The sequence below is a fragment of the Aestuariivirga litoralis genome (assembly GCF_015714715.1).
Lineage (GTDB): Bacteria > Pseudomonadota > Alphaproteobacteria > Rhizobiales > Aestuariivirgaceae > Aestuariivirga > Aestuariivirga litoralis_A.
This window is the reverse complement of record NZ_WAHS01000001.1, coordinates 2,051,270-2,160,908: the sequence shown is the minus strand read 5'-3', so window position 1 is coordinate 2,160,908 and position 109,639 is coordinate 2,051,270. Positions and strand designations below refer to the sequence as shown.

Here is a 109,639-nt window from a genome sequence, read left to right as displayed (position 1 = left end):
AACTAATAAAGCCTGAATTCCTTGTTTGTGTGACTCCACCCATTGTAGTGAAAATGGAACAAGCCCACGAGATGTGGGGCTGATGATCAGTAAAGCGTAGAGTTTGAGGCGCGGGCATGGGGCCATGTTCGCGAGCAGAGAAGGATTCTGAAATGAGCGAAGTTGCGGCCGCACCAGAGAAAGCCATGTGGACGGAAGACCGGGTGAACACGCTGAAGCAGCTCTGGGCCGAAGGCCTGAGTGCTAGCCAGATCGCCGGCCGTCTTGGCCTGGGTGTGACGCGCAATGCCGTCATCGGCAAGGTGCATCGCTTGAATCTCGCTGGCCGCGCTACGCAGCCGCGCAACACTGCACCACGCACCGCACGCAAAACCCGCGAGCCTTCCATTCCGGGCCGCTCGCCTTCGATGCCGACGGCCGGCAACACCGCGCTCAAGGCCTTCCACCACACCGCGCCGCGCCCGATGCCGCTGCCGGAACCCAAGCCGATGCGCCTGGTCGATGACAACAAGGATGGCCGCATCACCATTCTTCATCTCTCCGACAAGACCTGCAAATGGCCGATCGGCGATCCGACCCATGATGATTTCTGCTTCTGCGGCCACGGCCCGCGCGAAGGCTCACCCTATTGCGAATACCACGCCCGCATTGCCTATCAGCCGCCGCAAGCCCGGATGCGCCGCTCGGCGTAAGTCTGACCTCAATTCAATATCTCTTTATCGGCGGGCTTGACCCGCCGATCCAGTTTTAAGGGCACCATGATCTACGTCGTCGCCACCATCACCACGCTCCCCGGCCAATCCCCCGCACTCATCTCCGGTGCGCGCGTCTGCATCGATGCCACGCGCAGCGAAGCCGGATGCATCTCTTATGACTATGTGCGGGACACTGAAAATCCGGACATCGTGCTGGTCGTGGAGCGCTGGTCCACACGCGAAGCCCTGGCCGCCCATATGCAAACCCCGCATCTCGCCGATTGGCGCAAGGCCCGCCAGCCACTGGTCAAATCCACCAAGGTCGAAATCATCCACGCGGACCAGGTGGAAGTCATCTGAACAAACAAAATCGGCGGGCCAAGGCCCGCCGTTTTCACATCGAATATCGTGTGGTGATTACATCACCGTGACTTCAGCACCCAGCTTCACGAACTGATAGAGCTCGGTCACGTCATCGTTCAGCATGCGGATGCAGCCCGAGGAAGCGTTCTTGCCGATCGACTTCGGCTCGTTGGTGCCGTGGATGCGGTAGATCGACGAGCCGAGATACATGGCACGGGCACCCAGCGGGTTCTTCGGGCCACCAGCCATGAAGGCCGGCAGTTCAGGGCGGCGTACGCGCATTTCAGCCGGCGGGGTCCATGACGGCCATTCAGCCTTGGCCGAAACCTTGTGCACGCCAGCCCATTCGAAGCCCGGCTTGCCTGAAGCAATGTTGTACATGGCAGCGCGGTCCATGCCGAGGATGTAGTAGAGCTTGTTGTTTTCGGTATCGACGATGATCGAACCAGCGGCCTTGTCAGAAGCGTAAGAAATGATCTTGGCGCGCTTGAAGGTGGCCTGCTGCTGCACAACCGGCTTCTTGACCAGCTTGACCAGCGGCTGCTGGACTTCGGCGGGGGCGGAGGCGGGGACGATGACCACGCCGGCGAAGGGCTTGACGTCCTGGGCCTGGGCGATGGAGGCGAAGCTGAGAGCCAGAGTGGCGGCGGCGGCGATTTTGAAGAGCTTGTTCATTTGCTTGTTTCCCTGTGAATGCATTTGATGGTGCCTTTCTAGGGATGTCGCTCTGAACCTATTCTGATTGTGGCATTTATCTGGCGTTCAGGATTCGGATTTCCACTCGGTGGGGCCTGTTTTCACGATCAAGCCACTGAAAATTATAGAAAATAAAAAATGGAAAAAAGTGAAATGGTGGCGTTAGAGCTTGCCATATTCTCTTACGAGAGCCGACATCTGGGCTTCGCCGACACCTTCCGCTACGCCAATTCTGTCAGATTCCGGACGATTCTGGCTCATTTTCCATTTGCCAGCGATGGATTCGATGGGGATTTCGATGCCGACAATGCCTTTCAGCTGGCTTCGGATGTAACTTTCCGGCGCATCGCTTACCGCCCAAGGCGTTGTGCGCGTATTTTCATGTGAGGCCGTCAGCGCCGTCACCTGTGCGCGCAGCCAATCCGCATCTTCATGCACCAGCGCCGTGCCCTTTACTTGCACCATCGCATAGTTCCAGGTGGGCACCACCTTGCCGGTCTCGCGCTTGGTCTCATAAAGCGAAGGTGAAATGTAAGCCTGAGGCCCCTGAAACACTGCCAGCACGCGCTGCCCATGCAGTTCGCGCCACTGGCCATTGGCCCGCGCCACATGCGCCAGCAGGCGTCCATGGCGCGCATACGTGGCATCCAGCAGGAAAGGAATGCCATTCGCCTCCGGTCCATCAGCGCCCACCGAGATCAGCAATCCAAACGGATGCGCCCTGATCAGCTGGTGCTGAACCTCCAGCCGCTCTTCAATGAAATGCGGGGGCTGATACATCTCTTACTGCAGATCGCGCTTGATCTTTTCCTTGAACTCTTTGGTGAAGACCTTCTTCTTGCCTTCAAACGCGTCGATCTTGCCCCACACGATCCAATGCGTCTTGGTGCAGGTCAGGCGTCCATAGGTCTCAGTACGCACTTCCCACTTGCCGCGCTTGCGTGCTTCGGTCCAATGGGTTTCCATTTTCGCTGACAGCGGATCATCCGGCATGATCGAGTAATTCTCGCGCCCCGTGCCCCAGATGGTGAGGTTCAGCGGCTTGATCAGCTGCGTGCCGAATTCATCGACAATCGACATCTTGGTTTCACCGGTCTTTGGATCAACTGTCACTTCGCGCTTGTTGGACGCTGGCTTCAGATGCTGCAGATCAACCGGCTTTGCCCCTTCCGGCTCGCCGAAATGAACCAGCTGCCCCGCCGCATATTTCTTGCGCACCGGCAAGGCCAGTTCCGATGGCCCGGCATAAACCGTAAGCTTTACCGGCTCCGGTGCTGGCCACATCATCGGGAAGTAAGAGGTCGAAATCGCTACGCGCAGCTTGTGGCCCTTAGGCACTTTATAAGCAATGTCATCCAGCTTGATGCGCATGCGGTAACGCTGGCCCGGCACCAATGGCGTGGGCTGCCCGCGCGACACGCGCATTGTCAGGTTCTGCAGATGATAGGTGATGCGTGAAACTTCACCCGTCGGCCACACATCATTCAGTCGCACGGCAATGTGCGCCACCGGCTTGTCCACGCTGAATTCCAGCTCGATCGCGGGCGCACCCACCAGGTCCATGTCGTCAGTGAGGGCAGGGCTTTCGAAGGTGATCGACTGGCTGTCATCCTTGGCTTGGTCACCGGCAAATTCCGGGCCCAGCCAGATGATGCAATATTCACCGCCATCAAAACCGGTGGTTTGCTTCGAGGTGATCTCAAGCGCCTTCTCTTCGCCCTTGGCAGAAGCAATGCCCTTGTCGGTGAGGAACCAGGTTTTGGTTTCGGTATTGCCCACGCCCCAATAGGCGTCGCCAATCCAGCGGCCTTCGATCCTGGTGGGGAAGGAACCGGGCTTCCACGGCTCCATCACATAGACGCGGAAATCCGGGTCTTGCGTCACCTTGGTGTCGATATCCTTCAAATAGAAATCCCACCAGCGCAGCATTTCCTGCAGGAATCCGATCTTCGGATCAGGCACTGCAAAATGCGCATATTTATGCGCCCATGGCCCGATGATCGCCTTGCGCGGGCAGCGCAGCCCCTTCATCAAACGCGGCGCTGCGTTGGAATAGGCATCGTTCCAGCCGCCCACCACCAGCGTGGCCGCGGTAATGGCGCCGAAATTTTCGACCACCGATCCATGCTTCCAATAATCATCGCGGTGCGGATGCTTCAGCCAGGTGCTGATCAGGAAAGGCTCGGCCTTCAGCCGCTCCATCCACATCTTGCGCCATTTCGGGCCGACGATATCCGGATCCGGCGGGCGCGACGAATAGGCCAGCATGGTGGCGGCCCAACCCATATTCTCGTTGAGCAGCGTGCCGCCCTTGTAATGAATGTCATCTTCATAGCGGTCATCCGTCGAGCAGATGGTGACGATGGCCTTGAGTGCGGGCGGCTGGCGCGCCGCCACTTGCAGGCAGTTGAAGCCGCCCCACGAAATGCCGAACATGCCGACCTTGCCGCTGCACCACTTTTGCTTGGCGATCCAGTCGATCACTTCCAGCGCGTCGTCCTGCTCCTGCTTGGTATATTCGTCGAGCATGATGCCATCGCTGTCACCATTGCCGCGCATATCCACGCGGATGGCGGCATAGCCGTGGCCGGCCATGTAAGGATGCGTTAGCGCATCGCGCACATGCGTGCCGTCGGTCTTGCGGTAAGGCAGATATTCCAGCAGCGCCGGAACCGGATTTTTCGCGGCATCGGTGGGGATGAACATCCGCGCCGCCAATTGCGTCCCGTCGGAAAGCGGGATGAAGAAATTTTTGACTTCTTTGGTCTTGCGGGGAAATTTGGTGACAGTTTTAATGGGCATAAGGCCTTATGCAGCAAAAGCCCTGATGGCTGCAACTATGGCCCGGAAACTTTCCGCCGCTGGCCTGCTCATGAAGCGGGCGCGCAAATAGGCATGCACCAGATCAGGCTCCTCGCGCAGTTCCGCTGCCACACCCGCCGCCTGCAACTTGGCGGCGTAATGCACTGCATCGTCATGCAGCGGATCATGCGCGCAAGCCACCAGAAAAGCCCGTGGCAGGCCGCTGAAATCCGTTTCGCGCAACGGCTCGGCCAGCTTGCTGCCATCCGAGCCATAGGTGTCGTGGTAATAGAGCACGTCCTTGGTGGTCAGCCCGGGCGCATTGGCCTGGGTAATGTATGAACCTTTTGTTACGTCGCCGCCGAGGCCCGGATAGATCAGCACCTGGCCTTTGATTTTCTGGATGCCAAGGTCACGCGCCTTGATGGCGATGCCCGCCGCTAGATTGCCACCGGCGCTGTCGCCCGCGATGACGCAGGGGCCGCCAGATCCAACGATGCTTTCAAACACGGCCCAGCAATCATCAAACGCCGCCGGAAATTTATGCTCCGGTGCCAGCCGGTATTCTACTGCGATCACATCCACCTGCGCTTGATCCGCCAGATCAGCACAGATCGAATTATGGCTTTCCAGCCCCCCCACCACATAGCCGCCGCCATGCAGATAAAGCAGCTGCCCACGTGGTGCGCGCGGCATGTAGCGGCGGCAAGGAACGGCGCCCACCGTGAAATCGCGCGTGGCCACATCCTTGGGCCATCGCCCAGAAAAATGGGCGCAATACTTGTTATAGAATTCCCGTTGCTCCGCCATGCTGAAGCTCACGGCATTCTCAGGATAAAGCCTCTCGCCTTCCTCCAGAAACGCAACGATGCCCGGGTCTTTCAGTTGCGAATATTTACTCATGCCGTAAGGGTGGCTGCCGCGCGAAGCGCTTTTACATTGGCGGCATGGTCGCCCTTGAACAGCGATGTGCCCGCCACCAGCACATTGGCCCCGGCGCGCACCGCTGCCTCAGCGGTGAAATGGTCGATGCCGCCATCCACTTCAATGTCGATGGGCCGCCCGCCCGCCAGCGCCCTCGCTTGGGTGATCTTGGGCAGCATGGCCTTGATGAAGCTCTGCCCGCCAAAGCCGGGATTGACCGTCATCACCAGAATAAGATCCAGCCGGTCGATCACATTTTCAATGGCAGAAATGGGGGTGCCCGGATTGATTGCCACGCCGGCTTTCTTGCCCAGCGCCTTGATGGCCTGCAGCGAGCGGTCCAGATGCGGGCCTGCCTCGGCATGAACCGTAATGCTGTCGGCCCCTGCCGCCGCAAACTGCCCGAGCAAGGGATCAGCCGGCGAGATCATCAGATGCGTGTCAAATGGCACTTTGGTATGCGGGCGCAGTGATTGCATGATCGGTGCGCCGTAGGAAATATTGGGCACGAAATGCCCGTCCATCACGTCGATATGGATCCAGTCTGCCCCGGCGGTCAGGATCGAGGCCACCTCCTCCCCCAGCTTGGAAAAATCAGCGGCAAGGATGGATGGAGCGATGATGAGCGGGCGCGAGTTCATGTCACCTTCTTAAGCGAGCAAAAGCCCAAATGCAAAGAGGCCCGCCGAAGCGGGCCTCTCCTAGAACTTTGTCAGTTCCTGCGCCGTTAGATCAGGCTGGCGAAATGCACGGCGGTGTCGCTCATGCGGTTCGAGAAGCCCCATTCATTGTCGTACCAGCTGAGGATCGACACGAAATTGCCGTCCATCACCTTGGTCTGGTCGAGATGGAAGATCGACGAATGCGGATCATGGTTGAAATCCGAAGACACATTCGGCTGGTTGGTGAAGCCGAGAATGCCCTTCAGCGCGCCGCTCTTGGAGGCAGCGATGATCGCATCATTGATTTCCTGAACCGTGGTGGCGCGCTTGGCGATGAACTTCAGATCGACAACCGAGACATTCGGTGTCGGCACGCGGATTGAAATGCCGTCCAGCTTGCCCTTCAGTTCCGGCAGCACCAGGCCAACGGCCTTGGCCGCACCCGTCGAAGTCGGGATCATCGAAAGGGCCGCAGCGCGGGCGCGGTAGAGATCCTTGTGCATCGTGTCCAGCGTGGGCTGGTCGCCGGTGTAAGAATGGATGGTGGTCATCATGCCCTTTTCCAGGCCGATCACGTCATGCAGCACCTTCACCACCGGAACCAGGCAGTTGGTGGTGCACGAAGCGTTCGAGATCACCATATCGTCCTTGGTCAGCGTGGTGTGGTTCACGCCGTAAACGATGGTCTTGTCAGCGCCATCGGCAGGTGCCGACACGATAACGCGCTTGGCGCCGGCGGTCAGATGCGCCGAGGCCTTGTCCTTCGAGGTGAAAATGCCGGTGCATTCCATGGCGATGTCAACGCCCATTTCCTTCCACGGCAGCTGTGAAGGGTCCTTCACGGCGGTGGCCTTGAACTTTTCCGAGCCGACATTGATGATGTCGCCTTCCACCTTCACTTCGTGGGGGAAGCGGCCATGCACCGAGTCAAAGCGCAGCAGATGGGCATTGGTTTCCACCGGGCCCAGATCGTTGATCGCCACCACTTCGATGTCCTGGCGGCCAGATTCATGAATGGCGCGCAACACATTGCGGCCGATGCGGCCAAAGCCATTGATTGCGACGCGAACTTTCTTGGCCATGAGGCTCTCCTGTTACGATCTGAGGTTTGGCGGCCTTATAGCGCAGATTTTCAACTCGAAAAGAGAAATTTGAGGGGCGTACGTCAAAATGCGTTAGATGCGTTGAAACAGGCACCAATTGAATTTCTGGATATTGCCACTTGGGGTCTCATGGCTCTGCGGCCATGTTTCCAGCAATCTGAAATTGGGGCCAATTTCGCGCTGTACCGAAGCCGCATCGTGCCGCTGCACGGGAAGCCCGCTGCATTTATCCGGTCCGTCCAGGGCGAATGTCGCGAGGACCAAATGGCCAGCCTTTGCAAGGCCTGCCTCAAGGGTGGTGCGATAGGCGTCGCGTTCCTCGGACGTTGTGAGAAAATGATAGACAGCCCTGTCATGCCACAGGCCATATTGGCGCGCGGGGTGCCACGTTGTGATATCCGCCACGATCCAGTTCACCCGGCCTGCAGCCGCGCCCAGCCGCGCCTTGGGAACAGCCAGCGCAGAATCGGCAATATCAAGAATGGAAACATCGTTCCAGTCAGCGGCCAGCAAGGCATCCACCAGCGTTGAAGCTCCACCACCCACGTCGATGAATGCCGTGTTTTTTGCCGGCCGCAATTTCCCGATGGCCGCAAGCGAGGGCAGCGCTTCCGCCTGAAACCAGCTCACACTGGCGCTGGATTTGGTTGCATATACATTTTGCCAGTGGTCGCGCATGGCCATTGTCTCAATCTAGGGCCGCACACGCGCATCCACACGACAGGGATTTCAAATCCGCCCCCGCTCCACCAGCAGCTGCACAACCTTTTCCGCCGCGTCTTCCGCCGCCATCGTGCCCGTATCCACCCGCAGCTCGGCCGCATCCGGCTGTTCGTAGGGCGACGAAATGCCGGTGAAGTTCTTCAGCTCGCCGCGCCGTGCCTTGGCATAAAGCCCCTTCACGTCGCGCTTCTCGGCCTCGGCCAGAGACGTATCGACGAAGATTTCCATGAACTCGCCTTCGCCCACCAAGTCGCGCGCCATCTGGCGTTCGGCCTTGAAGGGCGAGATGAAGGAAACCAGCGTGATCACGCCGGCGTCTGTCATCAGCTTGGCCACTTCCGCCACGCGGCGGATATTTTCCACGCGGTCCTGATCGGTGAAGCCCAGATCGCGGTTCAACCCGTGGCGCACATTGTCGCCGTCCAGCAGGTAAGTCAGCTGGCCGCGTGCATGCAGTTTCTTTTCCACCAGATTGGCGATAGTCGATTTACCCGCACCCGACAAACCAGTGAACCACAGCACCGTAGGCTTCTGCCGCAGCAGGCCAGCACGCGAGTCCTTGTTCACATCCATCGCCTGCCAATGAATATTGGCGGCGCGACGAAGCGCGAAATTGATCAGGCCAAAACCCACCGTGTTGTTGCTGAAGCGATCAATGATGATAAAGGCGCCCAGCGTCTTGTTCTCGCCGTAAGGTTCAAACGCCAAGGGCCCATTGAGTTCAAGATTGCACACGCCGATTTCATTTAGCGCCAGCGTTTCCGTGGCAGTGCGTTCCAGCGTGTTGACATTGACCTTGTATTTCAGCTTGTCCAGCGTGCCGGGCAGCGACTTGGCGGCCGACTTAATCACATAGGATCGCCCCGGCAGCATGGGCTCATCACCCATCCACAACACCTGCGCTTCAAACTGATCAGACACTTCCACCGGACTTTGCGCCGCAGTGATCACATCGCCACGGCTTGCATCCACTTCATCCGCCAGCGTGAGCGTGATCGCTTGCTCAGCTTGGGCTTCGGGCAAATCACCATCCTGCGTCACGATGCGGGTCACAATGCTCTGCCGGCCTGAAGGCAGAACCTTCACGGCATCGCCGGGCTTTATCGTGCCGGCCGCAATCGTGCCGGCAAAGCCACGGAAATTCTGGTCCGGGCGTGACACCCATTGCACCGGCATGCGGAAAGGCTTTTCCTTCGCATCATCACCAACCGGCACGGTTTCAAGGTGGCCCATCAAAGTTGGGCCCTGATACCATTGCATGTTGGCCGAGCGGTCGATGATATTGTCACCCGCCAAAGCCGAAACCGGAACAACAGTGATCTTCGAGGTGATGCCGAGTTCGGCAGCAAACTTCCGGTAATCCGCTTCGATCTTTTCAAACGTCTCGCGCGAATAACCGACGAGATCCATCTTGTTGATGCACAGAACCAGATGCCGGATGCCCAGCAGCTTGCAGATGAAGCTGTGGCGGCGGGTCTGGGTCAGCACGCCCTTGCGTGCGTCGATCAGGATGATGGCCAGTTCGGCGGTGGAAGCACCAGTGGCCATGTTGCGGGTATATTGTTCATGGCCGGGCGTATCGGCCACGATGAACTTGCGCCGCGCGGTGGTGAAGGCGCGATAAGCCACGTCAATGGTGATGCCCTGTTCGCGTTCAGCCGCGAGACCGTCCACGAGCAGCGCGAAATCCAGATTGCCGCCTTGCGTGCCGAGCTTCTTCGAGTCGGCTTCCAATGCGGCCAACTGGTCTTCGAACAGCATCTTTGATTCATACAGCAGGCGCCCAATCAGCGTGGACTTGCCGTCATCGACGGAGCCGCAGGTGATGAAGCGCAGCAGATCCTTCTGTTCCTGTGCCGCAAGAAACGCATCAACATCGCCACCCTGATATTCAACAAAGCGGGTCATCAGAAATACCCCTCCTGCTTCTTCTTCTCCATCGACTGCGACGCATCCTTGTCGATCACGCGGCCCTGCCGTTCCGACGAGGTGGCCACCAGCATTTCCTCGATAATGTCATTGAGCGTGCCGGCTTCCGATTCAATCGCCCCAGTCAGCGGATAGCAGCCCAGCGTACGGAAACGGATTTTCTTCATCATCGGCTTCTCGCCCGGATGCAGGCGCATCCGGTCATCATCCACCATAATCAATTGCCCATCACGTTCGACAACCGGGCGCTCGGCAGCAAAATACAGCGGCACAATCGGAATGTTTTCGCGCGCGATATATTGCCAGATGTCGAGTTCAGTCCAGTTCGACAGCGGGAACACGCGGATCGACTCGCCCTTGTTCTTTCGTGCGTTATACAAATTCCAAAGCTCAGGTCGCTGGTTCTTCGGGTCCCAGCGATGCTTGGTATCGCGGAACGAGAAGATGCGCTCCTTGGCGCGGGATTTTTCTTCATCACGGCGCGCGCCGCCAAAGGCAGCATCGAAACCATATTTGTCCAGCGCCTGCTTGAGGCCATCGGTCTTCATGATCTGGGTATGCAGCGCCGAGCCATGATCGAACGGGTTCACATTCTTCGCCACGCCATCGGGATTGATATGGACCAGCAGCTCAAGACCCAGCTTGCGCGCGGTTTCATCGCGCATCGTGATCATGTCGCGGAATTTCCAGCGCGTATCCACATGCATCAGCGGGAAGGGCGGCTTGGCCGGATAGAATGCCTTCATCGCCAGATGCAACATCACGGCTGAGTCCTTGCCGATCGAATACAGCATCACCGGCTTTTCACATTCCGCCGCCACTTCGCGGATAATGTGGATGGACTCGGCCTCCAGCTTCTGCAGATGGGTGAGGCGGTCGCCATTCAGCCCCGGCACGGCAGGCTTCGGCGCCTGCGTCAGAATCCACCTGCGCACCTTGTCGATGGTGCGGGTGGAGGGGCTGCGCCCATTGCGCAGATCAAACACGAAATTAGGATCACCCAGGGCATTTTTGCCCAAAGTGCTAGGATCGGTGGCGGATTTGGCCAGAAATTGCTCAATTTCGCCGAGAAATGCGGTGGTTGATGTGCTCATGATAGGATATTTCCTACCATTTAGTTTTCCTCAAGTCAAAATCCTATTGCGAAAGCGTCATCATAAAAGGGGTGAGCAGCCCTGCATTTCACGCTAGGACGGGACCAGAGGAGTGCCACCATGACCCGTTTTCTGTTCGCCGCCTTGCTTTCAGGGCTTTGCGCCACATCAGCCATCGCGCAGGTGAAGATGGAAGGCCAGCTCACCGCGTCGAAGGCCTGCCCGGCGCTCGCTTCGATCAAGAAGGGCACCAATCCGGGCAATGTGATGCTTGAGGCAGGCCGCTCCTACCAGATCCTTGGCAAGAACAATGACACGGCCACGCATTACTATGTCGTCGTACCCGGTGCAGAGCCGAACCAGCGCTGGGTTGCGATTGATTGCGGCTCCACCGACGGCACGCAGGCCGCAGCGCCTGCTGCACCCGCAGCACCTGCGCAAAAGCCGGTGGACACATCGCAGGGCACGGTGAAACCCAAGGCTCCGTCGCGCAACTTTGGTGGCAAGACGCCTTATTATGTGCTGGCCCTGTCCTGGGAGCCGGCCTTTTGTGAAGCGATGGGCAGCAAGCCCGAATGTCGCGCGCAAAAGCCATCGAGCTTTGAAGCCACGCATTTCACGCTCCACGGCCTGTGGCCGCAACCGCGCCGCAACCAGTTCTGCGGCGTGGACCCGAAGATCGCCGCATTGGATGACCAGCACCGTTGGGAAGATCTGCCGGAACCAAAGTTGACCGCAGAAACTAAAGCCGCCCTCGACAAGGCCATGCCCGGCACCCAGTCCGATCTGGAGCGCCATGAATGGATCAAGCACGGCACCTGCTATCCGGCAGATTCAGCCGAGCAATATTTCAAGGATGAACTGCGCCTCGCCGCCGAGGTGAACGCGTCAGCCGTGCAGGCTTTCATGGCCGCTAATATCGGCAAGCAAGTGCGCGCCGATGACATCCGCGCGAAATTCGACGAAGCTTTCGGCAAGGGCACAGGCCGCAAGGTGGAAGTGAATTGCGATCGCGGCGGCCGGATTTCAGAAGTGGTGCTCAACCTGCGCGGCGATATTCCCGGCGGCGATGACCTGAAAACGCTGCTGGCGGCGGGCGATGTGGCCCAGCGCAAATGCGATGCGGGTTTGGTGGACGCGGTGAATCGGATGAACTGAGCCACCGCGCCCGTTTCGTTAGCGCTGCTTGTGCACGATGGGGATCATCAGGTCGCCCCAGAAGCCGCCTTCGGTGTGATGCCGCGCCCCGCGCTGCAACTCAACCGTCAGTCCAGTCTCTACAGCGGCGATCATCGCATTGTTTAGGCGGTGCAGTTCATTGGCCACCAGGCGAATGGCCTTGGTCTGCTTTTCGTCCATCGTTATGGCCTGGGCATCGGCCCGGTCGCGCACATGGGTCTGCAACATCGTGTCCTCCTATTCGGCTGCTTTGAATTGATGATGTTCGGTCGAGTCATGCATCGCGGTCGTCGATGACTTGCCACCGGTAATGGTGGTGGAAACGAGGTCGAAATAACCTGTGCCCACTTCACGCTGGTGGCGCGTGGCAGTGTAGCCATGGGCTTCGGAAGCGAATTCGGCTTCCTGCAGGCGCGAATAGGCCGTCATCTGCTCTGCCGCATAGCCGCGCGCCAGTTCGAACATGCCGTGATTCAGCTGATGGAAGCCAGCCAGCGTGATGAACTGGAACTTGTAACCCATCGCACCCAGTTCACGCTGGAACTTGGCAATCGTCGCTTCGTCCAGCTTCTTCTTCCAGTTGAACGAAGGCGAGCAATTGTAGGCCAGCATCTTGCCCGGATGCACTTTGCGCACTGCTTCAGCAAATTTCTTGGCCTGGCCCAGATCAGGCGTGGACGTTTCCATCCAGATCAGGTCGCAATAGGGCGCATAGGCGATTGCGCGGGCGATGCACGGATCCATGCCATTCTTCACATGATAGAAGCCTTCCGGCGTGCGCGCATCGGGCAGCACGAACGGCTTGTCATTCTCGTCAATGTCGGAGGTCAGCAATTTGGCCGCCTCGGCATCGGTGCGCGCCACGATCAATGTTGAAACGCCCATCACGTCAGCCGCAAGGCGCGCCGCCACCAGGTTGCGGATATGCGCACCCGTGGGGATCAGCACCTTGCCACCCAAATGGCCGCACTTTTTTTCCGAAGCGAGTTGGTCTTCGAAGTGAACCCCGGCCACGCCCGCCTCAATATAGGCCTTCATGATCTCAAACGCATTGAGCGGCCCGCCGAAGCCGGCTTCCGCATCGGCCACGATGGGCGCGAACCAGTTGTCGACCGACTTGCGGCCCTCGGCATGTTCGATCTGATCGGCGCGTTGCAGGGTGCGGTTGATCTTGCGCGCTAGTTCCGGTCCGGAATTGGCAGGGTAAAGCGACTGGTCAGGATACATCGCCCCGGCCACATTGGCGTCAGCCGCCACTTGCCACCCCGAAAGGTAGATCGCCTTCAATCCGGCCCGCACCATCTGCATGGCCTGATTGCCCGACAAGGCACCCAGCGCATTGGTGAAAGGTTCATTGTGCAAAAGCGCCCACAGCCGCTGCGCGCCCATTTCAGCCAGGGTGAACCGCTGGCTCACCGAGCCGCGCAGCTTATCGACATCCTGCGGCGTGTAGGGGCGGGTGATCCCGTCAAAGCGTCGCTGCGGCGCGTGGGGAATGAGGGATTCAAAGGTCGTCATGGGACTTCTCCAGTGGTTATGACAATTGCTTACAGCATTGAGGGTCAAAAACACTGGATTGGCGGGCGGTTTTGAAGTAATTGTGTTATAGATAGTAAACGAACTTCAATATTTCTGTAAATTCTGTAAATCATGGCCAGCAGCAAAATCTTCGCCGGTTCCCGCCTCCGCCGCTTGCGCGCCAAGCAGGGCCTGACCCAACTTGCCTTCGCGCAAAGCCTCGGCATCTCGGCCAGCTATCTGAACCTGATGGAGCGCGACCAGCGCCCGCTCACCGCACAGGTGATCCTCAAGCTTTCGACGATGGATGGCGTGGACGTCACCGAATTGGCGGCAAGCGAAGCGGCCCACGCTTTGCTCCCGCAATTGCGTGAGATGCTGGCAGACCCGTTGCTGCAGGGCGAAGTGCCGCCGGGTGGTGAACTCAATGAAGCCTTGCAGGTGGCCCCCAATTTTTCCGCCGCCGGTTTGAAGCTTTATGCAGCCTATCGCGAGGCATTGCGAAAGCTCGCCAGCGCAGCGCAGGGTCTTCCCACCGTGACGTCGCCGCAGACGGCGACTGAATGGCTGAACGAGCGCGACAACGACGATCTCGAAGGTCTGGCTGAAGAAATCTGGAGCGAGCTTTCGCCGAAGGACGATATCTTTGCCGGCATCAAAGCACGGCTGCGCAGCGCCTTTGGCGTGGACGTGCGCGTCAGGCCTGAGACCATCATGGGCCAGGATCGCAGCCGTTATGATCGCCATTCACAGCGCCTGATGATTTCCGAAGCACTCGGTTTTGAAACGCGGCTGGAAGAGGCTGCACATCTTCTCGCGCGCCTCGAAGGCAAGGCCCTCATCGACGAGGCGGTTTTGAAATCGCCCTTCAATGGCAATCCGGAAGCCGAGCGTCAGGCCAAGGCGGCGATGAAGGATTATCTCTGCCTCGCCCTGCGCCTGCCACGCGCACTGTTCCGCACCAGTGCCGAGGATTTGCGCTTCGATATCGAACGGCTGGCGCGGCGTTTTTCAGTTCCCTATAGCGATGTGATGCTGCGTATTGCGCTGCTGCAAGACAATGCCGCTTATCTCGCGCTCAATGCGTCTGGACAGATGGCCTCGCGATTTGGCCAGCTGAAGATTTTCATTGCTGCTGATGCGCCCCCCTGCACACAACTGCCGCTCTTCGATGCAGGAACCGGCCTCCACATGGCGGAGATGAAACCAGCCGAAGGTAGCACGCTCATCGCCATCGCATCCCGCCAAGACGGCAACCCCACTTCATTGCTGATAACGCCGGAATTCTTCGGCAAGACCATCTACGCCGCGAAATTGGAACAGCGCCCTTGGGGCCCCGCCTGCCGCCTGTGTGAAATCAGAAACTGCACCCGCCGCATCGCTGCAGCAGTGACCCGGCCCACCGGCCTGAACGACTATATCCGTGGCCCCACGGATTTCGAACCGGTCTAGATCTCTGCTGCCAGTGCAGCAATCCGCTCAGCGGCTTGCCTGATCTCGGCCTCATCCACCGTCAACGCCACACGCAAATGACCTGCACCACCCGTACCGAAACTCTCACCCGGCATGGTCACCACCTGCTTCTCGCGCAGCAGCCGGAAGGCAAATTCCTCCCCGGACAAGCCCGTCTTGCGCACATCCACCATCAGGAACATGCCGCCTTCGGGCATCCGCGCCGAAACCTTGTTGCTGCCGCGCAGGCCTTCAATCAGCGCCTGCCCGCGCGCCACATAAAGCTGGCGCATCTTCTCGGTCTCTTCGAATTCATGCGTCAGCGCAAAGGCGGTCGCATCTTCGAGGAAGGGCTGCGAGCCGAACAGCAGCGTTTCCGAAACCGTGGTGATCCTGGCACAGAATTCCGCCGAGCCCGCGATCCAACCGCAGCGGAAGCCGGGCAATGCATGCGATTTCGAAATCGAGGAACACACGATGACGCGCTCCTCCAGCGCCTTGTCGAAGAACGGCGAGGTGAACACGTGATCACCATGCACCTGCGTGGCATAGACTTCATCCGACACGATCCACAGATCATGCTTCTTCGCCACTGCGCCAATGGCTTTCACTTCGGCTTCGGTGAACACAGCACCCGTCGGGTTGCTCGGCGTGTTGAGCAGGATGGCGCGCGTCTTCTTGGTAATAGCCCTTTCCAGCAGCGCAATGTTCGGGTGAAATCCAGTGTCCGGATCAAGCTTGACCGGAACGACAATGCCGCCAGGTGCCGCCACCACGGCCTCATAGGTGGCATAGTAAGGATCAAACAGGATCACTTCATCACCGGGATCCACGATTGACAGGAACGCCACCGCCAATGCCGTCTGGGTGCCCGGCAGGAAGATGAATTGATCGCTGGTGATCTTGCGGCCCGTTTGTTTGGTGTAGAACCTGGCCAGCGCGTCGAGCATGTTCTGCTCGCCATTGCCGGCGGAATATTTGGTGCGGCCAGACATCATCTGCTTCGCCGCCACGTCAAGGATCGCATGCGGGGGTGCCAGATCGGGTTCACCGATCGACAGGAAGATCAGCTCTTCGCCGCGTGAGCGCCGCTGCTTGCCTTCAACATGCACGGCCCATTTATCCGAGCCGAGCCCGGCAACCCGGTCAGCGATTTTCGCAAGACGCATAAGAGACCCTCAATTCAAGCTGAGCCTTATACAGGGGGCGCAACCTGAAATGAACCCACCAGCAATGCGCCGATTTGAGGCCAGCATTCCGGCAGCGCGTAGCGTCAGCCGCCCACTTGCTCCAGCCCCATCCGGTTCAGCGAAACATAATCGGTCTTGCCGGAACCCAGCAGCGGCAATGCTTCCACATGTACAATGGTCTTGGGCACCATCAGGTCCGTCGCACCTTCACGTTTCAACCCATCTGACAAAGTTTTGCGGTCGACTTTCGCCACGGTGGTGAACAGCACCAGTTGCTCGCCCTTTTTCTTATCGGGCACCGCCACCACGGCTTGTGGTGCATCGGGGTAAAGCACCTGCAGCTTTTGCTCGATGGCAGTCAGCGAAACCATTTCACCGGCAATCTTGGAGAAGCGCTTGGCGCGGCCGAGGATGGTGATGTATTTCAGTTCATCCACATCGACGATATCGCCAGTGTCATGCCAGCCGCCGGGCGGCGCTTCGATCACCCCGGGCGTGTCGGCCCGCAGATAGCCCATCATGATATTGGGGCCCTTCACATGCAGGCGCCCGCCTTGGTTGATGCCTTCCACCGGGTCCAGCCGGTATTGAATGTCATCCAGCAACTGGCCCACGCTGCCAGAGCGGTAATGCAGCGGCGTATTCACCGCCAGCACCGGTGAACATTCAGTCACACCATAGCCTTCGAGAATGCGCAGGCCGAATTTCTCCATCCACAGCGCGCGTGTATCCGGCTTCAACCGTTCAGCACCCGCCACCACAAGGCGGATATTGAAGAAGTCATAAGGATGCGCGCTGCGAGCATAACCGGTGAGGAATGTATCGGTGCCGAAAATCACCGTGGCATTGGTGTCATAACAGAGTTCCGGAATGATCTTGTAATGCAGCGGCGAGGGATAGAGGAACGTCCGCACGCCAGCCAGCAGCGGCAGCAGCAACCCACCCAACAGGCCAAAGGCATGGAACACCGGCAGCGCATTGAAGATCGTGTCATCTGGCGAAAACGCAATGCGCGCCGCCGCCTGCTGCCAATTGGCATTGAGATTGCGATGCGACAGCACAACGCCCTTGGGCAGGCCTTCGGAGCCGGACGTGAACAGCACCACAGCGGGGCTGTTCGGATCCTTCACAGCACCTGAGCGTGACGACATCAAACGCGGGAAGAATTTGCAGGCCAGCCCGTAAATCTTGTCGCCCGTGCCGATCGTGCCGCGCACATCTTCCAGATAAACGATCTTGTTTTTCTTGCTCAGCACCTCGATGTCGCCCTGCATCTCGGCGGTTTCAATAAAGCGCCGTGAGGTGATGATGGTGTTGACTTGGGCGGCCACGCAGGCCGCCGCCATGTTGATCGCACCCGTCGAGAAATTCAGCATGGCCGGAACCTTGCCATGCGCCATCAACCCGAAGAACGACAGCGCCACCGCATTGGCATTGGGCAGCAGCACGCCCACATTCCTCTGCGTGCCGCTGAGCTGCGCAATCTTGCGGCCCAGCACCATGCTGCCCATGATCAGGCGGCCATAGGTCACAGGCACGCGCTGAATGTCTTCAATGATCTGCCGGCCTTTGCCATGCGTCTGCGCGGCATCAAGCAGCGAGTCCCACAGCGTGCGGTCAATATTCGATGTCTTGAAGATCATCTGGGCCATCACGCTGTACAGCTGCTCGGCTTGCCATTCGCGCAGCGCGGAACCGGCGAGGCCCTTGGGCGTGGTGAATTCAACCGGCGGCTGGAAGGTCAGCGTAATCTTGGGGAACAGACGCAGCTTCAGCTTGCCGCGCATCCGCGAGAAAGGTGAGTAGAGCGCGCCATCGATGCGCAAAGGCAGAACTTTCGCTCCCGCCAGATTGGCCAGCGCCGCAGGCCCTTCATAGATTTTCATCAGGCCACCGGTGGTGGTCAGGCGGCCTTCGGGAAAGATCACCACCTTTTGATGGCGCTTCAGCCGGTTCACCAGCTCGCGCAATGACAGCGGGTTGAGCGGATCAATCGGCACCATGTCGTACAGGAAAAAGGCAGGCTTCGACCACCAGCCCTTGGCCATGCGGGTATCCGCGGCGAAGGCAGCGCGTTCGGGCAGGAAACACGAGAGCAGGGGGCCATCCAGATAGGAAGTGTGATTGGGCACAATGAGCGCCTTGTTCCCGGCGGCCAGATAATGCTCCATGCCGTTCACTTCGACGCGGTAGAACAGCCGCATCAGGAAGCGGGCGACGGTGGCGAACAAAGTCTGCGGCAGGGTGATGACGAGGTAGCCGACGACCACCAGATTGGCAAAACCGCACAGCGCATAAAGCCCCTTCACCGTGAAGCCCATTTTCAGCAGCACGCCGCAGAGAATGGTCGCCACCACCATGTACACAGCATTGAGAATGTTGTTGGCACCGATGATGCGGGCACGGCGATAAAAGGGCGTGCGCGATTGCATGAAAGCAAACAGCGGCACCACGAACAGGCCAGAGCAGAAGGCCACCATGAACAGATCGAAGACCAGCCGCAGGCCGGTGAGCCGGTCGAACAGGGCCCACGGCGTGGCCGTCTCATCGACAAAACCTGCACCGAAATTCGAAGCCGCCACATAAAGATCAAACATGAACAGGCTCATCAACAGCGCGGCCAGCGGCACGAAGCGCAAGGTGATGCGGCCTTTCAGCAGCCTATTGCAAAAGGCCGAGCCTAGGCCCGTCGCCACACTGAACACCGCCATGATAGTGGTGGCGGCTTTTTCATCGGCATGCAGATCATTATGTGCAAAGGGCACGACTTGCGTGAGCACCACGACGCCGAGGAACCAGAACCACGACACGCCCAGGATCGACAGCAGTACGTCACGCTTTTCCGCCGCCTGCTTGAGCACATTCCAGGTTTCGGAAACGAGGTTGAAATTGATCTTGAGATCAGCTTGCGCAGGCGGTGCCGGAGGCATGAACCAGGCCGCCGCATAGGCACAAATGGCAAGCGCAATCATCGCGCCCGAAACGACATGCAAGCCAGCGCCACCCAGAATGAACAGGCTGCCAAAAATGGTCCCGCCCAGCACGGCGAGGAACGTGCCCATTTCCACCATGCCATTGCCACCCAGCAATTCTTCCTTGGTGAGATATTGTGGCAGCACGGCATATTTGATCGGGCCGAAAAAAGCCGACTGCGTGCCTGTAAGGAACACGCAGAACAGCTGCAGCCACACTTGGCCGCTGAACAGCGAATAGCTGGCCAGCGCAATCAGTCCGATTTCGACGAACTTGATGCGCCGCGCCATCACGGCCTTGTCGAATTTGTCGGCCAGCTGCCCGGCTAGGGCCGAGAAAAGAAAGAACGGAATGACCAGCAGGCCAGCGGCGAGCGCATTGGTGCCTTCCGGATTGCCCGGGCGTGTCGCGCCATAGAAAAACAAAATGGCCAGCGAGCCACGAAAGGCATTGTCATTGAAGGCGCCAATCGCCTGAGCAATGAACAGTGGCAGAAAGCGGCGGGTGCGAAACAGTGCAAATTGACTGGGGCCGGGCATAATTCCTCAATTCCTGTTTTGGAAAGAGGGTTGCCACCCGCCATGCGAAGGGTCAAGCGCCGAGAATGTTTTCGATCAGTGCAGTTGTCTCGTCATGTTGCGCTGCAAGACGTTTCGCACCCGCTTGCGCAAGCGCAGAACGCCGGTTTGCATCCACGCTGAAGCCGATGAAATGCACGCCATTGCGCAATCCCGCTTCCACATCGTTGAGATTGTCACCGATGAAAATGATGCGCTCACGCGGCAGTTTCACTTCAGCAATCGCCCGCGCCAGAATCTCAGCCTTCGCCCCGCCGCCATCAGCCCCATGCGCGAGGCTTGAAACCATCGGCCATAGCCCAGCCTGCGTCAGCCGCAGCTCCGCCGCCTTGCGGAAATTCGCGGTGGCGATGCCGAGCCGTGCCTTGCCGCGCAATTGCTTCAACAGTTGATCCGCACCCGCGATCACTTCCGATTTCAAATCCAAAGCAAGCTGGCCTTCCAGCAGCGCCAGATATTCGCGCGTGATCATCGCAGCTTCAATCGGTGGCAGGCCATAGCGCGCCACGATTTCCTTCACGATCTCTTCGTCATTGCGTATCTTGTAGGAATTCCAGTCGCGCGAAAGAACATCCGCATCAATGCGCCTGGCAAAGGGCTGGAAGAACAGCTCCTCCTCGGCGCTTGTCAGCTCCAGCAGTACGCCATCGACGTCAAAGATGATGGCCCAGTCACACACTCAGGCGAACATCCGCGGCGTCATTTCTATGATTGTCGGCCCATCTGCCTTGAGTGCCGCCTTGATGGCAATCGCAAGCGCCGCAAGATTTTCCGGCCGCTCGGCCCACGCGCCATAGGCCTTGGCCAGCGCCATGAAATCCGGGTTCTTCAGCGTCACTGCGTTTGGCTGAATGCCCGCACCCACCATGTTGTCGCGGATCTGCCCCAGCGCATCATTGTTCCACAGCAGAATTGGCAGCGACTGCTTGTGCTCCACCGCAGTGCCCAATTCATTGAGCGTATATTGCAAACCATAATCACCAGCCAAAGCCACCACCGGCTTGTGCGGCACGCCGAATTTGGCGCCAATCGCCGTGGGCAACGCAAAGCCCAACGTTCCAAAACCGGACGGATGAATCCATGAGCGCGGCTGTGAAACCGGAAACACCTCATTTCCGGCATAGGCGATCTGCGTCATGTCAGACACCACGACCGTGTTTTCCGGCAGTGCCTCGCGGATCACGTCCAGCAACTTGGTCATCATCTGCCGCAGTTCCGAATTCTCGGTGGCAGGCGGTTTCGCGGCTACATTCTTCTGCTGCGTCACGCCCGCTGAAATTCGCGCCAGCGTGGAAGTGGCATCGGCCAGAATGGCAATCTCCGCACTATGCGGCCGCCCGAGCGAGGCGGGGTCAATATCGATGCGGATGAGGTTTTTCTCGATGGCGAAATCCAGCACCCAGAAATCCGTTTCCGAAAGTTCTGTGCCCACGGCAAGGATGCAATCGCTTTGCGTCAGCAAATCGCGGCTGGCTTCAAGCTGCAGCATCGCGCCCCAGACCAGTGGGTGTGATGCCGGCACCACGCCCTTGCCCGCCACTGTGGTGATGATTGGAGCATTCAACAATTCTGCAATCTTCAAAGCTGATGCACCGGCCGCCTGCGCGCCACCACCCAGCACGATGCAGGGCTTCTTTGCACCATTCAGCTTCTTGATTGCAGCCTGAACCTGCGTTTCCAAAGCCTGCGGATAAGACGGCAGGCCCGCCGCAAACCAGCCCTTGCTGCCCGCCGGCTGGCTCAGCACATCCAGCGGAATTTCCACATAGGCAGGCCGCGGCCGCGCCGAGGCAAAGCGCGCAAAGCTCTCGCCAAAGGCGTCCTGAACATCCTGTGCGGTGTAAGCGCGGCGGGCAAAATGCGTGACCGATTTGGCGCTGTCCAACTGGCTGATCATTTCATGCAACCGCCCGCGCCCCTGCGCAGCGGAGACCACATCAAGTGCGGTCGAAACCACCAGCACATTGGAAGAGTCGCTCCATGCTTGCCCCATCGGCGTGAGAATGTTGGTCACGCCCGGGCCGGAAATGGTGAAGCACACGCCGGGCTTGCCTGTGGCACGCGCATAGCCATCCGCCATGAAGCCCGCACCTTGCTCGTGGCGCGGCAGGATGTGGTTGATCTTCGAGCGCGGCAGGGCGCGGTACATCTCAATATTATGTACGCCCGGAATGCCGAAGATCGTATCCACACCATAAGCTTCAAGCAGGCCCACCAAGGCCTCGCCGATCGAAAGTTCTGCGCGTGTGGTCATTTTGAAAACCTGTCTGGTAAAATGGTCGAGAGTTTGAATTCGGAAGCCGCAATATCATCAGGCAAAGCCGCGCGAGAAGCCAGCGCCGCCGCCAGCCGCGACAGAGCAGGCGACGACTGAATGCCATAGCCGCCCTGGCCGACGAGCCAGAAGAAGCCCGGCGCCTTCACGTCAAATCCCGCCACGGGCACTTTGTCCTTGGAGAAGGTGCGAAGCCCGCCCCAACTATGTTCCACCCGTGTCACCTCAATCGTGGTTGCATCCATGAAATTGGCAATGCCAGTGGCAATCGCCTCATCATCGGCATAGGCATCATGCGGCTCCACCGGTGTCTGGTCGGCGGAGGACACCAGCATCTTGCCGCTTTGCGGCTTGGCATACCAGGTCTCGCCCAGATCACACACAAACGGCCAGCGCATGAAATCTTCATAGCCCTGGATCGGCACCACAGCGATCGAGCGGCGCTTCGGCGTAATGCCGATGGGCGCAACGCCCGCCAGCTTGGCCACTTCATCACCCCACGCGCCCGCTGCGTTGATGACGACTGGCGCAGAAAAATTACCTGCCGAGGTAGCAGCCGTCCACTTGCCGTCACTGTAAGAAAGCTCTCGCACCCCCGCATTCAGCATCACCTGCCCGCCGCGCTGCTTGAACAGTTTCAGATAGCCGCGGTGCAGAAGATCAACATCCAGATCGCCGGTCACTGCGTCATAGAAGCCGCGCTTGGCATAAGACGGCTTCATCACCGGATGCAGCTTCACAATCTCGATGCTGTTTAGCTCGGTGATGCCCTTGGCGGTTTTCAAATAGGTTTCGGTGGCAGCCTGCTGCCCCGGCCCCTCGACAAACAGCGAGCCGCGCCGGTGATACAGCGCGCCATCCGCAAATTCCTTCGGCGGATTGAAAAAGAACGCGCCCGCAAGCCGCGTGAGAATCTGGATGGGCTCCGGCCCGTAATTCGGCTCATAGCTCGAAGCCGAACGCCCGGTCGTGTGATAGCCCGCCCGCTCTTCCATTTCGAGCACGGCCACCGAAGCCTTCTCGCTCAAATGTGCCGCAACGGATGCCCCCGCAATGCCGGCACCGATGACGATAAAATCAAACTCATTCATGGTGCCAAGAAAGCCATGCGCGTGGCCGCTTGTCCATGCTCTGTTTCAGGTTATTGTGGAGCCAGAAACTCACCATCGGAGCGCAAACCAACATGACCGATTTCAACCAACCCACTTCGGGCCTCGTCACGCCGCGCTTTGGCGGCATTGCCACCTGGGGCCGCCTGCCGCATGTGCCGCTGGAAGAAGCAAAGAATGTGGATATCGGAATTGTCGGCATTCCGTGGGATGGCGGCACGACCAACCGCCCCGGCCCGCGCCATGGGCCCCGCCAGATCCGCGACCAGTCATCGATGGTGCGACGCATGCACCAAGTCACCAAAGTGGTGCCCTATGATCTGGCTCATGTCGCGGATTTGGGCGATTGCCCAGTGAACCCCGCCAATGTGGAAGATGCGCTGAAGCGCGTGGAAACATATTTCAAGAAGCTGGTCGCCAAGGGCATCCGCCCGCTGTCAGCTGGTGGTGATCATTTGTCCTCGCTTCCCGTGTTGCGCGCCGTGGGTGAAAAGAAGCCGGTGGCGATGATCCATTTCGATGCCCACACCGATTTGTATGACAGCTATTTCGGCGGCTTCAAATATACCCACGGCACGCCCTTCAAGCGCGCCATCGAGGAAAACCTGATTGACCCAAAGAGAGTGATCCAGATCGGCCTGCGCGGCTCGATGTATGACAATTCAGATTTCGATTATGCCGAAGAAGTCGGCGTGCGCATCGTGCGCATCGAAGAGGCAATGGAAAAGGGCCCCAAGGCGGTGATGGCTGAAGCCCGCAAGATCGTGGGCGACTCGGAAGTCTATGTGTCCTTCGATATCGACATGCTGGATCCGGTTTATGCGCCCGGCACCGGCACGCCGGAAATCGGCGGCTTCACCACCTTCCAGGCCCAGCAAATGCTGCGCGAACTGCGCGGATTGAATATTGTCGGCGCAGATGTGGTGGAGGTGTCCCCGCCCTTCGATCCCTCAGGCATGACGGCCTATGCGGGTGCGGTGATGATGTTTGAAATCCTGTGCAGCATGGCGGAAGCGGTGGCCAAGCGCCGCTGATGGAAACTCTACAAAATTTGCTCCAGCGCTTTGCCGCAAGGCATCAGGCGCTGAAGCTCTTTGTTCTTGGCGCACTGGCGGCCATCGCTTTGCCACCGACTGATCTGTGGCCGGTTCTGTTCATCACCGTGCCGCTGGCATTGGTGATCTTCACCCGCGAGAGCCAAAGCTTATACCGCCGCATCGCCTGGCTCGGCTGGCTTTATGGCCTTGGCTATTTCATCGCGGCTTTGCACTGGATTGCCTATGCCTTCTTCGTCAATCCGGAACGTGATCTCTGGATGATGCCGATTGCGCTGGGCAGCCTTGCGGCCTTCATGGCCGTGTTTTGGATGCTGGCCATCCTCGCCGCCAGCTTTGCCGCCAAGCGGTCCTATCCGCTCTGGCTGGTTGTGCCCGCCACCTTGGCCATGGCCGAATGGCTGCGTGGGCATTTGTTCACCGGCTTTCCGTGGTCTGCCTTGGGCCAGATGAGTGACGGCATGTTCGGCGTGGAGCAACTGGCGTCCATCATCGGCATGACTGGGCTTTCCCTGATGGTCCCGCTCTGGGCCAGTGCGATCTATGGCGCGGTTTTCGAAACCGCGCGCCGCCGCTGGCTGGCTGTCGCACTTTTGATCACGTTTCCCCTCTCATTGGTTTGGGGCCAACTGCGTCTTGCATCGCACCCCACTGCCTATGTGCCGGATGTGATGGTCCGTCTCGTCCAGCCCAATATCAACCAGAATGAAAAATGGCTCGAACGCCATGCCCGCAAGATTTACGATACGCTGCTGGCGCTGAATGCGCGGCCGTCATCCACCGGCAAACCCATCACCCATATTATCTGGCCGGAATCCTCAGTGCCTTTCCTGCTGGATGAAAGTGCCGCAGGCCGCGCCGAACTGGCGAAAGCGATGCCGCCCGGCGCCACGCTGATGGCCGGTGCCGTCCGCCGCTCCGCCGCCAACGACCAGGCGCAATATTTCACCTCAATCCTCGTCCTGAATGATCAAGCGCAGGTGCTGAACCATTACGACAAATGGCATCTGGTGCCGGGCGGCGAATTCCTGCCATTGGCCTGGGCGCTGGAACCTTTGGGCCTGCGCAAGGTGGTCAGCCTGCCGGAAAGCTTCACTCCTGGGCCGGGACCGACCAATCTAGAAATACCGGGCGCTGGCCTTGCCGGCATGTCAATTTGCTATGAAGCGATCTTCCCGGACGCGGTGGCTGGACCCTCAATTCGTCCAAACTGGCTGATCAATGTCACCAATGATGGCTGGTTTGGCAAATCCACTGGCCCCTACCAGCATCTGGCCCAACTGCGCCTGCGGTCGATCGAGCAGGGCCTGCCCGCCGCCCGCGCGGCAAATACGGGCATTTCTTCGATAATCGACCCACTTGGGCGTGTAACGTTTCAATCTCTGATTGGTGTTTCTGATGCCTATGATTTGGCCTTGCCACAACCTGTGAGTCAGACAACTTATGGCCGCTTGGGCGACTGCTTGTTTTTTGTGCTTCTATTGGTTGTAATTGGGCTTGGACATTTCTTCAAAAAAAGCTAAGAAGCCCTCTGATTGAGGGTGGTTACGATAAATCACGATTCGCAATCAACAAGCACAAGCTGTGTTGTAAGCTTTGGGGCAAGACAACCAAGCGTAGATGAACCAGGCTGGGGGCAGTCTGAAGGATACAATGTCAGGTAGGGATCCAAACTACATCGACGCTCACGTCGGCGCGCGCATTCGCATGCGCCGTCAGCTGATCAACATGAGTCAGGAGCGGCTTGGGGAATTGTTGGGGATAACGTTCCAGCAGGTCCAAAAATATGAAAAAGGTTCGAACCGTATCAGCGCCAGCCGGCTGTTCTACGCCGCCAAGACGCTTGGCGTGCCGATCCATTTCTTCTTTGACGGCCTGCCCGGCACCGAAGCCGGCGAAGGCATGAGGGAAGAGGCCAATGCCCAGGATCTCAGCAAGACGCTGATGACCCCTGAAGGCATGCAAATGGTCAAAGCCTTCAAGGAATCGGAATCGCCTGCCCAGCGCAAGTTGATTGCTGGCCTTGCGCGTTTGATCTCTGAAGCTGAAATTTGAGATAAGGGCTGGCTTGTCCAGCCGCGCCGAAAATCCCGTCAGCTTGTGCTGGCGGGATTTTTTATGTGACAGTCACTTTGACTGTTGAGTTATTTTAAAACGAAAGCCGTTGGATTGCGCGCTCTCCGCCCTTGCATCCCGCGAATTTGGCTGTATGAGAACGCCAACCGTATAAAGCTTTCTTTATATCGATTCCGGCAGCCCGTTTTGAGGGAAATTTAAATGGCGCGCAGCTCCTACCAGTTCACCAGTGAATCCGTGTCCGAAGGCCACCCCGACAAGGTGTGTGACCGCATCTCCGACGAAGTCGTCGATCTGTTTTTCCGCGAGGCAATTGCCGAGAAGATGGATCCGTGGCGCGTGCGTGTGGCTTGCGAAACGCTGGCCACCACCAACCGCATCGTGATTGCCGGCGAAGTGCGTGGCCCCCAGTCGGTCACCCACAAGATGATCGAAGACGTGGCCCGCAAGGCCATCAAGGATATTGGTTACGAACAGGCCGGTTTCCACTGGAACACCGCCAAGGTCGAAATTCTGCTCCACAACCAGTCGGCTGATATTGCCCAGGGTGTGGATGATGGCGCCAACAAGGAAGAGGGCGCTGGCGACCAGGGCATCATGTTCGGTTACGCCTGCGATGAAACCCCAGACCTGATGCCGGCACCGCTTTATTATTCGCAGCGTATCCTGCAGCTGCTGGCCGAAGCCCGCCATGCTGGTGAAAAGCGCTTGGGGCCGGACTCCAAGAGCCAGGTCACGGTGCAATATGAAAAGGGCAAACCGGTTGCGGCCACCCAGATCGTCGTGTCGCATCAGCATCTCGATGAGAACATGACCTCGGCTGACGTGAAGAAGCTGATCGAGCCTTACGTGAAGAAGGCTCTGCCCAAGGGTTGGATCAAGAAAGACACCGTCTGGCACGTCAACCCGACGGGCAAGTTCTATATCGGCGGCCCCGATGGCGATGCTGGCCTCACCGGCCGCAAGATCATTGTGGATACTTACGGCGGTGCAGCCCCGCATGGCGGCGGCGCTTTCTCCGGCAAGGACCCCACCAAGGTCGATCGCTCGGCTGCCTATGCCGCGCGCTATCTCGCCAAGAATGTGGTTGCTGCCAAGCTGGCCAAGCGCTGCACCATCCAGCTGTCTTACGCGATTGGCGTGGCTCAGCCGCTTTCGGTCTATGTTGATACGCATGGCACCGGCAAGGTGGGCGATGCCAAGATCGAAAAGGCCATCCGCAAAGTGATGGACCTGTCGCCCCGCGGCATCCGCACGCATCTTGATCTCAACAAGCCGATCTATGCCCGTACCACGTCCTACGGCCATTTCGGCCGCAAGCCCGACAAGGACGGCGGCTTCTCCTGGGAGAAGACGGACCTGGTGGCGAAGCTGAAAAAGGCTGTGAAGTAACCGAAGACTCTTCATCGGCGTCCCGGACTTGATCCGGGATCAACCCGCCGACCCAGTCTAAATTTCCACATGCGGAACGAAAAGATGGATAGGCGGGTCAAGCCCGCCTATGGAGAGATTTTTGGATTCTCGCGTGACAAACCCCGGCCCCAAATACCTCTTCTACGGCCGCCGCAAGGGCAAGCCCTTGCGCGCCCAGCATCAGGCTTTGATGCAGAACCTGCTGCCGCAAGTCAGCGTCGATCTCGAAAATCCACTCACTGGTTCAGGCCCGCGCCGCGTCCTCGAAATCGGCTTTGGCGGCGGTGAGCATCTGGCCCATCAGGCCGCGCTTAATCCGGAACTCAGCTATATCGGTGCCGAACCCTTCCTCAACGGCGTGGCCAAGCTGCTCGCGGAAATCGAAGCCCGTGCGGTCACCAATCTCAAAGTCCATTACGGCGATGCGCGCCCCTTGCTGGAGCAGCTTCCGCCAGAAAGCTTCGAGCGCATCTATCTTCTCTATCCCGACCCATGGCCCAAGGAACGCCAGAAAAAGCGCCGCTTCGTGAACCAGGCCAACCTCGCGCATTTCGCCCGCATCCTGAAGCCGAAGGGCGAATTCCTGTTTGCTTCCGACATTGAAGACTATGTGGGTTGGACGCGTGAGCATGTGACGGAATCGAAACTGTTCACCGAAACCGGCGACGACCGCCAGCCTTACAAGGACTGGATTCAAACCCGCTACGAAGCCAAGGCCCGCCGCGAGGGCCGGTCCTCGCATTACTTGACCTTTGTTGTGAATACGCCTCAGGCTTGATCGATGTTGGGTCTTGATACGATCAGCACCATCACCTGGGCCGGGCTTTTCGCAGCGGCCTTCACCGCCGGGCTGGCGCGCGGCTTTTCAGGCTTTGGCGCGGCGCTGATCTTCGTGCCGCTGGCCAGCGTGTTCATTGATCCCAAGGCCGCCCCGCCACTCCTCGTCTTGATTGATATCGTATTCTCCGCTCATCTCATTCCGCGCGCGACACGCATTGCCAATCGGCGTGATGTGATGTGGATGTTTTCCGGCGCGTTGATCGGCATTCCATTGGGCGCCACCATCCTCGCCAATATGCCACTGCTGCCCCTGCGTTGGCTGATCTCCTTTATGGTCACCGCCATGCTCGTGCTGCTGATGTCGGGCTGGCGTTACCATGGCAAGCCCTCGGCCTTCGTCACCAGCCTGGTCGGGGCCGTCTCTGGCATTTTCAGCGGCATTGCGCAGATTGGCGGGCCGCCAGTCATCGCTTATTGGTTCGGCACCGGCACGGCACCAGAGGTGCTGCGTGCCAATGTCATTGCATTCTTCGCGCTGGGCTCCGTCACATCGATTGTCGTCTATGCCTGGCACGGCTTGTTCAATTGGCATCTGGCAGCCATCGCCCTCGTCACGGGCCCTGTCTATGGCATTGGCACTTTTCTTGGCACGCGGCTTTTCGGCAAGGCCTCGCCACAATTCTTCCGTAACATCTGCTTTGTGATCATCGCCTGCGCCATCCTGGTCAGTCTGCCCGTCTGGTGATCAGCTGTTCATAACTCGCCGGTGTTGTGGACGATTGAAATGACTGTCATATAACTGTCATAATCGGTTTTTGTGTTGGCCATAAATTCCATTCGATATGCATAGGAATCACTGACTTTGCGCGTTACTTCTCAACTTTCTCATCTGTCTGGCCGCGCTTAAGTTTCATGGCGAAAAACCTCCCCGAAAAGCAAGTTGCTGCTTTGCCCTATCGGCGCGAAGGCAAGGTGCTTGAGGTTTTGCTGATCACCTCTCGCGAGACCAGGCGCTGGGTCATTCCCAAAGGCTGGCCGATGAAGGGCAAAAAAGATTGGAACGCTGCCGCCATTGAAGCTTTCGAGGAAGCCGGTATCAAAGGTGAAGTGGGCCGCAAATCCATCGGCATCTATCATTATGTAAAGCGCCGCAGTTCCGGCGATCTGGATTGCGAAGTGGTTGTCTATCCCTTCGAAGTCGAAAAAGTTCTCGATGAATGGCCCGAAAAGAACGAGCGCCGCCGCAAATGGTTTGCCGCCGCCCGTGCGGCCGAACTGGTGGATGAAGAAGGCCTGCAAGCCATCATCGGCGCCGCACTCGCTTGATCCTGCTGACATGCTTTGACAGGCAGCACCCGTAAGGGCACCCTGATCATCATGACCTCGCACACCAAAGGCCTCATCACTGTCGCCGTCTCGGCTCTGTTGTTTTCAACACCGGGCCTGTTCACCCGCAGCGTCTCCGTCTCGGGCTGGGATGTAATTTTCTGGCGCGGCGTATTCGGGGTAATTTTCACTGTCGCCTTCATGGCGCGGCGCGGCAAGTTGCAGGGCCAGATTTTCAATCTGGGTTGGCCGGGCTGGATCAATGCCTTTTTCTGGGCGTCAGGCACCATCGCCTATATCCAGGCCTATAAACTCACCTCCATTGCCAATGTCTCGCTGATCTATGGCGTGGCCCCGATGCTCACCGCCTTGGTGGCCTGGTTGTGGTTCCGCGAATGGCCGCGCACCATCGTGATGGCGGCCAGCGTGTTGGCGCTGGCAGGCGTGGCCATCATTGGCGCAGGCTCTTTTGGAACGGTTCATATTGCGGGCGATCTGTTGGCCTTCTGGATGACTTGCACAGTTGCCATCGGCCTTTCTACCTTCCGCAGATATCCTGATATTCCCGCAGCAGGCGTGACGGTGATGTCATCACTGCTGGTGCTGCCGCCCTGCCTGATCTGGGGCGATCCCTTCAACACGCCGCTGCCGGAAATCGGCATTCTCGCCGTCTTCGGTCTGGTCTTCGCGCTGGCCGCCATCCTGCTTAACGAAGGTTCGAAATTGCTGCCGGTCAGCGAAGCGGCTTTGATGAGCAATCTCGAAGTGCCGGTGCAGCCGCTTCTGGCCTGGCTGGCTTTCGCTGAATGGCCTTCCCGGGCGGCCTTTATCGGTGGCGCATTGATCCTGATCGCCATCATCGCTTCGTCCTGGCCGCAAAGGCAGAAGGTGGCGCCGGCTTAGACAGCCCTTGCATTAATGTACTTGAATGAGTACTTTGCGGCCATGCGCACGACATCATTTTCAGAACTCCGGAAAAACCTGGCCTCTTCGCTGGATGCGGTTCACGCCGACCATCAGCCCTTGGTCATTACCCGTGACAGCGGCAAGCCTTCTGCTGTTTTGATGTCGCTGGAGGATTTCGAATCCTATGAGGCAACGCTGTATCTGCTGCGCTCACCGGCAAATGCCGCCCGCCTGACCAAGAGCATTGCCCAGCTCGAAAAAACGGGTGGAAAGCAGCGAAAGCTCAAGGAGTGAAGCTTCATTTCTCCGAAACCGCTTGGGAAGACTATCTCCACTGGCAGGCCACGGATGAAAAGACGCTGCTGCGTCTCAATGCGCTGATCAAGGAATGCACCCGGTCACCCTTTCAGGGCATTGGCAAGCCCGAGCCGCTGCGCGGCAATCTCAAGGGCTGGTGGTCAAGACGGATCGACCAAGAACACAGGCTGGTTTACCGGGTGGAAAGTGGCACACTGCAAATCGCCCAGTGCCGGTATCACTACTAGCGTTGCAATTCGGCCTCCGTGCGTTTCATATAAGCCGATGACAACTGACACTGCTGATCAGACTCCTTCCACACCTGCCTTCACCGCCGCTGCCTTCCGCCGCGGGCTGATCGCAGGCTTCCCGTTCCTGCTGGCTTACGGTGTTCCCGCTGTCCTTCTGGGCATCGCCTACAAAGGTGTTGAATTCGGCCTGTTTGCATCGGTGCTGTTCAGCCTGCTGGTCTATTCGTCAACCGCGCAGGCGGTCACGCTGGGCCTGTGGACGCTGCCACCGCCCATCGCAGCATTGATATTGGCCTGCGTGGCCACCAATGCGCGCTATCTGGTGATGGGTGCCAATCTGCAGCAGTCCTTCGGCCGCTTCAGCAAATGGCTGATGCTGCCCCTCCTGTTTTTCATGTCGGATGCATCCTGGATGCTGACCACGGCTGACGTCAAAACCAACCGCCCCGATGCGGGCTATTTTTTCGGCCTCAGCCTGCCGGGCTGGATCGGATGGTCCGCCGGCACGGGCATCGGCTATCTCCTGCCACTCACCCCAACGCCGACGATTATTGCGGCCACCGCTGTTCTCCCGTTGGCTTTCATCGCAGTCCTCTTGCCGGCCCAATGGCGGGGCAAAAGGTCGGTGCTGCCCTGGGCGTTGTCGGCAGCAGCAGGCCTCGCTGCAGCACCTTTTCTGGGTGCGGGCTGGGCGATGATCGCGGGCGGCAGCGTGGGCACGCTTTACAGCATGGTGCGTGGCGATCATGACTGATTGGCACATTATCGCCGCCGTCTGCTGTGTCGGCCTCGTCGCCTATGCCTTGCGCACCGGAGGTTATCTCACTGCGGGCCTGTTGCCCGCCGACAGCCAGGCACAACGCTTCCTGCGCCTCGCCCCCGCCAATCTTTTCGTGGCCTTCGTCGCCGCCAGTTGTTTCGCCGGTGGCATCACCAATGTCGTCGGCGCACTGGTTGCACTGGTCACCATGCTGGTCACCAAACGCCAATGGGCCGGCTTGATCATGGGATTCGTTGCGGCAGCTCTGGTCGCCATTCTGCGCGGATGACTGAAATAAGGACTTGCAGGGTAACAACAAATACTGGTATCTGTAACAAATAAAGTTACAAAGAAATGGAACCCGCAATGAACAAGACAAAATGGATCTATTGGATCGCCACCGGCCTGCTGTGCCTCGGCTATCTGGCCGGCGCAGTGATGTACACATTCGCCCATGACATGGTGGCCGACATGTTCCCGAAACTGGGCTATCCGGTTTACCTCACTTATTTGCTGCCCATCGTAAAGGTGCTCGGCCCCGTCGCCATCCTCTCGCGCTATTCAGTGGCGCTGAGTGACCTGGCCTATGCCGGCATGTTCTTTCATCTGCCGCTGGCCTTCTCCGCTCACGTCACATCCGGCCAGCCCGGCTGGCAGCCGGCGGTGATCATGTTTGTGCTGCTGCTGGTTTCGTTCTTCACCCAGAATGCAGCGCGCAAGCCGCAATCGCCCTATGCCGGCACCCGATTTGGAGCCGCTTCCTAAGCCCCTTGTGTTTTGGTGAATGGGGCGCTATATGCGCCTCAAGAATTCACTCACATCGAAGAAATGATGGAGTGGGTCCCGCGAGGGGCCCGCTTTTTTTGTACGTAAAAATGGAAGAACAGAGACTTTCACGAGAACAAGGCCCCGCCGCGCGCGTGGCCGCTTTGGCAGAACCGGTACTGGCCGACATGGGCTTCAGGCTGGTGCGCATCAAGACGTTCGGCTCCACCGTGCAGATCATGGCGGAACGCCCGGATGGTACTTTTACCATTGATGACTGCGAAAATTTCAGCCGCGCTTTCTCGCCGATGCTGGACGTCGCAGATATTATCTCGGCCAAATATCATCTCGAAATTTCATCGCCGGGCATTGACCGCCCGCTGGTGCGCCCGTCTGATTTTGAAAGCTGGGCCGGCCATGTGGTAAAGATTGAAATGGCTGTGGCCCAAGCTGGCCGCAAGCGCTTCCGTGGTGATCTTGAAGGCTACCACGAAGGCGAAGTGCGCTTGTTCATCGACAATCCGGAAGGTGGCGAAAAGCTGCTGGTCGGCGTGCCCTTCGCTGATATTGCCGAAGCCAATCTCGTTCTCACCGATCATCTGATCGAAGACGCCAAATCGCGCCTGCCTGCCAAAGCCTATGGCGACGGCGCTGAAATCGACGAAGACCAAATCAATCCTGAAGGCTCTGAAGAGGAATAATCATGGCCAACACAGCTGTTTCCGCCAACCGTCTTGAACTGCTGCAGATCGCAGATGCAGTGGCCCGCGAAAAGTCGATCGACAAATCGATCGTGCTGGAAGCGATGGAAGAGGCCATCACCAAGGCCGCCAAGGCCCGCTATGGCCAGGAAAATGAAATCCGCGCCGAAATCGATGCGCGCACCGGTGAAACCCGCCTGAACCGCCTATTGCTGGTGGTCGAAGCGGTGGAAGATGACGCCAAGCAGATCACTTTGGTGGAAGCCTCGAAGAAGAACCCGGCCGCCCAGGTTGGCGACTATATCGCCGAAGCTTTGCCGCCGATCGAATTTGGCCGCATCGCCGCCCAGAGCGCCAAGCAGACCATCGTGCAGAAAGTGCGCGATGCCGAGCGTGAGCGCATGTATGCCGAATTCAAGGACCGCATCGGCGACATTATCTCCGGCATCATCAAGCGTGTCGAATATGGCAATGTCATCGTCGATCTCGGCCGTGGCGAAGGCATCATCCGCCGTGACGAAACCCTGCCGCGCGAAACCCCGCGCCAGGGCGACCGTATCCGCGCCTATGTCTATGACGTGCGCCGCGAACAGCGCGGCCCCCAGATTTTCCTGAGCCGCACTCATCCGCAATTCATGGCCAAGCTGTTCGGCCAGGAAGTGCCGGAAATCTATGACGGCGTGGTGGATGTTGTGTCTGTTGCCCGCGATCCGTCTTCGCGCGCCAAGATCGCCGTGCGTTCCAAGGATGGCTCGATTGATCCCGTGGGCGCATGTGTCGGTATGCGCGGTTCGCGCGTGCAGGCCGTGGTGAACGAGCTGCAGGGCGAAAAGATCGACATCATCCAGTGGTCGCCGGATGTGGCCACCTTTGTGGTCAACGCTTTGGCCCCGGCTGAAGTCTCCAAGGTCGTGCTCGATGAAGAAGCCGAGCGAATTGAAGTCGTGGTGCCGGATGAGCAGCTCTCGCTCGCCATCGGCCGTCGCGGCCAGAATGTGCGCCTGGCCTCGCAGCTCACCGGCTGGGATATCGACATCCTGACCGAGGCCGAGGAAAGTGAACGCCGCCAGAAGGAATTCGCCGCCCGTACCGACCGCTTCGTTGCGGCCCTCGACGTGGACGAAACGCTGGCCCAGCTCTTGGCATCAGAAGGCTTTGACAAGGTTGAGGAAATTGCTTTGGTAGACCCGCGCGAAATCTCCTCCATCGAAGGTCTGGACGAAGCCACGGCGGAAGAACTGCAGAACCGCGCCCGCGAATTCCTGCAGCGCGAAGCCACCGAACTGGAAGACAAGCGCAAGGCCCTCGGCGTTGCCGATGATCTGGCGCAGTTTGAAGGCCTCACCCCCGCCATGCTGGTCGCCCTTGGCGAAAAAGGCGTCAAGACGCTGGAAGATTTCGCTGATTGCGCCACCGACGAACTGATCGGCTGGAACGAACGCAAGAACGGCGAAACCACCAAGCATCCGGGTGCCTTGACCGGCTTTGAGGTTTCTTCGTCGGAAGCGCAGGACATGATCCTCCGGGCCCGCGTGGCCTTGGGCTGGATCGAAGCTCCGGCCGCGGAAGAAGCACCGGTCGAAGAGGCAAACCCCTGATTTGGAGGATGACACCAACTTGCCAGAGCGGACCTGCATCGTCACTCGCGTTCAAAAGCCTGATACCGAGCTGATCCGCTTTGTCCTCTCTCCGGAGGGGCAGGTGGTGCCTGATCTGAAACGCAAATTGCCAGGCCGTGGCTGCTGGGTGTCAAAATCCCGTGAGACGTTGGGGGAGGCGCTCAAGCGCAATTCCTTCGCCCGCGCGCTGGACAAGGAAGCCAAGGCCGACCCGGGGCTGCCTGATCTGGTAGGCGTGCTGATCCGTAAGGATGTGGTGCAGGCACTGTCACTCTGCCGCAAAGCTGGTCTGGCAACGTCCGGTAACAGCAAGGTTGAAGATGCGCTGGGGAAGGGCCATGTAAAGGTTCTGATCCATGTAGCAGGTTCCTCCCCCGACGGTGCGGCAAAGCTGAACCGCCATGCGGGCCCGGACTGTGTTATATTGGATTTCTTCGTCCCCCAGGAATTGGACTTGGCATTTGGCCGCGAAAATGTGGTACATGCCGCCGTAAATGAGGGCGGCCAGGCCCGGAATTTGCTGGATTTAGCGGGCGGTCTGGCGCAGTACGAGAATTTGAAAATCAAAGGTTTGAATTAATACCGCATGAGCGACACGAATAACCCGAATGATACCTCAGGTGCCCGCCCCGGTGGCCATACCCTGAGCTTGAAGCGCCCTGCGGTCGATCAATCGCGGGTGAAGCAGAATTTTGCCCACGGCCGCACGAAGACCGTTGTTGTTGAAACCAAGCGCAAGCGCTTCGGTGATGACCGCCCCGCTGCGACCACCACCAACCCGGTGGCTGAAGAAAAACCGAAATTGACACCCTCGCCCCGCGTGGTCGAACAGACGCCGGGCTCGCGTCCGCCAGAGTCACGGCCCACGCCGCCGCGCCCCGGCGTGGTGCTGCGCACCCTGAGCCCTGAAGAACGTGAAGCGCGTGAACGCGCGCTTGCCGGTTCGCGCGTGCGCGAAGCTGAAGACCGCAAGCGCCAGGAAGAAGAAGCCGTTCGTCGCAAGATCCAGGACGAGCATGACAAGGTTGAACGTGACGCCGCTGCCAAGCGCAAGGCCGAAGACGATGACCGTCACCGTGTCGAAGAAGAGGGCCGCAAGAAGGCCGATGAAGCTGCCAAGCGCCTTGCACCAAAGTCGGCACCCTCGGCGCGTGACCAGCAGGACGAAGATGAATCCAAGCCACGTGCCAAGACCAGCGTGCGCCCCGGTGGTTTCTCCACCGTCAAGCGCGTCATCCCGGCTCCCGCACCCACCCGTACCAAGGCTGACGCTGACAAGCGCCGTGGCCGCCTGACGGTTGAGAATGCTTTGAACGAGGACGAGAATGCACGTGGCCATTCGGTCGCCGCCTTCCGCCGCCGTACCGAACGTTTGAAGAAGCAGGCCCAGGGCTTCCAGATGCCGACGGAAAAATCGTCGCGCGAAATCATCATTCCTGAAACCATCACCATTCAGGAACTGTCGAACCGCATGGCCGAACGCGCCGTGGACATCATCAAGCTGCTGATGAAGCAGGGCCAGATGCATCAGATCAATGACGTGATCGATGCCGATACCGCCCAGATCATCGCCGAAGAAATGGGTCACAAGGTCAAGCGCGTCTCCGAAACAGACGTCGTGGACAGCCTCGATGGTAGTGAGGATGCCGAAGACACACTCGTGTCGCGTCCGCCCGTCGTCACCATCATGGGCCACGTTGACCACGGCAAGACCTCGCTGCTCGACGCCATCCGCAAGACCAATGTTGTTTCCGGTGAGGCCGGCGGCATCACCCAGCATATCGGTGCCTATCAGGTCAAAACCACCAGCGGTCTTGTCACCTTCATCGACACGCCGGGCCATGAAGCCTTCACCTCGATGCGTGCCCGCGGCGCCAAAGCCACTGACATTGCCATTCTGGTCGTCGCTGCCGATGACGGCGTGATGCCGCAGACGGTAGAATCGATCAATCACGCGAAAGCGGCTGGTGTTCCGATCATCGTCGCCATCAACAAGATCGACAAGCCGGGCGGCAACCCGACGCGCGTGCGCACCGATTTGCTGCAGCATGACATTGTGGTGGAAAGCATGGGCGGTGACACGCTTGATGTGGAAGTCTCCGCTTTGAAGGGCACCAATCTCGACAAGCTGCTCGAAACCATCCTGCTGCAAGCCGAAGTTCTCAACCTGCGCGCCAATCCGAACCGCGAAGCCTCAGGCCTCGTGGTGGAAGCCCAGCTCGACAAGGGCCGTGGCCCTGTGGCGACTGTGCTCGTGCAACGCGGAACGCTGAAGCTGGGTGACATTTTCGTGGCCGGTGGCGCCTGGGGTCGCGTACGCGCGCTTCAAGACGACAAGGGCCAGATGGTCAAGGACGCTCCGCCGTCATTCCCGGTGGAAGTGTTGGGTCTCAACTCCGCACCAGAAGCGGGTGACCGTTTTGACGTGGTGCCGAATGAAGCCCGTGCCCGCGAGATCACTGATTTCCGCGAACGCCAGAAGCGCGAAAAGCGCGGCTCGTCTTCCGTGCGCTCGTCGCTCGAGCAGATGATGACGCAGATCAGCGCATCGGGCCGCAAGGAATTCCCGATCCTGGTCAAGGCCGACGTGCAGGGTTCTGCCGAAGCCATCGTCCAGGCGCTGGAAAAGATCGGCAACGAAGAGATCAAGGCCCGCGTGGTGCATTATGCCGTGGGTGGTATCGCCGAAAGCGATATCTCGCTCGCCGCAGCCTCGGGTGCTGTTGTGCTCGGCTTCAACGTCCGCGCCAATGCGCAGGCGCGTGATGCCGCCCAGCAGCAGGGCATCGAAGTGCGTTACTACAACATCATCTATGACCTGGTGGACGACATCAAGGCAGCAATGGCCGGCAAATTGGCGCCGGAACTGCGCGAAACCTTCATCGGCAACGCCAAGATCCTGGAAGTGTTCAACATCACCAAGGTCGGCAAGGTGGCAGGTTGCATGGTCACCGAAGGCTCGGTGCAGCGTGGCAACAAGGTGCGTTTGATCCGCGACAACGTGGTCATCCACGAAGGCACGCTGTCCACGCTCAAGCGCTTCAAGGACGAAGTCCGCGAAGTGCCGTCAGGCCAGGAATGCGGCATGGCTTTCGAGAAATACGAAGACATGCGCGCCGGCGACGTCATCGAATGCTTCCGCGTCGAGAAGGTTGCGAGAACGCTGGCGTAATTCAGCAACTCGTCAAATTCAAAGGGCAGCCCCAGCGGCTGCCTTTTTTGTCTCTTCACCGCATCCCGGAGTCCACCATGGAAACCACCATCACCAAATTCATCACGTCCATGAATGCTTTCGACGTTGAGGTGGCGCTCACACTCTTCTCCGCCAAGGCTGTGATCGACGAGAGGTCAGTGGGTAAAAAGTTCAAGGGCAAGTCCGGCCTCCGCGAATATTTCGAAGAATATTTCGTCGGCTACCACACCGTCACCCAACTGGACGCAATCGAGATCATCGACACGACCCACGCCAACGCTCATGTGGATTTCACCGGAGATTTCGGCCACGAAAAGGGAATGCTGAATTTCGCCTTCAACAAAGATGGCCTGATCACAGGCGTTGAGGCAGACCTGCTGTAAATTAAAAGCCGAAGCGCAAGCTTACTGCGACGAAGAATTCGGCTTGTTGCGGTGCCGGTAGCCTTCAGACCAGGTCACCAGCGCTTGAAACCGTGCGGCTTTCAAAACGTCTTCTTCTGACAGATGCGGAAGCGCCAGATGCAGCGCTTCATGCAAAATGGTTTCAAATTTTTCGCGGCCTTTCAGCCGGCTGTCGATTTCGATGTGGCTGTCCAGCCGGCGATCCATGGGAATATGCGCCATGCCAGTGGCTTGGTGACGCCCCAACTTACGGAAAGTTACTCTTGGCATTTTACGCAAATCAACGAAGAACATACCGTGAATGTAGCAGCATTTCTGTGCCGAAACAAAGACAGTAATAAAAATTTTAAAAAATACTTATAAAACAATGAGATATATATGATATCCCGCCTCAGGCTGCAATTTTGCCCAATTGCTGGAAGGCTGATCTCAGCACAGCAAAACACGTAGGATCGACCGCCGTTCCCACATCTTTTTCCATGATGTCGAAGGCCGTCTCCAGCGGCAGCGCAGCGCGGTAAGGCCGTTCTGCGGTCAATGCGTCGAAAATATCGGCAGTGGTGACAATGCGCGTGTCCAGATCGATCTCATCGCCCTTCAATCCGCGCGGATAACCCGTGCCATCAAGCCTTTCATGGTGCGAACCAGCGATCCGGGCCAGTTCCTGGAACACGCTCAAGCGTGAGAGAATGGTTTCTCCCAGTGTTGGATGGTTCTTCACCGAAGCCCATTCAGCCTCGTCCAGCTGCCCAGCCTTGTCGAGCACCTGGTTGGACACACCAAGCTTGCCAATATCATGCAGCAAGGCCGCGCGCTTCAAGCGGCGCCGGTGCGCATCATCAAGCTTCAACTTTTCCGCGATCATGTCGGTGAACAGGGCTACGCGTTCGCTGTGGCCATTGGTATAGGGAGACTTGGCGTCGATCACCTTGGCGAAAGCCGCGGCAATGTCGTCAAGATAATCATCATCGACGGCCATGCGCTCTTCTGGCGGCAACAGGTTCACCACCTCGCGGTTCAAATCCGCCGAGTCAAGAATGGACCAGAAGTAAGGGATTTTCGCCGCGCGTTCGCACGCTTCGACAAGGCGCGGTTCAAACCATGTGCCGGAACGCGCACGCAACTCGGCCATCGCACTTGCCGTGCCGCCACTGGTGTAAAACACATCGCAGATTTGCGCCACGAGGGCGATGCGCGCCAGCGGAGAAATCTCTTCGCGTTCAAGTTTGGCGGGCTGGCCTTCCCCGTTCCAGTGCTCGTCGAGATCCATCACACCCTTGGCCACCGCTTCGGGGAAGCGCATCTGGCGCACAATGTCTGCGCCCGCCTGGCAGCGTGTGTGGAACAGCTCCTTGGCAATGGTGCCGCCATTCATCGCGATATTGACCAGTGCGCGGAAACGCTCGGCCAGCTTGGCCTGCACGCCGGTGCGCGACAGCACGAAGCGCAGGATCTGCGGCAGGCTGTCATTCACCTTTTGAAAATCATGTTTCAGCGCGATGTCGTCAGCGAGATACAGATTGCAAATGCGGGCCGCATTGCTGCTGCAGCCCACATCTTTCAAAAGCAGCGTATAATAGAGATTGGTCAAATCCTTCGGCCGCATGCCGATTTCACGGCCAATGTGAAAGCCAATCCAGCAGGCGCGCACACAATGCCCGGTGGCATGGCCTTCGCTGATGTCCAGCGCATAGCTGAGCGCACTGACCATTTCCGACAGGCCCACGCCGGCGGGCAACTGTTGTTCATTCGTAACCTTGGTCATCGGGTTCCCACTATAAACCACAAGGCGTAACCGACCCTGTTTAAGAATCCGTGGTGGGAAATGGTGAAGAAAGGTGGAATTTTCTCAGCAATCTCGGGTTTCAGATCCCCAGCGCCCCGGCCACCCTTTGCTGGAAATAATGCACGCCCTCTTCATGCCGTGACGAGAGCGGCCCGGTGGTGAACATCCCCGTCTCGTAGTTCTTGTGGGTGCCGGCGCACACATCGCAATCTTCCTGCACCACCGCCAGGTTCCCGGCGATCGTCTTGTCGCGCGCCGCCTTGGTGGCGGGTGTCAGATCATCGAAATAGAAATTGTAGAGCTGCTCGGTGCGCCCCACTGACAGCGGATTGATGCGCGATGTATTCATCCCGCCTTCAAACAGGCTCAGCGTCCAGTTCGGCCACATCCACAGCCACTTGCCGCGATAAAACAAGTCCTCGCGCGGCGGGCAGGTCATCCGCACAAAGCCTTTATGCGCCGTCGTTGCAAACTGCTTGAAATCAATCGCCGCAAAGAAGCCCGGGTGAATACCGGGGATGTGATAGCCCTCAACGAAATTGTCGGTATAGACTTTCCAATTGGCGTCAAACTCCACCTTGTCCTGCCTGTCGAGCATGTAGGTCTCGATCGGCTCATCAGCCAATTCTTCCGGCAGCGCACCCAGCTGTTCGATCAGGCTCATCTCCGGATCAAGCGCCGCAAACAGCAGCCCGCGCCATACATCCACATGGATGGCCTCCAGCGGCCAGTCTTCCAGCACGATGGGCGGCTTGTCGCCAAACCAAGGTGCGCTCAACAAGTCGCCCTTGTCGTTGTAAAGCCACTGGTGATAGGGGCAGCGCACCCCGTTGCATTTGCCATTGCCATCTTCCAGCAGCTGCGCGCCGCGATGCCGGCACATATTCTTGAAGGCGCGCAACACGCCATCCTTGCCGCGCAAAACGAAAATCTTGTAGCCCGCAATATCCGCTGCCAGATAGGCATTGGGCTCAGCCACTTGCGAGGCCGCCCCCAGATGCTGCCAGCTGCGCGCAAAGATCGAGCTGCGCTCCTTCAACAACGTGTCCGGTGAAACATAATAGCGGGCATCAAGATTGAGCATGTTGGCTTCCTGGCAAAGGCTGGGCGCCCACGCTAGTTCAATCGTTAAACCTGTCAATCGACGCCGGGTTGAAGTGCGGCTCCATTTTCACTATGTCACAATCTATGGCAGGTTCCGCACCATCCCAAAGAATGCTTCGCGCCGGCGAATTGATCCGCCATGCGCTGGCGCAAGTCATCCAGCGTGGCGATGTGGGCGATCCGGAGATTGACCGGCTCGCCCCGACGATTACCGAAGTGCAGCTCTCGCCCGATCTGAAAATTGCCACATGTTTCATGCGCAGTTTGATTGTAGGCAAGGAAAAACAGGCGCTCGACGTGCTGAACAAGCACCGCAAATTCATCCGCGGACTTTTGGCGCCCAAGCTTGAAATGCGCTTCACCCCGGAAATCCGTTTCCGCATCGACACCTCGCTCGATTACGCCAACAAGATCGACGACATCCTGCACAAACCCGAAGTGCAGCGGGATCTCGACAAGAAGGATTGAGCATGCGCCGCCTGTTGTTCTCAATGATCTTGATGGCAACACTCTCAGGCGCAGCGCAGGCAGAACAAGTCACTCTCGACAAGCTGGAAGCCTTCCTGATTTCGAGCCGAGACGGAAAGCTGTCGGACGACCTGATCACCACCAAGCCCGCATTGTGGAATACCGTTATCGCCAGTGACGGTGCGCGCGCCGATGACGTGCTGCTGGTGGCACATTTCAAAACAATCGCGCAGGCGAAAAAGCCGGACAGACCGTCGATCAAAGTCACCGACAAGGATGGCAAGCAGGTCTACGCACTGAAGAACTTCTATCTCACCTTCGTTGGCGAAGCAGATTCAAGCAAAGCCTTCTTGCTACGCGACGTAACCTGCCAACATCTAAAAATCGTCATCACCTCCGGCAAGCACAAATGGAACAATGAGATTCCATTTGAATGCGGCGAGTGATTGAGTTCGCCCTTCTTCCACAGGGGAAGAAGGGCGTCTGGGATCAGGCCAGAACTTCCGCCAGCTCAATCAGGTTTCCGAACGGATCGCAGAAGAAAGCAAGCTTGCGGCTGATCACCGGCAGGATGAAGGGCTCGGTCACAATCTTCACACCACGCGCGCGCAGCTTGGCCACGGTCTCGTCAACGCTTGTGACGTTCAGGCAGAAATGGTGCAGCCCGCGATATTTCAGGCTGTCGCCCAGATCTGTATAGGGCCGCGCTTCCACCGGAGCAGGCTCGCCGCCGCCGAGAATTTCGATATAGAAATGATCGTCAGTGGCGGGCGCCAGATAGGCCAACTGCTCATCTGCATAAGGCCATTCTGCCACCACGCGGAAATCCAACTTCTCGACATACCAGGCCTTGGCGGAAGGATAATCCGGCGTGCGGATGGCCACATGGTGGCCGCGCATATCGGCAAAATCGGATGTGGTGTTTTTGGCGGGCGGAATGAAATCGGCCATGATATTTCTCCTTGAATTGCGCAGTGATGATCAGTGCGTGAGGAGACTTATTGCGCATTGTGATTGTTCTGATTAGATTGCTTGTCATCGTTTAAATGATGAGTCTTGTTCAGTAATGCGGGTGACCGATCTTTCCGAACTTGCGGCCTTCGATGCCGTGGCGCGCCACAAGAATTTCCGCCGTGGGGCTGAGGAGCGCGGTGTTACGGCTTCTGCCATCAGCCACGCGGTGAGCAATCTGGAGGCGCGCATCGGCTTGCGCCTGCTCAATCGCACCACGCGCAGCGTCTCGCTGACGGATGCGGGCAGCGTGCTGGTGGCGCGGCTTTCGCCGGCCTTGCTGGACATGGGTTCAGCACTGGATGGGCTTAATCAGTTTCGCGATACGCCATTCGGCAAAGTGCGCATCAATGTTCCAAGTTCGATTGCGCCCTTCGTGATCGGTCCGGTGCTTGGGCCGCTTATCAAGGCCAACCCTAATCTCACCCTCGAAGTCATAGCCACCGACCGGCTGGTTGATATCGCGGAGGATGGTTTTGACGCCGGCATTAGACTGGGCGAAAGCCTGCGCGATGGCATGACGGCAGTGAAAATCAAACCCCGCCTGCGTTTCGTATTGGTGGGTTCAAAAGACTATTTCAAAAAGCACGGCAAGCCGCGCATGCCGGCAGATCTCAAAAACCATATCTGTATGCAGAATCTTTATCCCAGCGGCGTGCGCTATAGCTGGGTGTTCGAGAAGGATGGCAAGGCGGTAGAGTTCCAACCCAGCGGGCCATTTGCCTCCGATGATCATGAATTGCTGGTGCAGGTGGCCCGCGCCGGAATGGGCCTCGCCTTCGTGTGGGAAAGCCGTGCGGTCCGCGATCTGAAGGATGGCACTTTGGTCAGCTGTCTCGAGTCCTGGTGCCCGCCAGAGGATTGGCTCTATCTCTATTATCCCACCCGCAAATATCTCTCCGCCGGCCTGCGTGCGGTGATTGCAGCGATGCGGGCATGACCTAAGTCATCGCACCTGTTTTCAATCCCTGTACCCAGTCGGCACGTCCGGCTTCCGCCGCCTTCGCAACGGCCGCGTTGAAATCATAATCCACGCAACGCTGCTGCACATTGAACCCACCTGAATCCCGCACCGTCACGAGGGCATACTTCGCATGCGGTGTGCCGGACTCGGAAAAATACACATGCTCCGCCACGTTTCGCGCATCATGCGCGGGCAAGCCCACGCTACCCACATTCAACACGAAGCGCCCGTCCGCCACTTGGATGAATTGCGGAATATGGCTGTGCCCACACAGCACCAGCGGCGTGGTGATCTTGCCGAGCTTTTGCAGAATGATTTCGCGTGGCGCCGTCACCAGATATTGGCCTTCCACCCGCTCCAGCAAATAAGTGTCATCATCATCCGGCGTGCCATGACAGGCGAAGACCCGTTTTGAAACCTGATGCGTGAGGGGCAAGTCGCGCAGCCACTGGCGTTCGTCCACAGATAGCCGGTCATAAGCAAATCGATCCGATGCGCCAAGCTTCTCCGCCGGATGCGCACCCACCGCGCGGTCGCAATTGCCTCTGATCGTCGGCCAGTTGAGGCTCTGCAAAAGCTGCAGCGTCTCCTTCGGCCACAACGGCCCGGAAACGAGGTCGCCCAGATTGATCACCAGATCAGGCTTGGCCGCGTTGATATTGGCAATCACCGCCTCAAGGGCGGGCAAGTTGCCGTGAATGTCGGAAACAATGGCGATGCGCATCGTTCAAGGCTATCATCCGGCCCAATCATGACAAGCCCCACCAAAAAACAGCGCCTGAAGATCAACGGCTGGTTCGCCCTCGACAAGCCTTACGGCATGACCTCGACGCAAGCGCAGGGTAAAGTGCGCTGGCTGTTCAATGCCGACAAGGCCAGCCATGGCGGCACGCTTGATCCCCTGGCTATCGGCTTGCTGGCGATGGACGGCAGGAAAACCTAACACGTCCGTATGTGCCGTAAGGGTTCAGTTCATAAGACGTGGTGGAACCACGTTCGCGCTCACCCGAGATTCGCTAGCCACAATCGTCGGTCCTATTGACATCAGAGCGCCAAAGTAATGCCGCCGACCCTATGAGAACCGGCGGCAAATCTACTTAGAAGGCAACCGTGATGTCGTTTTGGACAGAAGTTGCGCCTTTCGCGGCCCAAGCTGTGCTGCCCGCCACCTCGCGATCGTGCCAGGAATTGGCCGTTCCGCTCAGAGTGACTTTCCCGCCATCGGCTTTGACTCGGATTGTGTCTGGATCAAAAAACCAAGAGCGGTGAAGTGCGGTACGGATGCCGTTGCTGATATCGGTGGTGTCAACCCGTGGCCTGAGAGTGATCTGGTTGGAAACGCCGGTGACACCCGGAAGGCGTGCCACATCATATTCAGCGTCGTTTTTCTCGTACTGCCATTCAACTTCGCCCGTCAAGGTAAGCCAACCTTCCTGGACTTTCACAGAAGCCGAATTTTTGGGAACGGTCACATCCCATGACAGCCGGCTGAGCGCGGCTTCCGCGATCTGTTCATCGGTATGTTTCACCGAATTGGGCAGGCGGACGTCGATTTCCTGAGCAATGCCTTTAACGCCTTTCACACGCCAAGCTGCTGCTTCTGCCGCATTCTTTTCAGAATAGGTTTCGACATGGCCAGTCAAACTGACGACGCCCTGCTTGGCGGTCACGCCAATATGGGCTGCGTTCACACGCGGCTCCCAATTCAGTTCCGCCATCACATTGTCTTGAAGGTTTTTGTCGGACATGATCATCTCCTGTCGCCGAATTATCTGGGAAAGCTAGGCTAAACCTGGCTTGTCTCAATGCCCTTGCCTCTTCATGGCGACTGAGGACGCATCACGCATCCAACAATACCTAGCGGCTCATTGTTCCGTCGCTTGGCCCAAATCAGCAAATTAAGTTTTAAAGTCAGGGAACAAACTCGTCGTAGCCACCCTTGTTCTGGCAGACGTGTCGAACACCGTTCGTTCTGCCTGGCGCTTCATCTTCAATTCACAACAGAGGAAGCGCCGCATGAAAGCTCTCGTCTATATTGGCCCGTCGGACAAGGCCGTGAAGGAATGTCCAGATCCTGTCATTCTCGATCCCACCGATGCCATCATCAAGATGACCAAGACGACGATCTGCGGCACCGACCTTCACATTCTCAAAGGCGACGTGGCCACCTGCCAGCCAGGCCGCATCCTGGGCCACGAAGGCGTTGGCATCGTTGACAAGACCGGACCGGCTGTCACCGCCTTCAAACCAGGCGACCACGTCATCATCTCTTGCGTGAGCGCGTGTGGAAAATGTGAATATTGCCGCAAGCAGATGTATTCCCATTGCACCACCGGTGGATGGATCCTCGGCAATTCCATTGATGGGACCCAGGCCGAATATGTTCGCATTCCACATGCCGATACCAGCCTTTATCCCATCCAGAAGGGTGCGGACGAAGAGGCCCTGGTGATGCTGAGTGACATTCTACCAACAGGCTTTGAATGCGGTGTGCTGAATGGCAAGGTCCAGCCGGGAAGTTCAATTGCCATTGTGGGTGCTGGGCCCATTGGCCTTGCAACGCTGCTGACGGCGCAGTTCTACTCGCCGGCCCAGATCATCATGATCGACCTGGATGACAATCGCCTCGAAGTAGCCAAGCAATTTGGCGCCACGGACACGATCAATAGTGCCGATGGCCAGGCGTTAGACGCACTGATGAAGCTCACGGCAAATCGCGGCGTCGACACAGCCATCGAAGCTGTGGGCATTCCGGCGACATTTGAACTTTGTCAGGCCATCATCGCACCGGGAGGCACCATCGCCAACATTGGAGTTCACGGGAAGAAGGTGGACCTCCATCTGGAAAAACTCTGGGATCGCAACATATCCATTACCACGCGTTTGGTGGATACGGCCACGATTCCCATGCTTCTCAAAACTGTCACTTCCCGCAAGATCGAACCCAGGAAACTGATCACCCACCATTTCAAATTCGACAAAATTCTGGATGCCTATGAGGCGTTTGGCAACGCGGCAAAAACCAAGGCACTCAAAGTCATCATCGAATTTAAGTAATCCAGGAGGATTCAAAAATGAGCAGTTCACATTTCCACGCTGTCATCTGGCTCGACCACCGCCAGGCCAAGGTCTTTCACTTCAATGCAAGGGAAGAAGATAGTCAAAGTGTGCATGCGCAAGACACCGCAATGCACCTTCACCACAAGGCAAATACAATAGGGTCTGGGCACGAAGTTATGGAACCTGCCTTTATGAATGAAATCGCTTTGGCTGTTTCCGAGTCAGGTGAGGTTCTTGTAATCGGCCCAGGCAACGCCAAGACAGAATTCATGACATACCTTGAAAAATACAGCCCTAAACTCAAGGCCAAAATTCTCGGCGTCGAGACCGTCGACCACCCCAGCGACGGGGAAATAGTCGCCTATGCGCGCAAATTCTTTAAACCCGTGGACGCCATGATTTTGCATTAAGTCATACAGAACATCTATTTCGACTGCGTTCATCCGTTTAGTCTTTGCTATTCACATAAATGGGGCGCAGTGTTGTTCTTTCCTTCCTTGGGAAGGTGTTCAGCAGGTATCAATGGATTCGATGGAAGATGGGAAAACCTTGGCTCACGCCATGGTCGACACCGTACGCGACGCTCTTTTGGTACTGGATAAAAACCTGAAGGTGGTAGCCGCCAGCCGATCATTCTATTCGAAATTCCTGACCACGCCATCAGACACAATCGGCCATCGAATATATGATCTCGGAAATGGTGAGTGGCAAAGCGAAGCGCTGCGACATCTCCTTGAGCGCGTCATTCCCGAACATGATGTGATGGACGATTTTGTGCTGGAGCAGAATTTTGCGCGCCTCGGCCCGCGAGTGATGTTGCTCAATGCTCGAAAAGTCTTTTACAAGAACGATACCAATTCGACATTGTTGCTCGCCATCGAGGATATTACAGAGCGTCGTAATAACGAACGACTACTCAAGGCCTTGAGTGATCGGAAAGATACACTGATGGCCGAGATGAGCCATCGTGTTGCCAATAGCCTTCAGATCATCGCCAGCATTCTCCTTCTGAAGGCGCGCAAAGTGACGTCAGATGAGACACGCGGCCATCTGGAGGATGCCCATCGGCGCGTTATGTCGGTTGCAGCCCTGCAACAGCAGCTCACAGCATCCGGCAGTGGCGAGAAGGTTGAGATCGGCGAATACCTGACACGACTTTGTGAGAGTTTAGCGGCATCCATGATTGGTGACCGACGATCAATTACAATACGTGTATTTGCCGATCCAGGTGCTGTGGTATCCGAACGCGCGGTCGGCATGGGGTTAGTTGTCACAGAACTCGCCATCAACGCGCTCAAACACGCTTTTCCGCCGCCTGCGGATTTGGGTGAAATCAAAGTTGAGTACAAGGTTTCGGGCGAGGATTGGACCTTGGCCGTGTCCGACAATGGTTGCGGCATGTCTGGCGTTACAGATCACCGAACCGGAGGGTTGGGAACGTCGATTGTGAAAGCTTTGGCTCAGCAGTTAGAGGCCGAAGTTGTCGTGGCAACGGGTGTTGGTGGTACCCGAGTGTCGGTTGAACACCACCAATCCGAAGCCAGATTGCACTAGTTTACACATTGAACAGTGCGGTCCGGGCAGCGAATCTCTTAAGTTGCTGGCAATGGTGGGATAAGCAACTGCAATGCTGTCACCAAAGTCCAAGTGGGAAGCCGCAATCACCTCCTCAAGGGCCGGCAAAATCCGTGGAAGTCGGAAACAATGGCAAGGCGCATCGTTCAAGGCTATCACCCGCCGCAACCATGACAAGCCCAACCAAAAAACCGCGCCTCAAGATCAATGGCTGGCTCGCCCTCGACAAGCCTTATGGCATGACCTCAACCCAGGCGCTGGGCAAAGTGCGCTGGCTGTTCAACGCCGACAAGGCCGGCCATGGCGGCACGCTTGATCCGCTGGCCACCGGCTTGCTGCCGATCGCCCTGGGCGAGGCCACCAAGACGGTGAACTGGGCGATGGATGGCCGCAAGATTTACCGGGTGCGCGTGGCCTGGGGCTCTGAGACAACGACAGACGACCTCGAGGGAACAGCTACGGCCACCTCCCCAAACCGTCCCAATGAGCTCCAAATTGCTTCCATTTTGCCTCGGTTCACCGGCGAAATCATGCAGGCTCCCCCCGCCTTTTCGGCCATCAAGATCGACGGTGAGCGCGCTTATGACCTGGCCCGCGCCGGGGAAGCTCCTGTGATGGTGGAACGCCCGGTTTTCATTGAGGAATTGAAACTCAACGAAGCCACCGCGGATTTTGCTGATTTTGAAATCGTCTGCGGAAAAGGCACTTATATCAGGAGCTTGGCGCGTGATATCGGGCGCACCCTCGGCTGCTATGGTCACGTCGCCGCTTTGCGCCGCACCCAAGTCGGCGGGCTCACGGAAAACCAGATGATTTCGCTGGAAAAGCTGGAGGAAATGAGCCATATGCCGGGCCAAGAGGCGCTGCAAGGCGCCTTGTTTCCCATTGAGACCGTGCTGGACGGCATCCCGGCACTGGCCGTTATGGAAAATGATGCCGCCAGACTGAGACAGGGCCAAAAGGTCCTGTTGCGTGGAGCAAATGCTCCCGTGAGCGAGGCGGCGGTTTTGGTGCGCTCAGGCACAGACCTCGTCGGATTAGGCGAAATCTCCCAGGGCGCATTGAAAATCAAGAGACTTTTCAATCTTTAACCGATGTCCGGAGTAGAAACTATGACGATGACTGCAGAGCGCAAAGTTGCGCTTGTCAAAGAATACGCAACCAAGACCGGTGACACCGGTTCGCCTGAAGTTCAGGTCGCGATCCTCACGGAACGCATCAATTATCTGACCGACCATTTCAAGACCCACAAGAAGGATAACCATTCCCGCCGTGGCCTTTTGAAGATGGTTGCTGCCCGCCGTTCGCTGCTCGACTATCTGAAGAGCAAGGATGACGCGCGCTATCAGACCCTGATCAAGCGCCTCGAAATCCGCCGCTAAAGCGTTTTGGCTTTTCGCAAGAAAAGCCAAAATCGTCAGATGCGACGAAACTAATATACGAGCGGGCAGACACCGGATTGCTGCCCGCGTCCCCGACTTCGGAAAGCGGCAATGGGGCCGTGAACGATTTGTCCAAAGGGGATGCTGCCCACAGGCTCGGTGACAAAGCGGCAGCGCAGGACAAAGGAAAAGAAAACATGTTCAACATTGACGTTGAAGAAATCCAATGGGGCGGCCGTACACTTCGCCTCGAAACGGGCCGCGTGGCTCGTCAGGCCGACGGTGCGGTTCTCGCCACCTACGGTGAAACCACCGTTCTCTCCACCGCCGTTGCCGCCCGCGCTGAAAAGCCCGGCATCGACTTTTTCCCGCTCACCGTGAACTACCAGGAAAAGACCTATGCCGCCGGCAAGATCCCTGGTGGTTATTTCAAGCGTGAGGGCCGCCCGACTGAAAAGGAAACCCTGGTTTCCCGCCTGATCGACCGCCCAATCCGCCCGCTTTTCCCGGAAGGTTTCCGCGTGGAAACCCAGGTGATCGCCACCACCATTTCCTACGACCTTGAAAATGACTCGGACATCGTGGCCCTTGTGGGCTCGTCCGCAGCGCTCACCCTCTCCGGCATTCCCTTCATGGGCCCGGTCGGTGCAGCCCGCGTCGGCATGATCAATGGCGAATACGTGCTGAACCCCACCCAGGAACAGATGAAGGAATCGACCCTGGATCTCGTGGTGGCCGGTACCCAGGACGCCGTGCTGATGGTTGAATCGGAAGCCAAGGAGCTTTCGGAAGAAATCATGCTCGGCGCCGTGATGTTCGGTCATGCTGGCTTCCAGCCGGTGATCGAAGCCATCATCCGCATGGCAGAACGCTCTGCCCGCAGCCCGCGCGATTTCACCCCTCCGGATGAAGAAACCCTCTTCAAGGCCGTGAAGAAGAACGCCGAGAAGGACCTGCGCGCTGCCTATTCCATCGCCAAGAAGGAAGACCGCCAGGACGCCGTTGCCAAGACCAAGGATGCCGTGAAGGCCGCTCTGGTCAACAAGGAAGACGCCAAGGCCCCGACCGAGCAAAAGGTTGGCGAAGCCTTCAAGCATCTCGAGAAGGACATCGTCCGCAACTCGATCCTTGATACCGGCCTGCGTATCGACGGCCGTGACACCAAAACGGTTCGCGCCATCGTTGCTGAAGCTTCTGTCCTGCCGCGCACCCACGGCTCGGCCCTGTTCACCCGCGGTGAAACCCAGGCGCTGGTCGTGACCACGCTCGGCACCGGTGAAGATGAACAATATGTCGACAGCCTCGACGGCATGTACAAGGAAACTTTCCTTCTGCATTACAACTTCCCTCCCTACTCGGTGGGTGAAGTGGGCCGCATGGGTGCCACCGGCCGCCGCGAAATCGGCCATGGCAAGCTCGCCTGGCGTGCCATCCATCCGATGCTGCCGCCGAAGGATCAGTTCCCCTACACGATCCGCGTGGTCTCCGAGATCACCGAGTCGAATGGTTCGTCCTCGATGGCTTCCGTCTGCGGCGCTTCGCTCGCATTGATGGATGCTGGCGTTCCGCTGAAGGCTCCGGTGGCGGGTATCGCCATGGGCCTGATCAAGGAAGGCGAGCGCTTTGCCGTTCTGTCCGACATCCTGGGTGATGAAGATCACCTGGGCGACATGGACTTCAAGGTGGCCGGCACGTCTGAAGGCATCACCTCGCTGCAGATGGACATCAAGATCACCGGTATCACCGAAGAGATCATGAAGGTTGCTCTGTGGCAGGCCAAGGATGGCCGTTTGCACATCCTGACCAAGATGTCAGAAGCCCTCGAAAAGGCCCGTCCGGGCCTTGGCGAGCATGCGCCGCGCATCGAAACCATCAAGATCCCCACCGACAAGATCCGTGAAGTGATTGGCACCGGCGGCAAGGTCATCCGCGAAATCGTGGAAAAGACCGGCGCCAAGGTCGACATCCAGGACGACGGCACCATCAAGGTGGCTTCGTCTTCGGGTGCAGCGATCACCGCTGCCTTGAAGTGGATCAAGGGCATCGTCTCTGAGCCGGAAGTCGGCGAAATCTATGAAGGCAAGGTCGTCAAGATCATGGACTTCGGTGCTTTCGTGAACTTCTTCGGCGCCAAGGACGGTCTCATCCATGTGTCCGAACTCGCCTCGCACCGTGTCAACAAGGTGTCGGACGTTGTGAAGGAAGGCGATCTGGTCAAGGTCAAGCTCATGGGCTTCGACAACCGCGGCAAGATCAAGCTTTCGATGAAGGCTGTCGATCAGGCCACCGGTGAAGACCTCACCAAGAAGGCCGGCGGCGAAGCCCCGGCTGAAGCCAATGCCGAGAGCGACGCATAAGCGTTACTCAGGTAAGTAGTTATCAAACGCGGTGCCGAAAGGTGCCGCGTTTTTATTTTGGGCGATGCCTGCTAACACTCAACGCATGAAGCGTTTCAGCCGCATAGTGTATCGCGCGATCCTCGTCCTGTTGCTGGCAGCAGGCGCGGGGCTCTATTTCGGCTGGAATTATGCGGGCTTCTTTTGGCTCTATTCCGGTGTGAAAGGCATCGACGTGTCGCATCATCAGGGCAAGATCGATTGGCCATTGGTGGCCAAGAGCGATATCCGCTTCGCCTATATCAAGGCCACCGAGGGCGGCACTTTTGTGGATGACCAATTCGTCGCAAATTGGAAGGCCGCGCGCGATGCAGGGCTTTTCGTCGGCGCCTATCATTTCCTGACCCAATGCAAAACCGGAGAGGAACAGGCCAAGAGCTTTCTGGCGCAACTGCCGAAAGACGCCGATCAATTGCCGCCCGTGCTTGATGCAGAAAAAATGGAATCCTGCAGCGATGGTACCACAGTTATCGACGTGCCGAAGGAAGTTGTGGCCTTTCTCGACAAAGTGGAAGCAGAAGCGGGTTGCCGACCTCTGGTCTATACGGATGAGAGTTTCGATCAAGTCTATCTCAGTGGGCTGAGCGCAAGCGAAAAAATATGGGCCCGCAGCATCGGGCTGCCGCCTTTTTACAGGCAACGAAGCTGGATTCTTTGGCAATACCACGACAGCGCTGCTCGTCCCGGCATTGCAACGCCTGTCGATCTCAACGTCTTTCGCGGCAACAACGCCGAATTCCAAAGTTTCAAAGCATCCTTCAAATGCTTCGCCAAGCCGACTTAATGAGACTTCTTTTTCGGCGGCACTTTCTTGCCTGCAGCGCGCGCCTCCGACAAAGCGATGGCCACTGCCTGCTTGCGGCTCGTCACCTTGGGGTGGTCACCGTTGCCACCTTTCAGGTCACCTTCTTTGAATTCGTGCATCACCGTGTGAATTTTCTTTTCAGCGGCTGCGGAATATTTATGCGGCATGATGGTTCTCCTATGCGGAACCAACGCCTCCCAGACGTTTTGGTTTCATGATAGGATCGCTGCATGACGCTGCTTCTCGAAATCCCTGCCCTCGGTTGTGACGAAGGCTTGTACGAAACCTTCAATGCTGCACTCGGTCTTGAGACCAAGGTGGTGGTTGCTTCTGGCAGTCGTATGGATGCTTGCGTCGATCAGGTTCTGGCGCAGGCGCCGAAAGAATTCTTCCTGCTGGGCACCAGCTTCGGCGGCCGCGTGGCTTTGGAAACTGCGGTGGCGTCGCCTGAGCGCGTGAAAGTCTTGATCATCATCGGTGCGGGCGCAGGCCCAGTTGTCGATCAGGCGGCCGGCCTCAAACGGTCTGAACGCGTGCGCGGTACCGAGTTTGAAGTGGTGCTGAAGGAAATGGGTGACATCGTTTCGCATCTGCCCGGTCCGCGCGGGCCTGAAACCATGGAAGCCTTCCGCGCCATGAGCCGCAAAGGCGGGCCGGAACGATTTGCCCTGCAGTCAGACGCCATGGCACATCGCACCGATCTCTGGCCGCTTCTTTCCAAAATTACCTGCCCAGTCCTCTGCCTCTGGGGCGAGCATGATCAATATTCCCCAGCAGAAACCGCGATGAAGATCGCGACTTCCGTGCCGCGCGGAACGGCGGTGCTGATCAAGGATTGTGGGCATTTCCCCACACTGGAATATCCAGAGGAAACCGCCCGCAGCGTGGCGGGCTTTCTGTCTATTTCAGGCTGAGCAGATAATCCGCAATTGCGGTCAAATCCGCGTCGGGCAATTTGGAAAGATTGCTCTGCACATCGCCCATGCCGCCGGAGCTCATATGTTCATAACCCAGCGTCTCACCATTCTGGAAGGCCAGCACAAGGTCCGCAGCGTCCTTGTATTTTTCACGCTCCACGAGGGAGCGCAGGCTGGGCACCTTGCCCTTGCCTTCCGGATGCGGCCCGCCGGCAAAAGCCTTGGATGAATTCAACCCCATGAAAAGATTGCGCGGCGTGTGGCATTCCTGGCAATGGCCGGGGCCATTGACGAGGTAAGATCCGCGGTTCCAGCTTTCACTTTGTGCGGGGTCAGGCTTCCACAGCGTGCTGTCAAAGCTCACCCATTTCCACGCGCCGATGCCGCGCCGCAGAATGGCCGGAAATGGTTCTTCCGGTACCTTATTCACCACCGGCGGCAGCGAGGCGAGATAGGCCTTCAAATCCAGCACGTCTTCCACCTTCATGTGGGCATAGGACGTATAGGGAAAGGCCGGAATGAGATGCGCGTTTGAAGGTGAGAGTCCGCGCTGCACGGCATTGACGAAATCCGCATCACTCCATTTGCCCAAACCCGTTTCAGGATCGGGTGTCAGATTAGGCGGATAGAGCGTGCCGATCGGGGTGACCAACGGCTTGCCGCCCGCCGGCACATCAGCCGCCACATCCTTCAGGTCAGCCCCCGGCGCATGGCAGGACATGCAACCCCCGGCATGGAAGATCAGCTTGCCGTTTTCGAGATTGGCAACATGCTCGGGAATATCGTCGGCTGCAAAGGGCTGTGGGCTGGTGATCCACCAGAAAAAGCCAAGCCCCAGCAGTATGAGAACTGCCAGGGCTGGAAGAGTGCGTTTCATCGCGGCGTGAGATCAGTCAGCAGCGCGGAATTTTTCGTGGCAGCCCTTGCAGGCGGCACCCACGGCGGGGAAGGCAGCTTTGAAGCTGGCTTCATCGGTGGCGGCGCGCAGCTTGGTGGCGGCGTCATACCAGGCCTTGCCGGCGGCAGCGAAGCCTTCCTTGTCCGTCCAGATGGCGGGCAAAGCATGGGTTTCCACCGTGCCCTTTTCGGTCCCGGGCGCCCAGAACGCGTCCCAATCCTTGCAGGCGGCGTCTTCGCCATCATAGGCGGCTTTCAAAGCCGCAGCGTCAAAAGGCGCTTCGCCCTTCATGATCGGCACGGCCACCTTCATCACCCCACCATGGCCCTGTTTCATGCAGGCCTGGCGGCCCTTGATGGCGTCATCAGCGCTCATTGCGGCCAATGAAACGCCAGCGCCCACGGTAAGCGCCAAAATGCCAGCGATCAGTCCTACTTTCAGCTTAGACATGGTTCAATTCCTCCAACTCTGGGCCTATTGCCACATGATTGATTACAGTTTGGACATCTCTTTATTCCCTGTCCAGAGCCGAAATACTGCGTCACGCATCATCTTGCCGTAATTTAACGCAAATGCCGCGATTTCGCCCGGTGAACGCCCCATGAATAGCGCCTTCCAATGGCATTCAGGCTGTGCGGGTTAGGCTTGTTTTAAGTTCCAAGCTTTAAATGCTCGCAAATGAGATTGATCATGAAAAAGAAGTCCACCCCCAGCCAATACCGCCAAATCGGCGCCACCCAGGGCATGAGCCCGGAGGTCCTGGAAGAGCTGAAGGTTCTGAAGTCGCTCGAAGCCCGCGCGCTGCAGAACTAAGATTTCCGTTACCCCTGCTTGAGGCAGAGGCATAAACTCACCCCATCGCCCAGTTCGTGACTTCGCGGCGCAACACCGCAACTTCGGCATTCCGGGCCAGTTCCGCTACCTTGGCCGCACCGAACGTCGTGGCCATCTGGATCAGCTTCCGCGCCGCTTCGGCACACAAGTCCTTGTCATTGGTCTGCTGGGCCGCACCCAGCACATTCACCAGGTGATGCATGTCCTGCGCCGCCGTGGCTGAAAGTCTGCGCCACAGGCCTGAAGGCAGGCTGGTTTTCAACGCATTCAAATAATCCGTCATGCTCGGCGCAGCCTGTTTCGGCTTTGCTGCCTTGGCACGGGTGTCGCGCGAGGTTACGGCCGCATGCATCACCTTGAACAGCTCACGCGTGGTGGTGGGTTTGGGAAGCGCGCTGTCAAAGGCATCGCGCCAGATCGAATGTTCGGTGGAATCAGCAAGGAAAGCCGAAAGGGCCAGAATAGGGGTGGACGCCACATGCTCCAGCTCGGCGCGGATCATCCGGGCAGCGGTCACGCCATCCATCACCGGCATTTCGATATCGAGCAGGATCACATCATAATTGTCATTGCGGGCGGCATGCAGCGCCAGTTCGCCATCTTCCACGGCATCCACCAGAAAGCCCATGCGTTCCAGCATGGCCTTGGTCACCACGCGTGAGGTTTCCTGGTCCTCGGCATAGAGGACGCGGCGGGGCTTGCCATCGGGACGGGGGAAAATCACGGTGCGGGCGGCGGAGGAGGCGGTCATTGGGATTAACCTATCCCGCCACTCCTTGCCCAATACCTTAACGCCGGGGCCAAACCGGGGTGATGATTAATGGTCTCTTATTTCGTCCCGAACATCCGGTCGCCGGCATCGCCCAGGCCCGGCACGATATAGCCATGGTCATTGAGATGCGAATCCACCGCTGCCGTGAAAATCGGCACATCGGGATGCGCTTTGTGAAAACGTTCAATGCCTTCCGGTGCGGCGAGCAGCGTCACCAGGCGGATTCCCTTGGCACCCTTTTCCTTGAGCCGGTCAACAGCCGCGGCCACCGAATTGCCGGTGGCTAGCATCGGATCGACCACGAATGTGTCCCGCTCGGCAATGTCTTCCGGCACCTTCATGTAGTATTGCACCGGCTGCAGCGTCTTCGGATCGCGGTAAAGGCCGATATGGCCGACGCGCGCTGACGGAATGAGATCAAGCATGCCCTCAAGCAGCCCGCTGCCGGCGCGCAGCACCGAAACAATCACCTGCTTCTTGCCTTTGATCACCGGCGCTTCCATGGGTTCCAGCGGGGTCTCGATATGCCGGGTGGTCATCGGCAGATCGCGGCACACTTCATAGGCCATAAGCAGGCTGATCTCGCGCAGCAATTGGCGGAACACGGCGGTGGGCGTGTTCTTGTCGCGCATCAAAGTGAGCTTGTGCAGCACGAGCGGGTGGTTGACGATGGTGAGATTGGCGGGGGCTTTGAAGGTCATAAAACCATCTTGCCGCATGAGAGAGGCCTTGCCCACTGCGGCCATTCAGCTATCCACTTTTTTCGGCCAAGCCCTTGCAATTCGTCTTAAGGAAGAGTATTTATCGGTAACTTAGAAAGTTACAGATATGACATCCCCAAGCTACGTCGTGCCGGCCGGCACCCATATCGGCCATGTTCATCTCAAAGTCGCGGATATTGATCGCGCCTTGGGCTTTTACTGCGGCTTACTCGGCTTCGAGCTGCAGGTCATGTACGGCACTGATGCTGCCTTTATTTCAGCAGGCGGCTATCACCACCACATCGGCCTGAACACCTGGGAAAGCAAGGGCGGTTCGCCGCCGCCACCCGGCACGACAGGCCTGTTCCACACCGCCATTCTTTATCCCACCCGCGCCGACCTCGCCAACGCGCTGAAGCGCGTGCGCGATTCTGGCGTCACCCTCGATGGCGCCTCGGACCATGGTGTGTCTGAAGCGCTGTATCTGCGTGACCCCGACCAGAATGGCGTTGAGCTTTATTGGGATCGCCCCAAGGACCAGTGGCCGAAGGACCCCGACGGCAAGCTCACCATGTTCACCCGCCGCCTCGATCTGCGCGACCTTCTTGCGCAAGCCACAATCTGATTTTTGAAAGGAAGACCAATGACCAAAATTCTCGTTCTCTATTACTCCTCCTGGGGCCACATGGAAGCCATGGCCAACGCTGCCGCTGAAGGTGCCAAGGCCGCTGGCGCCAAGGTTGACGTGAAGCGCGTGGCCGAAACCGTTCCGGAAGATGTTCAGAAGGCCTATCACTACAAGACCGACCAGAAGGCCCCCGTGGCCAAGCCGGATGAGCTGGCGGATTACGATGGCATCATCTTCGCTACCCCGACCCGTTATGGCATGATGGCCGCCCAGATGAAGAATTTCATCGACCAGACCGGCGGCATCTGGATGAAGGGCGCCCTTGTCGGCAAACCGGGTTCCGTCATGGTCGGCGCTGCCAACCAGCATGGCGGCCAGGAATCCACTGCCCTCAACTTCCACACGGTGCTGCTGCATCACGGCATGGTGATTGTCGGCCTGCCTTACGCCTATCAGGGCCAGATGGGCCATGACGACATCAAGGGCGGCTCGCCTTACGGCGCCTCCACCACCACCGGTGGCGATGGTTCGCGCATGCCCTCGAAGCAGGATCTCGAAGCTGCCGCCTGGCAGGGCGAACACGTTGCCAAGATCGCAGCCAAGCTGGCCGCCAAGTAATTTCTCTGCAATGATGAAAATGCCGGGCCTTTGGTCCGGCATCTTTATGTTCAATACGGCTTCAATCTGCCGATAAAGCCATTTGCCTGATTGGCAATCGCCTGTTTTTCATCCGCGCTGAATTTGCGGTAGGCATTCACAATCTGCCCCATGCGCAGATTGTGGCTGAAAACGTCCTGGTGCTTGCCGATGAAATTCCAGTACATCGCATTGAACGGGCAAGCCTCAGGCCCCAATCTTTGCTTCGGGTCGTAACGGCAAGCTTTGCAGTAGTTCGACATTTTGTTGATGTAATTGGCCGAGGCCGCATAGGGCTTGGAGCCCATCAGCCCGCCATCGGCATGCAAAGCCATGCCGATTGTATTGGGCGCTTCCACCCATTCAAACGCATCGGCATAGACGGCGTGATACCATTCATGCACCTGAAACGGATTGATGCCCGCAAGCAGCGCAAAATTTCCGGTGATCATCAGCCGCTGGATGTGATGGGCATAGGCTTCATCATGGGTCTGTCGCAGAGCTTGGCTCACGCAATTCAGGTCGGTGTCCCCTGACCAATAGAAATCAGGAATCGGTACATCCGCCTTCAGGAAATTGCTGGAGAGATAATCCGGCATCTTCATCCAGTAAACGCCGCGCACATATTCACGCCAGCCCAGGATTTGCCGGATAAAACCCTCGACTGATTCCAGCGGCGCGTCTCCGGAGAGATAGGCAGCTTCTGCCGCCTTGCAGATCATGCGAGCATCCAGAAGGCCAAGATTGAGATAGAGCGAGATCATGCTGTGGTTGAGAAAATACTCATTCTCCAGCATCGCGTCCTGGGTGACGCCGAAATGGGGCAGCGCATTCTTCAAAAATGACTCGAAGGCGGCTTGCGTATCACTACGGGTCACGCCAAACCAGAAGGGCTCAAGCAAACCATAATGGTCGTCGAACCGCGCTTTCACTAGGTCAATCACCTCCCGCGTGATGACATTGGGCTCAAATCGTGGCGGCGGCACGAATGAAGCTGCGGACTTTGCCGGTTTGCGGTTCTCGGTATCGTAATTCCATCGCCCACCGACAGGCTGCCCGTTTTCCATCAGCAGTCCGGTTTTCTGCCGCAGGGCCCGGTAAAAGAATTCCATCCGCAGGTTTTTGTGTGTTTCAGCAAAAGACCTGAATTCCGCTTCGCTGCTGAAAAAGCGGTTGTCCTCCAATTGCTCCACGAAGGCCAATTCGCCCCGCAAACGATAGTCATTGGGCGCAGTCATCACCGCCGTGTCGGCCTGATGCCGCGTCATCGCACGCTTTACCTCGCCGCTCAGGCTTTGCGAATTTTCCGGATCATCAAGCGTGACATAGTCGACATTCCAACCCGCACGCCGGAGTTCCTCGGCAAAATGCCGCATCGCTGAAAACACCAGAACGATCTTCTTCTTGTGGTGCTTGGCGGTGGTGGCCTCTGGCACCACTTCTGCCAACAAGATGTGAGTGTGAGCCGGTTCAACTGCCCGCAGCGCAGACAAATTCAGCGACAGCTGATCCCCGGTAATCAGCAGAATTTTGTGATCCAAACGCGCCATTCAGCGTATTACGGATGTAACAAACCATTGGATCTCATGGCACCACCCATTCTTCTCTGGCTGCGGCAGGATCTGCGGCTTTCTGATCATCCCGCCCTCACCGCCGCAGCGGCAAAGGGTGCCATCATACCGCTTTACGTACTGGACGATGATACGCCGGGCGAATGGCGCTGGGGCGGCGCTTCGCGTTGGTGGCTGCATCACTCGCTTGCGGCACTTGGTAAAAATCTGCCGCTCGTTTTGCGCAAGGGCCGCGCCGACGACGTGATCGCGGAGGTCCTGAAGCAGACCGAAGCCACCAGCCTGCATTTCACCCGCGACTATGCACCCTGGTCGCCCGCGTTGGAATCCTGCGTCAAGAAAATCTGTGACGATTTGAATGTGACGTGCCATCGCCACGGCGGCTTTTTGCTGCATGAGCCGGAGGCGATCAAGAACGGATCGGGCGAAACCTACAAGGTCTTCACGCCTTTCTCCCGTGCCTGCTTCGCCAGCGGCGAACCGCGTGCACCAAAGCCTGTGCCGAAATTTGAAATCGCCAAACACGGTTTGAAATCCGACAGGCTTGACGACTGGCAACTCACGCCTTCAAAGCCGGATTGGGCCAAGAGTTTCGAAGGCCACTGGCAGCCGGGCGAGCAGGGTGCACAGAAAGCTCTCGCGAGCTTCATCGATGATGCGCTCGAACATTATGCCGATGGACGTGATCGCCCGGACCAGCCGCTCACCTCGCGCCTCAGTCCTCACCTGCATTGGGGAGAAATCTCTCCGCATCAGGCGTGGTCTGCCATCCGCGCCGCGATGGACCGCAAGCTGGGCAAGCTCGACCACAGCGCCGAAAAATTCCTGAACGAAGTGCTGTGGCGCGAATTCTCCAATCACCTGCTCGTGCTGTTTCCCGATTTTCCCACCAAGTCCTACCGCCCTGAATTTGATGACATGCCGTGGGCGAAAAGTGCTGACCACTTGCACAAATGGCAAAAGGGCCAGACCGGCTATCCCATCGTCGATGCCGGAATGCGTGAACTTTGGGCGACAGGATTCATGCACAACCGGGTCCGCATGGTGGTGGCCTCCTTCCTCATCAAGCATCTGCAGATTGATTGGCGCGAAGGTGAGCGCTGGTTCTGGGACACGTTGGTCGATGCTGACATCGCGAATAACGCCGCCAGCTGGCAATGGGTGGCGGGTTCCGGCGCTGATGCCTCGCCCTATTACCGCATCTTCAATCCCGTCCTGCAGGGCGTGAAATTTGATCCCCAGGGCGACTATGTGAAACGCTGGGTGCCGGAGCTGAAGCATGTATCGGCAGAATTCATCCATGCCCCTTGGAACATGCCAAATCCTCCGGCAGATTACCCTGCACCCATGGTGGACCATGCGCAGGCCCGCACCCGCGCCATGGCCGCCCTAGCAAGTATCAAGAAGGAACAGGCATGACGAAGCTCATCGGCATTTCAGGCGCATTGCGCAAAGGCTCCACCAATACCGGCCTGCTGCGCGCCCTGAAGGACATCATGCCCGGCCATGTTGAATATGAAATGGCCACTTTGCATGGCATCCCGCTTTATGATGGCGATGCGGAAAGGGCCCATGGCAAGCCGGAAGCGGCGGTAACGTTGAGCGAAAAGGTAAAGGCCGCTGATGGCATCATCGTCGCCACGCCGGAATATAATGGCTCCATTCCTGGTGTGCTGAAAAACGCCACCGACTGGATGTCACGCGGCGGCTCGCCGTTTCACTGGAAGCGTGTTGGTATCATTGGCGCTGCTGATGGGCCTTTGGGTGCCGCACGCTCGCAACTCGCTTTGCGCCAGAACATGCAGGGCCTGCAAGCCATTGTGATGCCAAAGCCCGAAGTCTTCGCCGGAAACAACAGCAAGACCTTTGATGCCGATGGCAATGTCATTGATGACGACGTGAAACGCCACTTGGCCACCTGGCTCAAGGCATTTCTCGATTGGGTTGAGAAGAAGCCTTAAGCTCAGTTTGCCGTAGTGTTCTGGTTCTGCAGTTGCGCCCAGGTATTGGGTTTGTTCAGCATATCCTGCAGGAAGGCCAGATTGGCTTCCACCTGATCGGGTGGCAAATCAGCCGAAGCAATCTTGCGCGCTTCATCGAAACGGCCGGACAAGCCAACCACCAGTGCGAGGTTCTGCCGGATGCGCGGTTCGGTCGCCGAGCCATTCTGCGCCAGCGCCACACGCAGCACTTTTTCAGCCTGCGGTAGGTTGCCCTGCAGGGCATAGGACATGCCCAGATTATTCTGCACCGAAAGCGCGCCCGGCTGCAGCTGCAGTGCCTTGCCATACTGCGCACGTGCCATATCATACTGGCCCTGCGCGTCATAAGCAGAGCCCAAGGCGGAATAGGTTTTCCAATCGGCCCGGCCGGTGGCCACGGCGCGTTCGAGAACGGCGGCCGCTTCGCCCGGGCGGTTGGCCGCAAGCAATGCCTTGCCGATGGAAGCCTGCGTGCCCGCATCGCTCGGATGTGCCACGGAAACGGCCTTCAGTACATCGATCTGCGTCTGCTGCTGGCCCAATTTGCCAAGGGCTGCCGCATAAGCGAGGCCGATTTTTTCATCGCCCGGATGTGCGGCCCAATCATCAGCCAGCTTGCGTGTTCCAAGATATGAACCCGCCGGTCCGGTATTGGGCGCGGGCGCCATGGCTGGAGACGTGCTGCCCGTGGTCAACTGGTCAGCACTCGAATCGGCCCGGTGCGAAACACAGCCGGACGCAGCTAAAGCCAGAAAAACGATGGCGGAAATCTGAACGGAAAAACGCATGACGGACATGAGGCTGAGCATGCTGATTTTTGTTAAAGAAACGATTAACCATGTTCCCAGCCAGAATCAGGGAAATGCACATGCTGAATGCAAAGGAAATTTTTGCCGCCGAGGGGTCGAAGGCCGTGAGCCTGAGGCTCATCAGCAAGGCTGAATTGGCCAGCCTGCCGGCGGCTCTCAAGCTGCAGGCGCAAAGCTTGGGATTTGAGGCATCGCCTCTGTCCCTGATGCCGGTGCTTTCTGCGAACGGTGCGGTGCAGGAATTTCTGGTGGGTGCGCCATCTACCGATGCTGATCCCTTTGCACTGGGTGCGATTTCTTCCAAGCTGCCGCCCGGCACTTATGAATGCGCAGCGGCCACCCATCTCACCGCCTTGGGCTGGGCGCTGGAGCTTTATCGTTACGACCCCTTCCGACCCGCAGAAGCCAAGAAAGTCAAACTCGTCCTGCCCAAGGGCGTGGATGAAGCGCGGCTCCTGCGCGAAGTCGATGCCACCTTCCTGGTGCGCGACCTGATCAACACCCCCGCCAATATTCTCGGCCCGGATGAACTCGAAGCCGCTGCCCGCAAGATCGCCAGGGCGCACAAGGCCGCGATCACCGTCATCTCAGGTAAGAAGTTGGAGAAGGAATTCCCGCTGATCCATGTGGTTGGTGCCGCTGCCACCCGCGCCCCGCGACTGATTGATTTCACCTGGGGTAATCCCAAACATCCGAAAGTCACACTGGTCGGCAAGGGCGTGGTGTTCGACACCGGCGGCCTCGACATCAAGCCCTCGTCCTCCATGCTGCTGATGAAGAAGGATATGGGCGGTGCCGCCAATGTACTCGGCCTCGCGCAAATGGTCATGGAGGCGAAGCTGCCTGTGCGTTTGCGTGTTCTCGTGCCCGCCGTGGAGAATGCCATTGCTGGCGATGCCTTCCGCCCCGGTGATGTGTTCAAGACGAGGAAAGGCCTCACCGTTGAAATTGGCAACACCGATGCTGAAGGCCGCCTCATCCTGGCCGATGCGCTGGCCCTGGCCGATGAAGAAGCGCCTGATCTGCTGATCGACATGGCCACGCTGACGGGTGCTGCCCGCGTGGCGCTGGGGCCGGATCTTCCGCCCTTCTACACCGATGATGCCGCACTCGCCGCCAGCCTCAACCTTCACGGCATGAAGGAGAATGATCCCCTTTGGCAGCTGCCATTGTGGCGGCCCTATTACAGCCTGATCGAAACGCCCATCGCCGATCTCAACAATGCCGGTGCTGGTGGTTTCGCCGGCTCGATCACGGCTGCCTTGTTCCTCTGCCGCTTTGTCGAGAAGGCGAAGGCCTATGCCCATTTTGATATTTTTGGCTGGGTGCCGAACACCAAGCCGGGCCGGCCCAAGGGCGGCGAGGCCCAAGCCATGCGGGCGCTCTTTGCAGTGATCGCCGAACGCTTCGCAAAATAGCTTGCGTCGGGGGCCAAAGAGTCCGAAAATGAAACGGTTCCGTAATGATTGGAGCCGAACATGTTGCAACCCTTGTCCACCGCGCAGGCGCTTCGCCTATGGCATGATGTGGGCCTGGCCCAGGTCAAAGATGACGAACCCGATCTCTCATTGCGGCAGATGACGATTTTGCTTCACATTTATCTCGAACCGCCGCCCCACACAGTGCGTGGGCTGGCCGCCAAGCTCAATGTGTCGAAGCCGGTGATCACCCGCGCGCTGGATGCGATGGGCAAGCTCGGCCTTGTGTCCCGCCGCCGCGACGAGAAGGATTTGCGCAATGTGCTCGTGCAACGCACAGTGAAAGGCTCGCTGTTTCTCGAACGACTGGGCGATCTCGTTGCTAATTCTTCGAAGGTGATTTGATGGTTGATGCGCGCCGCCATGTGGATGAAGATATTCTGGCCAAGGGCGAGAAGCGGCAGTTCACCGTGCCGATCGCGCCCGTACTCAAGCGCCCCGAGGCTGATTCAAGGCAGGAAACTCAGGCCTTGATGGGCGAGCTTTGCACGCTGCTCGACATACGAGGTGCTTATTCCTGGATCCAGCTGTCACGCGATGGCTATGTCGGCTTTGTCGAAACCGCCGCCCTCACCGCTGACATTGTTGAAACCACCCACCGCGTCACTGTGCCCTCAACGCTGCTTTATCCCTGGCCTGATCTCAAATCGCATCCCGTGCGCTTCCTGCCGATGAATGCCGAATTCAAGGTGATCGGCGCCGAAGGCGACTTTGTCGGGCTCGCCACCGGCGGCTTTGTCTTCGCAGGGCATCTCGCCGCAAAGTCTGTGAAGGAAAAAGATTTCGTCGCCGTCGCACAGCAAATGCTGCACACACCCTATTACTGGGGCGGAAAATCCGTACACGGACTGGATTGCTCCGGCCTCGTGCAAGTTTCGCTGCAGGCCACCGGCGTCGTCGCCCCGCGCGACGCCGACATGCAGGAACATGAGCTCGGTGTATTGGTGAACGATCACCGCAATCTCCAACGCGGCGATCTGGTCTTCTGGAAGGGCCATGTGGGAATCATGCAGGATGCAAAAACCCTGCTGCATGCCAATGGCCACTGGATGAAAACCGTGAGTGAACCTTTAGCTGACGCGATTGCGCGTACGCCTACGCCGGTCACCGCCATCAAGCGGCTTTCGCTCTAACGCGAGGTTGTGAAAAATTTCGCGAATGCTGCGTTATCAATGCGCTGTGTGCTTGCGCAAATCTCTCTGACAGAACGCTGATTCAAGCGTTGCAAAATCCGCAATGCTCTAGCCACATTCCCGCCCAAATATAACCTTGGCGAAGTCCTTTTCGCGCTGTTTTGGTGCCGCCTTTGCTCGGCACTCTGTGCTCATTCGCGGGGGTCGGGGCCAAACATTTCCCAAAGAGTGCCAAGCCAGAAATCCCGTACTGCAAAGCCTGTGTCGGTTCCTGTCGCCGTCCCGAACTGATATAGGCCCCGGGGTCCGCTCCACCCAGTAGGTGGGCGGACCCCACCCTTTTAAGAACAACGACGAATCTGCTAGTTTCGTTCCATGTTCTTTAATCCCACCGTCCTGCAAATCGGTTCCCACGCCTTCGGTCTCATCGATGTGATCGAAATTGTCTTGGGCTTGCTCTTCTTCCTGCTCATCGTCACCCTCGTGCTCGCTTGGCGCGCGCAGAGTGGAAGGCGGGCGGAACGCGCTGATGCACAGGCTCGCACCATCGAGCTTGAAGTGCGCCTCGCCGAACTTTCCGGCGCCATGAACCAGTTTTCCAATCAGGCTCAAAACCAGCAGGCCGTCCTGCAAACCACGCTGGATGAACGCCTTGCCGCCGTCACCCACCGCGTGGGCCAGGGGCTTGCCGACCAGTCGCAGCGCACGGCGGAATCGCTGGGCCAATTGCACGAACGCCTCGCCGTGATTGATGTGGCGCAGAACAATCTTGTGGCGCTGTCCAATGAAATGCTGACGTTGAAAGACATTCTTTCCAACAAGCAGACGCGCGGTGCCTTCGGCCAAGGCCGGATGGAAGCGATCATTTCAGACGGGCTGCATTCCAAGGCCTATGAATTCCAGGCGTCGCTTTCCAATGGCACAAGGCCGGACTGCATCATCACCCTGCCAGATTCGCGGCTGAAACTGGTGATCGACGCCAAGTTTCCGCTCGAAGCCTATAATGACATGAAAGAAGCGGTGGACGAGGTTTCGGCCCAAGAGGCCATCACGCGCTTGAAGTCAGACGTGATGAAACACGTCAAGGACATTTCCGAGAAATACCTGATTGGCGGCGAGACGCACGAAACCGCAATCATGTTCGTGCCTTCGGAATCGATCTATGTCGAACTCAATGAACGCTTCGAGGATGTGATCCAGCGCGCTCATCGTGCGCATATCATTCTGGCTTCGCCCAATGTGCTGATGCTGCTGATCCAGACCATGCAGGCCATCGTGCGCGATGCGGCGATGCGCGAGCAAGCCGGCGTGATCCAGGCCGAAGTGGTGAAGCTGCTGGAAGATGTGAACCGCATGAATGAGCGCGTCGGCAAACTGCGCCAGCATTTCGCCCAGACGGCGGGTGACCTCGATCAGCTTTCAACATCAACAGACAAGATCATCCGCCGCGCGAACAAGATCGAGAGTTTGGAGCTGGAAGAGATTCAGGCCGTCGCACCGAAGCCGAGACTGATCAAGTAAGAGTGCTCACGTTCCACAGAACGTCTGCAGCACTTCTTCCTGCGGCCCCGGTGCTTTTTCCAGTTCGGCCAATTCCGCCCGCGCAATGAACGGCTGCTGCACGGCCAGCAACAACCGGTGCAGTGGCAACAGATTGCCTTCACCCGCCGCTGCCAGCGCTTCTTCCACCCGGTGGTTGCGCGCGATGTAAACCGGGTTATGAGCTGCCATCAGCGCCTGCGCATCAGAGGCCAGCAAGCCGTTGCGTTTCTGCTTCCATGCGTCCGGCATGGCCACATCCTCGCCGCGCGTCAGCGACGTGAAGAACTGCGTAAAATCCAACCTTGAATTGGCCATCTCCATGATGGTCTGGGTGATGAATTCCACTTGTGCGACATCTGAAATCCCCAGCTTTGCCAGCATGCGCCGCTCGAATTCCTTTTCGAACTGCGGCATGAAATTCATCAGCTCGGCTTCTGCCATCTTGATCGCAGTAGCCTTGTCGTCATCCAGCAGTGGCAACAGGCACTCGGCCAGCCGCGTGCAGTTCCACAGCGCGATCACTGGCTGCTTGTCGAAAGCATAGCGGCCATTTTCATCAATCGAAGAAAACACCTTCTGCGGATGAAACATATCCATGAAGGCGCAGGGGCCGTAATCAATCGTCTCGCCGGCAATCTGCATATTGTCGGTATTCATCACGCCGTGAATAAAGCCGAAACTCATCCACTGCGCGATCAGCTTCGCCTGCCGCGCGATCACTTCCGCCAGAAAAGCGCGCGAACCAGAAACACCCGGCATGTGCCGCGCGATTTCATGTTCCATCAAAGCGCGGATCGCATCCACTTGGCTCCGCACTGCCAGATATTGGAACGTGCCCACGCGCACATGGCTCTTCGCCACGCGAGTTAACACGGCACCTTGTTCCGGCCTTTGCCGCCAAACCCGTTCACCGGTCGACACTACGGCGAGCGACCGCGTGGTGGGCACACTCAACGCAGCCATCGCCTCGCTGATAATATATTCACGCAGCATGGCAGACAAAGTGGCACGCCCATCGGCCCCGCGCGAGAATGTCGTGCGCCCGGTGCCCTTGAGATGCAGCTCATAAATCTGCCCATCCACACCCATCACATCACCCAGCAGCATGGCCCGGCCATCACCCAGGCTGGCATTGAACCCGCCGAACTGATGCCCGGCATAGGCCATGGCCAGCGGTTGGCCATGCGCGGCGGGGGCGCTGCCTGACAGCAGCTTCAACGCCTCTTCGCCATGCAGCCAGTCCCGGCTGATACCAAGAGCTGCAGCCAGCTTGTCATTTGCTATGGCCAGCTGCGGTTCCGCGACGGGCAACAGCTCCGCCGGAGCATGCAGCACGGGTGGCAGGTCAGAATAATTCTGCGAAATTTGCGGTGCGTTCATAAGCGCAATATAGGCGCTCGCCGTTGTATCTAGAAGGGCCGCCGCGCGCGCATCGCCTGCGTCAGCGTGCCTTCATCAAGATAGTCCAGCTCGCCACCCACCGGCACACCATGCGCCAGCCGCGAGGTGGCCACACCCAATTTCTTGAGCCGCTCGGTGATGTAATGTGCGGTGGTCTGGCCTTCCACTGTAGCATTGTTGGCCAGCACCACTTCCTTGATCTGGCCTTCCGCCACACGGCTCACTAATCGATCAATATCAAGGTCTTCCGGGCGTATGCCACCCAGTGCTGACAGCGTGCCACCTAGCACATGATACTGCCCGTTCCACGCGCCTGCGCGTTCCAGCGCCCAGAGGTCGCCCACTTCTTCCACCACGCAAAGCGTGGTCTTGTCGCGGCGCACATCAATGCAGATCGTGCACGGGTCAAGCGTATCGACATTGCCGCAGACCGAGCATTCGGACACTTTCTCATGCGCGTCTTTCAGCGCCAGTGTCAGCGGCCCCAGCAGCTTGTCGCGGTTTTTCACCAGATGCAGCACGGCGCGCCGTGCCGAGCGCGGCCCAAGCCCCGGCACCTTGGCCAGTAGCTGGATCAATCTTTCAATTTCAGGCCCGGCCTGGCGCTTCATCTTTTAGAATGGCAGCTTGAAACCGGGTGGCAGCGGCAGGCCTGCGGTCAGGGATTGCATCTGTTCGGCAGCCATGGTTTCCGCCTTGCCCTTGGCATCGGCCAATGCAGCCATCAGCAGGTCTTCCAGAATTTCCTTCTCGCCATCCTTGAGCAGCGAAGGATCAATCTCCACTGCCGTGACTGAGAACTTGCCGGACATTTTCACTTTCACCAGCCCGCCGCCGGACTGGCCTTCGACCACCAGCTGTTCCAGTTTGGCTTGCATATCCGCCATCTTGGCCTGCATCTGGCCGGCCGATTTCATGATGTCAGCGAGATTCTTCATCCGTCTCCGTCTCTTCCGTGATGTCCAATATGTCGAGGTCTTTTACGTCTTCAACCTTGGCGCCGGGGAACGCCTTCAGGATGGCCTGCACATCCGGCTGTTCATGCGCCCATTTGAATTTGGTATCTTTAGCATCGCGCTTTTGCTGGGCGATCGTCGCTTCACCGCCCGCTTTCGACACGGCCACGATCCAGCGCTTTCCCGTCCACTGTTCCAGCTTGCGTGAAAGTTCGTTGGAAAGTGTGGCATCGGCACCGGGCTCCATCGCCAGCTCAATGCGCCCGTCGGCCACGCTGATCGGGCGCACATAGCGCTCAAGATCGTGCTTGAACTTGATGTCACGCTTTTCCGCCGCGAGAGCCACGATGTCTGCAAAGTCGCTTGGGCCGCGCATCACGGTGGGCGGCACTTGCGCTTCGTTGGATTGCGGACGGATCTGCGCCGTCACCCGTGCTTCCGCCATTGGGGCTTGCGGCGCGTTAGCTGGCGGCGCCGCACGCGGTGCTGATGCACGATCACTCTGCACCTGCTTCAACAGCTCATCACCAGAGGGCAGGTTGGCCGCATGCGCGAGGCGGATGATCACCATCTCCGCCGCCTGCATCGGTTGCGCAGCAAGTGCGGTTTCGGAAATGCCCTTCAGCAGCATCTGCCAGACGCGCGTGACATGCGGCATCGAAAGCCGCTTGGCGAAATCCGCACCGCGCGTTTTTTCATCTTCGGTGCGCGCGCCATCAGCGGCAGCCGATTGCGGGACGACTTTCAACCGCGTGACCCAATGCACGAAGTCGGCAAGGTCATTGAGGATCGTCACCGGTTCGCCGCCGGCTTGATACTGCTTGTCGGCCTCGGCCAAAGCGCACGGGGCATCGCCCGCCATCACGGCTTCAAACAGATCGATCACTTGGCCGCGATCCATCAGGCCCAGCATCACCATCACATCGGCCGTCTTTACCTTGCCATCGCCGTAGGCAATCGCCTGATCCAACAGCGACAGGCCGTCACGCACCGAACCTTCAGCGGCCCGCGCGATCAGGCGCAGTGCTTCATCTTCGGCTTCCACATTTTCGAGCTTGGCGATTTTGCCATAGTGGCCAACCAGCGTCGTAGCATCCATCCGGCGCAAATCAAAACGCTGGCAGCGCGACAAAATGGTAACCGGCACTTTCCGGATTTCGGTGGTGGCGAAAATGAATTTCACATGCGGCGGGGGCTCTTCAAGCGTCTTGAGCAGAGCGTTGAACGCGCTCTTCGACAGCATGTGCACTTCGTCGATGATATAGACCTTGTAGCGCGCCTGCACCGGCGCATAGCGCACCGAGTCAATGATCTCGCGCATATTGTCGACGCCGGTATTGGACGCGGCGTCCATCTCGATCACATCCATATGACGTGATTCAAGAATGGCTTCGCATTGTGCCGTCAGCTCCGGCATGTCCATCGCGGGGCCAGCAGGGTAATTAAGCGCCCGCGCGATCAGCCGCGCCGTCGTGGTCTTGCCGATGCCGCGCAGGCCGGTGAGCATATAGGCCTGTGCGATACGGCCCGTGGCAAAGGCGTTGGCCAGCGTGCGCACCATCGCCTCCTGCCCGATCAGGTCATCAAAGACCTGCGGCCGGTATTTGCGCGCCAGAACGCGGTATGGCGTGGGAGAGTCAGTCATTGCCCGGAACATAGCCATCGCGCATCCAAGTTGAAAGACTTGGGGTGAGAAAGATGCATGCTGTTGAGAAGGAAGTGGAAGGCTGGACGAGCAACCCATAACGGGCTCGTTAGGGCTGCTGCCTTCCGGCCCTGACCCGGTTGGCGAGCGTCACGTCCGCAGGCCAACCTTCCGGGGCCGTATATGGCCGGGCGGCGGGGCAAAAGCAAGGCGGCAGGCGCCGGAACCGTTAATTCCCCAATTTTGGGGTTCAGATCAGTCCGTAACTCGCCAACGTGCTCTTTTTTCGCAGCAGAAATCCAGCGCGCGTATAGGTGCCATTTTTCGGCCGGGCGGGTTCAGTCTTCTGCAGTTGCTGGTAAACCCCCAGCCGGTCGGCGATCTGCCAATGGCCGAAAATCCGGTCATCCGCATCAAAGTAATAGATCGTGGCACCCGACATGGAGAGGCGCTTGCCGCTGGCTGGAAAGCCCGTGAGGTCACCCTTGTGGGTGGCCAGCCAGTCCCAGCTGATCATTAGCCCGTCGCGGCTTTCAAACCATTCACGGATATAGAAACGCTGATCCGGAAAGGGCGCACGGGACTTGCGTACCCGCTCCTGAAACTGCGGTACATCCAGCACTTGCCCATCCCAGGGATCACCCGGATCATGCGCAATCGCATAGCGCCGCGCAAGATAGTCATCGCAGGCTTCCACCTCACCTTCCGACCAGACGCGGCGAATGAAGTCATCAAGCTTTCGTTGTCGGATGCTGGTCATGATTGCAGCAGATCCAGTGCGTGGGCACGCAGGTCTTTTGGCCACTCTGCAGTCAGCTCCGTGACGCGGGCCACATCGCCCGCGAACAGTGCGCGCAATGTTTCCTCATAAAGCGGCAAATCGCCCGCAATGGCGCGCAGGAAATTATAGGCGCGCTCCTGCTTGCGCTTGGCTTCGGCTTTAGGGTCGCGCCGTGCGGCCTCTACCAGCTTGCGCAAAGTGGTCGATGCGCCGCCCGGCTGGGTGGCCAGCCATTCCCAGTGGCGCGGCAGCAACGTTACTTCGCGAGCTGTTACGCCCAGCGCCGGCCGTCCTCGGCCGCGCGGCTGTTCGGGCATTGCGATGGGGCTTTCCAGCGGCACATCGGTCTGTTTGCCCGTTTCATTGTCGAACATCAGGATGCCGTGCAGCCCCTCTTGTTCGGCTTTGCGGCAGGCGCGGGCAACATCTTCGAGCGTGCCGATGGCCAGAAGGGCGTGGTGGTGAAAGGCGGAAAAAGCTTGGGTCATGGCGAATTAATATCCGGGTAAAATAGCCTTGTCAATATCACCCGGATAAAAATAAGTGCGAAGTCGTTGACGCACCTCACTGTCGCAATTGACCCTCTGTCCTCGCTCGCCTATCTCAAGCCTATGGCCGTCAAACCGATCATCAAACTGCCGGATGAAAAAATCCTGCGCCAGAAGTCCGTGCCGCTGAAAACGGTGGATGAAGAAGCGCGCAAGCTGTTCGATGACATGCTCTCCACCATGTATGACGCGCCCGGCATTGGCCTGGCCGCCATCCAGATCGGCGTGCCGCGCCGCCAGGTGGTGATTGACCTGGCGCGTGAGGGTGAGGACCCCAAGCCGCTGTTTCTGGCCAATCCTGAGATCATATGGTCTTCAGAGGCGCGCAGCGACTATGAAGAGGGCTGCCTGTCCATTCCGGAATTTTTCGAGATGGTGGAGCGCCCGTCCGAAGTCAAAGTACGCTATCTCGACCGCAAGGGCGAGCCGCATGAAATTCACGCCAATGGCGTGATGGCCACGTGCCTGCAGCACGAGATCGACCATCTGAATGGTGTTCTGTTCATCGATTACATTTCCAAGCTGAAGCGCGATCGCGTGCTTAAGAAATTCTTGAAGGCCGACAAGCTGGGCAAGCTGTGAGCGCCGCACCATGCGCCTGATTTTCATGGGAACACCGGACTTTTCCGTCACCGTTTTGAAAGCGCTTATCGCCGCAGGCCACGACATTTCTTGTGTCTATGCCCAGCCGCCCCGGCCCGCCGGACGCGGCATGGAGCTGAAGGAAACCCCGGTCCACGCCTATGCAAAGGCGCAGGGCATCGAAGTCCGCACGCCAAAAAACCTGCGCGCCGAGGAAGACCAGCAGGCCTTCGCCGATCTCAAGGCCGATGCCGCCGTCGTGGTGGCCTATGGTTTGCTTCTGCCGAAATTCATTCTGAACGCCACCCGCTTTGGCTGTTTCAATGTGCATGCATCGCAATTGCCGCGCTGGCGCGGGGCCGCCCCCATCCAGCGCGCCATCATGGAAGGTGATGCAGAAACCGGCGTCGCCATCATGCGCATGGAAGAGGGGCTGGATACTGGCCCCGTGATGCGGATGCTGCCGGTGCGCATCACCGAGCACACCACCGCGGCCAGCCTGCATGATGAGTTGGCGAGCGTGGGTGCCAAGCTGATGGTCGAGGTGCTGGAAAATCCATCCGCCCCCGGCGTGGCGCAACCCACGCATGGCGCGACCTACGCCAAGAAGATCGAAAAGGCCGAGGCGCGCATTGATTTCAACAAACCTGCCGCCCTGGTGCGCAATCACATCCACGGGCTTTCGCCGTTCCCCGGTGCCTGGTGCATGCTGGATGGCGCGCGGCTGAAGCTGCTGAATGTTGAAGTGGTGGCAGGCAATGGTGAATCCGGAACGCTGCTTGACGATAAGCTCACTTTCGCCTGCGCCATGGGGGCCATCCGCGTGCTGAAATTGCAGCGCGAAGGCAAAGGCCCAATGGAAGCCGATGTTTTTCTGCGCGGCTTTTCCGTACCTGTGGGCACCAGGGCCCAGTAATGCCGCGCTACAAGCTCACCATAGAATATGACGGCACTGGTTTTCTCGGCTGGCAGTCGCAGCCAGCATCGATCACCGTGCAAGGCGCATTGGAAGCCGCGATTGAAGTGCTGCATGGCCAGCACATCACGCTGCATGGCGCGGGCCGCACGGATACGGGCGTGCATGCACTGGCGCAGATTGCGCATTTTGATTCACCCAAAGTCTGGGACCCGTTCGTGCTGTGCAACGCCATCAATGGCAATGTGCGGCCCCACGCGGTGAGCGTGGTTGCGGCTGAACAAGTGCCGGATGATTTCGAGGCGCGTTTCTCCGCCATCAAGCGCCGCTATCTCTACCGCATCCTCAACCGCCGCGCGCCGCCGACGCTGGACAAGCACAATGTCTGGCATGTGCCGATGGATCTGAATGTCGATGCCATGCATGAAGGTGCCCAGCATTTGATCGGCAAGCATGATTTCACCACCTTCCGCGCTGCCGAGTGCCAATCGCCGTCGCCGGTGAAAACGCTTGAGCGGCTGGATGTGATGCGCTTCGATGAGATGGTGGAAATCCGGGCCGAGGCGCGTTCGTTCCTGCACCACCAGGTGCGCTCGATTGTAGGCAGTCTTGTCCGCGTAGGGCAGGGCAAATGGCACCCGCTGGAAATCAAACGCGCGCTGGAAGCGAAGGACCGTTCGCGTTGCGGACCTGTCTGCCCACCCGATGGCTTGTATTTGGTGGAAGTGCTGTACTAGCCTCGCCCCATTGGGGAGTTTCACATGCAAAAAGTAATGCCCGGCACCAGCCATGCAAGCTTCCGCTTTGTCATGGATCACGCGCGCGAGCTCGTCCGCATCAGCCTGATGCCTGCGGGCCTGTTTCTGATCATGACCGGCCTGCAGCTGAAAAGCATGTTCGGCTTCTTTGAGTTTATCGAAACCATGGTGGCGCAGGGCGACAAGCCCGATCCCGCCATTTTCTTTTCCATGTTCCGCAGCATCATATTGCTGCAAGTGGCGGGCCTTCTCAGCGCGCTTTCAATGTGCTGGCTGTTTGTGCGCGTGGTGCGCTTCCGGACCGGAACGCAAATCCCCACCTTCGGCATCAGCAAGGGCGAGATTGAATCGATCCTGATGGTGATCCTGTATGTGCTGGGCATCGCGGCGCTCACCATGCTGGTCTATATGGGTGCTGCTCTGGTGATTGGGATTGGGGCCGCTATCATCGCAGCGATAGTGGCCAACACCTTGACCTTTCAGGAGGGTGACTTGACGTTTCTCTTCTTTCTCATTCCGGCAATCATCATGGTGGTTGTGGCGCTGATGTTCGGGCTGATGGTCTTCGCCTGCCGCTACGCCGTCGGCCTGCCTGCGGTGGCGATGGGGAAGACGCCGGATTTCTTTGCAACGCTCTGGCCGCTGGCCAGGGGTGAAAGCTTCGCCCTGCCTTTGCGGCTTGCGGCTTGTTCCATCGTGGTGGCCATACCGCTGCTGTTGATCAGCCTGATCTTCCTCTGGCCCATCTGGTCGCAGATCATGGCGATGCAGGGGCAGAGCAGCCCGCCGCCGCATTTCATGACTGACATTTTCAAAAGCATCATGCCGGTTCAGATCATCGCCATGCTGCTGCAGGTGCCGCTCATCTGGTTCTTCGGCACTTTGTTCACCGAAGCCTATGCCAGGTTCACTGCACGGAATGCTCAGGCTTGAAAATATTTCTCGATCACCCGCGCATAGATGCGTGACAGGGCCTTGAGCTCTTCAATGTCGATATGCTCATCGGTCTGGTGGATGGTCGCATTGGTGGGGCCGAATTCCAACACCGGGCAATAGTCTTTCACAAAGCGCGCATCCGATGTGCCGCCCGATGTTGAAAGCTTGGGCACCAGCCCGGTCTCATCGGCAATGGCATCCTGCACCAGGCCCACAAAAGCGCCGGGCCGCGTGATGAAGGCATCTGCCCCTTCATGCGCCTCAATAGTCCATGTGCCGCCCAACTCCACCTTCACCTTGTCGGCTTCGCCCTGAATGAGGGCATTGAGGGCTGCAGCATTCAATTCCGGCGAATAGCGGATATTGAATTTCGCTACCGCCTGCGCAGGAATTACGTTGGTCGCCTTGTTGCCCACGTCAAAAGTGGTCACTGCGAGAGTGGAAGGGTCGAAATGTTCATTGCCCTTGTCCAGCGCGAGGCCTCCAATGCGATCAATGAAGCGCGCCAGCTTTGGCACCGGGTTATCTGCCTTGTGCGGATAGGCTGCGTGGCCTTGGCGGCCATCGACTGTGACAACCAAACTCAAAGAGCCGCGCCGCCCGATCTTAATCGTGTCGCCCAGTCTGTCCACGCAGGACGGCTCACCGACGATGCAATGATCTGGGATGTGGCCGTTCTCCTTCATCCATTGCAGTACTTTCACCGTGCCGTTGATGGCGGGGCCTTCTTCATCGCCGGTGATCAGAAATGAAATGCTGCCGGGCTTCACACCCTTCTGCGCCACATGATCAAGCGCTGCGGCGGCAAAGGCAGCGATCGAGCCCTTCATGTCGGTAGCGCCACGCCCGAAGATCTTCCCATCGGCAATTTCGGCGGCGAAGGGCGGATGCGCCCACTTGCTCTCATCACCGGGCGGCACAACATCGGTGTGGCCGGCGAAGCAGAGATGTGGCTGTGCCGTGCCGAAGCGGGCAAAAAGATTCTCCACATCCGGCGTGCCTTCCGCTTTGAAAGTGAGACGGTGGCAGGCAAAGCCGGCATCACCCAACAGCTTTTCCAGATAAGACAACGCACCACCTTCATCCGGTGTGACCGAACGGCAGCGGATCAGATCTTGCAGGATGGTGGTGGCAGGCTTTGATGTGGGCATGGCATGAGTATAGCGCCGCCACGCGGGCGCTCAATCCTATACTGGGGTGCCGGACAACGCCTTGGCACCCCAGTTGAGTTTAACTGTTACTGGCCAGCCAGCGGGTCTTCGCCGAAGCGATTGGGTCCGGCAGTGCCCTTGAGGAACAGGATTTCGATAGCAACCCAGATGTTCACCAGCGGCACCAGCATCAGCAGGTAGAACCAGCCGGAACGGTTGCGGTCATGCAGGCGCTTGATGGCCAAAGCCAGGCTGGCCCAGATCAAGGCGATATAGACGATGGCAGCAAGGACCCAGCCGATCGGCGAGAAGCCCATCATCGGCGGCACGGCAGGATCTGTCGATACGGTCATGGTGCCGAATAGGGCCATGAGAATCCAGACAAGAACCGAGCCGACGATACCGACGGCAATGGCAGCGAGCCAATAAGGCTTGCGATTTACGCGCCCCGAAAAGCTGGTGAGCAGATATTTCCAATCCATAATTTTTCCCTTTTTGTTGAAACCCCGACGGGCCCTTATAACAAAACTTGGGAAAGATGACAGGGGGTTAAGGTTTGGTAAACGGATCGTTGCCAAAGCGGTTAACGCCGGAGGTACCGCGCACCAGCCCCAATTCCACCAGCGACCAGATATTGCCGACGATGGGCACATAGGTCAGCAGCACCCACCAGGCCGATTTGTTGCGGTCATGAGCTCGCTTGCCGATCACCGCGATCCACGGCCAAAGGAATATCACATTGACCAGAAGGCCCAGCGTGGCCACCTTGTCGTAGATTGCGATGAACTGCTCATCCGTCAGGCCGGGCTTGCCCATATCCATGATCGGAATTTCAAACATCTGCGCCAGGTAAAGCGCCAGCAGGGTTTCCATCACCAGAATGGCAATGCTGCCAACCCAGAAACCGGACCGGGGCAAGCGCCCTTTCAGGCTGAAAAAGAGATGATTGAGATAATCCATTGGCGATCAGAGATCAGTCACGCAGCAATTCATTGATCGAGGTCTTGCTGCGGGTCTTTTCATCCACACGCTTCACGATCACCGCGCAATAGAGCGAAGGCGATGGCGAGCCATCTGCAAATGGCTTCTGCGGCAGCGAGCCGGAAACGACGACGGAATAGGGCGGCACTTTGCCCATGTGAACTTCGCCGGTAGTCCGGTCGACGATCTTGGTGGATTGGCCGATGAACACGCCCATCGAAATGACTGAGCCTTCACCGACAACAACACCTTCGACCACTTCCGAGCGCGCGCCGATAAAGCAATTGTCTTCAATAATCGTGGGGCCAGCCTGCATCGGTTCCAGCACGCCGCCAATGCCAACGCCGCCTGAGAGATGCACATTCTTGCCGATCTGCGCACAGGAGCCCACCGTCACCCAGGTATCGACCATCGTAGCCGTATCGACATAGGCACCCAGATTGACGAAGGACGGCATCAGGATCGCACCTGGCGCAATATAGGCCGAGCGGCGCACCACCGCATTCGGCACGGCGCGGAAGCCGCCGGCCTTGAATTCCTTCTCGGTCCAGCCTTCAAACTTGGATGGCACCTTGTCCCACCAAGTGCTCTGGCCGGGGCCGCCCTTGATCAGTTCCATGTCGTTCAAACGGAACGACAGCAGCACGGCCTTCTTCAGCCATTGATGCACAACCCACTCGCTGCCCTCTTTCGAAGCCACGCGCAGGCGGCCAGCGTCGAGCTGGCCCAGTGCGAATTCCACCGCATCACGCACATCGCCCTTGGTCTCCAGATTGACCTTGTCACGGCCTTCCCAGGCTTGCTCGATGATGGTCTGGGCGTTGTTCATTTCAGGGCTCCGTTGAGAAATTCTGCAAGATCGGCGGTAACATAGTCAACATGGGCGGGCAGTAAAGCCTCATCTTGGCGGCCCACCAGAACGGTTTTCATCCCCATGGCGCGCGGCACGATGAGGTTCTCCACGATGTCTTCAAAGAAGATCGATCGCTCCGGCGTAATGCCGTGGCGGGTGAGGAACAGCTCATAAGGCTCGGCGCTCGGCTTCGGAATAAAGCCCGCATCATGAATGTCGAAAATATCCTCGAAGGTATCAGAGCAGTCGAGATTCTTCAGCACATTGCGCGCATGGGCGCGCGTGCCCGCAGTGAACACCAGCTTGCGGCCCGGCAGGTTTTCAATCGCAGCCTTGAGGCCGGGATGAAACTTCACCGCGTCATAATCAATCTCATGCACATATTCGAGATAGGGCGTCGGCTCCCAGCCATGTTCCAGCATCAGGCCGCGCAAAGTGGTGCCGTATTTCTTGAAATAGACATGGCGCAGCTTGATCGCCGCTTCGCGCGAAAGCCCCATATTGGCGATGATATATTCATTCATCCGCTCTGCGATCTGGTCGAACAATTTGCAGGATGGCGGATAGAGCGTGTTGTCGAGATCAAAGATCCACGTATCGATGTGAGCCAGCTTGCTCATGCGCCATCGCGAGAAACGCGGGTGCCGACACCATGCGGCGTGAGCAATTCCAGCAGCACCGAATGCGGCACGCGGCCATCGAGGATAATCACACCTTCGACGCCGGATTTCACCACGTCAGCGGCACTTTCGATCTTGGGGATCATGCCGGCGGTGATCGTGCCGTCATCAATCAGGCCTTGCACATCAGCAAGTCGCAATTCTCGGATCAGCTGCTTCTGCTTGTCGAGAACGCCGGCCACATCGGTGAGCATCAAGAGACGCTTGGCGCTCAGTGCAGACGCAATCGCCCCCGCCGCCGTATCGGCATTCACATTGTAGGTGCCGCCATCCCAGCCAATGCCCACGGGAGCGATCACCGGGATCGCATCGCTCTTCATGATCGTGTGGATGATCTCGGTATTGACGCGCGACGGCTCGCCTACCTGGCCGAAATCAACGCGCGTGATGGCGCCGGTGGCCGGATCTTTCTTTTCCTTGGTATAGCGTTCGGCGATCAGCAGATTGCCGTCCTTGCCGGAAATGCCGACAGCGCGGCCGCCAGCCTGCTGGATCGACGCGACGATTGATTTGTTGATCGAGCCGGAGAGCACCATTTCCACGATTTCCATCGTGGCATCGTCAGTGACGCGCAGGCCCTCGCGGAATTCCGGCTTCACTGCCAGCTTGTCCAGCATGCGGTTGATCTGCGGCCCGCCGCCATGCACCACCACAGGGTTCAGCCCGCAGACTTTCAGCATCACCATATCGCGAGCAAATTGCAGGGCGAGTTTCTCGTCCACCATCGCATGCCCGCCGAACTTCACCACAATCACCTGGTCATCATAAAGCTGCAAAAAAGGCAGAGCTTCAGACAGGATGCGGGCGGTTTCGGACGTATCAAAGTCAGACATGTGAGCCTCGGAATTTCCGGCCCTTATAGGGGAAATTGTGGCGGAGGGAAGGTCTGTCCTCTCCCGTCTGCGGCGAGAGGACACTTTACCTTAGGCAGCTTTGCGCTCGCCTTCGACCATCCGGCCCGAAGCCGCAATCAGGCCTTCGGCATCGTCCAGAGCCTCTTCTTCCAACTCCAGCCCCAGGAAACGCTCGCGTTCCACCGGGCCGGGCAGATGCAGGCCTTTGGTGTGCTCGGCCGAAAAGCCGAAGCGCTGGTAATAGGCTTCATCACCCACCAGAATCACCGAGGCATGGCCCAGATCGCGCGCAGCTTTCAAGGCATGCACCATCAAAGCCGATCCCAGGCCCTTCCCTCGGAAGCTGTCATCGACGGCGAGCGGGCCAAGCAGAAGGGCAGGCCCAGCTGAACCGGCAATGATGTTCCACAGGCGCACAGTGCCCACCACGCGGCCGCGCGCGGTGACAGCGGTGAAGGCCAGGCCTTCAGCCGGCAGGCGCTCGCGGCGCAGCTTTTCAGACGTCTTGCGCAGGCGCTTGGCAGCACCACCGAAACCCTTGTTCAGAAGGGCCTCGCGGGCGGGAATGTCAGATGAAATTTCAGCACGAATGGCGACCATTGAAAGTCTCCCAAACATGAGTTGAGCCATGGCTTCGCCCCGGCCCTAAGCCGGGGTCTGCCGCGTGAGTGGATTAGATGACGTAGGCCTTGAGCGGCGGGAAGCCGTTGAACGCCACCGCCGAATAGGTGGTGGTGTAGGCGCCGGTGGCTTCGATCAGCACCTCATCGCCCACGCTCAAAGTAAGCGGCAGCGGATAAGGCACCTTCTCATACAGCACGTCAGCCGAATCGCAGGTCGGTCCGGCAATGACGCACAGGCCCTTTTCAGCATCGTCCTTGTCGGTCACGATCGGATAGCGGATCGCTTCGTCCATGGTTTCAGCCAGGCCGCCAAACTTGCCGATGTCGAGATAGACCCAGCGCACATTGTCATTGGCGTGCTTCTTCGAGATCAGCACCACTTCCGACTTGATCACGCCGGCATTGCCGACCATGCCGCGGCCCGGCTCGATGATGGTTTCCGGAATGGCATTGCCGAAATGCTTGGCAAGCCCTTCATGGATCGCATCGGCGTAAGAGCGCGTGCCGGGAACCGACTTGAGATATTTGGTCGGGAAGCCGCCGCCCAGATTGACCATCTGAAGCGTGATGCCATGCTGAAGCATGGTGTCGAAGATCGCCTTGGCTTCACCAAGAGCGGTATCCCAGGCGCCCAAACGGGTCTGCTGCGAGCCGACATGGAACGACACGCCGTATGCAGTGAGACCCAGCTTGTGGGCAGCCAGCAGCACGTCTGATGCCATCGCCGGATCGCAGCCGAACTTGCGCGACAGCGGCCATTCAGCACCAGCACCGTCGGTGAGGATGCGGCAGAACACTTTTGCACCTGGAGCGGCAGCGGCCACCTTTTCGACTTCTTCAACCGAGTCGACGGCGAACAGCGAAATGCCCAGCATGTGTGCGGTGGCAATGTCGCGCTGCTTCTTGATGGTGTTGCCGAAGGAGACGCGGTCCGGCGTGGCGCCAGCGGCCAGGGCCATCTTGATCTCTTCAACCGAGGCGGTGTCAAAGCACGAGCCCATGCTGTTCAGCAGCTTGAGGATTTCGGGAGCAGGGTTTGCCTTCACGGCGTAGAAAATACGCGTGCCGGGCATCGCGCTGTCAAAGGCGCGGAAATTGTCTTCGATGACTTTCAAGTCAACGATCAGGCACGGGCCTTCCGGCTTTTCGCTTCGGAGGAAATCTTTGATGCGTTGGGTAGCGGCCATTGTCATAATTCCCAAAAGAAATGATGCTCCAGCCTTTCCGCTTTCATGGACGTGCGATGGAAACACGGCTCATGCCAGCAGACTGACTGTTTCGCCTTAACTTGATCGGGAGTTCCCAATCGCGCTTGGGGCAAGGAAAGTGTTGTCTCTCAGAGTTCCCGGCTTTGGACACCAGACGAAGACCAAAAAACCATCACCGTCGTTGCTTTGGGGAGACCTTGCGGCACGTGCGACTTTGGACAGGGCGCATATGATGGAGTCGTGTGTCATTTTCAAGAATTATTTTGGCCAGCGCGGATATTTTTTACTAACGAGACGTTAACGTTGGCACGGAGGAAATCATGATCATCCAAGCTTGTATCAATGGCGCCCGGCCACAAGAGTTTCACGCACATCTTCCACTCACCGCAGAGGCCATGCTGCGCGATGTGCAGGCCTGCCTTGCAGCAGGTGCCAGCGAGATTCATCTTCACCCGCGCAGCGCGCCCGACCGCGAAAGTCTCGCAGCGGTGAGCGCCACCACCGCCTTGTTGCGCAAAGCCTGCCCCGGCACGCTGTTCGGCGTTTCCACCGGTGCCTGGATCGAGAACGACGTGGCCGCCACGCGCGCCTTGATCGCGGCGTGGACTGATGTGCCGGACTATGCCTCCGTCAACCTGTCGGAACCTGATGCCTTCGCGGTGATGGATCTGCTGCTGGAAAAAGGCGTGGGCATCGAAGCGGGTCTGGCCAGCGCAGCTGATGCGAAGCTTCTGCTCGCCTATCCACAAGCCCACAAGATTTTACGTTTCCTGATCGAGATCGGCGAACAGAATTTGGAAGAAGCTATTCAAGTCTGCCGCGCCACTGAAGCAGTCCTTGACGCCGGGCCCTTACGCAAATCGATCCTGCTGCATGGATTTGATGCCACCGTCTGGCCCTTCGTCGATGAAGCCTGCGCGCGCGGTTTCTCGACCCGTGTGGGCTTGGAGGATGGCAAGTTGCTGCCGGATGGCACCGAGGCCACCCACAATGCCGCGCTGGTTGCTGAAGCAGTTGCGATCTATCGCCACAAGGACCGCAAGCAGGTCGAATTAGGCTAGCCCAAATTCAGCCACACGGCCCGGCAACCTAGCCGCCGCATATGACTCGCCTGACCTCCGTTGAAGAACTGATCGATGCCGCCGCGCGCCGCTTGCTGTTGCAACTGCCGGACAGCGGGCTTTCCGGCAAGCTGGTCGAGTTCCTCGTCTTTGGTTTGAAGCAAGCTTGGGCCTGCCTCTTTGGTGGATTGTTTCTCGGCCTCGTGCTGATCACTGGTTTCGTCTGGCCGGAACATGCGGCCATCACGCGCTACGATTTCCTGTTCGGCGCGGCGCTGCTGATTCAAATCCTGATGCTCGTCTTGAAGCTGGAACAGCCTGCCGAGGCGTTGGTTATCTTGGCCTTCCACATTGTGGGCACAGTGATGGAGGTTTTCAAAACTGCCCACGGCTCCTGGGCCTATCCGGAAGCCAGCCTCTTCCACATTGGCGGTGTGCCGATGTTCTCCGGCTTTATGTATGCCGCTGTGGGTTCATACATCGCCCGCGCCACGCGGATTTTTGATTTCTACTATACCGGCTATCCGCGCTTCTGGGGCTGCGCTGCGCTGGCAGTTGCCGTCTACATCAACTTCTTCAGCCATCACTACATCTGGGATTTCCGCTACGTCCTCTTCGCAGCGTCGGCTTTGCTGTTCTGGCGCTGCCACGTGCATTACCGCGTCTTCCGCTTCCGCCACCAAATGCCGATGATTTTGGGTTTCATCCTTGTCGCGTTGTTCATCTGGATCGCAGAGAACCTCGCCACCTGGTCGAAGGTTTGGCTCTATCCGCAGCAGCGGCACGTGTGGAGCATGGTTTCGGTGGAGAAATTCGGCTCCTGGTATCTGCTGATGATCATTTCCTTCGTGCTGGTGAACCTGATCCACAAGCCCAGGACACTCCCCGCAGCATACAAATAAAAAGGCGGGCACATGGCCCGCCTTTTCGATTTCGATTTGATGAGGCTTACTTGCCCATTGCCTTTTCGGCAGCGGCAATCGCAGCCTGGCGGCGCTTGATTTCGTCGCCGACCGGAGGGCCCTGGAACGAGTTGCGCAGACCAGCGAACCACACGACCAGCATGACCACGATCATGCCGATGATCAGGTAGAACACCTTTTCCTGCGGCGGTTGCACGCCAGCGAAGATCAGCACGGCACAACCCACAACGGCCAGCGCACCGACGAGGAGCGAAGCACCCTTGAGGTTGAACGGTCCCTTGTTCTTCCAGTTGCCGGCGATTTCGGCGCGCATCGCGGCCGCAATCGGCATCAGGTAGGAGAGATAAAGGAACACGGCGCAACCGGTGGACAGGATCAGGAAGGCGCCGCCGTAAAGCGTTGCCAGCACTGAAAGCACACCACCAGCCCAGATCGCAGCACCGGGGGTGCTGAGCTTGGGGTTGACCTTGCTGAGCGTCTTGGAACCCGGCAGGCCGCCATCACGCGCGAAGGCATACATCATGCGCGAGGTGGAGGTGAGGCCGGCAAGGGCGCAGAGGAAGTTCGAAACCACGATGCCAATGATGATCAGCGAACGCAGGAACGAAGGCATCGGCACTTGTGCGATCAGCCAGTTGAAGGCGTTCCAGCCCTGGGCTGCACCAGCGGTCACACCGTCAACCATGTTGCCGGATGCGTCCTTGCCGTCCGGCAAAGCCAGAACGAAGGAGCAGACCATGATGTAGCCGAACAGGAACGAGTACCACACCGAGCGGATCATGCCCTTGGGCACTTCCTTCTGCGCGTCACGGGTTTCTTCCGAGGTGTGAGCCGAAGCGTCAAAGCCGGTGATCGTGTATACCACATGCAGGAAGCTCAACGCGAACACATACATGCCCATGGTCGCTGCCGGCCAGACATCGCCACCAGCAGGGCCGGTGAAGTTGCCGAATTTGAACAGGCGGCTGAAATCATGGCTCGGAGCCCAGATCAGCATGGCGGCGGTCAGAACGAGAGCCGTGGTCATGATGATATAGCCCGACCAGTCAGTCAGGATCGTCGTCAAACGCAGGAAGTAATGATTGATGATGGCTTGAGCGATGGTGATGCCGGCGATGAAGGCCGACTGGATCCACCAGCCCTGGCTGAGTTCACCGGTTGACACCCATGCCGTCGTGTCCATGCCGACGACTTGCGCCAGGAACAGATCACGGAACAGGAGGAACACGCCCATATTGACTGACGAGACCACGAAGATCAGGCCCAGCAGGTTGAACCAGGCCGCAGCCCAGCCATAACCCTTGCTGCCGAAAATCGACGACCAGTGATAGATGCCGCCGGCGGTCGGGTAGGATGAAGCGATCTGGCCCATGGCCGCAGCCACGACGAGGGCGAAGGCAGAGCCGACGACCCAGGTGATGCCAATGGCGCCACCGCCGCCGGAGCTCAAGGCCACCGGGAACGATGTGATGCCGCCTGCGACGATGCAGATGATGGCGAAGGAAATAGCGAAGTTCTGGAACGCGCCCATGCGGCGCGTCAATTCCTGGGCATAGCCCATTTGATGAAGGACTTTTTCGTCCTCGGTCATATTTGTATTGGCCATAAGGCTCTCCCCGGCGCGTTCCAGGGAGAACGGCCTGCTGTTGTTGCACTGAAAAAGTCCCCGCTGGAATTGACACCCAGCTTTGGAATCCCCTGCCGGCATGATGACTCGTAGTTCACGTTACAGTCAACGTCGATTCCCGGCAGTTCATAAGACCAGTTTGCAACGCAACATTGCCGATTTGGCCAAGCGCTGGCGCTTGCCCGCGCTAGCGGACCTGATACACCGGGTAGCCAGGAGTTCCTGATGACTGACGAAAAGACCAAGAGGCCGGGGGGCCGTGAAGGCCGGCGTGCCATGCGTGGTGCCCCCATGGTGCAACTTCCCACTTTGGTGCGCGAAATCCCTACCTATGAGCTGCTGCCTGCCGAGGCCGTCGAGCTGATCCATGAGGAATCGCTCAAAATCCTCGAAGAGGTGGGCTGCGAATTCCGCGACGACCAGGCCCCCGCCATGTGGAAGGCCGCTGGTGCCGATGTTCAGGGCACGCTGGTGAAGATTGACCGTGGCCTGCTGATGGAGCTGATTTCATCTGCACCGCCTGAATTCACTTTGCATGCGCGCAATGCCGAACGCACCGTCAAGATCGGCGGCAAGAATACCGTTTTCGTGCCGATGTATGGTGCGCCTTATGTGCGTGACCTTGATGGCAAGCGGCGTTACGGGTCGCTGGACGACCTGCAGAACTTTCACAAGCTGGCGCAGATGGCGCCGCAGCTGCATTCGGCCAGCTCGATCATTTGCGAGCCGATGGAAATCCCGGTGCCCAAGCGCCATCTGCATATCATTAAGTCGGCGCTCACTTACACCGACAAACCGTTCATGGGCATCGTCACCTCGAAAGAGCGCGCCGAAGACGTGATGAAAATGGCGGGCATCGTCCATGGCGACGACTTCGTGAAGGACAACACCGTCGTCGTCTCGATCACCAATTGCAATTCGCCGCTGGTCTGGGACCAGACGATGCTGGATGCCATGCGCGTCTATGCCAGCAACAACCAGCCAATCATCGCCGCTCCCTTCGCTTTGTGCGGGGCTTCCACTTCGGCCTCATCCATTGGTGCTGTGGCACAGGTCAATGCCGAAGCATTGGCGGGCGTGGCCTTCACCCAATTGGTGCGCAAGGGTGCCCCGGTGATTTACGGCCAGTTCATGGTCACGGTGGATATGAAAACCGGTGCCCCGATGGGCGGCACGCCGGAAGCAGCCCAGATGATGTTCGTGATGGGACAGCTCGCCCGCAAATACAATCTGCCCTGGCGCACGTCGGGCTTCCATGTCGGATCGAAAGTGAATGACGCACAAGCGGGCTACGAAGCCAATATGCTGATGCATGCTGCCATTCTTTCGGGTGCCAATTACATCTGGCATGTGGCGGGCTGGCTCGAAGCGGGGCTGGTTTGCGGCTATTCCAAATTCATGACCGACTGTGAGCAGTTGTCCGGCTGGTACAAATATGCCGGCGGATTGAAATTTGATGACTTCAAGGAGGCCATGGACGCGGTGCGCGAAGTAGGCCCCGCTGGTCACTTCCTCGGCACGGCCCACACGCTGGAGCATTTTGAAAAAGCTTTCTTCATGCCCACCATCATGGATTTCAACTCCTATGAGCAGTGGAACGCCGAAGGTGCCAAAACCCATGACGAGCGTGGCCGCGACAAGGCCCGCGCCGCCTTGGCCGCCTACCAGAAGCCGCCGATGGATGAAGGCATGGCACAGGCGCTGGATGAATTCGTCAAGCGCCGCGAGCGCGAACTTCCCGACAACGTGAGCTGAGGGAAGCCGCCATGCAGGACTATATCTCATCCGCCCTTGCCACCTTGCTGGTGATCGCTGATCCGATTTTCCTGTCAGCCCTCTTTCTCGGCCTCACTCATAATCTCAACCGCGAGCAACGTGCCGAAGTGGCTCTGCGCGGTACGGTGATTGCTTTCTTCATTCTGTTGGGTGCCGGGCTGGGCGGTGCCAAGCTTCTCTCTATACTCGGCATCTCGCTCTCGGCATTCCGCATTGCGGGTGGGCTGTTGCTTTTGTCGTCTGCCGCTGAAATGGTGTTTGACCGCCGCGGCCAGCGCCAGCAAGACATTGCCACCAAGGCGATCAGCATCGACCATGTGCGCAACATCTCCGCCTTCCCGCTGGCCATTCCGCTGCTGGCCGGCCCCGGTGCCATCACCGCCATGATCCTGCTGGCCGGCCGTGCCGAGGGTGACATCACCAAGCTCGGGGCACTTTACGCACTGGCAGGGCTGGTGATGTTCGCCTGCTATCTTTCTTTTCGCGCAGCAGAACGCATCTCCATGCTCTTGGGTGTGACAGGCCGCGCCGTGATCAGCCGCCTGCTCGGCATCATCCTCGCTGCTCTTGCGGTGCAATTCGTGATCGATGGCGTCACGCTGCTGATCCAGGCTTAACCAAGCAGAAGAGCTGTTCTGGCCGCAAATTCAAAACTCGGGCAAAATCCGGCCATGTCAGACAAGCAGCCTGAAAAGCCTCTGCGGAAAGCCAAGCTCTCGGATGTCAGCTTCGTCCTCGCGTCCGTGGCGCTCGCTGCTGACGAGACCTTTGGCGATAACCCGGATTTCGCTGCCGCCGAAAAGCGCCGCTATACGCCTGCTTATTTGCGCAGCCTGATTGCCGCCAATCCAGCCTATGTGATGATCTCCGAAAACGCCGATGGTATCCGCACCGGTTTCATGATCGCGGTGCCGGATCAAGGTGTTTTGATTTCCTGCTGGTCATATCTTTTGCCGGAGCACCGCAAGGGCACTCATGCCGTGCGCGCCAAGCGCTCCTTCCTGAATTTCTGGAACAATGGCCGCTTCCACAAGGTCGCGGCCTTTACCCGGCCACAGAATGTGACCGCCCGGACACTGATGGAACATTGCGGCTACAGTGAAAAGACGCTGCTCGAAAAGCACATGTTCGGGGAAGATTTCTATCTTTTCGAATGCCCGCTGAACAAAATCATTGCGGGCTATGATCCGATGCCCAGCACCGGCCGCATCAGGGACCTGAAGCTCCGGCTGCGCGCCGCACTTTCATAAGCGACCAGACCGGCAGAAAGATCGAAATATCGGTGCCCGTCACTCTGAGTGTGCGGTACCACATGGTGCCCGACCAAACGGCCATCGCGATCAACGCGCTCCACGCCGCGCCATGAAGCCCCCAGGTCGGAACCAGCAAATGATTGCCGACGACGAGACACACAAGACCCAGTGCCACTGAGGGCAGGGCCGCCGACGGCCTGTCATGCAGTGACAGCATCAGCGCTGCCGGGCCAAATACGCAACGCATGGCGAGTGCGAGGCTGAGGATCACCAGCGGCATCGTGCCCTTGTCGAACTCCGGGCCAAAGAAGCTCAGTGCAAACGGCCCGAACACTGCAATGCCTGCCACCATCAGAACCGCAATGCCCATGGCCGCCAGATTGGCTTTGACGAGGCTCGAATTGAAGCTCTGGTTGTTGTTCTTGGCCCGCTCGGCAAACACATCCGGAAGGCTGACCAGATAGACCGATGAAACACCGAAACTCGCCAGCGAAAACAGCCGTGTCATCACGCCGAACACCGCAATGTCGGAATAGGACAGCGAATTGGAAAGAAGCAGCAGGTCCAGATCGAAGAAGAAATCTGTGGCCAGCCCGATCAAAGTCCAAGGCAGGGCATAGCGCCACCAGCGGCTGCGCTCACCCTCTGGCAAGGCATCAGTTGATGGCAACTTAAGAATGGCGGCGCGCGCGATGAGCACATAGACGAAAGCGGCGAAGAGAAAGCTGATCCCTGCAAACCACAGCATGTCGGCGATGTGGAAATTGTGGGTCACCGGAATGAAAATCATGCCGAGGCTGGCGGCGATCAGCAGTGGCCGCAGGATCGTATCAACACCCATACCGAGAAACGGGCGCTTCATCGCGATCAGCACATTGCCGCTGATTCCGGCCAGCGCAATGCCGGTAGCGTAGAGATTGATCTGTGGCCAGTTGAAGGTGATCGCCGCGTTGTCCGGGAAGAACCGCTCGAGCACAAACAGGCCCACCAGCAGCACCATCACGGACATGCCGATGGTCTGCATATAAGTCTGCTTCATGAAGGCGCGCAGCGTATGGCCCTTGCCCAGGCTCGAATATTCAGCGGCGAAATACGCTGCAATGGTTTGATAGCCCAGCGGGAACAGCCCGCCGCACAGATTGGCGGCGGCAATCGCTTGGAGATATTGGCCGAGGCTTTCGGCGCCCAGCCATTTGGCAATCAGCGCCTGCGCGCCAAACATGACGGCCGCACCCACGATCCGGCTGAGGAAAATCAGCGCAGATGACGTGAAGATTTTGGCCGGAAGCCTCATGGCGCCTTTTCACCGGGGCGCATATCAGGTTTCGACAGCCGTCCGCTCATGCGGCTGGCGAAAACCTTCACTGATGTCAGCGTGTCGCGGGCTTGATGGGCGATCCTGCCCGTCAGCCAGGCGCGGCCTTGCGCGGCATAATGGGCAATCGGAGGGATCGGCGTGATCGAACCCGCTTGGCCTACCATGCCCTTCTTGAATTGGTGCAGGCCCTGGAAGCCGTCATTGCCGCCAAGGTCATACCAATCCGCCACGCTGTGGTCGCGCAGCCATGAAATGATCCGCGCATGCATCAGATATCCGGCGCGCAGCGGCAAGGCCGCTTCATTGGTGGCGCCGTAGAGGTAAACCGCAGTGCGCCCCGCCGTGAAGATCACGGCACCCGCAACATCCTCGCCATCCTTCGTGACGAAGAACAATTGCGGCTTCAGCTGCTCCGGATAATCAGACAACAGCTTGGGCAGCGTTTGATAAGCGGAATAATCCGGGAATTTTTTGCGCTTCGTCATGCATTCATAGAGCTTGCGGAAGCGCTCGAATTCAGAAGCCAGCGCTACTTCAAAAGCGAGCCCCTGCTTTTCGGATTTGTTCAGATGATAGCGCCACTTTTGCGCAAAGCTCTTGCGCTGCTCATCATCAGAGATGCGCACCTTGACGAAATAGCGGTCCGGATAGGGCAACGCAGTGCCGGGTTTGAAGCCGCGCGTCACCAGGCTTTCATAGGCAAAGGTGGAAGGCTGCGGTTCGGCGCGCGCGATCACCGAAAGCATCATGCCGCGGCGTTGCGCATATTCCTCAGTCAGATGGCGTGACGCGGCATCGAGCACCGCTCGGCCCTCTGGGCCATTTTCATGCGCGAGAATGGGCCCCCATTTGACGACTGCCAAATGGCCGAGCTTCAACGGCATGGGTTGCACCATCACAAGCACGGCGGCCACGGCTTCTCCGTCGAGCATGTAAATCCAGGGTTCCAGCACCACCGATGGCCAGCGGCTTTCGGCAAAGGCAATGGTCACTTCTTGGACTACGCCGTCAAAGCCCTGCACCATGTCGTCAAATTGGCCACGCGGCACCAGCCGGGCCTCCAAAGTGATGGATGGGGTGTCAGTCTGACGGGTCTTCATCAACATGCAGCATCTCTGTGAAGGGTGTCCAAATGGCCTTGCGGACACGCTTTTCTGTGCTCATGGCTAAGGGATGCATTTGGTTAAAGTCCAATGCACAGATCATTCATCATTAAAATGCTGACAGAAACTTTGCAGGTCAGAACGCAAAAAGCCCGGCACAGGGCCGGGCTTTCCGCAACTTGGGATGGAAAGATTAACGGCGCTTCTTGGCAACAGCCTTAACAGCGGGAGCTGCAGGCTTCAGGCTGTCACGAATTTCCATCAGAAGCTTTTCCGTGGTTGAAGGGCCAGCGGGAGCTGCAGCAGCCTCTTCCTTGCGAAGAGTCTTGGCAAACCGCACCAGCAGGAACAGCACGAAGGCAACAATCACGAAATTGATGAAGATCGTGATGAAGTTGCCCCAGCCCAGCGTGGCGCCTTGCTTGACGGCCTCTTCATAATTGGTGGAATTGACCGCAGCACTCAGTGGCGTGAACAGGTTGCTGAAGCTGATGCCGCCGGTGATCGCGCTGATGATCGGCATGATCAGGTCGCTCACAATTGAGTCCACGATCTTGCCAAAAGCAGCGCCGATGATGACACCGACGGCGAGATCAAAGGCATTGCCCTTGAAAGCGAAATTCTTGAAATCATTCCACATGGAAAACCCCCGAAAATATATGATGAACTTGAACGAACCTGAGCTCTACCCCCCGGTTTCAGCGCTCAATAGACGAGAAGAAACGCAGGCGTAAAGGGCTTTTAACCAATTTCCCAGTCTCAATAGCCGCGCTTGGTATCAACCAGGTTTTCCAGCGGCGCACCCGCTTCAAATTTCCGTATCTGCTCAGCCACATAGGAGCAAATGGTGGCCGGCTCGGAATCCGCCGCTGCATGCGGTGTGATTGTCACACGCGGATGTTTCCACAGCGCGCTTGAGGTGGACAGAGGCTCTTTGTGAAACACATCCAGCGTGGCCGCCAGCAATGTGCTGTCTTCGAGACAAGCCAGAATGTCATCTTCATTCTGCTGCCGCCCGCGCCCGGCATTGATGATAACGGGTGCACCAAGCGGTCCCCTACGCGACAGTTTCTTGAACAAGGCTGTATTGAGAATGCCATCTGTATCGACGGTGGCCGGTAGCAACGACACCAGAATGTCCGTACCAGATAGAAACGCATCCAGCCCGGCAGCATCAAAGCTCTCTACGCCTGGGATGTCTTTCTTCGTCCGGCTCCAACCACGCACGTTGAAGCCCAGCATCGCCAGCTTGCGCGCCGCATCCTGCCCCAGCACGCCAAGGCCCATAATGCCCACGCTCAAATCCTTGGCGGCATGCTGGGGAAATGAATTCCATTCGCCCTTGGCCTGCGCATCATCCAGCCGCCGCTGCTGGCGGTGATGCATCAATACATGCAGCACCACATATTCGCTCATGCGGTTCGTTAGATCCGGATCGTTGACGCGCACAATGGGCACGCCCACTGGTAATGTCGGGTCAGACAGAATGGCATCCACGCCCGCACCCAGCGAGAAAATCACTTTGAGATTGGGAAAGCTCTTCACCACATCCGGCGGAGGTAACCAGGCACAGGCATAGGTCACGTCTTCCGCTTTGCCACTGTCGGGCCAGATGCTCACATCAAGTCCCGGCGCCGCCTTACGCATCGCTTCTGCCCAGGATGTCGCATCCCAGGTCGGTGTGACAAAAACCAGCGCACTCATTGCTTCATCACCCGCTCATCAGCTTTTAGATTAAGCGCCGCTGCAAGCAGTGCCTTGGTATAATCAGCCTTGGGGCTTGCGAAAATATCCGCCGCCTTGCCTTGCTCTTCAATCTTGCCATTGCGCATCACGATCACATCATTGGCCAGTGCACGCACCACCTTCAAGTCATGGCTGATGAACAGATAGCTTAGATTGTGCTTCACCTGCAGCCGCTGCAACAGCTCCACCACCTGCGCCTGCACGCTCATGTCGAGAGCCGATGTCGGTTCATCCAGCATGATGAATTTGGGCTGCAATGCCAAAGCGCGCGCGATGGCAATGCGTTGCCGCTGCCCACCAGAAAATTCATGCGGGTAACGATCCATGTTGGAAGCATCAAGCCCCACTTCTGTCAAAGCGTCTGCCACACGCTCGCGCCGCGCCTTGGCATTCATGTCTGGTTGCTGGATCAGCAAACCCTCTTCCACAATCTGCGCCACGGACAGGCGCGGCGACAGCGAACCATACGGGTCCTGAAACACCACCTGCATGTCCTTGCGCAACGGCCGCATGGCCTTGGCCTGCAATCCGTCAATGCGCTTACCCTGAAACGCAATCTCGCCCTTGGAGGAAATCAGCCGCATGATCGCAAGGCCGGTGGTTGTCTTGCCCGATCCGCTTTCGCCCACAATGCCCAACGTCTGACCTTGCCGCAGAGTAAGATCGATTCCGTCCACCGCCTTCACATGGCCGATGGTCTTGCGGAAAAAGCCGCGCTTGATCGGGAACCAGACTTTTAAATCCTTGACGGTGACAATCGGTTTGGCATCGGCCTGCGCCACCGGCGGTTGGCCCTTCGGCTCGGCCGCTAGCAGCATCCTGGTATAGTCATGTTGCGGGTCGGCAAAAAGCTGCGCGGTGCTGGCCGCTTCCACAATCTTGCCCTTCTGCATCACGCAGACCTTGTCAGCCACGCGCCGCACGATGCCGAGATCATGGGTGATCAGCAGCAGGGCCATGCCCATTTCGGCCTGCAGGTCTTTCAGAAGTTTCAAAATCTGCGCCTGCACGGTCACATCAAGTGCGGTGGTCGGTTCATCGGCGATCAAAATGTCCGGCTTGTTGGCCAGCGCCATGGCGATCATCACGCGCTGCCGCTGCCCACCGGACAGCTGATGCGGATAATCCGAAAGCCGCGAAGCCGCATCGCGGATGCCCACGCGGTCCAGCAGCGCCACGATCTCCGCCCGTGCCTTCGCGCCGCGCAAGCCGGTATGCAATTCCAGAATCTCGCCGATCTGCTTTTCCACTGTGTGCAGCGGATTGAGCGACGTCATCGGCTCCTGGAAGATCATGCTGATATCAGCGCCGCGCACGCCGCGCAGTTCGCGCTCAGGTGCCTTCAGCAGATCCTTGCCGTTGAACAGGATCTCGCCCGATGGATGCGAAGCCGGCGGGTAGGGCAGCAGCTTGAGGATCGAAAGCGCGGAGACTGATTTCCCCGATCCGCTCTCGCCCACAAGCGCCAGCGTCTCGCCCTTGTTCAGCGAGAAGCTGATATGGTCCACCACTGTCGTGGTGCCGAAGGCTACGCTCAGGTCTTTGACTTCCAGCAGCGCGCTCATGCGAAGGTCTTCCGTGGGTCAAGCGCATCACGCAGCGCTTCGCCAATGAAGATCAGCAGCGTCAGCATCAGCGAGCTGACAAAGAAAATGCTCATGCCCAGCCACGGTGCCTGCAGATTGTTCTTGCCCTGTTGCACCAGCTCACCCAGCGAGGGCGAGCCCGGCGGCAGGCCGAAGCCCAGATAATCCAGCGCAGTCAACGTCGTCACCGACCCCGCCACGATGAACGGCATGAAGGTCACGGCAGATACCATGGCGTTGGGCAGCACATGCTTGAAAATAATCTTGGTATCAGAAAGCCCCAGCGCCCGCGCCGCGCGCACATATTCAAAGTTCCGTGCACGGAGGAATTCGGCACGGATCAAATGCACCAGTGATGTCCAGGAGAACAGCACGAGGATGCCGAGAAGCAGCCAGAAATTTGGCGCAATGAATGCCGATAGAATGATCAGAAGGTAAAGTGTGGGGATCGATTGCCAGATATCGATGAAGCGCTGCATCAGCAAATCTGTCCAGCCGCCGAAATAGCCCTGCACCGCACCAGCCGCGATGCCGACGATGGATGAAATTACCGCGAGGATCAAACCGAAGGCCACCGAAATGCGAAAACCATAGATCAACCGCGCCACCACATCGCGGCCTTGGTCATCCGTGCCAAGCCAGTTCATGTTACCTACTGCGCATGCCGGATCTTGAGCAGCGAGCGGATATTTCACACAAGCTTCATCACGGCTCATTAGGAAGGCGGGCTTAGAAGGGGCGGGCGCCGGAATTTCAGAATTCACCGTGTTGTAGGAATAGTGGATCAGCGGCCATATCATCCAGCCATTGGCATTGATCTCATCCACATTCACCGGATCGCGGAAATTCGTCTTGGCGAGAAAACCACCGAACTTGCTTTCGGGATAATCCTTCAATTGGGGAAAAAGTAATTCGCCCTTGTAGGAAACCAGGATCGGATTGTCGTTGGCCAGCAGCGGCGCAAACAGCGACACCGCAAAAAGTCCGAGGAAAATCCACAGCGACCAATGCCCGCGCCGGTTCTTGGCGAAGAGTTGCAGGCGGCGGCGGGTAAGGGGCGTAAGCTTGAAAGCCATCACACTTCCCGCGATTCAAAATCGATGCGCGGATCGATCCAGGTATACATGAGATCTGAAATCAGCGCGATGAACAGCCCGATCAGCGTGAAAACCCAGAGCGAGGCAAACACCACCGCATAGTCGCGGTTCACCGCGGATTTGTATGTGAGCAACCCCAGCCCATCCAGCGAGAACACCTGTTCGATCAGCAGCGATCCCGTAAAAAACGCGCTAATGAACGCGCCGGGGAACCCGGAGATCACCAGCAGCATGGCATTGCGGAACACATGGCCGTAAAGCACGCGGCGCTCGCTCAATCCCTTGGCCCGTGCGGTGATCACATATTGCTTGCGGATTTCATCCAGAAAGGAATTCTTGGTCAGCAAGGTGGTGGTGGCGAAGGCTGAAACGCCCATGGCGATCAGCGGCAGCGTGAGATGCCAGAAATAGTCGCCGATCTTGCCCAGCAATGAAAGCTCGGAAAAATTGTCAGACGTCAGACCGCGAAGCGGAAACCAGTTCCAGTAGCTGCCGCCGGCAAACAACACGATCAGGAAAATCGCGAAGATGAAATTCGGAATGGCATATCCGAAGCTGATGACAGCAGAGGTCCACACATCAAACCGCGTGCCCTCGCGCACGGCTTTCGCAATGCCGAGCGGAATGGAGATCGCATAGGAAATCAGCATCAGCCAGATGCCCAGCGAAATCGAAACCGGTAACTTTGAGAGAATAAGTTGCCCCACTGGCTTCGACTGGAAATAGCTATCGCCGAAATCAAAGCGCGCATAATTCCAGATCATTGAACCAAAGCGTTCCAGCGGCGGCTTGTCGAAGCCGAATTGCTTTTCCCATTTCTTGATGATGGCGGGATCAATGCCACGCGCACCGCGATAGGTGGAATTGCCATTGGCATCGACGGAAAGATTTTCGCTGCCGCCATTGAGCTGCGCATCCTGCTGGCTATTCTGATCCAGCTTCGAAATCAGCTGTTCCACCGGCCCGCCGGGCACGAATTGCGTGACCAGAAAAGTGATCGCCAATGCGCCCAGCAAGGTAGGGATCATCAGCAGTAGGCGTTTGACGATATAGGAACCCATCAGCCGCCGATCTTCTTGGCGCGTTCTTCATCCCACCACCAATTGGTGGGCACGCCCAATGCGTAATCCGGTGCTTTATCAGGGCGGCCAAAGCGGTCCCAATGGGCGATGCGCTCATCGGGGCCGAACCATTGTGGAATGATATAGCTATTCCAGATCAGCGCCCGGTCCAGCGCGCGGCAGGCGGTGATCAGCTCCTTGCGGTCTTTGACGAAGATCAGCTTTTCGATCAGCGCGTCAATCGCCTCGTTCTTGATGCCGGCATAATTCTGCGAACCCTGCTTGTCGGCCTCGGTACTGCCCCAGAAAAACCGTTGCTCATTGCCGGGTGACATCGATTGCCCATAGGAATGCACAATAATGTCATAGTCGAAAGTCTGCCGCAGCTTGGTGATTTGCGCATCATCCAGCGTGCGCACACTGACAACAAACCCCAGCAATTCCAATTGCTGCTTGTAAGGCAGGGTAATGCGTTCAAACAGCGGGCTGTCCAGAACGAATTCCACGCTCAGCACTTCGCCCTTGTCATTCTTCAGCACGCGCTTGCCGCCATCATCGACAGCTTTCCAGCCCGCCGCATCGAGCAGCTTGGAAGCCGCCTGCAAATTCTTGCGCCGCGCCGCGCCATCGGGATTGGTGGGATTTTGATATTCGGTGGTGAACACTTCCGGCGGCAGCTTGTCTTTCAGCGGCTCGAGCAATGCCAGTTCTTGAGGCGAAGGAAGCCCGGTGGCTTCCAGCTCGGAATTGTTGAAGAAGGATCGCGAGCGCTTGTACAGCCCGTAAAACAGATTGGTGTTCGACCATTCAAAATCAAAAGCCAGGTTCATCGCCTGGCGCACGCGAATGTCCTGGAATTTCGGTTTGCGCAGATTGAGCACATAGCCCTGCATGCCATGCACTTGCTTGAGCGCGATTGTCTCTTTGACCACCTTGCCCGCAGTCACCGCCGGGAAATCGTAACCCGTGGCCCATTGCTTGGAGCTGGTTTCATACTGGTAGTCATATTGGTCGCCCTTGAAGCCCTCAAAGGCCACCTGCACGCTCTGGAAATAGAGATAGTGCAATTCATCAAAATTGTTCTGCCCCACATTCACCGGCAGATCCTTGGCCCAGTAATCCGGCACCCGCTCAAGGATGATGGTGGAGCCGGGCACCACCTGCTTGAACTTGTAGGCGCCGGAACCCAGTGGAATTTCCAGCGAGGCGGCATTGGTGTCGCGCGGCTTGCCGTCAGCACCCAGTACCGTCCACCAATGCTTGGGCAAAACCGGAAGCTCGGCCACGATGGAGGGGAGCTCGCGGTTGTCCTTCTGGTTGAACACGAAGGTCACTTCATGATCACCCGTCTGTTCCACCTTCTCGACATTCTTGTAATAGGCGGCTTGCGTGGCGAGATTGGCCTTCAATGTTTCGAGGCTGAAGATCACATCGTCCGGCGTGATCGCCTTGCCATCGTGAAAGCGAGCGGTCGGATTGAGACGGAACACCACGCGGGATTTATCATCCGGAAAGCTCAGGCTCTCGGCGATCAGGCCATACATGGTCGAAGGCTCGTCGAGCGAACGCTCCATCAGCGTGTCCAGCACGCTGACCGCGGCCGGATCGCCATTCACGGTATAGGGGTTCAAACTGTCAAAGGTGCCATAAGCCGGCATGCGGAAACGCCCGCCCTTGGGGGCCGTGGAATTCACGTAGTCAAACTGCTTGAAGCCAGGGGAATACTTGATGTCGTCGAACAGCGAGATCGCATGCTTGAATTCGGCCTCATCTGCGAAGGCTGCAGGTACCCGCGCGAAGGGCGCAAGCCCAGCCAGTTTCAGCAGCAAACGGCGATTGATCATCAGCATTCCAATATTGATTCGGTTCAGCCTAACCCACTTATCCGCATAAAAAAACACCGGCTGGGTTCCAGCCGGTGTTCGGATTCAGTCATGTCGAAATTACGGCGCCGGGAACGGCACCGGCGAATCTGACAGAGAAGCAAGATAGGCAATCACGTCGGCGCGGTTCTGCGCATTGCTGATGCCGCCAAAGGCCATCTTGGTGCCCTTGACCATGTCCTTGGGGGATTTCAGCCAGTGATCGAGATGGTCGTAATCCCAGTTTTGGCCGGCCATCGCCTTCATGCCTTCGGAATAGGCGAACTTGCCGTCGCCATCCATCGGGCGGCCAACCACGCCGTAAAGATTGGGGCCAACCTTGTCAGGTCCGCCCTTGGTGAAATCATGGCACGCGGCGCAAGCCTTGGCGCCAGCCTGGCCCTTGGCCACATCGGCCTTGGCAAGGCGGGTGCCGATCGAGGCGTCAGCCACGGCAGGTGCGCCCGCTTCAGCAGTCCCCGCTTCAGCGACAGCAATGGCAAATCCCGGCTTTTCCGGCGGCTCGCCGTGGAACAGCCCGCCAGCGACGATCTTCAAGGCGAAAACCAGCAATCCGGTGCCCAGAACTGCGCCGAAAATCTTGTTCCACTCAAAGCTGTCCATCGTCCCTCAAGCCTCTCAAAAATAACAAGCCAAAAATCAGTTGGGCAGCTTATAACGATTCCACCCGCAATAAACACCACGCCAATTTGCCGCGCCCCAAAGGCCCTTTAGCCCATATCAGATGATCGAATTCGAGAACACTGTCCTTGTGATTTCCGCCAGCATGGCGGGTGCCGGCATGCCGGGCAAGCCCATGCTGGATGTGGGCGGAAAGCCCCTGGTGCTCAGGGCCATAGAACAGGCCGAACAGGCCAAGCTGGGCAGGGTGCTGGTGGCCACCGCAGAGAACAAGGTGGCTGAATCAGTGAGGGTAGGCGGCGGAGATGCGCTGGTGGCTTCGGGCCTGAAACCCGCACCCTCTGACCTGGCGGCGGCCATCATCGCCATGCGCGACCCGCAGCGGACAATCACCCATCTGCTGGTCTATCCCAGCGAGTTAGCTGCCATTCCAGTGCTGGATTTAAGCCTCTGCCTCGCCGGCCTCACCAATGACGATGTGGATTTCGCCACGCTGGCCGCCCCGGCGCAAGCCTGGCGCCCTGGCCAAAACAAGGTGGTGGCCCCGTTGTCAACCGAGCGTGAAGTCGCTTATCTGCGCAATCTTGAGCCGCTGGCCGAAGGCGAGGATGCCTACCAGCACATCCCGGTTCTGGCCTGGCGCCGCGCCGCGCTGGAGAAATTTGCCGCCTTGCCGGTGATGCCGCAGGAAAAGGCCCTGGGCAGCGAAATCCCCCGCGCTTTGTCCGCCGGTCTCCGATGCGCCGCCGTCAAGGTTGACAGGCCGCCTTTGACTGTCGATACGGCCTCCGATCTGGATGCCATCCGGCGTCTCTGGAAAGCCTGAACATGTCGAAGAAGAAAATTGCCTATCAGGGCGAGCCGGGTGCCAATTCCCACATTGCCTGCCTGGAAGCGAGGCCCGACCATGAGCCCATGCCATGCCACACCTTCGAGGATGCCTTTCAGGCGGTGAAAGACGGCCGGGCGGATCTCGCCATGATTGCCATTGAAAACACCACCGCCGGCCGTGTGGCCGATGTGCATCATCTCCTGCCGGATTCCGGCCTGTGGATCGTGGGCGAACATTTCCTGCGCATCCGCTTCCAACTGCTGGTGCTGCCCGGCGTGAAGCTCAAGGACGTGAAGACCGTACACAGTCATGTCCACGCTCTGGGCCAGTGCCGCAAGGCCATCAAGGCCCACAAGCTGCAGGCCGTCGTGGCGGTTGATACGGCGGGTGCCGCCCGCGAGCTGGCCGAAATCAAGGACCGCACGCGCGCCGCCATCGCCACCAAACTGGCCGGTGAAATCTACGGCCTGCAAATTGCCGCCCGCGACATTGAGGACGAGGATCACAACACCACCCGTTTCGTCATCCTGTCGAAGAAGCCGCAAGTATCCAAGCCCGGGAATGGCCCGGTGATGACCAGCTTCGTCTTCCGGGTGCGCAACGTGCCCGCCGCGCTCTACAAGGCGATGGGCGGCTTTGCCACCAACGGCATCAACATGACCAAGCTGGAGAGCTACCAGATCGAAGGCCAGTTCAACGCAACGCAGTTCTACGCCGACGTGGAAGGCCACCCACAGGACCGCGGCTTGCAATTTGCGCTGGAGGAGTTGGAATTCTTCACCTCCTACATGAAAATCCTCGGCACCTATCCCTCCAGCCCCTACCGCGCCGAACTGGCGAAGAAGCTGAAGGGGTAGTCCCCTGCCGCCCCTTTTTCGCCATTAGGCACATGCAAAAATGCAGGTTGATTTGAACGGCGCAGCCTCTATTTAAGCTGCTCAAGAATTGCAATCTTAAGGGGTGGCGCTCACAGGCACCCCAGATTTGGGGACTTTCATGGATCGTATCCGCATTCGCGGTGGCAACAAGCTGAATGGCGTGATCAATATTTCGGGCGCAAAAAATGCCGCCCTGCCATTGATGATCATTCCGATGCTCACGGCCGACACCGTTACTTTGCATAACGTGCCGCGCCTCGCCGACGTGCGCCAGTTGCAACGCATCCTGCAAAACCACGGCGTGGATATCATGACCGCCGGCAAGCGCGCCGGTGCAGCCGAAAATGCCGGCGAAACTCTGAAGATCTCCGCCAAGAGCATTGTTGACACGACGGCCCCTTACGAACTCGTCTCCAAGATGCGCGCCTCCTTCTGGGTACTGGGCCCGCTGATGGGCCGCATGGGCGAAGCCAAGGTGTCGCTGCCCGGCGGCTGTGCCATCGGCACCCGCCCTGTCGATCTGCTCTTGCTCGCCATGGAAAAGCTCGGTGCTGAAATGGTGATCGAGCAGGGCTATGTCATCGCCAAGGCCAAGAAGGGCCTCAAGGGCGGACATATCTTCTTCCCGAAAGTCTCGGTTGGTGCCACTCATGTCGCACTGATGGCGGCCGTTCTCGCCCATGGCGACACCACCATTGAAAACGCCGCCACCGAACCGGAAATCACCGACGTGGCGGAATGCCTGGTGAAGATGGGCGCCAAGATCGAAGGCATCGGCACCCGCAATCTGAACATCACCGGCGTCACTTCGCTGCATGGCGCGGAACACACCGTGGTGGCAGACCGCATCGAAACCGGCACCTATGCCATGCTGGCTGGCATGGCCGGTGGCGATGTGACCTTGCGTGGTGCGCGCGCCGATACGCTGGCGGACGTGATCCTCACGCTGCAGCGCGCTGGCCTCGAAATCACCACCAACAATGAAGGCATGCGCGTGAAGCGCAATGGCTCCGGCATTCTCCCCGTGGATGTGACCACCGATCCCTATCCGGGCTTCCCCACCGACTTGCAGGCGCAGTTCATGGGCTTGATGACCATGGCCAAGGGCAAGAGCCATATCCGCGAAACCATTTTCGAAAACCGCTTCATGCATGTGCAGGAACTGGCCCGCTTTGGTGCGGACATTCGCGTCAATGGCAACATGGCGGAAGTGCATGGCGTGCAGAAGCTCACCGGCGCTGACGTGATGGCAACTGACCTGCGCGCTTCGGTGTCGCTGGTCATTGCAGCACTCGCCGCCGAAGGCGAAACCATGCTGCACCGGGTCTATCACCTGGACCGTGGCTTTGAAGATCTCGAAGGCAAGCTCTCGGCCGTGGGTGCCGATGTGACGCGCATTTCCGGGGCCTGATATGCTGCGATTGACGGCGGCGGACGAGGCGGATCTGGCAGTGATCTCGGCCCAGATTCAGGATGCGCTGTTGAAGCGCGAAGACCTGAATTTTGACCAGAAGCGCCGCCGCTTTGCACTAGTCACCAACCGCTTTGCCTGGGACGCGCTTCCGAAATCCGAGCGTCGCCGCGCTGGCCTGCATTTTGACGATGTGGAATCCGTTCAGTCAGCGGGCCTGCCTGCCTCTGGCCGTGACGCTGTGTTATCACTGCTCGCCGTGACCTTTGCGCCTGTGGCGAAAAAGGATCCGGCGGGTATCATCACGCTGATGTTTTCCGGCGGTATGGCGATCAAGCTGAAAGTGGCCTGCATCAATGCCACGCTGACAGATTTGGGCGGCGCCTGGGCCACCCAACACATTCCCGCCCACGGGGAGTGAATCTTGGCCCCCAGTCCCAGCCGCCTGATTGGCGTTTCCATCGATGAAAGTTTAGGGCTTCATGCCACGCCCGAGGCTGCGCAGGACCGCGCCCAAGCTATTCACGATCTGCTGGAAGGCAATGACTTTGCCCTGAGCAATGGCAAGCCCGGCCCTTACCGTCTACATGTCACCGCACAGGACCAGAGGCTGGTGCTCGCCTTCTCATCGGATTCTGGGCAGAGCCTGCACACATTTGGTCTGTCGCTCTCGCCGTTCAGGCGCGTGGTGAAGGATTATGTGCAGATCTGCGATTCCTATGTGCTGGCGGTGAAGGCCTCCAACCCGCAATCCATCGAAGCGGTGGATATGGCGAGGCGCGCCATCCATAATGAAGGCAGCGAGATTCTGCAGGAGCGTTTGAAAGACAAGGCCACCATGGATTTCGACACGGCGCGCCGCCTGTTCACGCTGGTCTGCGCCTTGACGGCAGGAGGCGTGAGATGACCCATCCCCGCGCCGTGCTTTTCGCCTGCACCATGAATGCCATCCGCTCACCCATGGCCGCAGCGATCCTGCATCATTATATGGGTTCGAAAATCTATGTTGCCTCCTGCGGCATTGCAGCGGGTGATCCCGATCCCTTCGTTGCTTTGGTCATGGATGAAATCGGCCTCGATCTCAAAACCCACCGCCCTCATTCGTTTGAAGATCTAGAGGACTCGGCATTCGACTTACTGATCACGCTGTCGCCAGAAGCCGATGCCAAGGCCCACGACATGGCGCGTACCAATGCCATCCATGTGGAAAATTGGCCGATCGCCGATCCATCCACGGCATCAGGCAGCCGCGAACAAATTTTGGATTCCTATCGCGCGGTGCGCGATGATCTGGTGAAACGCGTAAAGGCGCGGTTTACCGCCTAGAGATATTCTTTCTTCGCCGCCGTCGCCATATCGCCCGTATTGGGCGTGCCGGCGGGCTCCACCAGCAGCAAGTGCACTTCTTCCTCCGCCACCGGGCAATGCTCCACACCCTTAGGCACAATGTAGATTTCGCCCGGCCCCAGTTCCACATCGCCGTCGCGCAGCTTGATCTTCAGCTTGCCCTTCAGCACATGGAAAAAATCATCGGTATCAGCATGGCTGTGCCAGGTGAATTCACCCTTGATCTTCACCACCATCACGTCATTGCCATTGTAGCTGGCGATGATCTTGGGCTTCCACTGTTCGGAAAACAGCGAAAGCTTCTGGCCTAGATTGACGGGCTTTTTCATCAGATCCTCCGGAGGAAAACCGAGCGCACCTTGTGGTCGGTGCCCTTGCGCAGCACCAGATCGGCGCGTGGCCGCGTGGGCAATATGTTCTCACGCAAATTCACCAGATTGATCGTCTCCCAGATGCGCGTGGCGGTGGCGCGCGCGGTGGCGTCATCGAGAGCCGCATAACGATGGAAGAAACTCTTCGGATCAGCAAAGGCCCCGTCGCGCAGGCTGAAAAATCGCTCGATATACCATTGCCGCAAATCCGGCTCTTCGGCATCGATGAAAATCGAAAAATCAAAAAAGTCCGACACATTGGGAATGCCGCGTCCGTCACGCGGAGGGCGGCCGGTCTGCAGCACATTGATGCCTTCCACGATCAGCACATCGGGCCGGTCGATCAACTGCACCTTTTCGGACAGCACATCGTAAGTGAGATGCGAATAGACCGGCACTTCCACATCGCGCTCGCCCGCCTTGATGGCAGACATGAAGCGCAGGATGTTTTGCAGGTCATAGGATTCCGGAAACCCCTTGCGCGACATCAGCCCCTCGCGCTCCAGCCGCGCATTGGGCATCAGGAAACCATCGGTGGTGACCAGATCGACCTTCGGATGCGAAGGCGCGCGCGACAGCAAACGGCGCAGGATACGCGCCGTGGTGCTTTTGCCCGAGGCTACGCTGCCTGCCACGCCGATCACGTAAGGCACCTTGCGGTCGGCACGATGCAGAAACACATTGGACGCGTTGAACAGCCGCTGGCTGGCCTGCACATAAAGATTGAGCAGGCGCGACAGCGGCAGATAGATCATCTCCACCTCGTGGAGATCGATGCGGTCATTAAGGCTGCGCAGCTCATCTAGGTCTGCCAACGTCAAGGTCATCGGCGTGTCGGCGCGCAAAGCGGCCCATTCATCGCGCGCAAAGCGGCGGAAGGGGGAAACCTCGCGGGAGAAATCCTCTTCCGGCTCAACCATCGCGCTTGGCCTTCTCTTCCAGCCCGCTCATCGCTTCGCGTGAGGCCAGAACCTGTTCGACTTCGGCGAGCGAAACGCCTGAAGCCTGCAGCAGCACCAGCAGATGATAGATCACGTCAGCCGCCTCATTGACGGTATGAGCTTTGTCCTTCTGCACGGCGGCCATCGCCAGCTCAAAGGCTTCCTCGCCGAATTTCTTGGCGCATTTCTCGATGCCGCCAGCGAGCAGCTTGGCGGTGTAGGATGAATCCGGAGAAGCCGCCGCACGGGCGGCAATCGTTGCAGCAAGCTTATTGATTCCGCTCATGTCACGCTCCGCATGGGAATGCCGGCGGCCTGCATATGTGCCTTGGCCTGGCCGATGGTGAAAGTGCCGAAATGAAAGATCGAAGCCGCAAGCACAGCGGTGGCGTGGCCATTACGGATGCCTTCCACCAGATGATCGAGCGTGCCCACGCCACCTGATGCGATGACGGGAATGGAAACCGCATCCGCCACAGCGCGGGTGAGCGCCAGGTTGAAACCCTTGCCGGTGCCGTCGCGGTCCATCGAAGTGAGCAGGATTTCGCCAGCACCGAGCTCGGTCACTTCCCGCGCAAAGGCCACGGCATCAATGCCGGTTTCCTGCCGCCCGCCATGGGTGAAGATCTCAAACTTGCCGGGCGTAGTCTCTTTGGCGTCAATCGCCACGACCACACATTGGCTGCCGAATTTCTCCGCAGCTTCCTTCACAAACTGCCTGTTGGAAACGGCAGCCGAATTGATCGACACTTTGTCAGCACCCGACAAAAGCAGATTGCGAATGTCATCCAGCTTGCGCACGCCACCGCCCACGGTGAGCGGCATGAAGCAGGCTTCCGCCGTGCGCCGCACCACATCAAACATCGTGCCGCGGTTTTCATGGGTTGCGGTAATGTCGAGGAAGCACAGCTCATCAGCCCCTGCCTTATCATAGGCAAGTGCCGCCTCCACCGGGTCACCGGCATCGCGCAGATTGACGAAATTCACACCCTTCACAACGCGCCCGTCTTTCACGTCGAGGCAGGGGATGACGCGCATTTTCAGCATCAGCGCCCGCCCGACACGCGCACCGTGGCGCCCGTCATGTAAGAGGATTCATCGCCCAGCAGGAACATCGCCACTGATGCAATTTCTTCCGGCTTGCCGATGCGCTTCATCGGAATGCTGGGGCGGATGCGTTCCACCCGCGCCGCATCGCCCGAAGAGCGCGCATGAATTTCGGTTTCCACCATGCCCGGCACCACGGCATTGACGCGGATGCCCTCATCCACCACTTCTTTCGACAGACCGAAGGTCAGGCTTTCAACGCCTCCCTTGGACGCCGCATACCAGACATATTCGCCCGGGCTGCCGATCACTACAGCGGCGGATGACACATGCACGATCACGCCGCCCTTGCCGCCCAGCCGCGTGGACATGCGCTTCACCGCTTCGCGCGATACATAAATCGCCCCCATCAGATTGATGTCGATGGTCTGGCGGATCACCTCGAGCGGCGCATCCACCAGCCGCGAGGACTTACCGGTGACGCCCGCGCTATTGAACACATGCGTGACTTTGCCAAGCGCTGCTTCGGTCTCGTCAAACATCCGCGCCACGTCTTCGGGCTTGGACACATCGCCTTGCACGATGATCGCGTTTTTCAAACCCTGCGCCGCGGCTTCCGCCGCCGCCTTGTCGGATTGGTAATTGATCGCCACGGCATAGCCCGCAGCATTGGCCATCTTGGCGGTGGCAGCGCCGATGCCGCGTGAACCGCCGGTGACCAGAAGAACCTTGCTCATGCCGCCCTCAAAATCGAAAGTGCCTCGGATGCATCGATGCGCCCATCATAGAGTGCGCGGCCCGTAATAGCGCCCGCCAATTTCTGGGCATCAGGTCGCGTCATGCGGCGAATGTCATCTAGCGAAGCCAAGCCGCCCGATGCGATCACAGGAATGGAAACCGCTTCGGCCAATGCCAAAGTGGACTCCCAATTGATCCCGGCCAGAATGCCATCGCGGTCAATGTCAGTATAAATGATGGCAGCCACGCCTGCGCCTTCGAATTTCTGCGCGAGTTCAATCACGCCCAAGCTCGACGCTTCCGCCCAGCCTTCCACCGCCACCTTGCCGCCCTTGGCATCAATACCCACAGCGATCTTGCCGGGAAATGCCTTGCACGCCGCTTTCACCAAATCGGGATCGCGCACCGCAATCGTCCCAAGGATCACCCGCGCCAAGCCTTTGCTCAGCCAGCTTTCAATATGCGCCAGCGTGCGAATGCCGCCACCCAGTTGCACCGGATTTTTGGTAGCGCGCAAAATCGCTTCCACCGCAGCGCCATTTACCGACTGGCCTTCAAACGCTCCGTTCAGGTCCACAACATGCAACCACTCAAAGCCTTGGCGCTCAAAGTCCCGCGCCTGTGCCGCCGGGTCTTCATTGTAAACAGTAGCCTGCGCCATATCGCCCAGCTTGAGGCGCACACAGGTGCCGTCCTTCAGGTCGATAGCGGGGAACAGGATCACGGCTTCCACCGCAGGAAATTGGTGATGAGTGCAAGGCCCAGCGCCTGGCTCTTTTCCGGGTGGAACTGCGTGCCCACCATGTTTTCATAGCCCACCATCGCGGTCACCGGCCCGCCATAGTCGGCCGTCGCTACCACGTCTTCAGGCAGCATGGTTTCGAAATGATAGGAATGTACGAAATAGGCATTGAGCCCATCTTCACCGGTGCGAATGCCATCGAGCAAAGCGTGCTGAATACTCGGGCTGATCGTGTTCCAGCCCATATGCGGGATTTTCAGCGCAGGATCAGATGGCGTGATCGCCTTCACATCGCCCGCAATCCAACCCAAACCCATCGTTGTGTCGTGTTCCAACCCGCGTGTGGCCATCAATTGCATGCCCACGCAGATGCCGAGGAAAGGCCGGCCCTTGGAAATCACTTGTTGGCGCAGCGCGTCTTCCATGCCGTCCACAGCCTTCAGGCCCGCGCGGCAATCCTTGAACGCGCCAACACCGGGCAGCACGATGCGGTCAGCACTGGCCACATCATCTGGCTTGCTCGTCAGGATGATCTGCTCTTTCAGCTTGGCATCGGCAGCCGCGCGCTCAAACGCCTTGTGGGCCGAGTGCAGATTGCCCGAGCCATAGTCAATGATAACAGTCTTGCCCACTTTAGGTCAGCGTGCCCTTGGTCGAAGGAATGCGGTCGGCCTGCCGCGCATCGATTTCGATCGCATCACGCAGCGCGCGTGCGAGAGCCTTGAAGCAGCTTTCCGCGATGTGGTGCGAGTTCAGGCCATAGGCATTCTCGATATGCAGCGTGATGCCGGCATTCATCGCGAAGGCCTGGAACCATTCACGCACCAACTCGGTGTCGAAGTTGCCGATCTTCGGCGCAGTGAAATTCACTTTGAACACCAGGAAAGGCCGGCCTGAAACATCCAGCGCGCAGCGGCTCAGCGTCTCGTCCATCGGCAGGTTGCAGGAGCCATAACGGCGGATGCCTTTGCGGTCACCCAAAGCCTTGGCCACGGCCTGGCCCAGGGCAATGCCGGAATCTTCCACTGCGTGATGGTCATCAATATGCAGGTCGCCCTTGGTTTCGAGCGTGATGTCGATCAGCGAATGCCTCGCCAGCTGTTCCATCATATGGTCAAAGAAACCCACTCCGGTTTTCACATTGTATGTGCCGGTGCCATCAAGGTTAACAGCAACCGAAACGGCGGTTTCAGTGGTTTTGCGGGTGATCTCAGCTTTGCGCATGGCGGGGTCCCTTAAGGCCGGGCCTCTTAGCAGATGCAGCAATTGAATGCCAGCAAGCCTTTGACTTTGGCTAACGCTGTCCTACATGGGAGTACGGAGATTGATATGAGCGATATTCCAACCTGGCACGGCACCACAATCCTCAGCGTCCGCAAGGGCGGCAAGGTGGTGGTGGTGGGCGATGGCCAAGTCAGCCTTGGCCAAACAGTGATCAAGGGCAATGCCCGTAAAGTGCGGCCTTTGGGTGATGGCACGGTGATCGCAGGCTTCGCCGGCGCAACGGCCGATGCCATGACTTTGTTTGAGCGGCTGGAAGGCAAGCTGGAAAAATTCCCCGGCCAGTTGCTGCGCGCCGCGGTGGACATGGCCAAGGACTGGCGCACTGATCGCTATCTGCGCCGCCTCGAAGCCATGATGATCGTGGCCGACAAGAATGTCACTCTGGTGCTCACCGGCACAGGCGATGTGCTGGAGCCGGAACACGGTGTCACTGCGATTGGCTCCGGCGGCAACTATGCCCTCGCAGCGGCCCGCGCTTTGGCCGATACCGACATGAATGCCGAAGCCATCGCCCGCAAGGCCATGGCGATTGCCGCAGAGATTTGTGTTTACACCAATAACAGCCTGACGCTGGAAAGCCTCGACGCATGAACCGCAACGATCCATCCCTCCTCATCCGCAACACTGACCTCGACGCAGCGATAAAAGCCGGCGTGCTGGATGAGGCCGCCGCCACCAAGCTGGTGGATTTTGTGGCGCAGGGCCATGTGGCGCTGGACTCGGACAATGAGAATCTCCGCCTCATTACCGGCTTCAATGATATTTTCGTGGTGATTGGTCTTGCCCTTTTCCTCGGCGCGATGATTGGTGTGGGCAAAGGCTTTGCCGTCTATGCCATTCCCTTCGTGGCGTGGGGT

General features: G+C 58.3%; 121 protein-coding genes and 1 other RNA gene (1 of these 122 only partly in view). 60 read left to right on the top strand and 62 right to left on the bottom strand.

Annotation, left to right across the window (positions count from 1 at the left end; translation table 11 throughout):
* Positions 1-152 precede the first annotated feature (152 nt).
* Positions 153-692, top strand: coding sequence for a GcrA family cell cycle regulator (locus F8B91_RS10970; RefSeq protein ID WP_196503733.1), 540 nt, complete (start codon positions 153-155; stop codon positions 690-692).
* 66 nt (positions 693-758) lie between these two features.
* Positions 759-1,055: a putative quinol monooxygenase gene (locus tag F8B91_RS10965; protein ID WP_196503732.1), complete on the top strand. Its 297-nt coding sequence runs from the start codon at positions 759-761 to the stop codon at positions 1,053-1,055.
* A gap of 57 nt (positions 1,056-1,112) precedes the next feature.
* On the opposite strand, the gene F8B91_RS10960 is transcribed toward F8B91_RS10965, so the two are convergent.
* The 9 genes from F8B91_RS10960 to cysD form a co-directional block, all read right to left on the bottom strand.
* The gene (locus tag F8B91_RS10960) at positions 1,113-1,733 is read right to left on the bottom strand and encodes a L,D-transpeptidase (RefSeq protein WP_246715026.1); all 621 of its coding nucleotides are present in this window, start codon (positions 1,731-1,733) and stop codon (positions 1,113-1,115) included.
* 183 nt (positions 1,734-1,916) lie between these two features.
* The gene (locus tag F8B91_RS10955; protein ID WP_196503730.1) at positions 1,917-2,534 is read right to left on the bottom strand and encodes an FMN-binding negative transcriptional regulator; all 618 of its coding nucleotides are present in this window, start codon (positions 2,532-2,534) and stop codon (positions 1,917-1,919) included.
* Positions 2,535-2,537: 3 nt separating this feature from the next.
* Positions 2,538-4,556: a CocE/NonD family hydrolase gene (locus F8B91_RS10950; RefSeq protein WP_210324354.1), complete on the bottom strand. Its 2,019-nt coding sequence runs from the start codon at positions 4,554-4,556 to the stop codon at positions 2,538-2,540.
* Positions 4,557-4,562: 6 nt separating this feature from the next.
* Positions 4,563-5,459 (bottom strand): alpha/beta hydrolase, encoded by an 897-nt coding sequence (locus tag F8B91_RS10945; RefSeq protein ID WP_196503729.1) that lies wholly within the window; start codon positions 5,457-5,459, stop codon positions 4,563-4,565.
* Complete coding sequence (rpe, locus tag F8B91_RS10940) at positions 5,456-6,121, bottom strand: ribulose-phosphate 3-epimerase (RefSeq protein WP_196503728.1); 666 nt, start codon at positions 6,119-6,121, stop codon at positions 5,456-5,458. The genes F8B91_RS10945 and rpe overlap by 4 nt, the downstream gene beginning before the upstream one ends.
* 86 nt (positions 6,122-6,207) lie before the next feature.
* Positions 6,208-7,224, bottom strand: a complete 1,017-nt coding sequence (gene gap / locus F8B91_RS10935) for a type I glyceraldehyde-3-phosphate dehydrogenase (protein WP_196503727.1) — start codon at positions 7,222-7,224, stop codon at positions 6,208-6,210.
* Between the two features lie 93 nt (positions 7,225-7,317).
* Positions 7,318-7,929 (bottom strand): class I SAM-dependent methyltransferase, encoded by a 612-nt coding sequence (locus F8B91_RS10930; protein WP_196503726.1) that lies wholly within the window; start codon positions 7,927-7,929, stop codon positions 7,318-7,320.
* Positions 7,930-7,974: 45 nt separating this feature from the next.
* Positions 7,975-9,876 carry a sulfate adenylyltransferase subunit CysN gene (cysN, locus tag F8B91_RS10925; protein ID WP_196503725.1) on the bottom strand — a complete coding sequence of 634 codons (1,902 nt, stop codon included), beginning with the start codon at positions 9,874-9,876 and terminating at the stop codon, positions 7,975-7,977.
* On the bottom strand, positions 9,876-10,991 hold the full coding sequence (cysD, locus tag F8B91_RS10920; RefSeq protein ID WP_196503724.1) for a sulfate adenylyltransferase subunit CysD: 1,116 nt from the start codon (positions 10,989-10,991) through the stop codon (positions 9,876-9,878). The genes cysN and cysD overlap by 1 nt, the downstream gene beginning before the upstream one ends.
* 120 nt (positions 10,992-11,111) lie before the next feature.
* Here cysD and F8B91_RS10915 point away from each other — a divergent pair, with 120 nt between their 5' ends.
* Positions 11,112-12,149, top strand: a complete 1,038-nt coding sequence (locus F8B91_RS10915; RefSeq protein WP_196503723.1) for a ribonuclease T2 family protein — start codon at positions 11,112-11,114, stop codon at positions 12,147-12,149.
* Between the two features lie 18 nt (positions 12,150-12,167).
* Here F8B91_RS10915 and F8B91_RS10910 read toward each other — a convergent pair whose 3' ends face one another.
* The gene (locus F8B91_RS10910; protein ID WP_196503722.1) at positions 12,168-12,398 is read right to left on the bottom strand and encodes an SMc00767 family acetate metabolism repressor; all 231 of its coding nucleotides are present in this window, start codon (positions 12,396-12,398) and stop codon (positions 12,168-12,170) included.
* A 9-nt stretch (positions 12,399-12,407) separates the two neighbouring features.
* Entirely contained in the window at positions 12,408-13,688 is a 1,281-nt protein-coding gene (gene aceA / locus F8B91_RS10905; protein WP_196503721.1) for an isocitrate lyase, read from the bottom strand.
* A gap of 132 nt (positions 13,689-13,820) precedes the next feature.
* Between aceA and F8B91_RS10900 the strand changes: the two genes are divergently transcribed.
* Entirely contained in the window at positions 13,821-15,140 is a 1,320-nt protein-coding gene (locus F8B91_RS10900) for a helix-turn-helix transcriptional regulator (protein WP_196503720.1), read from the top strand.
* Here F8B91_RS10900 and F8B91_RS10895 read toward each other — a convergent pair.
* The 5 genes from F8B91_RS10895 to F8B91_RS10875 all read right to left on the bottom strand — a co-directional run bounded on the left by F8B91_RS10895 (position 15,137) and on the right by F8B91_RS10875 (position 23,247).
* Entirely contained in the window at positions 15,137-16,309 is a 1,173-nt protein-coding gene (locus tag F8B91_RS10895) for a pyridoxal phosphate-dependent aminotransferase (RefSeq protein WP_196503719.1), read from the bottom strand. The genes F8B91_RS10900 and F8B91_RS10895 overlap by 4 nt on opposite strands.
* Before the next feature lie 104 nt (positions 16,310-16,413).
* Complete coding sequence (locus F8B91_RS10890) at positions 16,414-19,842, bottom strand: acyl-[ACP]--phospholipid O-acyltransferase (RefSeq protein WP_196503718.1); 3,429 nt, start codon at positions 19,840-19,842, stop codon at positions 16,414-16,416.
* Positions 19,843-19,894: 52 nt separating this feature from the next.
* Positions 19,895-20,560, bottom strand: a complete 666-nt coding sequence (locus tag F8B91_RS10885) for an HAD family hydrolase (RefSeq protein ID WP_196503717.1) — start codon at positions 20,558-20,560, stop codon at positions 19,895-19,897.
* On the bottom strand, positions 20,561-22,135 hold the full coding sequence (locus F8B91_RS10880; protein ID WP_196503716.1) for a 5-guanidino-2-oxopentanoate decarboxylase: 1,575 nt from the start codon (positions 22,133-22,135) through the stop codon (positions 20,561-20,563).
* Positions 22,132-23,247 carry an NAD(P)/FAD-dependent oxidoreductase gene (locus F8B91_RS10875; protein WP_196503715.1) on the bottom strand — a complete coding sequence of 372 codons (1,116 nt, stop codon included), beginning with the start codon at positions 23,245-23,247 and terminating at the stop codon, positions 22,132-22,134. The genes F8B91_RS10880 and F8B91_RS10875 overlap by 4 nt, the downstream gene beginning before the upstream one ends.
* 92 nt (positions 23,248-23,339) lie before the next feature.
* Here F8B91_RS10875 and speB point away from each other — a divergent pair, with 92 nt between their 5' ends.
* From speB to F8B91_RS10785, 18 genes are all read left to right on the top strand, one after another.
* The gene (gene speB, locus F8B91_RS10870) at positions 23,340-24,299 is read left to right on the top strand and encodes an agmatinase (protein ID WP_196503714.1); all 960 of its coding nucleotides are present in this window, start codon (positions 23,340-23,342) and stop codon (positions 24,297-24,299) included.
* Positions 24,299-25,843, top strand: coding sequence for an apolipoprotein N-acyltransferase (gene lnt / locus F8B91_RS10865; RefSeq protein WP_196503713.1), 1,545 nt, complete (start codon positions 24,299-24,301; stop codon positions 25,841-25,843). Before speB ends, lnt begins: the two co-directional genes overlap by 1 nt.
* 184 nt (positions 25,844-26,027) lie before the next feature.
* Complete coding sequence (locus F8B91_RS10860) at positions 26,028-26,375, top strand: helix-turn-helix domain-containing protein (protein WP_246715024.1); 348 nt, start codon at positions 26,028-26,030, stop codon at positions 26,373-26,375.
* Between the two features lie 222 nt (positions 26,376-26,597).
* Complete coding sequence (gene metK / locus F8B91_RS10855; RefSeq protein WP_196503712.1) at positions 26,598-27,788, top strand: methionine adenosyltransferase; 1,191 nt, start codon at positions 26,598-26,600, stop codon at positions 27,786-27,788.
* Between the two features lie 109 nt (positions 27,789-27,897).
* Positions 27,898-28,587 (top strand): tRNA (guanosine(46)-N7)-methyltransferase TrmB, encoded by a 690-nt coding sequence (trmB, locus tag F8B91_RS10850; protein ID WP_196503711.1) that lies wholly within the window; start codon positions 27,898-27,900, stop codon positions 28,585-28,587.
* A 3-nt stretch (positions 28,588-28,590) separates the two neighbouring features.
* A complete protein-coding gene (locus tag F8B91_RS10845) occupies positions 28,591-29,334 on the top strand; it encodes a sulfite exporter TauE/SafE family protein (protein WP_196503710.1) in 744 nt (247 codons plus the stop codon).
* Between the two features lie 167 nt (positions 29,335-29,501).
* Positions 29,502-29,915: an NUDIX hydrolase gene (locus F8B91_RS10840; RefSeq protein ID WP_196503709.1), complete on the top strand. Its 414-nt coding sequence runs from the start codon at positions 29,502-29,504 to the stop codon at positions 29,913-29,915.
* 51 nt (positions 29,916-29,966) lie between these two features.
* A complete protein-coding gene (locus F8B91_RS10835; RefSeq protein ID WP_196503708.1) occupies positions 29,967-30,818 on the top strand; it encodes a DMT family transporter in 852 nt (283 codons plus the stop codon).
* 42 nt (positions 30,819-30,860) lie between these two features.
* The gene (locus F8B91_RS10830; protein WP_196503707.1) at positions 30,861-31,115 is read left to right on the top strand and encodes a type II toxin-antitoxin system Phd/YefM family antitoxin; all 255 of its coding nucleotides are present in this window, start codon (positions 30,861-30,863) and stop codon (positions 31,113-31,115) included.
* Positions 31,112-31,366 carry a Txe/YoeB family addiction module toxin gene (locus F8B91_RS10825; RefSeq protein WP_196503706.1) on the top strand — a complete coding sequence of 85 codons (255 nt, stop codon included), beginning with the start codon at positions 31,112-31,114 and terminating at the stop codon, positions 31,364-31,366. The genes F8B91_RS10830 and F8B91_RS10825 overlap by 4 nt, the downstream gene beginning before the upstream one ends.
* Positions 31,367-31,403: 37 nt before the next feature.
* The gene (locus F8B91_RS10820; protein WP_196503705.1) at positions 31,404-32,123 is read left to right on the top strand and encodes an AzlC family ABC transporter permease; all 720 of its coding nucleotides are present in this window, start codon (positions 31,404-31,406) and stop codon (positions 32,121-32,123) included.
* Entirely contained in the window at positions 32,116-32,418 is a 303-nt protein-coding gene (locus F8B91_RS10815) for an AzlD domain-containing protein (RefSeq protein ID WP_196503704.1), read from the top strand. Before F8B91_RS10820 ends, F8B91_RS10815 begins: the two co-directional genes overlap by 8 nt.
* A gap of 77 nt (positions 32,419-32,495) precedes the next feature.
* Positions 32,496-32,894 (top strand): DoxX family protein, encoded by a 399-nt coding sequence (locus F8B91_RS10810; protein WP_196503703.1) that lies wholly within the window; start codon positions 32,496-32,498, stop codon positions 32,892-32,894.
* A gap of 110 nt (positions 32,895-33,004) precedes the next feature.
* On the top strand, positions 33,005-33,595 hold the full coding sequence (gene rimP / locus F8B91_RS10805) for a ribosome maturation factor RimP (RefSeq protein WP_196503702.1): 591 nt from the start codon (positions 33,005-33,007) through the stop codon (positions 33,593-33,595).
* 2 nt (positions 33,596-33,597) lie between these two features.
* Positions 33,598-35,193 carry a transcription termination factor NusA gene (gene nusA, locus F8B91_RS10800; protein WP_196503701.1) on the top strand — a complete coding sequence of 532 codons (1,596 nt, stop codon included), beginning with the start codon at positions 33,598-33,600 and terminating at the stop codon, positions 35,191-35,193.
* 19 nt (positions 35,194-35,212) lie between these two features.
* On the top strand, positions 35,213-35,794 hold the full coding sequence (locus F8B91_RS10795) for an RNA-binding protein (protein ID WP_196503700.1): 582 nt from the start codon (positions 35,213-35,215) through the stop codon (positions 35,792-35,794).
* A 6-nt stretch (positions 35,795-35,800) separates the two neighbouring features.
* The gene (gene infB / locus F8B91_RS10790) at positions 35,801-38,386 is read left to right on the top strand and encodes a translation initiation factor IF-2 (RefSeq protein WP_196503699.1); all 2,586 of its coding nucleotides are present in this window, start codon (positions 35,801-35,803) and stop codon (positions 38,384-38,386) included.
* A 77-nt stretch (positions 38,387-38,463) separates the two neighbouring features.
* Complete coding sequence (locus F8B91_RS10785) at positions 38,464-38,790, top strand: nuclear transport factor 2 family protein (RefSeq protein WP_196503698.1); 327 nt, start codon at positions 38,464-38,466, stop codon at positions 38,788-38,790.
* A 21-nt stretch (positions 38,791-38,811) separates the two neighbouring features.
* On the opposite strand, the gene F8B91_RS10780 is transcribed toward F8B91_RS10785, so the two are convergent.
* The 3 genes from F8B91_RS10780 to F8B91_RS10770 all read right to left on the bottom strand — a co-directional run bounded on the left by F8B91_RS10780 (position 38,812) and on the right by F8B91_RS10770 (position 41,681).
* The gene (locus F8B91_RS10780; RefSeq protein WP_196503697.1) at positions 38,812-39,033 is read right to left on the bottom strand and encodes a hypothetical protein; all 222 of its coding nucleotides are present in this window, start codon (positions 39,031-39,033) and stop codon (positions 38,812-38,814) included.
* Positions 39,034-39,202: 169 nt separating this feature from the next.
* Positions 39,203-40,576, bottom strand: a complete 1,374-nt coding sequence (locus F8B91_RS10775) for an HD-GYP domain-containing protein (protein WP_196503696.1) — start codon at positions 40,574-40,576, stop codon at positions 39,203-39,205.
* Between the two features lie 100 nt (positions 40,577-40,676).
* Entirely contained in the window at positions 40,677-41,681 is a 1,005-nt protein-coding gene (locus F8B91_RS10770; protein ID WP_196503695.1) for an aromatic ring-hydroxylating oxygenase subunit alpha, read from the bottom strand.
* A gap of 104 nt (positions 41,682-41,785) precedes the next feature.
* Here F8B91_RS10770 and rbfA point away from each other — a divergent pair, with 104 nt between their 5' ends.
* Positions 41,786-42,169, top strand: a complete 384-nt coding sequence (rbfA, locus tag F8B91_RS10765; protein WP_432432035.1) for a 30S ribosome-binding factor RbfA — start codon at positions 41,786-41,788, stop codon at positions 42,167-42,169.
* Between the two features lie 2 nt (positions 42,170-42,171).
* Positions 42,172-42,615, top strand: a complete 444-nt coding sequence (locus F8B91_RS10760) for a hypothetical protein (RefSeq protein WP_196503693.1) — start codon at positions 42,172-42,174, stop codon at positions 42,613-42,615.
* Positions 42,616-42,658: 43 nt separating this feature from the next.
* On the opposite strand, the gene F8B91_RS10755 is transcribed toward F8B91_RS10760, so the two are convergent.
* Positions 42,659-43,120: a VOC family protein gene (locus F8B91_RS10755; RefSeq protein WP_196503692.1), complete on the bottom strand. Its 462-nt coding sequence runs from the start codon at positions 43,118-43,120 to the stop codon at positions 42,659-42,661.
* Between the two features lie 115 nt (positions 43,121-43,235).
* On the opposite strand from F8B91_RS10755, the gene F8B91_RS10750 reads away from it, so the two are divergent.
* Positions 43,236-44,120 (top strand): LysR family transcriptional regulator, encoded by an 885-nt coding sequence (locus tag F8B91_RS10750; RefSeq protein WP_196503691.1) that lies wholly within the window; start codon positions 43,236-43,238, stop codon positions 44,118-44,120.
* Between the two features lies 1 nt (position 44,121).
* Here the strand turns inward: F8B91_RS10750 and F8B91_RS10745 are convergent, their stop codons facing one another.
* Positions 44,122-44,868: a metallophosphoesterase family protein gene (locus tag F8B91_RS10745; RefSeq protein ID WP_196503690.1), complete on the bottom strand. Its 747-nt coding sequence runs from the start codon at positions 44,866-44,868 to the stop codon at positions 44,122-44,124.
* A 27-nt stretch (positions 44,869-44,895) separates the two neighbouring features.
* Between F8B91_RS10745 and F8B91_RS10740 the strand changes: the two genes are divergently transcribed.
* On the top strand, positions 44,896-45,087 hold the full coding sequence (locus tag F8B91_RS10740) for a hypothetical protein (RefSeq protein ID WP_196503689.1): 192 nt from the start codon (positions 44,896-44,898) through the stop codon (positions 45,085-45,087).
* A 154-nt stretch (positions 45,088-45,241) separates the two neighbouring features.
* Here F8B91_RS10740 and F8B91_RS10735 read toward each other — a convergent pair whose 3' ends face one another.
* The gene (locus F8B91_RS10735; protein WP_246715022.1) at positions 45,242-45,892 is read right to left on the bottom strand and encodes a BON domain-containing protein; all 651 of its coding nucleotides are present in this window, start codon (positions 45,890-45,892) and stop codon (positions 45,242-45,244) included.
* Between the two features lie 268 nt (positions 45,893-46,160).
* On the opposite strand from F8B91_RS10735, the gene F8B91_RS10730 reads away from it, so the two are divergent.
* From F8B91_RS10730 to F8B91_RS10700, 7 genes are all read left to right on the top strand, one after another.
* Positions 46,161-47,201 (top strand): zinc-dependent alcohol dehydrogenase family protein, encoded by a 1,041-nt coding sequence (locus F8B91_RS10730; RefSeq protein ID WP_196503688.1) that lies wholly within the window; start codon positions 46,161-46,163, stop codon positions 47,199-47,201.
* A 17-nt stretch (positions 47,202-47,218) separates the two neighbouring features.
* On the top strand, positions 47,219-47,614 hold the full coding sequence (locus tag F8B91_RS10725; RefSeq protein ID WP_196503687.1) for a translational machinery protein: 396 nt from the start codon (positions 47,219-47,221) through the stop codon (positions 47,612-47,614).
* A gap of 112 nt (positions 47,615-47,726) precedes the next feature.
* The gene (locus F8B91_RS10720) at positions 47,727-48,758 is read left to right on the top strand and encodes a sensor histidine kinase (RefSeq protein ID WP_196503686.1); all 1,032 of its coding nucleotides are present in this window, start codon (positions 47,727-47,729) and stop codon (positions 48,756-48,758) included.
* Between the two features lie 191 nt (positions 48,759-48,949).
* Entirely contained in the window at positions 48,950-49,870 is a 921-nt protein-coding gene (gene truB / locus F8B91_RS10715) for a tRNA pseudouridine(55) synthase TruB (RefSeq protein ID WP_196503685.1), read from the top strand.
* 21 nt (positions 49,871-49,891) lie between these two features.
* A complete protein-coding gene (gene rpsO / locus F8B91_RS10710) occupies positions 49,892-50,161 on the top strand; it encodes a 30S ribosomal protein S15 (protein WP_196503684.1) in 270 nt (89 codons plus the stop codon).
* Between the two features lie 197 nt (positions 50,162-50,358).
* Positions 50,359-52,518, top strand: coding sequence for a polyribonucleotide nucleotidyltransferase (pnp, locus tag F8B91_RS10705; RefSeq protein ID WP_196503683.1), 2,160 nt, complete (start codon positions 50,359-50,361; stop codon positions 52,516-52,518).
* Between the two features lie 85 nt (positions 52,519-52,603).
* Positions 52,604-53,341: a GH25 family lysozyme gene (locus tag F8B91_RS10700; RefSeq protein ID WP_196503682.1), complete on the top strand. Its 738-nt coding sequence runs from the start codon at positions 52,604-52,606 to the stop codon at positions 53,339-53,341.
* On the opposite strand, the gene F8B91_RS10695 is transcribed toward F8B91_RS10700, so the two are convergent.
* Positions 53,338-53,529, bottom strand: coding sequence for a DUF6496 domain-containing protein (locus F8B91_RS10695; protein WP_196503681.1), 192 nt, complete (start codon positions 53,527-53,529; stop codon positions 53,338-53,340). The two genes, F8B91_RS10700 and F8B91_RS10695, sit on opposite strands and share 4 nt — an antisense overlap.
* Before the next feature lie 63 nt (positions 53,530-53,592).
* Here F8B91_RS10695 and F8B91_RS10690 point away from each other — a divergent pair, with 63 nt between their 5' ends.
* Complete coding sequence (locus tag F8B91_RS10690) at positions 53,593-54,276, top strand: alpha/beta fold hydrolase (protein ID WP_196503680.1); 684 nt, start codon at positions 53,593-53,595, stop codon at positions 54,274-54,276.
* On the opposite strand, the gene F8B91_RS10685 is transcribed toward F8B91_RS10690, so the two are convergent.
* The gene (locus tag F8B91_RS10685) at positions 54,263-55,156 is read right to left on the bottom strand and encodes a cytochrome c (RefSeq protein WP_196503679.1); all 894 of its coding nucleotides are present in this window, start codon (positions 55,154-55,156) and stop codon (positions 54,263-54,265) included. The two genes, F8B91_RS10690 and F8B91_RS10685, sit on opposite strands and share 14 nt — an antisense overlap.
* 12 nt (positions 55,157-55,168) lie before the next feature.
* A complete protein-coding gene (locus F8B91_RS10680) occupies positions 55,169-55,627 on the bottom strand; it encodes a c-type cytochrome (RefSeq protein WP_196503678.1) in 459 nt (152 codons plus the stop codon).
* Between the two features lie 240 nt (positions 55,628-55,867).
* On the opposite strand from F8B91_RS10680, the gene F8B91_RS17015 reads away from it, so the two are divergent.
* Positions 55,868-55,990 carry a hypothetical protein gene (locus tag F8B91_RS17015; protein WP_281432908.1) on the top strand — a complete coding sequence of 41 codons (123 nt, stop codon included), beginning with the start codon at positions 55,868-55,870 and terminating at the stop codon, positions 55,988-55,990.
* 37 nt (positions 55,991-56,027) lie between these two features.
* Here F8B91_RS17015 and F8B91_RS10675 read toward each other — a convergent pair whose 3' ends face one another.
* Both F8B91_RS10675 and upp read right to left on the bottom strand, forming a co-directional pair.
* Positions 56,028-56,762 carry a response regulator gene (locus F8B91_RS10675; RefSeq protein ID WP_196503677.1) on the bottom strand — a complete coding sequence of 245 codons (735 nt, stop codon included), beginning with the start codon at positions 56,760-56,762 and terminating at the stop codon, positions 56,028-56,030.
* Positions 56,763-56,839: 77 nt separating this feature from the next.
* A complete protein-coding gene (gene upp / locus F8B91_RS10670; RefSeq protein ID WP_196503676.1) occupies positions 56,840-57,484 on the bottom strand; it encodes a uracil phosphoribosyltransferase in 645 nt (214 codons plus the stop codon).
* 127 nt (positions 57,485-57,611) lie between these two features.
* Here upp and F8B91_RS10665 point away from each other — a divergent pair, with 127 nt between their 5' ends.
* Together F8B91_RS10665 and wrbA are read left to right on the top strand one after the other, a co-directional pair.
* Positions 57,612-58,109: a VOC family protein gene (locus tag F8B91_RS10665; protein WP_196503675.1), complete on the top strand. Its 498-nt coding sequence runs from the start codon at positions 57,612-57,614 to the stop codon at positions 58,107-58,109.
* Between the two features lie 18 nt (positions 58,110-58,127).
* The gene (gene wrbA, locus F8B91_RS10660; RefSeq protein WP_196503674.1) at positions 58,128-58,730 is read left to right on the top strand and encodes an NAD(P)H:quinone oxidoreductase; all 603 of its coding nucleotides are present in this window, start codon (positions 58,128-58,130) and stop codon (positions 58,728-58,730) included.
* Positions 58,731-58,780: 50 nt separating this feature from the next.
* Here the strand turns inward: wrbA and F8B91_RS10655 are convergent, their stop codons facing one another.
* Positions 58,781-60,298 carry a cryptochrome/photolyase family protein gene (locus tag F8B91_RS10655; protein WP_196503673.1) on the bottom strand — a complete coding sequence of 506 codons (1,518 nt, stop codon included), beginning with the start codon at positions 60,296-60,298 and terminating at the stop codon, positions 58,781-58,783.
* A gap of 36 nt (positions 60,299-60,334) precedes the next feature.
* Between F8B91_RS10655 and F8B91_RS10650 the strand changes: the two genes are divergently transcribed.
* Together F8B91_RS10650 and F8B91_RS10645 are read left to right on the top strand one after the other, a co-directional pair.
* Entirely contained in the window at positions 60,335-61,738 is a 1,404-nt protein-coding gene (locus F8B91_RS10650) for a cryptochrome/photolyase family protein (RefSeq protein WP_196503672.1), read from the top strand.
* The gene (locus F8B91_RS10645; protein WP_196503671.1) at positions 61,735-62,280 is read left to right on the top strand and encodes an NADPH-dependent FMN reductase; all 546 of its coding nucleotides are present in this window, start codon (positions 61,735-61,737) and stop codon (positions 62,278-62,280) included. Before F8B91_RS10650 ends, F8B91_RS10645 begins: the two co-directional genes overlap by 4 nt.
* Before the next feature lie 2 nt (positions 62,281-62,282).
* Here the strand turns inward: F8B91_RS10645 and F8B91_RS10640 are convergent, their stop codons facing one another.
* Positions 62,283-63,110, bottom strand: a complete 828-nt coding sequence (locus F8B91_RS10640; RefSeq protein WP_210324352.1) for a tetratricopeptide repeat protein — start codon at positions 63,108-63,110, stop codon at positions 62,283-62,285.
* Positions 63,111-63,169: 59 nt separating this feature from the next.
* On the opposite strand from F8B91_RS10640, the gene F8B91_RS10635 reads away from it, so the two are divergent.
* From F8B91_RS10635 to F8B91_RS10620, 4 genes are all read left to right on the top strand, one after another.
* Positions 63,170-64,528, top strand: a complete 1,359-nt coding sequence (locus tag F8B91_RS10635) for a leucyl aminopeptidase family protein (protein ID WP_196503669.1) — start codon at positions 63,170-63,172, stop codon at positions 64,526-64,528.
* A 60-nt stretch (positions 64,529-64,588) separates the two neighbouring features.
* A complete protein-coding gene (locus F8B91_RS10630) occupies positions 64,589-64,933 on the top strand; it encodes a MarR family transcriptional regulator (RefSeq protein ID WP_196503668.1) in 345 nt (114 codons plus the stop codon).
* Positions 64,933-65,721 carry an NlpC/P60 family protein gene (locus F8B91_RS10625; RefSeq protein WP_196503667.1) on the top strand — a complete coding sequence of 263 codons (789 nt, stop codon included), beginning with the start codon at positions 64,933-64,935 and terminating at the stop codon, positions 65,719-65,721. Before F8B91_RS10630 ends, F8B91_RS10625 begins: the two co-directional genes overlap by 1 nt.
* 375 nt (positions 65,722-66,096) lie before the next feature.
* Entirely contained in the window at positions 66,097-67,242 is a 1,146-nt protein-coding gene (locus F8B91_RS10620) for a DNA recombination protein RmuC (RefSeq protein ID WP_196503666.1), read from the top strand.
* 6 nt (positions 67,243-67,248) lie between these two features.
* Here F8B91_RS10620 and F8B91_RS10615 read toward each other — a convergent pair whose 3' ends face one another.
* The 7 genes from F8B91_RS10615 to F8B91_RS10585 form a co-directional block, all read right to left on the bottom strand.
* On the bottom strand, positions 67,249-68,643 hold the full coding sequence (locus F8B91_RS10615) for a protein adenylyltransferase SelO (protein WP_196503665.1): 1,395 nt from the start codon (positions 68,641-68,643) through the stop codon (positions 67,249-67,251).
* A gap of 29 nt (positions 68,644-68,672) precedes the next feature.
* The gene (gene recR, locus F8B91_RS10610; protein WP_196503664.1) at positions 68,673-69,275 is read right to left on the bottom strand and encodes a recombination mediator RecR; all 603 of its coding nucleotides are present in this window, start codon (positions 69,273-69,275) and stop codon (positions 68,673-68,675) included.
* Positions 69,276-69,278: 3 nt separating this feature from the next.
* Positions 69,279-69,602: a YbaB/EbfC family nucleoid-associated protein gene (locus tag F8B91_RS10605; protein ID WP_196503663.1), complete on the bottom strand. Its 324-nt coding sequence runs from the start codon at positions 69,600-69,602 to the stop codon at positions 69,279-69,281.
* Positions 69,586-71,265 carry a DNA polymerase III subunit gamma/tau gene (locus tag F8B91_RS10600; protein ID WP_196503662.1) on the bottom strand — a complete coding sequence of 560 codons (1,680 nt, stop codon included), beginning with the start codon at positions 71,263-71,265 and terminating at the stop codon, positions 69,586-69,588. Before F8B91_RS10600 ends, F8B91_RS10605 begins: the two co-directional genes overlap by 17 nt.
* A gap of 75 nt (positions 71,266-71,340) precedes the next feature.
* An RNA gene (gene ffs, locus F8B91_RS10595) (signal recognition particle sRNA small type) lies at positions 71,341-71,436 on the bottom strand.
* Between the two features lie 79 nt (positions 71,437-71,515).
* On the bottom strand, positions 71,516-72,025 hold the full coding sequence (locus F8B91_RS10590; protein ID WP_196503661.1) for an ester cyclase: 510 nt from the start codon (positions 72,023-72,025) through the stop codon (positions 71,516-71,518).
* A complete protein-coding gene (locus tag F8B91_RS10585; protein ID WP_196503660.1) occupies positions 72,022-72,534 on the bottom strand; it encodes a DUF2239 family protein in 513 nt (170 codons plus the stop codon). Before F8B91_RS10585 ends, F8B91_RS10590 begins: the two co-directional genes overlap by 4 nt.
* A 123-nt stretch (positions 72,535-72,657) precedes the next feature.
* Between F8B91_RS10585 and def the strand changes: the two genes are divergently transcribed.
* From def to F8B91_RS10565, 4 genes are read left to right on the top strand one after another with little or no spacing between them, the layout of a single operon-like run.
* Positions 72,658-73,176, top strand: coding sequence for a peptide deformylase (def, locus tag F8B91_RS10580; protein WP_196503970.1), 519 nt, complete (start codon positions 72,658-72,660; stop codon positions 73,174-73,176).
* A gap of 10 nt (positions 73,177-73,186) precedes the next feature.
* A complete protein-coding gene (gene fmt / locus F8B91_RS10575) occupies positions 73,187-74,092 on the top strand; it encodes a methionyl-tRNA formyltransferase (RefSeq protein ID WP_196503659.1) in 906 nt (301 codons plus the stop codon).
* Positions 74,092-74,829 carry a tRNA pseudouridine(38-40) synthase TruA gene (gene truA / locus F8B91_RS10570; protein ID WP_196503658.1) on the top strand — a complete coding sequence of 246 codons (738 nt, stop codon included), beginning with the start codon at positions 74,092-74,094 and terminating at the stop codon, positions 74,827-74,829. The genes fmt and truA overlap by 1 nt, the downstream gene beginning before the upstream one ends.
* Positions 74,830-74,853: 24 nt before the next feature.
* Positions 74,854-75,783, top strand: a complete 930-nt coding sequence (locus F8B91_RS10565; protein WP_196503657.1) for a hypothetical protein — start codon at positions 74,854-74,856, stop codon at positions 75,781-75,783.
* Here the strand turns inward: F8B91_RS10565 and dapE are convergent.
* From dapE to F8B91_RS10525, 8 genes are all read right to left on the bottom strand, one after another.
* Entirely contained in the window at positions 75,774-76,937 is a 1,164-nt protein-coding gene (dapE, locus tag F8B91_RS10560; protein ID WP_196503656.1) for a succinyl-diaminopimelate desuccinylase, read from the bottom strand. The genes F8B91_RS10565 and dapE overlap by 10 nt on opposite strands.
* Positions 76,938-77,023: 86 nt before the next feature.
* A complete protein-coding gene (locus tag F8B91_RS10555) occupies positions 77,024-77,419 on the bottom strand; it encodes a DUF805 domain-containing protein (protein ID WP_196503655.1) in 396 nt (131 codons plus the stop codon).
* A 67-nt stretch (positions 77,420-77,486) separates the two neighbouring features.
* Positions 77,487-77,897 (bottom strand): DUF805 domain-containing protein, encoded by a 411-nt coding sequence (locus tag F8B91_RS10550; RefSeq protein WP_196503654.1) that lies wholly within the window; start codon positions 77,895-77,897, stop codon positions 77,487-77,489.
* Between the two features lie 13 nt (positions 77,898-77,910).
* On the bottom strand, positions 77,911-78,747 hold the full coding sequence (gene dapD / locus F8B91_RS10545) for a 2,3,4,5-tetrahydropyridine-2,6-dicarboxylate N-succinyltransferase (RefSeq protein WP_196503653.1): 837 nt from the start codon (positions 78,745-78,747) through the stop codon (positions 77,911-77,913).
* A complete protein-coding gene (locus F8B91_RS10540) occupies positions 78,744-79,391 on the bottom strand; it encodes a pyrimidine 5'-nucleotidase (RefSeq protein ID WP_196503652.1) in 648 nt (215 codons plus the stop codon). The genes dapD and F8B91_RS10540 overlap by 4 nt, the downstream gene beginning before the upstream one ends.
* Positions 79,388-80,284 (bottom strand): acetylglutamate kinase, encoded by an 897-nt coding sequence (argB, locus tag F8B91_RS10535; RefSeq protein ID WP_196503651.1) that lies wholly within the window; start codon positions 80,282-80,284, stop codon positions 79,388-79,390. Before argB ends, F8B91_RS10540 begins: the two co-directional genes overlap by 4 nt.
* Positions 80,285-80,374: 90 nt before the next feature.
* Positions 80,375-80,905, bottom strand: coding sequence for a GNAT family N-acetyltransferase (locus tag F8B91_RS10530; protein WP_196503650.1), 531 nt, complete (start codon positions 80,903-80,905; stop codon positions 80,375-80,377).
* A 73-nt stretch (positions 80,906-80,978) separates the two neighbouring features.
* Positions 80,979-82,115, bottom strand: coding sequence for a type III PLP-dependent enzyme (locus F8B91_RS10525; RefSeq protein WP_196503649.1), 1,137 nt, complete (start codon positions 82,113-82,115; stop codon positions 80,979-80,981).
* Between the two features lie 341 nt (positions 82,116-82,456).
* On the opposite strand from F8B91_RS10525, the gene F8B91_RS10520 reads away from it, so the two are divergent.
* Positions 82,457-83,197: a 3-keto-5-aminohexanoate cleavage protein gene (locus tag F8B91_RS10520; protein WP_196503648.1), complete on the top strand. Its 741-nt coding sequence runs from the start codon at positions 82,457-82,459 to the stop codon at positions 83,195-83,197.
* A gap of 41 nt (positions 83,198-83,238) precedes the next feature.
* Complete coding sequence (locus tag F8B91_RS10515; protein ID WP_196503647.1) at positions 83,239-84,099, top strand: DUF817 domain-containing protein; 861 nt, start codon at positions 83,239-83,241, stop codon at positions 84,097-84,099.
* 46 nt (positions 84,100-84,145) lie between these two features.
* On the opposite strand, the gene F8B91_RS10510 is transcribed toward F8B91_RS10515, so the two are convergent.
* Positions 84,146-85,726 carry an amino acid permease gene (locus F8B91_RS10510; protein ID WP_246715020.1) on the bottom strand — a complete coding sequence of 527 codons (1,581 nt, stop codon included), beginning with the start codon at positions 85,724-85,726 and terminating at the stop codon, positions 84,146-84,148.
* Between the two features lie 246 nt (positions 85,727-85,972).
* Between F8B91_RS10510 and F8B91_RS10505 the strand changes: the two genes are divergently transcribed.
* Genes F8B91_RS10505 through F8B91_RS10495 form a run of 3 tightly spaced genes read left to right on the top strand, consistent with a single transcriptional unit; the run spans position 85,973 to position 88,773 of the window.
* Positions 85,973-87,502 (top strand): trimethylamine methyltransferase family protein, encoded by a 1,530-nt coding sequence (locus F8B91_RS10505; RefSeq protein WP_196503646.1) that lies wholly within the window; start codon positions 85,973-85,975, stop codon positions 87,500-87,502.
* 11 nt (positions 87,503-87,513) lie between these two features.
* Positions 87,514-88,140 carry a MarC family protein gene (locus F8B91_RS10500; RefSeq protein ID WP_196503645.1) on the top strand — a complete coding sequence of 209 codons (627 nt, stop codon included), beginning with the start codon at positions 87,514-87,516 and terminating at the stop codon, positions 88,138-88,140.
* A 54-nt stretch (positions 88,141-88,194) separates the two neighbouring features.
* Entirely contained in the window at positions 88,195-88,773 is a 579-nt protein-coding gene (locus F8B91_RS10495) for a GNAT family N-acetyltransferase (protein ID WP_196503644.1), read from the top strand.
* Here F8B91_RS10495 and F8B91_RS10490 read toward each other — a convergent pair.
* From F8B91_RS10490 to F8B91_RS10450, 9 genes are all read right to left on the bottom strand, one after another.
* Complete coding sequence (locus F8B91_RS10490) at positions 88,733-90,070, bottom strand: lipopolysaccharide biosynthesis protein (RefSeq protein WP_196503643.1); 1,338 nt, start codon at positions 90,068-90,070, stop codon at positions 88,733-88,735. The genes F8B91_RS10495 and F8B91_RS10490 overlap by 41 nt on opposite strands.
* Positions 90,067-91,200, bottom strand: coding sequence for a lipid II:glycine glycyltransferase FemX (locus tag F8B91_RS10485; RefSeq protein ID WP_196503642.1), 1,134 nt, complete (start codon positions 91,198-91,200; stop codon positions 90,067-90,069). Before F8B91_RS10485 ends, F8B91_RS10490 begins: the two co-directional genes overlap by 4 nt.
* A gap of 190 nt (positions 91,201-91,390) precedes the next feature.
* On the bottom strand, positions 91,391-91,837 hold the full coding sequence (mscL, locus tag F8B91_RS10480; protein ID WP_196503641.1) for a large conductance mechanosensitive channel protein MscL: 447 nt from the start codon (positions 91,835-91,837) through the stop codon (positions 91,391-91,393).
* A gap of 119 nt (positions 91,838-91,956) precedes the next feature.
* Positions 91,957-92,901: a 2-hydroxyacid dehydrogenase gene (locus tag F8B91_RS10475; protein ID WP_196503640.1), complete on the bottom strand. Its 945-nt coding sequence runs from the start codon at positions 92,899-92,901 to the stop codon at positions 91,957-91,959.
* The gene (locus F8B91_RS10470; RefSeq protein ID WP_196503639.1) at positions 92,898-94,508 is read right to left on the bottom strand and encodes an ABC transporter ATP-binding protein; all 1,611 of its coding nucleotides are present in this window, start codon (positions 94,506-94,508) and stop codon (positions 92,898-92,900) included. The genes F8B91_RS10475 and F8B91_RS10470 overlap by 4 nt, the downstream gene beginning before the upstream one ends.
* On the bottom strand, positions 94,505-95,605 hold the full coding sequence (locus F8B91_RS10465; protein WP_196503638.1) for an ABC transporter permease: 1,101 nt from the start codon (positions 95,603-95,605) through the stop codon (positions 94,505-94,507). The genes F8B91_RS10470 and F8B91_RS10465 overlap by 4 nt, the downstream gene beginning before the upstream one ends.
* Positions 95,605-96,687: a microcin C ABC transporter permease YejB gene (locus F8B91_RS10460; RefSeq protein ID WP_196503637.1), complete on the bottom strand. Its 1,083-nt coding sequence runs from the start codon at positions 96,685-96,687 to the stop codon at positions 95,605-95,607. The genes F8B91_RS10465 and F8B91_RS10460 overlap by 1 nt, the downstream gene beginning before the upstream one ends.
* A complete protein-coding gene (locus tag F8B91_RS10455) occupies positions 96,687-98,531 on the bottom strand; it encodes an extracellular solute-binding protein (RefSeq protein ID WP_196503636.1) in 1,845 nt (614 codons plus the stop codon). Before F8B91_RS10455 ends, F8B91_RS10460 begins: the two co-directional genes overlap by 1 nt.
* Before the next feature lie 99 nt (positions 98,532-98,630).
* On the bottom strand, positions 98,631-99,173 hold the full coding sequence (locus F8B91_RS10450) for a c-type cytochrome (protein ID WP_196503635.1): 543 nt from the start codon (positions 99,171-99,173) through the stop codon (positions 98,631-98,633).
* A 121-nt stretch (positions 99,174-99,294) separates the two neighbouring features.
* Between F8B91_RS10450 and F8B91_RS10445 the strand changes: the two genes are divergently transcribed.
* From F8B91_RS10445 to F8B91_RS10420, 6 genes are all read left to right on the top strand, one after another.
* Positions 99,295-100,017 (top strand): cytidylyltransferase domain-containing protein, encoded by a 723-nt coding sequence (locus tag F8B91_RS10445; RefSeq protein WP_196503634.1) that lies wholly within the window; start codon positions 99,295-99,297, stop codon positions 100,015-100,017.
* Positions 100,018-100,019: 2 nt separating this feature from the next.
* The gene (locus F8B91_RS10440) at positions 100,020-100,880 is read left to right on the top strand and encodes a prephenate dehydratase (protein WP_196503633.1); all 861 of its coding nucleotides are present in this window, start codon (positions 100,020-100,022) and stop codon (positions 100,878-100,880) included.
* A gap of 139 nt (positions 100,881-101,019) precedes the next feature.
* The gene (gene murA, locus F8B91_RS10435) at positions 101,020-102,312 is read left to right on the top strand and encodes a UDP-N-acetylglucosamine 1-carboxyvinyltransferase (RefSeq protein ID WP_196503632.1); all 1,293 of its coding nucleotides are present in this window, start codon (positions 101,020-101,022) and stop codon (positions 102,310-102,312) included.
* 1 nt (position 102,313) lies between these two features.
* The gene (locus F8B91_RS10430; protein ID WP_196503631.1) at positions 102,314-102,733 is read left to right on the top strand and encodes a DUF2948 family protein; all 420 of its coding nucleotides are present in this window, start codon (positions 102,314-102,316) and stop codon (positions 102,731-102,733) included.
* 3 nt (positions 102,734-102,736) lie between these two features.
* Positions 102,737-103,219: a UPF0262 family protein gene (locus F8B91_RS10425; protein WP_196503630.1), complete on the top strand. Its 483-nt coding sequence runs from the start codon at positions 102,737-102,739 to the stop codon at positions 103,217-103,219.
* Positions 103,216-103,638 (top strand): low molecular weight phosphatase family protein, encoded by a 423-nt coding sequence (locus tag F8B91_RS10420; protein WP_196503629.1) that lies wholly within the window; start codon positions 103,216-103,218, stop codon positions 103,636-103,638. The genes F8B91_RS10425 and F8B91_RS10420 overlap by 4 nt, the downstream gene beginning before the upstream one ends.
* Here the strand turns inward: F8B91_RS10420 and F8B91_RS10415 are convergent.
* From F8B91_RS10415 to hisB, 8 genes are read right to left on the bottom strand one after another with little or no spacing between them, the layout of a single operon-like run.
* Entirely contained in the window at positions 103,635-103,988 is a 354-nt protein-coding gene (locus F8B91_RS10415; protein ID WP_196503628.1) for a cupin domain-containing protein, read from the bottom strand. The two genes, F8B91_RS10420 and F8B91_RS10415, sit on opposite strands and share 4 nt — an antisense overlap.
* On the bottom strand, positions 103,988-104,950 hold the full coding sequence (gene coaA / locus F8B91_RS10410; protein ID WP_196503627.1) for a type I pantothenate kinase: 963 nt from the start codon (positions 104,948-104,950) through the stop codon (positions 103,988-103,990). The genes F8B91_RS10415 and coaA overlap by 1 nt, the downstream gene beginning before the upstream one ends.
* Positions 104,943-105,257, bottom strand: a complete 315-nt coding sequence (locus F8B91_RS10405) for a phosphoribosyl-ATP diphosphatase (RefSeq protein ID WP_196503626.1) — start codon at positions 105,255-105,257, stop codon at positions 104,943-104,945. The genes coaA and F8B91_RS10405 overlap by 8 nt, the downstream gene beginning before the upstream one ends.
* The gene (hisF, locus tag F8B91_RS10400; protein ID WP_196503625.1) at positions 105,254-106,018 is read right to left on the bottom strand and encodes an imidazole glycerol phosphate synthase subunit HisF; all 765 of its coding nucleotides are present in this window, start codon (positions 106,016-106,018) and stop codon (positions 105,254-105,256) included. Before hisF ends, F8B91_RS10405 begins: the two co-directional genes overlap by 4 nt.
* Complete coding sequence (locus F8B91_RS10395; RefSeq protein ID WP_196503624.1) at positions 106,018-106,755, bottom strand: SDR family oxidoreductase; 738 nt, start codon at positions 106,753-106,755, stop codon at positions 106,018-106,020. The genes hisF and F8B91_RS10395 overlap by 1 nt, the downstream gene beginning before the upstream one ends.
* A complete protein-coding gene (gene hisA / locus F8B91_RS10390; protein WP_196503623.1) occupies positions 106,752-107,480 on the bottom strand; it encodes a 1-(5-phosphoribosyl)-5-[(5-phosphoribosylamino)methylideneamino]imidazole-4-carboxamide isomerase in 729 nt (242 codons plus the stop codon). Before hisA ends, F8B91_RS10395 begins: the two co-directional genes overlap by 4 nt.
* Entirely contained in the window at positions 107,477-108,130 is a 654-nt protein-coding gene (hisH, locus tag F8B91_RS10385) for an imidazole glycerol phosphate synthase subunit HisH (RefSeq protein ID WP_196503622.1), read from the bottom strand. The genes hisA and hisH overlap by 4 nt, the downstream gene beginning before the upstream one ends.
* A 1-nt stretch (position 108,131) precedes the next feature.
* Complete coding sequence (gene hisB / locus F8B91_RS10380; RefSeq protein WP_196503621.1) at positions 108,132-108,722, bottom strand: imidazoleglycerol-phosphate dehydratase HisB; 591 nt, start codon at positions 108,720-108,722, stop codon at positions 108,132-108,134.
* A 105-nt stretch (positions 108,723-108,827) separates the two neighbouring features.
* Between hisB and hslV the strand changes: the two genes are divergently transcribed.
* Entirely contained in the window at positions 108,828-109,373 is a 546-nt protein-coding gene (gene hslV, locus F8B91_RS10375; RefSeq protein WP_210324351.1) for an ATP-dependent protease subunit HslV, read from the top strand.
* On the top strand, positions 109,370-109,639 hold the beginning of the coding sequence (locus F8B91_RS10370; protein ID WP_196503620.1) for a hypothetical protein. It continues 768 nt past the right edge of the window; 270 of the gene's 1,038 nt are visible here — the first part of the coding sequence; the start codon lies at positions 109,370-109,372; its stop codon lies off the right edge, out of view. The genes hslV and F8B91_RS10370 overlap by 4 nt, the downstream gene beginning before the upstream one ends.

Excerpts from the sequence above, each read along its gene's own strand:
- F8B91_RS10415 (WP_196503628.1), bottom strand. The coding sequence starts at position 103,988 with ATGAAAAAGCCCGTCAATCTAGGCCAGAAGCTTTCGCTGTTTTCCGAA.
- dapD (WP_196503653.1), bottom strand. The coding sequence starts at position 78,747 with ATGAACAACGCCCAGACCATCATCGAGCAAGCCTGGGAAGGCCGTGAC.
- F8B91_RS10510 (WP_246715020.1), bottom strand. The coding sequence starts at position 85,726 with ATGGCCAATACAAATATGACCGAGGACGAAAAAGTCCTTCATCAAATG.
- F8B91_RS10895 (WP_196503719.1), bottom strand. The coding sequence starts at position 16,309 with ATGCGTCTTGCGAAAATCGCTGACCGGGTTGCCGGGCTCGGCTCGGAT.
- F8B91_RS10845 (WP_196503710.1), top strand. The coding sequence starts at position 28,591 with ATGTTGGGTCTTGATACGATCAGCACCATCACCTGGGCCGGGCTTTTC.
- F8B91_RS10650 (WP_196503672.1), top strand. The coding sequence starts at position 60,335 with ATGGCACCACCCATTCTTCTCTGGCTGCGGCAGGATCTGCGGCTTTCT.
- wrbA (WP_196503674.1), top strand. The coding sequence starts at position 58,128 with ATGACCAAAATTCTCGTTCTCTATTACTCCTCCTGGGGCCACATGGAA.
- F8B91_RS10695 (WP_196503681.1), bottom strand. The coding sequence starts at position 53,529 with ATGCCGCATAAATATTCCGCAGCCGCTGAAAAGAAAATTCACACGGTG.
- F8B91_RS10665 (WP_196503675.1), top strand. The coding sequence starts at position 57,612 with ATGACATCCCCAAGCTACGTCGTGCCGGCCGGCACCCATATCGGCCAT.
- hisB (WP_196503621.1), bottom strand. The coding sequence starts at position 108,722 with ATGCGCAAAGCTGAGATCACCCGCAAAACCACTGAAACCGCCGTTTCG.
- F8B91_RS10525 (WP_196503649.1), bottom strand. The coding sequence starts at position 82,115 with ATGGCCGCTACCCAACGCATCAAAGATTTCCTCCGAAGCGAAAAGCCG.
- F8B91_RS10890 (WP_196503718.1), bottom strand. The coding sequence starts at position 19,842 with ATGCCCGGCCCCAGTCAATTTGCACTGTTTCGCACCCGCCGCTTTCTG.
- truA (WP_196503658.1), top strand. The coding sequence starts at position 74,092 with ATGCCGCGCTACAAGCTCACCATAGAATATGACGGCACTGGTTTTCTC.
- F8B91_RS10675 (WP_196503677.1), bottom strand. The coding sequence starts at position 56,762 with ATGACCGCCTCCTCCGCCGCCCGCACCGTGATTTTCCCCCGTCCCGAT.
- rpe (WP_196503728.1), bottom strand. The coding sequence starts at position 6,121 with ATGAACTCGCGCCCGCTCATCATCGCTCCATCCATCCTTGCCGCTGAT.
- F8B91_RS10405 (WP_196503626.1), bottom strand. The coding sequence starts at position 105,257 with ATGAGCGGAATCAATAAGCTTGCTGCAACGATTGCCGCCCGTGCGGCG.
- F8B91_RS10555 (WP_196503655.1), bottom strand. The coding sequence starts at position 77,419 with ATGGATTGGAAATATCTGCTCACCAGCTTTTCGGGGCGCGTAAATCGC.
- F8B91_RS10490 (WP_196503643.1), bottom strand. The coding sequence starts at position 90,070 with ATGAGGCTTCCGGCCAAAATCTTCACGTCATCTGCGCTGATTTTCCTC.
- F8B91_RS10530 (WP_196503650.1), bottom strand. The coding sequence starts at position 80,905 with ATGGTCGCCATTCGTGCTGAAATTTCATCTGACATTCCCGCCCGCGAG.
- coaA (WP_196503627.1), bottom strand. The coding sequence starts at position 104,950 with ATGGTTGAGCCGGAAGAGGATTTCTCCCGCGAGGTTTCCCCCTTCCGC.
- F8B91_RS10450 (WP_196503635.1), bottom strand. The coding sequence starts at position 99,173 with ATGGACAGCTTTGAGTGGAACAAGATTTTCGGCGCAGTTCTGGGCACC.
- F8B91_RS10815 (WP_196503704.1), top strand. The coding sequence starts at position 32,116 with ATGACTGATTGGCACATTATCGCCGCCGTCTGCTGTGTCGGCCTCGTC.
- F8B91_RS10960 (WP_246715026.1), bottom strand. The coding sequence starts at position 1,733 with ATGAACAAGCTCTTCAAAATCGCCGCCGCCGCCACTCTGGCTCTCAGC.
- F8B91_RS10540 (WP_196503652.1), bottom strand. The coding sequence starts at position 79,391 with ATGAGCAAGCTGGCTCACATCGATACGTGGATCTTTGATCTCGACAAC.
- F8B91_RS10760 (WP_196503693.1), top strand. The coding sequence starts at position 42,172 with ATGCGCCGCCTGTTGTTCTCAATGATCTTGATGGCAACACTCTCAGGC.
- F8B91_RS10810 (WP_196503703.1), top strand. The coding sequence starts at position 32,496 with ATGAACAAGACAAAATGGATCTATTGGATCGCCACCGGCCTGCTGTGC.
- F8B91_RS10770 (WP_196503695.1), bottom strand. The coding sequence starts at position 41,681 with ATGCTCAATCTTGATGCCCGCTATTATGTTTCACCGGACACGTTGTTG.
- F8B91_RS10945 (WP_196503729.1), bottom strand. The coding sequence starts at position 5,459 with ATGAGTAAATATTCGCAACTGAAAGACCCGGGCATCGTTGCGTTTCTG.
- gap (WP_196503727.1), bottom strand. The coding sequence starts at position 7,224 with ATGGCCAAGAAAGTTCGCGTCGCAATCAATGGCTTTGGCCGCATCGGC.
- truB (WP_196503685.1), top strand. The coding sequence starts at position 48,950 with ATGACAAGCCCAACCAAAAAACCGCGCCTCAAGATCAATGGCTGGCTC.
- F8B91_RS10420 (WP_196503629.1), top strand. The coding sequence starts at position 103,216 with ATGACCCATCCCCGCGCCGTGCTTTTCGCCTGCACCATGAATGCCATC.
- infB (WP_196503699.1), top strand. The coding sequence starts at position 35,801 with ATGAGCGACACGAATAACCCGAATGATACCTCAGGTGCCCGCCCCGGT.
- speB (WP_196503714.1), top strand. The coding sequence starts at position 23,340 with ATGACCGATTTCAACCAACCCACTTCGGGCCTCGTCACGCCGCGCTTT.
- F8B91_RS10630 (WP_196503668.1), top strand. The coding sequence starts at position 64,589 with ATGTTGCAACCCTTGTCCACCGCGCAGGCGCTTCGCCTATGGCATGAT.
- F8B91_RS10965 (WP_196503732.1), top strand. The coding sequence starts at position 759 with ATGATCTACGTCGTCGCCACCATCACCACGCTCCCCGGCCAATCCCCC.
- F8B91_RS10680 (WP_196503678.1), bottom strand. The coding sequence starts at position 55,627 with ATGTCTAAGCTGAAAGTAGGACTGATCGCTGGCATTTTGGCGCTTACC.
- aceA (WP_196503721.1), bottom strand. The coding sequence starts at position 13,688 with ATGACGACCTTTGAATCCCTCATTCCCCACGCGCCGCAGCGACGCTTT.
- cysN (WP_196503725.1), bottom strand. The coding sequence starts at position 9,876 with ATGACCCGCTTTGTTGAATATCAGGGTGGCGATGTTGATGCGTTTCTT.
- F8B91_RS10640 (WP_210324352.1), bottom strand. The coding sequence starts at position 63,110 with ATGCTCAGCCTCATGTCCGTCATGCGTTTTTCCGTTCAGATTTCCGCC.
- F8B91_RS17015 (WP_281432908.1), top strand. The coding sequence starts at position 55,868 with ATGAAAAAGAAGTCCACCCCCAGCCAATACCGCCAAATCGGCGCCACC.
- F8B91_RS10830 (WP_196503707.1), top strand. The coding sequence starts at position 30,861 with ATGCGCACGACATCATTTTCAGAACTCCGGAAAAACCTGGCCTCTTCG.
- F8B91_RS10785 (WP_196503698.1), top strand. The coding sequence starts at position 38,464 with ATGGAAACCACCATCACCAAATTCATCACGTCCATGAATGCTTTCGAC.
- F8B91_RS10445 (WP_196503634.1), top strand. The coding sequence starts at position 99,295 with ATGATCGAATTCGAGAACACTGTCCTTGTGATTTCCGCCAGCATGGCG.
- F8B91_RS10615 (WP_196503665.1), bottom strand. The coding sequence starts at position 68,643 with ATGAACGCACCGCAAATTTCGCAGAATTATTCTGACCTGCCACCCGTG.
- F8B91_RS10645 (WP_196503671.1), top strand. The coding sequence starts at position 61,735 with ATGACGAAGCTCATCGGCATTTCAGGCGCATTGCGCAAAGGCTCCACC.
- murA (WP_196503632.1), top strand. The coding sequence starts at position 101,020 with ATGGATCGTATCCGCATTCGCGGTGGCAACAAGCTGAATGGCGTGATC.
- F8B91_RS10740 (WP_196503689.1), top strand. The coding sequence starts at position 44,896 with ATGACAAGCCCCACCAAAAAACAGCGCCTGAAGATCAACGGCTGGTTC.
- F8B91_RS10875 (WP_196503715.1), bottom strand. The coding sequence starts at position 23,247 with ATGAATGAGTTTGATTTTATCGTCATCGGTGCCGGCATTGCGGGGGCA.
- F8B91_RS10955 (WP_196503730.1), bottom strand. The coding sequence starts at position 2,534 with ATGTATCAGCCCCCGCATTTCATTGAAGAGCGGCTGGAGGTTCAGCAC.
- F8B91_RS10835 (WP_196503708.1), top strand. The coding sequence starts at position 29,967 with ATGACCTCGCACACCAAAGGCCTCATCACTGTCGCCGTCTCGGCTCTG.
- F8B91_RS10430 (WP_196503631.1), top strand. The coding sequence starts at position 102,314 with ATGCTGCGATTGACGGCGGCGGACGAGGCGGATCTGGCAGTGATCTCG.
- F8B91_RS10880 (WP_196503716.1), bottom strand. The coding sequence starts at position 22,135 with ATGACCACACGCGCAGAACTTTCGATCGGCGAGGCCTTGGTGGGCCTG.
- F8B91_RS10755 (WP_196503692.1), bottom strand. The coding sequence starts at position 43,120 with ATGGCCGATTTCATTCCGCCCGCCAAAAACACCACATCCGATTTTGCC.
- def (WP_196503970.1), top strand. The coding sequence starts at position 72,658 with ATGGCCGTCAAACCGATCATCAAACTGCCGGATGAAAAAATCCTGCGC.
- metK (WP_196503712.1), top strand. The coding sequence starts at position 26,598 with ATGGCGCGCAGCTCCTACCAGTTCACCAGTGAATCCGTGTCCGAAGGC.
- F8B91_RS10625 (WP_196503667.1), top strand. The coding sequence starts at position 64,933 with ATGGTTGATGCGCGCCGCCATGTGGATGAAGATATTCTGGCCAAGGGC.
- F8B91_RS10475 (WP_196503640.1), bottom strand. The coding sequence starts at position 92,901 with ATGAGTGCGCTGGTTTTTGTCACACCGACCTGGGATGCGACATCCTGG.
- F8B91_RS10600 (WP_196503662.1), bottom strand. The coding sequence starts at position 71,265 with ATGACTGACTCTCCCACGCCATACCGCGTTCTGGCGCGCAAATACCGG.
- F8B91_RS10745 (WP_196503690.1), bottom strand. The coding sequence starts at position 44,868 with ATGCGCATCGCCATTGTTTCCGACATTCACGGCAACTTGCCCGCCCTT.
- cysD (WP_196503724.1), bottom strand. The coding sequence starts at position 10,991 with ATGAGCACATCAACCACCGCATTTCTCGGCGAAATTGAGCAATTTCTG.
- argB (WP_196503651.1), bottom strand. The coding sequence starts at position 80,284 with ATGTCTGACTTTGATACGTCCGAAACCGCCCGCATCCTGTCTGAAGCT.
- mscL (WP_196503641.1), bottom strand. The coding sequence starts at position 91,837 with ATGTGGAATGATTTCAAGAATTTCGCTTTCAAGGGCAATGCCTTTGAT.
- F8B91_RS10470 (WP_196503639.1), bottom strand. The coding sequence starts at position 94,508 with ATGAGCGCGCTGCTGGAAGTCAAAGACCTGAGCGTAGCCTTCGGCACC.
- F8B91_RS10725 (WP_196503687.1), top strand. The coding sequence starts at position 47,219 with ATGAGCAGTTCACATTTCCACGCTGTCATCTGGCTCGACCACCGCCAG.
- hisF (WP_196503625.1), bottom strand. The coding sequence starts at position 106,018 with ATGCTGAAAATGCGCGTCATCCCCTGCCTCGACGTGAAAGACGGGCGC.
- F8B91_RS10655 (WP_196503673.1), bottom strand. The coding sequence starts at position 60,298 with ATGGCGCGTTTGGATCACAAAATTCTGCTGATTACCGGGGATCAGCTG.
- F8B91_RS10775 (WP_196503696.1), bottom strand. The coding sequence starts at position 40,576 with ATGACCAAGGTTACGAATGAACAACAGTTGCCCGCCGGCGTGGGCCTG.
- pnp (WP_196503683.1), top strand. The coding sequence starts at position 50,359 with ATGTTCAACATTGACGTTGAAGAAATCCAATGGGGCGGCCGTACACTT.
- F8B91_RS10520 (WP_196503648.1), top strand. The coding sequence starts at position 82,457 with ATGATCATCCAAGCTTGTATCAATGGCGCCCGGCCACAAGAGTTTCAC.
- F8B91_RS10915 (WP_196503723.1), top strand. The coding sequence starts at position 11,112 with ATGACCCGTTTTCTGTTCGCCGCCTTGCTTTCAGGGCTTTGCGCCACA.
- lnt (WP_196503713.1), top strand. The coding sequence starts at position 24,299 with ATGGAAACTCTACAAAATTTGCTCCAGCGCTTTGCCGCAAGGCATCAG.
- F8B91_RS10820 (WP_196503705.1), top strand. The coding sequence starts at position 31,404 with ATGACAACTGACACTGCTGATCAGACTCCTTCCACACCTGCCTTCACC.
- F8B91_RS10515 (WP_196503647.1), top strand. The coding sequence starts at position 83,239 with ATGACTCGCCTGACCTCCGTTGAAGAACTGATCGATGCCGCCGCGCGC.
- rbfA (WP_432432035.1), top strand. The coding sequence starts at position 41,786 with ATGGCAGGTTCCGCACCATCCCAAAGAATGCTTCGCGCCGGCGAATTG.
- F8B91_RS10910 (WP_196503722.1), bottom strand. The coding sequence starts at position 12,398 with ATGTTGCAGACCCATGTGCGCGACCGGGCCGATGCCCAGGCCATAACG.
- F8B91_RS10700 (WP_196503682.1), top strand. The coding sequence starts at position 52,604 with ATGAAGCGTTTCAGCCGCATAGTGTATCGCGCGATCCTCGTCCTGTTG.
- rpsO (WP_196503684.1), top strand. The coding sequence starts at position 49,892 with ATGACGATGACTGCAGAGCGCAAAGTTGCGCTTGTCAAAGAATACGCA.
- F8B91_RS10505 (WP_196503646.1), top strand. The coding sequence starts at position 85,973 with ATGACTGACGAAAAGACCAAGAGGCCGGGGGGCCGTGAAGGCCGGCGT.
- F8B91_RS10735 (WP_246715022.1), bottom strand. The coding sequence starts at position 45,892 with ATGTCCGACAAAAACCTTCAAGACAATGTGATGGCGGAACTGAATTGG.
- rimP (WP_196503702.1), top strand. The coding sequence starts at position 33,005 with ATGGAAGAACAGAGACTTTCACGAGAACAAGGCCCCGCCGCGCGCGTG.
- F8B91_RS10750 (WP_196503691.1), top strand. The coding sequence starts at position 43,236 with ATGCGGGTGACCGATCTTTCCGAACTTGCGGCCTTCGATGCCGTGGCG.
- F8B91_RS10585 (WP_196503660.1), bottom strand. The coding sequence starts at position 72,534 with ATGACCCAAGCTTTTTCCGCCTTTCACCACCACGCCCTTCTGGCCATC.
- F8B91_RS10465 (WP_196503638.1), bottom strand. The coding sequence starts at position 95,605 with ATGGCTTTCAAGCTTACGCCCCTTACCCGCCGCCGCCTGCAACTCTTC.
- F8B91_RS10620 (WP_196503666.1), top strand. The coding sequence starts at position 66,097 with ATGTTCTTTAATCCCACCGTCCTGCAAATCGGTTCCCACGCCTTCGGT.
- F8B91_RS10565 (WP_196503657.1), top strand. The coding sequence starts at position 74,854 with ATGCAAAAAGTAATGCCCGGCACCAGCCATGCAAGCTTCCGCTTTGTC.
- F8B91_RS10900 (WP_196503720.1), top strand. The coding sequence starts at position 13,821 with ATGGCCAGCAGCAAAATCTTCGCCGGTTCCCGCCTCCGCCGCTTGCGC.
- F8B91_RS10500 (WP_196503645.1), top strand. The coding sequence starts at position 87,514 with ATGCAGGACTATATCTCATCCGCCCTTGCCACCTTGCTGGTGATCGCT.
- F8B91_RS10395 (WP_196503624.1), bottom strand. The coding sequence starts at position 106,755 with ATGAGCAAGGTTCTTCTGGTCACCGGCGGTTCACGCGGCATCGGCGCT.
- F8B91_RS10455 (WP_196503636.1), bottom strand. The coding sequence starts at position 98,531 with ATGATCAATCGCCGTTTGCTGCTGAAACTGGCTGGGCTTGCGCCCTTC.
- F8B91_RS10730 (WP_196503688.1), top strand. The coding sequence starts at position 46,161 with ATGAAAGCTCTCGTCTATATTGGCCCGTCGGACAAGGCCGTGAAGGAA.
- F8B91_RS10720 (WP_196503686.1), top strand. The coding sequence starts at position 47,727 with ATGGATTCGATGGAAGATGGGAAAACCTTGGCTCACGCCATGGTCGAC.
- F8B91_RS10970 (WP_196503733.1), top strand. The coding sequence starts at position 153 with ATGAGCGAAGTTGCGGCCGCACCAGAGAAAGCCATGTGGACGGAAGAC.
- F8B91_RS10460 (WP_196503637.1), bottom strand. The coding sequence starts at position 96,687 with ATGGGTTCCTATATCGTCAAACGCCTACTGCTGATGATCCCTACCTTG.
- F8B91_RS10840 (WP_196503709.1), top strand. The coding sequence starts at position 29,502 with ATGGCGAAAAACCTCCCCGAAAAGCAAGTTGCTGCTTTGCCCTATCGG.
- F8B91_RS10950 (WP_210324354.1), bottom strand. The coding sequence starts at position 4,556 with ATGCCCATTAAAACTGTCACCAAATTTCCCCGCAAGACCAAAGAAGTC.
- upp (WP_196503676.1), bottom strand. The coding sequence starts at position 57,484 with ATGACCTTCAAAGCCCCCGCCAATCTCACCATCGTCAACCACCCGCTC.
- F8B91_RS10495 (WP_196503644.1), top strand. The coding sequence starts at position 88,195 with ATGTCAGACAAGCAGCCTGAAAAGCCTCTGCGGAAAGCCAAGCTCTCG.
- recR (WP_196503664.1), bottom strand. The coding sequence starts at position 69,275 with ATGAAGCGCCAGGCCGGGCCTGAAATTGAAAGATTGATCCAGCTACTG.
- F8B91_RS10930 (WP_196503726.1), bottom strand. The coding sequence starts at position 7,929 with ATGGCCATGCGCGACCACTGGCAAAATGTATATGCAACCAAATCCAGC.
- F8B91_RS10860 (WP_246715024.1), top strand. The coding sequence starts at position 26,028 with ATGCGCCGTCAGCTGATCAACATGAGTCAGGAGCGGCTTGGGGAATTG.
- nusA (WP_196503701.1), top strand. The coding sequence starts at position 33,598 with ATGGCCAACACAGCTGTTTCCGCCAACCGTCTTGAACTGCTGCAGATC.
- dapE (WP_196503656.1), bottom strand. The coding sequence starts at position 76,937 with ATGCCCACATCAAAGCCTGCCACCACCATCCTGCAAGATCTGATCCGC.
- hslV (WP_210324351.1), top strand. The coding sequence starts at position 108,828 with ATGAGCGATATTCCAACCTGGCACGGCACCACAATCCTCAGCGTCCGC.
- F8B91_RS10690 (WP_196503680.1), top strand. The coding sequence starts at position 53,593 with ATGACGCTGCTTCTCGAAATCCCTGCCCTCGGTTGTGACGAAGGCTTG.
- F8B91_RS10590 (WP_196503661.1), bottom strand. The coding sequence starts at position 72,025 with ATGACCAGCATCCGACAACGAAAGCTTGATGACTTCATTCGCCGCGTC.
- F8B91_RS10550 (WP_196503654.1), bottom strand. The coding sequence starts at position 77,897 with ATGGATTATCTCAATCATCTCTTTTTCAGCCTGAAAGGGCGCTTGCCC.
- F8B91_RS10605 (WP_196503663.1), bottom strand. The coding sequence starts at position 69,602 with ATGAAGAATCTCGCTGACATCATGAAATCGGCCGGCCAGATGCAGGCC.
- F8B91_RS10685 (WP_196503679.1), bottom strand. The coding sequence starts at position 55,156 with ATGAAACGCACTCTTCCAGCCCTGGCAGTTCTCATACTGCTGGGGCTT.
- F8B91_RS10485 (WP_196503642.1), bottom strand. The coding sequence starts at position 91,200 with ATGTTGATGAAGACCCGTCAGACTGACACCCCATCCATCACTTTGGAG.
- trmB (WP_196503711.1), top strand. The coding sequence starts at position 27,898 with ATGGAGAGATTTTTGGATTCTCGCGTGACAAACCCCGGCCCCAAATAC.
- F8B91_RS10635 (WP_196503669.1), top strand. The coding sequence starts at position 63,170 with ATGCTGAATGCAAAGGAAATTTTTGCCGCCGAGGGGTCGAAGGCCGTG.
- F8B91_RS10780 (WP_196503697.1), bottom strand. The coding sequence starts at position 39,033 with ATGGCGCATATTCCCATGGATCGCCGGCTGGACAGCCACATCGAAATC.
- F8B91_RS10440 (WP_196503633.1), top strand. The coding sequence starts at position 100,020 with ATGTCGAAGAAGAAAATTGCCTATCAGGGCGAGCCGGGTGCCAATTCC.
- fmt (WP_196503659.1), top strand. The coding sequence starts at position 73,187 with ATGCGCCTGATTTTCATGGGAACACCGGACTTTTCCGTCACCGTTTTG.